Raw genomic sequence first — 114528 nt, forward strand, 5'->3', positions numbered from 1 at the left:
GCGATTTCGACGAGGACGCCGGCCATGTCCGCTCGGCTTGAGGCCGATCCGCGCCTGCGCTCACCCGCTGGGAACGCGTGCCATGCGTATTGAGGGTGTTCCTGCCTCGGCCGGCTATGCCGAGGGACCTCTGTTCGACCTCGGCCAGCCCGCGGGCATTTACGTTAGCAAGGCAAGCTCCGTCGAGGAGAGGACGTCCCTGCAGGCCGCGATCGGCAAGGCGGTGAACCGGCTCGTGGCCATGGTCGGAACCGCCGAGAAAGATGCGGCCGACATACTCGAATTCCACATCGCCATGCTGGAAGACGACGCGCTGAGCGGGCCGGCCTTCGCATCGATCGCTTCCGGAACACCCGCCGACACGGCCTGGCGGCAGGCGCTCGATGCCGAGATCGCCGGCTACGAGGCTTCGGACCAGGATTATTTCCGCGCCCGCGCCACGGACCTTCGGGATATCAGGGACCAGGTTCTGCGTGCCCTGACCGAGGACAGTGACCAAGCCGCGCCGTCCGGCGCCATCCTCTACGGCGAGGACATCGCGCCGACGCGCTTTCTCGAAACCGACTGGAGCCATGGCGGCGGCATCGCTCTGAAGGCAGGCAGCACCGCCAGCCATGTCGCCATGCTGGCGCGCTCGCGTGGCGTGCCGATGGTCGTGGGCCTGCGCGAGCCGCTCACCGCCGTTGCCGACATGGCACTGCTCGACGCGGAGCACGGCAGCATCGTCCTGGCGCCCTCGCCGGCCGAGATCGGCTCGTTCCGGCAGTCATCCTCTTCCTTCACCGCCGGCCAGGGTAAGGCACGGACTTTTCTGGCGCGGCCGGCCCTGACAAAAACCGGCACGGCGGTGCGCGTACAGGTCAATATCGCCGATCCTAGGGATGTCGATGCCATCGACATCGCGACCTGCGACGGTGTCGGCCTGATGCGCACCGAATTCCTGTTCGGCAAAACGCTGCCGGATGAGGAGACGCAGTATCGTGCCTATCGCAAGGTGCTGGAATGGGCCGGCGAAAAACCGGTGACGATCCGTACCGTCGATGCCGGCGGCGACAAGCCGGTGCCAGGTTTCACCGTCGAGGAAGGCAATCCATTCCTTGGCCTGCGCGGCATCAGGCTGTCGCTGGCCAGGCCCGATATATTCCGGATTCAAATCAGGGCATTGCTGCGCGCTGCGCCACACGGCAATCTCAAAATCATGTTTCCGATGATCGCCACATCAGCAGAGTATGAAAGCGCCGCCGCCTTGTTCGCCGAGGAGCGGGTAGCCCTTGCCGCGCGCGGCATCGCGCACAAGATGCCGCCGCTCGGCATCATGGTCGAAGTACCTTCGGTGGCCATCGCGCCGGAGGCGTTTACCGGCGTCGCTTTCCTGTCGATCGGTTCCAACGATCTGACGCAATATGTGATGGCGGCCGCGCGCGACAATGCCGCTGTGGCACACCTGAATTCAGTCCGCCATCCTGCGGTGTTGAGGCTGATCGCCTCGGTCGCGGCCTTTGGACGGGAGACCGGGATTGGCGTCAGCCTGTGCGGCGATGCCGGCGGCGACCCCGCCTCGATTCCCTCTCTGCTGGAAGCCGGTCTGCGCGATCTTTCCGTGGCGCCGGCGCAACTCGCCATGGCCAAGGCGGCCATAGCCGACGTTCCGGTCTAGGCACGGCAGGCATGGCCGACATCAAACCCGAACCCGGTTCCGAAGAAGCGATCCGCGCCTACAAGACGATCCTGTCGCAGGTTATCGACCAGCGGCCGTCCGGCATGCGCCAGCGGCTCGCCGATGCGCTTGGCAAGCACCGCAGCTTCGTCACGCAGATTTCGAGCCCGAGCTACTCGATTCCCATTCCGTCGAAACATCTGCCGGCCATCTTTTCCGTCTGCCATTTCGGCCAGGCCGAGCGGGACCAGTTTCTTGCCGCCTATCACCAGGCACATCCCGGGAAGATCTCGGTCGCCTCGGGCGCGCGCAAGACAAGGCACGTTTCGCTCATTGTGCCCGATTTCGGCGACGACAAGCAGAATGCGGCGCTCGACCGAGCGATCAACGAATTCATCCAGAAGGTCACCAGCATCACCGGCAAGAGCGGCTGAACGACCCTTGATGCAGGCTATTTCGGGAGGAGACGGCCGTGAAGAAATTCATGAACTCGGTGGACACGGTACTGACCGAGAGCCTCGACGGGTTCGCGGCCGCCCATGCCGACATCCTTGTGCTTGGCGAGGAGCACAAATTCATCCGCCGCAAGATGCTCAAGCCGGGCAAGGTGGCGCTGATCTCCGGCGGCGGCTCCGGCCACGAGCCGCTGCATGGCGGCTTTGTCGGCCGTGGCATGCTGGACGCCGCCTGTCCCGGCCAGGTGTTCACCTCGCCGACACCGGATCAGATGCTGGCGGCCGCGCAAGCCGTCGACACCGGCGCCGGCTGCCTGTTCATCGTCAAGAACTACGAAGGCGACGTGATGAACTTCGAGATGGCGGCGGAGATGTCCGATGGCGTGCTGCAGGTCGTCACCAATGACGACGTCGCCGTCGAGAATTCGTCCTACACAACCGGGCGGCGCGGCGTGGCGGGCACGCTGGTGGTGGAAAAGATCGTTGGCGCCGCCGCCGAGCACGGGGTGGCGTTGCCGGCGTTGAAGGCGCTGGGTGACCGCGTCAACGACGCCACCCGCTCGATGGGCGTGGCATTGACCAGCGGCACCGTGCCGGCTGCCGGCAAACCGACCTTCGACATCGGCGAAGGCGAGATGGAATTCGGCGTCGGCATCCATGGCGAGCCCGGCCGCCGGCGCGACAGGCTGAAAAGCGCCGATGCAATTGTCGAAGAAATCTGCGCTGCGATCCTGGGCGATCTCGACGACAGGGCGAAAGGACCCGCGCTGCTGTTCGTCAACGGCTTCGGCGGCACGCCGCTGATGGAGCTCTATCTGATGTACAACAGCGCCCGCCGGATTTTCGAGCAACATGGCGTGACGGTTACCCGGTCGTTGGTCGGCACCTATGTCACCTCGCTCGACATGGCCGGCTGCTCGATCACGCTGAGCCTGCTCGACGACGAACTGACGGAATGGTGGGACGCACCTGTCCACACCGCCGCGCTGCGCTGGGGCGTGTAAGGCTGGCTTCAGCCGTGCTTTTCTGCGACCATTCCGGACAATCCACATAACGATGGATTTGTCCGGATCGATGCTGCCGTCTCTTACTCCAGCTGAAGAAAAACTGCTGCTGCGCTTCGCCGATCCGGAAGCTGCGGCGGTCGGGGACAATTTATCAGCGAAGGCGCTGTCTGCCCTGCTCGACAATGCCGAATTCCACGGCGTCCTCCCGATCATGCTGCGCAAGCTCGGGGAGCGTGGCGATGCGCACCTGCCGTCGGATACAGGTTTGCGAGACAAACTCGACGACCTGCGCCAGAGGGCGACGATCGCCACCGGCCAGTCGATGCTGCTTCAGTACCATGGCGACCGCATCATGAAGGGAATGGCGGCGGAAGGCATTCCGGCGCGGATCGTCAAGGGGCCGGTCTTCGCGCGAAAACTCTATCGCAATGTATCCGACCGGCCTTTCACCGACATCGACATCCTGGTCGAGCCCGCCAACCTTGCGCGGGCAAACCGAGTGATTGCGGCATGCGGCTTCGAGCTTGCCAGCAACGAGGCCGAATCCTACCGGCTGCAGGAATTCAAATGGCTGGAAAAGGAGAATTCCAGCCTGCTGGTCGAGTTGCATGGCGACCTTGTGCACGACATCGGCATGCGGCGGCGCCTGTCGCTGGGTTTTCGCGAGCTTGGCATCATCGATGGCGACGCGACGGATACGCCGGCCGCCCTTCTGACAATCGCCATCGTGCATGCCGCCGGCGGCCACAAATTCCACCGTCTGCAGCTTTGCGTCGACGTGCTGCAAGGTGTGAGGGCGCTGCAATCCCCGGTTTCGGAAACCCGCCTGCTCGACGCCGCGCGCATGACCGGCATCGAACTCGAACTTGCGATCGTGCTCAACGTAACCGGGCGGCTGTTCGACGAACCGCATGCGCTGGCACTCGCCGGGCGAATAAAGCCCGACCTGTCGATCCGACTGGCCAAGAAGCTGATCACGACCAACACGCTGCTCAGGGTCAATTCCCGGGAGAAGATCGGCTCGCGGCTACGCCGCGATGCCTTTCGCTGGATCCAGCGGCTGGCCAAGGCCAGGCCATACGCCGCTTGAGGGAACCGTCAGTCCAGTGATGCCAACCTAGCGCTTATCAGCGCCGCCGCATCGGCCGGACGCACGCCTACTTCCAGGGTAAAGGTCGGCACCGACGACACCAGTCCGCGGATCGCCGCCAACCTGCGCTTCTGCAGCGGCAGCAGACCGGTCGCGCCGGTGCGGACATTGTCCATCGCCAGCGCCACCATCGCGTCGGTCCGGGCCATGGGCGCGAGCCGGGTCTCTTCGTCGCCGGATCGCGCAAGATGCAGGAGCGCTGCGACCGGACGGGCGGTCGGACTTTCGATTTTTACGATCCCACTCAGCTTTTCCAGCGAAACAGCCTGTTCGCCATTGCGGTCCCATGACAGACCGAGGCATGGCGCCACAAGCGGGATCATCCGCGCGGTCTTCTCATGGATCTTGACATGGCGCGGCAAACCCCAGGCGGCAGGCGTGGGGGAAGCGAGATTCAGGATCATGGCGTCGTCGGAGCACAGGCCGAATCCTTGCGTTGCCAAGGCCAGCGATGTGGTAGTCTTGCCGGTGCCGCTCGGGGCATGGACCAGCACGACGGCGTCGCGGCCCGGCAGCGTCAGCCCGGCCGTGTGCAGCATATGCTGGCCGCCTGCGTCGAGTGCTGCGTCCAACACCAGCATCGATGGCGTCCAGGCGGCCTTCGCACCGGGGCGAACCCGGAGTTCGGCCCAACCCTCCTCGTCATTGACGACAACGGCTTGGCGTTCGGGAAAGACGAGATGGACCGTGCCGCCATCCGCGATCATCCGGCAGTAGCCGTCCTCCGGTATCTCGCCCTCGAAGACGAGCGATCCGCCGGGCGCTTCGTCCAGAACGTCCGCCTCTGTGATCTCGAGACGAAAATCCGGCTCGACGGGACCTGTGACACGCAAGGTGCCCAGCATCCCGTCGAAATCCTGCCACAGGCCGGGGCGCTCGGCCGATATGCCGAGGATCTGGCCATTGAGGTCATAGAATACTGAAGGTCTGGTCAAGCGGAACGCACCTTCGTGGCGGCGGTGGCGGGGTGACGGTAGATCTCGACCATGCCGGGAAGGCTGTCACTGACCACCGGCTTGCCGTCCAGGCACACCCAGCAATGCGCCGCCAGCCGCGACGCTTGCAGCGACTTCGGATCGACGCCGAAACGCAGCTGCGGATCGAAACCGGCAAGGCGCAGGAAGCGATGGCCGAGCAAGCCCTCCCGCAAGCATCTGCGGTCACGCATCAGCCAGGGATGACGCACGGCACGGTTGACGCGGGCGACAATGTAGGGGGCAGGCAGGCCGCGATAGGGCGCCGGCGAGGCGAGCGGCGCCCATTTCAGCACGTCCTCGAAGCTGCGATTGGCAATGAGAATTGGCATCAGCCGCGCGCTTGCCCAGAGATGACAGCGGAACAAGGCGCGCAGGAGAGGACCGTCCACCATCAAGCGGTGCCTTCAGCCATCAAGCCTGGAGCAGCGAGAATGCCTTCCGAGACCAGATCGCTGGCCAGCGCCGCCATGTCCTCGTCAAGCGTGCCCTTGTCGATTTCGAACTCCTCGCAAAGCAGGCCGACGATCTGGCCGAGGCTGCGCGCGCCATCCACCTTGTCGAGAAAGGCTTCGGTCGTCCCGTTGCAGGTATAAAGCTGGCCGCTGCGCGCCAAAAGCACCACCGCGCCGTCGCCGACATGCTGAACCGAGGCATCGTCCGCCAGTCGCAGAACCGTTCCAGAGGCAATTTCCATAACGAACCCCAAAAGCCATGCAAAACCCGGAAATGAGATAGCGCGGTGGTGGGGCGCTGTCTATTGGCCGGCCGGGATGGCTCGCGTGGCTCTATGCTTGCAGCACGCTCTTGTCAGGCCGCAACATCCATCCAGCGTCGAAAATCGTCCCAGAAAATAGTCGTCGGAATGGCGCGCCAGGCAAGCATGCTGACCGGCAGGCCCGTTGCTTTTCTTCCCTCCAGTAAGGTAAGAACTCCCCGGGTCTTGGGGAGATAGCGTATGCGTTACAATTGGGAGCGGGCTCCGACGACTTTCGAACGTCATCGAAAAGCTCTGGCGACAGCCATTTTGATCTTCGGCGGCGTCGGCCTCATGCTGGTGGCCTTGCCGATCTAGCGCCGTCGACATTCGCCCAACGAATCCGGCTTGTTAGACGGCAATCGACAGATTGTTCAGCGGGGTTGTCCGGTCACCGCTATCAAGCGGCGATCGCACCCTTAAAACCCCGGCTGAAGCGCTGCACAGCCCGACGATTACCGCCGGCTTGCCTGCCGGTGTGTATTCACAGGATTCCGACAGGCTGTAGGAGGTCGGACGGTTCCTCGAGCCTGGTCCCGATCGACCATTGATGGCGCATGCGCTCACATCCTCCCGCTCGATATCGTCGGACAGCGGGCATCCCGGTCAGGACAAGACCGGTTCAAACGAAAATCAGGGAAGACAGCGCCGGAAAAAACAGCATAGGCTGTTTGCAAAGACGGCAAATGGTTTCCGGGAGGGTACGGATGGCTTCACGCTATCACGAGATCTATGACGGCTGGAAACGCGACCCGGAAAAATTCTGGGCCGACGCGGCCTGCGCCATCGACTGGTATTCGCCCTGGAACAGGGTGTTCGATGCCACCGCCGGCGTCTACGGCCGCTGGTTCACCGGCGCGACCTGCAACACCTGCTACAATGCCCTTGACCGGCATGTCGCCGGCGGGCGGGCCGACCAGATCGCGCTGATATACGACAGCGCCATCACCGGCACGGTGAAAAAGTTCACCTATGCCGAACTGAAGCGCGAGGTGGTGGCGCTGACCTCGGTGTTAAAGAACCGCGGCGTCGGCAAGGGTGACCGCGTCATCATCTACATGCCGATGGTGGCGGAAGCGGCCATCGCCATGCTCGCCTGCGCCCGCATCGGCGCAGTGCATTCGGTCGTGTTCGGCGGCTTTGCCTCGCATGAGCTTGCCACCCGCATTGACGACGCAAAACCGAAACTGATCATCTCGGCCTCGTGCGGCCTGGAGCCGGGGCGGGTCGTCGCCTACAAGCCGCTGCTCGACAAGGCGATCGAGATGTCCCGCCACAAGCCGGACGCCTGCCTGATCCTGCAGCGCGATCAGCTGCGCTGCGATTTGAAGGACCATTTCGACATCGACTATGCCGACGCCGTCGCTCGTGAGCGCGCAGCCGGCGCCAATGTCGACTGCGTGCCGGTGCTGGCCACCGACCCACTCTACATCATCTACACGTCAGGCACGACGGGCCAGCCCAAGGGCATCGTGCGGGACAATGGCGGCCACATGGTCGCGCTGAAATGGACGATGGAAAACGAGTTCGGCGTGAAGCCCGGGGAAGTGTTCTGGGCGGCGTCCGATGTCGGTTGGGTGGTCGGCCATTCCTACATCGTCTACGGCCCGCTGCTGCATGGCTGCACCAGCATCCTGTTCGAAGGCAAGCCGATCGGCACGCCCGACGCCGGCACCTACTGGCGCGTTATCGCGGAACATGGCGTGGTTGCGTTGTTCACCGCGCCGACTGCCTTCCGCGCCATCAAGGGGCAGGATCCCAAAGGCGAGTTCGTGCCGAAATACGATCTGTCGAAATTCCGCACCCTGTTCCTGGCCGGCGAACGCGCCGACCCCGAAACCATCAAATGGGCGGAGCAGAAGCTGAACGTGCCGGTGGTCGATCATTGGTGGCAGACCGAGACCGGATCGCCGATGACGATCAACCCCGCCGGGCTCGGCCTGTTGCCGGTGAAGTACGGCTCGCCCGGGGTACCGATGCCCGGCTACGATATCCGCGTGCTCGACGATGCCGGCCATGAGGTGCCGCGCGGCACGCTCGGCAATGTCGTGGTAAAGCTGCCGCTGCCCCCGGGCTGCCTGCCGACCCTGTGGAACGCCGATGCCCGCTTCCGCCAGGCCTATCTCGATGAGTTCCCCGGCTTCTACAAGACGGCGGATGCCGGCATGATCGACGAGGACGGGTATCTCTACGTGATGGCCCGCACCGACGATATCATCAACGTTGCCGGCCACCGATTGTCGACGGGCGCCATGGAAGAGGTGCTGGCCGCCCATCCCGATGTCGCCGAATGCGCCGTCGTCGGCATCGCCGATGCGATGAAGGGCCAGATTCCGCTCGGCTTCGTGGTGCTGAACGCCGGTGTCGCGCGCGACGGCGCCGCCATCGAGAAGGAGGTCGTCGCGCTGGTGCGCGAGCGCATCGGCCCGGTGGCCGCCTTCAAGACCGTGGTGACGATCAAGCGCCTGCCCAAGACGCGCTCGGGCAAGATCCTGCGCGGCACCATGCAGAAGATCGCCGACAAGGAAGCGTGGATGATGCCTGCAACCATCGACGACCCCGCCATCCTCGATGAGATCACCGCTGCCCTGACGGAGCGCGGAATCGGCGTGTAAGGAGCACTGCCGGGACCTGACTGGAGCTACCGTTGCGCGATGTTGCGACGCGGCGAACTTTGTGATGACCGCTGGGCGCAATCGTAGATTGTGCGATGCAACATTCCGCCCTACAGTTTCCGCGGGGGGCCATTCGATTGGATCGCATGGCTCAGAAAAAAATAACCTTTGGCGGTATCGACATCCTGCGGTTTCTCGCCGCCGTGCTGGTCATGGTCTATCACTACGGCTTCTGGGTGTGGGCCTATCCCGACGGCATCTCGGCGCAAGCGACTGGTGGCGTTCCGGCGCAGCCTGGGATCGGCGCCTGGGTCGGGTCCGGCTGGGTCGGCGTCGAGATCTTCTTCGTCATCAGCGGTTTCGTCATTGCCTTCAGCGCCGAGAATTCGACGCCGCTGCGGTTTTTCGAGGCAAGGGTCAAAAGGCTGGCGCCGGCGGTCTGGATTTGTGCCCCGATCACCACGGCGCTGTTGCTGCTGATCGGCTTGAGCTGGCCGACCGATGCGGTGGTTCGGCTCGTGCGCACCGGCCTGTTCGCGCCTTATGGTCCCTGGGTGGACAGCGTCTACTGGACGCTCGGCATCGAAATCGCCTTCTACGCCATCGTCTGGATCCTGCTGCGGCTCGCCCGTTTCCATCTGATGGAAAGGGTTGCGATCGTCATCGGCATGATCAGCACGCTGTTCTGGTGCCTTTATTATCCGCTCGGCTGGTCCGCCTTCGCCGAGACGCGGTGGCTGCAGCTCGTGCTGGTGCATCATGGCTCATTCTTCGCGGTCGGCGTGCTCATCTGGCTGATGCGGTTCAAGGCGGTGACGGCGTCTCGCCTTGGCTTCTGCCTGCTGTTCCTCGGCGGTGGGGTGCTGCAGATCGCCAGCTCCGTCGACGTCCATAGCATCAAAGTCGGAGCCGTGATGCCGTACGGGCCGCCAATCTTGATCTTCCTCGCGGCCATCGCGCTGATGGCGTGGTCGCTCACGCTTGATCTCAGATGGAGCGGCTGGCGCCGGATCGGCCTGATGACCTATCCGCTCTATCTGATCCACGACGTCATCGGCGCGGCGATGCTCGGCGCCATGGTGCGCTCCGGGCTGCCTTATCTCCTGTCGATGGCAATGGTCGGCGCGACCATGATCGCGGCAAGCTGGCTGGTGGCAACCGAGGCCGAACCGCGCATCCGGCTGCTGCTCGACCACACGCTTTTCCGTTACCGGCTGAAGGCGGCATAGCCTCGAGCTATACGCCGCTCCGCCTCATGTCCGGCCGCATGAACGGCGGCCGGACGGTGCCGAAACTTTGTGCGATTTCGGAATGAGAACCGCTGCGCGGGTTCAAGACATGATGGCAACGGCCTTATCTCAGACCGCCGCCTTCGAACGCACTTCCGACTTGTCGAGATAATAGCTCGAGTACTTGTCGAAGAATTTCTCCGACGCGCCGAACGACCCGTATTTGGCGAGCTTCTTCAGGTCGACCTTGTTCAGCACCGCGCCGACGATCTTGTTGGCGACATAGGGCTCGGATTCCAGCATCGAGCGCACCATGGCGCGCGGCGTGCGGCCCCATTCGGTGACGAGCACGAAGCCGTCGACCAGCGGCGCGAAGGCCTTGGCGTCGACCACCGGGCCAAGCGGCGGCAGATCGACGACGATGTATTCGAAGGTCTCCTTGGCGTTTTCGATGAAACGACGCATGCCGGCCGAGGAGAGAAGCTCGCTGGTGTGCGAGAAATGGCCGCGCAGCACAGCCGGGATGATCGCCAGCTTGGTCTGCCTGTCGATCTTGCCGACGGACTGCCAGGTCTGGCCGCTCACCACCGCTTCCATCAAGCCTTGCTCGGCTTCCATGCCGAGGCTGCGGCTAAGGCCCGGATTGCGCAGATCGCCATCGATGAGCAGCGTCCTGGAGCCATTGGCGGCGAGCAGCCCGGCGAGATTGGCCGCGACCGTCGACTTGCCTTCGCCGGGCAGGACCGAGATCACGCCGATGACGCGGCTGCCTTGCCCTTCCATCACCACATCGAAGGCGATCTTGGCGCTGCGCAGCGTTTCGGAGAACATCGATGCCGGAGCGTCGATGCTCACCCGCATCCGTGCGCGCCTTTCGATGGCGGCCGGCGACCTGGCGACCTTGAGATCGGGTTCGGCTGGCTTGTCTTCCTTGCTCGGTTTGCTGCCGATGGTCGGCAGGTACCCGAGGAATTTGAGGCCGACGCGGTCGCGGACCTCCTCGCCGGTCCTGAAGAACCGCTCGTTGAACTCGTTGAGGCCGCCGAAGCCGGCGCCCATCAGAACCCCGAGCACCAGCGAAAGGCCGAGCACGATGACTGTGCGCGGGCTTGAGGCGGCAAGCGGCGTCGACGCATCCGAGATGATGCGGATCTTGCCGACTGGGAAGGATTGCTGCTGCGCGGCTTCCTCGTAGCGTCCGAGGAACGTCTGGTAGAGCGTGGAGAGTGCCGTCGCCTTCTGATCGAGATCACGCAATTGGACCTGCGACTGGTTGTCGATCGAACTCTTGCCCTGCGCGGCGGCGACATTGGCCCTGAGCGCGGTCTCGCGCGCCAACGCCACCTCATACTCGTTGCGGTAGCTCTCGGTGAGCTGCTTCAGTTCGCCGAAGATCTGCGTCGAGATGTCGGCCTTCTCCTTGGCGAGCGCCACCGCCTGCGGATGCTGCGGGCCGAAATTCGCCTCGACATCCTGCTGCCGTTTGGCGACCGTGAGATAGCGGGTCTTCAGCGCCGCAATGACCGAGCTGGCTGGCTGGTCGCTGGATATGGCGGCATCCTTGAAAGCGTTGTCCGAGCCGCTGTCGACGATCGACTTGTATTGCTGGTAACGGGCGCTGGCACGCGCGGTGTCGGCCTGCGCGACGATGAGCTGGGCGTTCAGATCGGCGAGCTGCTTGTCGCTCATCAGCTGGCCGTCGCTGTTGGCGGACAGGCCGTGTTCGGCCCTGAATTTCTCGACCGCCAGCGATGCCTGCTGCGAGCTCTCGCGCAGTTCGGTTAGCCGGCCCTGCAGCCAGACCGCCGCGCGCTCGGTGGCGTCGAAGCTGGCATCGAGCTGGTCGGCGAGATAGGCGTCGGCATAGGCCTTGGTAATGGCCTTCGCCAATGCCGGATCCGTCGCCTGGTAGCCAAGCGCGATAACGTAGCTTCGCCCGACGCGATCCGCCCGGATCTCGTTCTGCAGTTTGAGGATCGCGTAGTCGCGGCGCGACGTGGCGATCAGCGCATCGCGCGCGGCGGGGTCGAGCTTGGTGATGTCGCCGACACCCGGCATGACCGGGCTGCTCGGACGAACATACTGGATCAGACCGCGGACCAGGCCAACGCCCTGGGCAAGGGCCGACTGGGGCGGGTTCATGAACGTGTCGTTCTGGTCGAGCTTGAGCTTGTCGACGACCACGGCGGCAAGCCGCGTCGAGGTCAGGATCTCGATCTGGCTCAGAATCGCGGAATCGGTCTGCATGGTCGTCGATGCCGCCGAGATGTCGTCGACGATCTTGTTCAGACCTTCATCGATCAACACGCTGGAAACCGACACGAATTTTGGCGGCGTGGTCTGCAGATAGAGCATGCCCAGGAAGAGGCCGATGACGGCGCACACGCCAACCACCTTGGCCTGCCGTGCGGCCATGCCAAGCAGTCGCTCGATGTCGATGAAGTCGTCGCCGTCTCCTGCTTCCGAATTCGGCAATGGCATCCTCTTGTCGAGAGGAAAATTGGCATAGTTCATCTTCGGTCCAATTCTGGCTTGTCTCGCTCGCAGGCCCCGGAGAGATCGGGAGCATTGGCAGGCGCGACACACGCTTGGTGCCGGACAGCGCGGAGCCGGCCGGCGCCTCCGCCGTCAGCCACCCGACAATACTCCCGAAAGATGGGCATTATGCGGCTTCTTCCTGGCGTTCATGCGTCCGGACGAACTCCCGGAGCATCTCGAAAACCGGACCCTTCATGTCGTCGCGCGCCAGCGCGAAGGCGATATTGGCCTGGATGAACCCTTCCTTGGACCCGCAGTCGAACATGCGCCCCTTGAAAGGCTGGGCAAAGAATGGCTGCTCCTGCGACAGGCGAACCATGGCGTCGGTCAGCTGGATCTCGTTGCCGGCGCCGCGCTGCTGGTTGCCCAGAAGCTGGAAGATTTCGGGCTGCAGGATATAACGGCCGTTGATGTAGAAGTTCGACGGCGCATTAGCCGGCGCCGGCTTTTCGACCATGGCCGTCACCTCGAAACCGCCGCCAATGTCGGCGCCACGGCCGACAATGCCATATTTGTTGGTCTCGGTGGGATCGCAACGCTCGACGGCGATGACGTTGCCGCCGGTCTGCGCATAGAGGTCGGTGATCTCGGCCAGGCATCCGCGCCCGCCGAAGGAGACCATGTCAGGCAAAAGCAGGGCAAAGGGCTCGTTGCCGATGACCTCGCGGGCGCACCAGACGGCATGGCCGAGGCCTTGCGGCGACTGCTGGCGGATGAAGGAGGTGGCGCCGGCCACCGGCAGCATGCTTTCGAGCGTCTCCAGCTGAGTCTTCTTGCCAGTTTGCTCCAGGGTTCCGATCAATTCCGGATGCAGGTCGAAATAGTCCTCTATGACCGCCTTGTTGCGGCCGGTGACGAAGACGATGTGCTCGATGCCGGCCTCGAAGGCCTCGTCCACCGCATATTGCACGACGGGCCTGTCGACGACGGGAAGCATTTCCTTCGGCATCGACTTGGTCGCCGGCAGGAACCGTGTTCCAAGCCCCGCCACCGGTATCACGGCCTTCCTGATTTTCTTCATCGCAAATTCCTTCTGAGGAGATCGACTACAGTCCATTCACAGGCCACGAAAACTCCCTCCATGTGCCTGCATCTTCACCTCCCCGCCCCCACGGCAAACTGTGCCGCTACTCTTCGCAACCGCACGGCGATCGGCATGCCCATATGCCTGACCGCCGCCGGGTCGCTGAGCGCCGTCCGGATCGCCTTGAGCGGGGACCGCGCCTTGATGTGCTGGACCATCGCCAGGAACGAGGCCGCCTTGCGCAGGCTGCGGCCGCGCCGGGCGAATGCCGCCTGCGCGGCCACGTCCATCGAATGGGTTTGAGCGAAAATCTCGTCGGCCTTGCGCATCGCCTCGACATGATGGGGCTCGAGCACGCGCGAGATGGAGCCGCTGCGGATATGATAGGCATAGCCGATTTCAGGCTCCACCACGCATCTGCCGCCCATGGCCAGGGCTTCGGCAAACAGGATGTAGTCCTCGCCGATCCTCAGCTTCTCGTCATAGCGAAGCCGGTTTTCGTCAAGGAACCGGCGCAGGAAGATCGGCTTGAGATAGCCGAGATTGAACTTCGATTCGAAGACGACGTTGCCGGCGATGTAGGTCGCCAGCGAAATCTCGCGCAGGCCTTCCAGATACCGGCGCGGGAACATCGCGTCCTCGACCACGCCGTTCTCACGGACGACCTGGAGATTGTCGACGGCGATCTCGGCGCCCGCCTTTTCGGCGCGGCCGATCATGGCGGCGACGCGTCCGGGAAAGACGGCGTCGTCGGCATCGAGAACCGCTATCCACCTGCCGCGGGCGGCGTCGAGCCCGGCATTCCTGGCCCCTCCGGGGCCCCTGTTCTTTTCCAGCGCCACGACACGCACGACATGCTCGGGATAGGCCCTCGCCACATCAAGCGTGGCATCACGCGACTTGTCGTCGACGACGATGATCTCGAGGCTGACGCCCTTCTGGGCGATGGCGCTGGCGACCGCCCTATCAAGGGTTGCCTCGGCATTGTAGGCGGCGATCACAAAGGAAACATCGGGCACGGACGAAATGTCAGGCTGCACGCTTGCCTCCTTCCCCTGGTGAAGGCTGGCCATAGAGGCGCAGTTCGCGGACACCGACAAGACCGCTGACAACGCCGACATGCATGATGCCGCGCAACACGCTGCGGTTCCTGCGGACCGGACTGGCTGCAACCGGAAGTGCTGCGGCGAAGCAAAAAGCGGCCTTTGCCGCGGCAAGGCCGGCCTGCTTTACTCGCGCGATGCCGCTGGCGCCGCGGCCCAGGAGATGGCCGTGAGTCTGGCCAACCCGGAAGCGGCGGCGGCTGAGCCAGTCGAATGCGGCCCTGGCCATCGGCACCGCCTCGTCGACCCATGCCTCCGGCGCAAAGGCGATCCGGCCGCCTGCCTTGTGCATCTGGTCGAAGAATTCGGTGTCCTCGCCGCCGGTCTGGCCGCGCGCCAGGCTGAAGCGGCGGCCGCGCAAGCTGTCGGATGCCATGCGCAGCAGGACGTTGCAGGTGTAGCCGGTGCGGATTTCGCCGTGCACGCGGACCGGCAAGGTGGAATGGAAATCGCCGCGGCGCATCCATTCCGGCGCATCCGGACGATAGAGCGCGCGCACCGGGCCGAGAACCGCGGCGGCGCCGCTTTTATCGGCCGTTGCCACCAGTTCGGCGAGCCAGTGGGCCGTAGCGGTCTCATCGTCGTCGATGAAGGCCAGGAAATCAGCCTCGCTGGCCTCGAGACAAGCGTTGCGAGCGATCGAGATGTTGCGGGCCGGGCAATGCCGGTAGCGGACCGGCAACTTCAATTCCTGCGACAGCACCGTCACCAGGTCCCTGGCGCTCGGCGTGTCGTCATTGTCGGCGACGATGACGCCGACCTCGAAGCCGTCAGGCATGGCCAGGGCGGCGAGCGAGCGCAGCGTGTCGGCCAGTTCCGGCCGCCGGAATGTGCACACGCCGATGTCGATGCTGCGATGCTTGACCTCAACCGCCATCACGCCGCCCTCCGCCGCGTGCCGAGGCCGAGAAGCTGCAGCCAGAAGCCGACGGACCAGCCGAAATGCATGACCATCGCCGAGACGCCGGCAAGCGCGATATCGGCATTGCGCTGGCTGATCGCCGCCACCAGGCCGTAGCCTAGGCACACCGCCACCCACAGCAATAGCGGCAGCGCCGCGATCCAGTGCACGAAGGAGAAGGCCGCCAGCAGAACCACCGGGAAGACCGCCAGCGGCACCATCTGCCTGACCTTCGGGATCACACGATGTTTCAGCACGTTCTTGGCGCGGCCGCGGCCATAGCCGAGATACTGGACATAGAGGCCACGCAGCGAGGTCCGCGGATAATAGACCATCTGCGTCCTGCCGCTCATCCAGATCCTGTAGCCGGCCCGCCTCAGCCGATAGTCGAGTTCCGCATCCTCATTGTGGCTGAACGTCTCGTCATAGCCGCCGACGGCCTGGAAGGCCGATATCCGCATCAGTGCGTGATGGCCGTGGTCGACCCACTCCCCGGCGGAGAGATGGCGATGCTTGGAGCCGCCGGTGCCGAGCTTGGAGTTCTGCGCCGCCGCCGCCGCTTTCTGCACGGTGCCGCTGCCGCTGGTCAGCATCGACACCACGACCGAATCCGCGCCGGTCGCCAACGCCTCCTCGACCAGTCGGTCGCAATAGTCGTCGGGATAGCCGCCATGGGCGTCGATGCGGATAAGGTAGTGCGCACCCTCGCCAAATTTGGCCACCGCCAGGTTGATCGCGGCGCTCTGGATGCGCTTTTCGTTGTGAAGCAGGATGATGCGAGGATCGTTCCTCTGGCGCTCGCCGACAATGGCCAGCGTGCCGTCGGTGCTGCCGCCATCGGCAACCACGATCCGCGCGCCAAGCCGTTCCGCCGCCGGGCAAAGCTGGTCGAGCAGCGCGCCGATATGAGTCGCCTCGTCGAGACACGGGATCACGATCAGGGTGGAGGCAAGCGCTTGCGTCATCGGGCGATGTCCATCCTATGCCAGGGCCTCGGTCGCGAGCGGCCCGTGCACTGTGGTCAGGCGGCGCAGTTTTTCGACCAGGGCGCCGCAGTCGCTGCGATCGTAACTCCACATCCTCGGGTTGTGGGCCAGCACGCGCGCCTTCAGCCTGCCGAAGCGGTGCTGTTCCATCCCGCCAAGCGCGGTTTCGAGCGCCTCGGGCGTGGCCTGCGGCAGCAAAACGCCGATATCGCGCTGCCGAAGGAACCGTCCGGTCTCGGTGTTGTCCATCGAGATCGGCACCGCGCCGAAGCGGCAGCCTTCATAAAGGCGGTTGGGCAGCAGCCATTCGGAGTTCTGTCCCTCCTCGAAGAAGTCGATCGCCCAGGAGAAATGGACGTCGTGATAGATCGCCGCCATGTCCTCCGGGTTGCGGTACGGCCCGCGAAACGACATGTAAGGTTCGGCATCGACAAAGGCATGGAAATCCGGGAACTCGGAAAGTGCCGGGCGGCCGCGCAGCACGATTTCGAACCGGCCCTCCATGTGACGCGTGAAACCGGCCAGCAGTTCGAGCGAACGGCGGCACCGAAGCGCCCCGAACCAGCCGATCCGCCACGGCGGCGCGAGAGGTGCTTCCACCGCCTCGCGCTCGGCGGGCAGAATCGCCGCGGCCTCGAAATATTTGTTCTCGACCAGTTCCACCGGCGCCGCGACCTGGCGGAAAGGCTTGAAATAATTGGCGATGAAGGCGGGCGAACTGGTCACCAGCAGCCGCACATCCCGCGCCAGATGACGCTCGGTGGCGCGCAGCGCCTTGCCCAGGACATCGTCGCGAAGCACCAGGCGGTGAATGTCGAGACATTCATAGACGATTGGGACAGCGGCGCCGAAAGCCGACCGGGCGCGGCGGGCCAGCGCCAGCATTTCCAGGTTACGCGCGATAATGATGTCGGGCTTCGGCACGTCCCTGAGCTTCGAACCTATCGAAACCGCTGTTTTCGCTACCGCCGCCAGGCGCTGGGCGAATCGCCCGTCGCGCGTCGCGCCAAGGTCGATCGGCCGCAAACCTTCGATATCGGCAATCGGAGTGGCGGCGCGGCGGAAGCCCGCCAGGGTAACCCGGGCGCCACCTGTCCTGAGCATCGTGATCCGCCGGCGAACCGCCGGGTCGGAAACATCATGTACCAGGTACAAGACATGCAGCATGAAAACTCGACCGCTGTTTGACCCACCCAGGGGAAGCCTAGTACAGCTCTTGCTGCATCGCAACATTTTTGGCGCACCGTTCCACGTTTTCTGTTGCACTGCAAAATTATTGCCGTAGTTTGTGGTCGGCGGCGGTTGTGGATTTCGGGGCCCCGGAATCCGCGCAAAGATCAGGAATCCTGAATTTGGAAGCCAATCCATTCGATCCGCCGGAAGGCTCACTGCGCAAATCGGTCGGCCGCGGTGCCGTCGTGACCGCAATGGCGCAATCGGTGCGGGTCGCTACGCAGATCATTTCCGTCATCGTGCTGTCGCGACTCCTGTCGCCGCAGGATTTCGGCGTCGTGGCCATGTGCGCTCCTGTGCTCGCCTTCATCGCCCTGTTCCAGGATTTTGGCCTGACCCAGGCGACCATCCAGAAATCGGGCATCCGGCATGAGGAGGTGAACTACCTCTTCTGGATCAATGTCGCCGTCAGCACGGTCCTCGCCTGCGTGCTCGCGGGCGCGGCACCCCTGGTCGCCGCGTTCTATGGCGAGCCGCGCGTCGCCGGTCTGGTGGCGGCACTGGGATTGCAGATCCTGGCTTATGGCCTGGGCGCCCAGCATCTGGCTCTGCTGACGCGTCGCATGCAGTTCGGTCGCCTGGCGATCATCGACGTCGCCGGGGCCGTCGCGGGGCTGGCCGTCTCGATCGCCTGGACTTTCATCGACCGTTCCTACTGGGCGCTGTTTGCCGGCACGCTGACCGGCGCGGTGCTGCCGACGCTGTGCTACTGGGCCAGCTCGCGCTGGCGCCCAGGTATGCCGCGCAAGGTCGTCGGGATCAGCGAGTTGATCAATTTCGGTGCCGGGATCACCGGTTTCAATTTCGCCAATTTCTTCGCCCGCAATCTCGACAACGTGTTGATCGGCAAATACTGGGGCGAGGCCCAGCTCGGACTCTACGACCGCGCCTACAAGCTGCTCCTGTTCCCGCTCAGCCAGATCACCAATCCGCTGTCGAAGGTGATGGTGCCGGCGCTGTCGCGACTGAAGGACGAGCCGGACCGCTATCGCAGCGCCTATTTGCGCGTGATGCCGCTGATCCTTCTGGTGGCGCTGCCCGGCGTCGCTTTCGCCACCGCGATGTCGGATGTGCTGATCCCCTTCGTGCTCGGCGAGCAGTGGCGCGCCAGCGCCTCGATCTTCCTGGCGCTCGGCTTTGCCGGCCTGCTGCAGCCGCTCAACAATCCGGCTGGTTGGCTTTTCGTCAGCCAGGGCCGCTCCGGCGACTTCATGCGCTGGGGCATCATCACGGCGGTGACCTCGGTGCTTGCCTTCGCGCTCGGCCTGCCCTACGGCGCGCTCGGCGTGGCGGTCGCCTATGCGGTCAGCGAGTATCTGCGCACGCCCTTCCTATGGCTCTATGTCGGCAAGAGCGGACCGCTGCAAGCCAGCCATGTGCTGCGCACGGCAGCGCCGTTTGTGCTTGGCGCGCATCTGGCGCTTGGGGCGGTCTGGCTGGTCAAGCCGATGCTGCCGCAGCAGCATGTCGTCGCCTTGGCAAGCGGCGTCGTCCTGGCCTACGCGATCACCATCGTCGTCGCGCTGACCTTCGCCGCCGGGCGCGAAGCCTTGCGGGAGGCCTTGAAAATGCTGCCGGCAAGGGCGCCAGCGGCGACGCCGCGCGAGGCGCAATAATTTCGGCGCCTTTGTCCTCTATTCCATATCCCACCCGAGCATCAGGCCTGATCCATGCACTACCGATCGATCTCCGACATGAACGACGCCATCGTGAGCAACCTTCACCGGCTGCCACGCGACATCGACCTGGTGGTCGGCGTTCCCAGAAGCGGCGTGCTGGCGGCGACGCTGGTCAGCCTTGCGGCCAACATTCCGATGACCGACCTGGACTCCTTCCTCGAAGGCAGGGTCTACACGTCAGGCATCACCAAGCGCCGCGCGGCCCTTGACCGCAAGGTTTCGGACATGCGCAAGGTGCTGGTGATCGACGACAGCATCGCCGGCGGCAATGCGATGCGCGACGCCCGTGCCCGCATCAAGAGCGGCGGTATCGAGGCTGACTACACCTTTGCCGCCGTCTTCGGCCTGGAGCCGGAGCATCAGGAGACCGATCTGGTGTTCGAGGTCGTGCCGCATCCGCGCATGTTCCAGTGGAACTTCATGCATCACAAATTCCTGGCGCAATGCTGTGTCGACATAGACGGGGTGCTGTGTCTCGATCCGACCGAGGCCGAGAACGACGACGGGGCGGCCTATGAAAAATTCCTCAGCGAGGCGCGGCCGCTTCATGCCGTGACCCACAAGATCGGCTGGCTGGTCACCAGCCGGCTCGAGAAATACCGTGCGTTGACGGAGGCGTGGCTGGCCAAGCACGAGATCAAGTATGACAAGCTGATCATGCTCGATCTGCCGAGCAAGGCGGAGCGCCAGCGGCTTGGCGCGCATGGCAGTTTCAAGGCCGATTTCTATCGCAAATCCGACGCCATCCTGTTCATCGAAAGCGAACATGCCCAGGCGCTGAGGATTGCCAAACTATCGGGGAAACCGGTCCTGTGCGTCGAAACGCACATGGTCAGTTTTCCCGATGCGCTGTCGCTGCCAGCACTTGGCCAGGCCGCGCGAAACCTGCCGGCGAGGCTGCGCCAGGTCAATTCGCAGGAGGGCCGCAAGAGCGCCGCCAAGACCATTGCCCGCGCCCTGCTCGGCGCACGCGGCTATGAAACGCTGAAGAACAGGGTCAAGCGCCCAGCCTGATACAGAACCGATCGGGTCGCTGCTTGGCTACGCGGCCTGGCGTGCGCGCTGCTGCACCGCTCTGTCCAGTATCGAGAAGAAGGTGACGAACTGACGGTCGGGGTCGAGTTCCGGCCGGCCGGCGAAGCCGCGCGCGAGGGCCGAGACCCGCTGATATTCCTTGTTGTCGTTCCACAAGAGCCTGACGACCGCGACCCATTCGGCGAGCGGGGCATCATAGTCGAGCACCGTGCCGCCAGGGCCGACCGCTTCCGGCAAGCCACCGCGGCGCGAACCGACGACCGGAATGCCGCTGCAATGGGCTTCCGAGGCAACCCGCCCCCAGGCCTCCTCCCATTTGCTGGGCGCCAGCAGAATCCGGGTGCGGCCATAGACCGTCTTCATGTCACTGGTGCGGTTCTCCAGCGTGACATTGCCGAGCGGCGTGATCGTCTGTTCGATGCGTGCCCGGTGATCGTCCGCCAGCTTCCAGCTTTCGACGAACAGGAACGGGATTTCGGGGCACGCGGCGGCGATCCGCACCGCAAGCTCGAAGCCCTTTTCCTCATAAGGGTTGATCAGGGTGACGAACTGGCCTGAGGTCGGCGTGCTGTAGTGGGCCGGATTGATGGTCGGAGGGATCACCGCCGCCTCGATTCCGAACTCCCTGGCGTAGGTACGCGCAGTGAATTCGGAATTGGCGATGTAGAGCGCCGAGCGCAGATCGCGCAGGTCGCCCCCAAGCTCGTGAAACTCGACGTTGCGGAGGTAGACGACCAGCGGCACGCCCTTGGCCTGCAACGCCTTGCCGAGTGGAACCGACTTGTGACACTGAACCACCGCCACATCCGGCTTGACCCTGTCGACGGCGAAGGCCGCCGCCTCCCACGGAAACCACGCCCGAATCACTGGGTAGCCGGGAAAACTGTCGACGACCGCCGGCTGGCGCAGAAGCTTCATCTTGGCACGCGCCTTGAAGCCGAAGACACCATCGCCAAACAGCGCGGCGAGCACCGCGGCCTCATGCCCATGCTCGATCAACTGCTCGGCCAGATGATGAGTGCTCGACTGGACGCCGCCGCTGAACTCCGGTGGGTAGCCATTGCCGCCTGCAAAGAGAACTTTCATGGTCCTGGCTCCTCGTCTATCGCGTTTCAATGCCCACGGCCGATGAACGGCAGCGTCAAGTGCAGCCTCACGCAGTCTTTGGCGGATCAAGCGTCGCGAACGGATTTGTGCATGGCTGCCATCCGGTGAACCGGATGGGATCACTAGGCGAACTGCGCGAGGCGTAGTCCGTCAACATGTGAAATTCGGCCACGACCCAGCGGTCGAAATGCCGGAGGTCGCGCTGCTTCCGCTTGGGCAACAACTTGCGTGCCTGGCCGAGCTTCGCCGTCTCGAGCAAAGTGACGGCGTCGCCCAGTTTTTCGCTGGGAAACAGCCACGGATTGCGGTTGCGGAACTCCAGCACGAACTGCTGCAGGTGCTCGATGCGCATGTTCAACCCGCCGAGGTATTTTTCGAGCGTGACGCGAACCAGGTCCTCGTCCGAAAACGAAGACACCGCCGCGAAGGCCACGCCAGTCGATGCAACTCCACCAGCCATGATGGCCAAGACCGAGCGCCGTGAGATTTCCATCATCGGTTACCTCCTTCCCTTCCCGTCACGCCATCCGGCTCGCCGCGCGCAGGGACAAAGCTGCCGCAGTCAGGCTCGGGTTGGCGCAGGAGCAGCTTGGATAGGTGCTGGTGCCGACGACGACTAAGTTTCTCAACCGGTGATGGATCATGTTGCTGTCGATCACCGAATCAGCCGGGCCGGTGCCCATCCGCAATGTGCCCTGGACGTGCGATTCCGTTGGCCGGATGCCGCGGTCGAAGAGCCGTTCGACAGGCAACGGGGCAAGCAGTCCGGGCAATTTGTCCAGCGCCCGGGCCATGCCTTTGACGGCATAGTCCGACGGCGCCTTGAAGGAGACGAAGGCGTTGTCATCCTCGTCGAGGGTGACGAAATTCTCGTGATCGAGCAGGTTCTCGGTGACTACGACCAGCGGCAGCGCCTGGCGCAGCCGGCCCTTCTCTGCGCGCATCCCGTGCTGCCAGCGGTTCTCGAAATAGACGAGGGCCGCCGCGTGCTCGGACCGGTGCGGACCGTCATAGAGGCCGAAATTCAGGCCGGTGGTGATGGTGCTGCCGTCGAAATTGTCGACGCCGTCGAGATAGACCTCGAAATTCCAGCCATAGGATTCATGCAGGCCGCGCCCGACGAATTCATCGCCCAGGCCCGAGCGCAGCATGATCGCCGCGCTCTGGATGGCATTGGCGCCGAGAACGAAGAGGTCGCCGCTGACCTGATATTCCCTGCCCTCATGCACGAAGGCGACCGAACGGACCGTGCCGCCGACATGGTCGAGCCGCCGCACTTCGGAGCCGAGGCAGACCGAAACGTCGGGATGCTCGAAAACATGCATCAGACCGTTATTGGCGGTGAACTTGGCATCGACCGGGCACAGCCAGCAGCGCAGATTGGCGCAGCAGGAGCTGCGTTGCGCGGTCGGCACGCGCGCCCGTGCGGTCGGCATGACGAAATGCTGGTCGGGCTGGGCCGCCTTCATCATCCTGTCCGGCGTCGACATGCGATGCGGTGGCTGCGGAAAGGGCTTCGAGCGCGGCAGCATCGCCGCCATGTCGGGATCGCCGGAGATCGACATGATGTCTTCGGCGTCGCAATAGAACGGCTCGACATCGTCGTAGCTGATCGGCCAGTCGTTGCCGACGCCGTAGGTGCTTTTCAGCCTGAAATCATTGGGGTGGAATCTTGGCGTCTGCGCGAACCAGCAATTGGTCCCGCCACCCAGCCCGATCGTGTAATTCCACGGCTTGTCGGAATTGGTGCTGTAGGTCGTCTCGTCGTCTATGTCGGTGTTGACGTTCTGGTCAAGCTGCCATTCATGCGTGTTGTGGCGACCCCACTCCAGAACCAGGATGCGCGCCTTACGCCGCCTGGCGAATTCATGCAGGAAGAAAGCCGAACCGAAGCCGGAACCGATCGCGACAACATCGAAATGATCTTTGGTGACTTGCTCGGGCTTTACGTCCAGCACCATCAGCTACAATTCCTTCTACGCCGGGCGTTTGGCCCGATCCTGCTTTCGGCTCTCCGCGCCCGATCTCATGCCGCCATTCTGCCGATCGAGTGATATTCGATGCCGTGGCGCGCCACGACCTTGGGATCGTAAAGGTTGCGGCCATCGAAGATGACCGGCGTGGTCAGCGCATCCTTCAGCGCATCGAAGGACGGTGCGCGAAAACTCTTCCATTCGGTGGCGATCAGCAGCGCATCGGCGCCGCGCAGGGCCGCCTCCTTGGTGCCGCACAACAGCAGGTCGTCGCGCAGCCCGTAGATGGCCTGGCATTCCTGCATGGCCTCGGGATCATAGGCCTGCACGGCCGCGCCGGCGTTCCAGAGCGCCTCCATCAGCACGCGCGCGGGCGCCTCGCGCATGTCGTCGGTGTTGGGCTTGAAGGCCAGGCCCCACAGCGCGAAGGTCTTGCCCTTGAGGTTACCCTTGAAATAGCGGTGCACCTTGTCGAACAGAACGGATTTCTGGTCATTGTTGCGCTCCTCGACGGCGCGCAGCAGCTTGGCGTCGTACTTGACGCCCTCGGCGGTCTTGATCAGGGCACGGACGTCCTTGGGAAAGCACGAGCCGCCATAGCCGAGACCCGGATAGATGAAGTGATAGCCGATGCGCGGGTCGCTGCCGATGCCCTGGCGCACTTCCTCGATGTCGGCGCCGAGTTGCTCGGCGAGGTTGGCCATCTCGTTCATGAAGCTGATCTTGGTCGCCAGCATGCAATTGGCGGCGTATTTCGTGAATTCGGCGCTGCGCACGTCCATCACGATCATCTTCTCGTGGTTGCGGTTGAAGGGCGCGTAGAGTTCGCGCATCACCGCCTCGGTTTCCTCGCTCGACGTGCCGACGATGATGCGGTCGGGCTTCATGCAGTCGGCGACCGCGGAGCCCTCCTTGAGGAATTCGGGATTGGAGGCGACGTCGAAGCTCAGATCCTCGCGGCCCCGCTTCTTCAGCGTCTCGGCGATCCTGGCCTTCACCTTTTCGCAGGTGCCGACCGGCACGGTCGACTTGCCGACGACGATCTTGGCGGTATCCATCTCGCGGCCGATGGTCTCGGCGACCGCCAGCACATATTTGAGGTCGGCCGAACCATCTTCGCCGGGCGGCGTGCCGACCGCGATCATCTGGATTTCGCCGTGCCTGACGGCTGCCGCCGCATCGGTGGTGAACTTGATGCGGCCGGCGGCGTGATTCTCCCTGACGATGGTTTCAAGACCCGGCTCGAAGATCGGAACGAGGCCCTGATTGAGCCGCTCCACCTTGTTTGCATCGATATCGACGCAAACAACCTGGTGGCCAACCTCGGCAAGCACCGCCGCCTGCACCAAGCCGACATAGCCAATTCCAAACACCGTCAAGTTCATTCGGTTTCATTCCCATCCAGGGCAGCGGACCGCTTCTCGGCCCTGCCGGTTCAATTCGTCTTTCCCAGCTCTTTTACACTACACACCAGCGATTCCGGAAATTGGCAGGGCTGACCCAGCGCGGTGAACGCGACCCGCTCGACCTGCAGCGAAAGCTTGCGGCCCGGGTCCGCAAACGCTCCCATCCAGCCCTTCATGGTGTCGCTACCCCAAAGGCTGAAGAAGATCTTCTGCGCATGGCTGGGCAGCTTCGCGGGATCGGTGATGGTGTTCACCAGCTGGCCGTTGAGATACCAGCGCAGGCTATCTTTCTCCCAGACGAAGGCATAGTCGTTGAAGGCACTGTCGGTGCCGCCCGGCACGTCGACCAGCTTCTCGTTCTTGCCCTTGCCGGCGATATAGGCGTTGACCTGCACCTTGGAGGTGTCCTTGGTCAGGATCTCGAAGTCGATCTCGTCCCAGGGCTGTTTGTCGGATGGGCCGATATAGGAGAAGAAAGCCGCGTTGAGGCCGGGGCCGGTGTCGGTCTTCATCCGCGCCTCATAGGTACCATAGCCGAAACGCTGCTTGGTCTGGATCTCGCCGCAGGCGAACTCGCGATCCTTGGTCTTCTGCTTCGCGAATCCGAGCGAAAGAACGCCATCGGAAAGCTTGACCAAGCCTTTCGACCAGGTGCAATTCTGATGGCTGCCGTTCGTCCAGCCGTCTGAAACGTACCAGCGCTCGCGGTCGAAATTCTTGAAATCGTCGACGAAAGAGGGCGCGGACTGGATATCCTGCGCATGAGACGGGGTTGCCGGCAGGCTGCCAAGAGCGACCAGCAGCAAAGCGACCGCCAGACCAGACCGCCGCCAGAAATGCAGGGCTGAAGGGGCGTCTATTGCTGTCGTGGACATGGTCTTTGGATCCGAATTCATGAGTGACTCACCTTTGCGCTGTGTCCCCAACCCAAAGTCGACGTTCGAACCGCTTCCAAACGGGCCAACCTTGACCTTTTCAATCACCCTCCCGACGTCCAGCCTTGCATCACCTTCGCCGTAACGGTCCCGCGCCGCCGCCTTCAATTTCGGCCGGCTCCCGCCTGCCTGGCGGGGTCGACCGCCGCCGGATCGGTGCTCGTATTCTCGTCGAAGACCACGTCCAGCGAATGACGGAGCTCGTGCATCCTGCCGCCCTGGCGCGACAGCGCAGCGATGCGGCGCTCGCTGTTCAGGATCGACTGCGTCAACGCGCTGACTTCGGACGAGCGGCGATCGGAGGCGGAGCCGTTTTCCATGGCTTCGACCAGAAAGGCCGCGTTGGTCGCCTCCTTGCGGTAGCGGCTCTCCAAGCCGGTTTTCTCCGCCTCGATCTCGGCGGCGATCTGCTCGAACAGCTTCGCCAGCCGGTCCAGGCGCGCAACGTCGGTCTGCCTGTCGCGGGCCGGATCCCTTGATCTGAAGCCGAATATCGAGGCCATGAACTTAAATTCCCGTCATCGCCGGCTTCCTGGACCGGCTTTCAGGCCAGGCCACTGGCCGATCCCCGCAACCGGGGCTGAAAACTCGTAACCGCGTCGCCCAACTCCTCTGACGAAGAGAGACTTCGCACCAGTCCGATCGGGGGCCAGTTCGGCTGGTCGTTTAATTTGTTGCACCGCAACATAGACTGCCATCCCCAGAGCCGCGAGGCAACCACCCAATTCGTAAACTCATAAATCCGATGGAAATGGTTGCGTGGCGGCCTCGCGGTCGGCAGGTAACACCACGCTTTACCGTCCTTTGCCGGTACTGGTTCCAGCCATCAGGAAACGGAGCGGCGGCACGTGCTTGTTCCTGGAGACCAGGCCAACACTGCGAAACAGCGCCTCGATCTTGTCGGACGCCACGCCCTGGACGATGGGGACGAGGTTGGATTGGCTTGCGAAGGCGTAGGCCGCGGCAGAAGCCAGGCCCCGCTCGGCCTTCACGTCGAGGAAATTGCGCAGCCGGTATTTGTCGCGCACATGCCGCTCGTGCCGCCGTAGCACTGCTTTCGACCCTTCCGGCAGGCTGTCGATCGCCAGCAGCGCCAGATCGGCATCGGCCAGCCGCTTCAGATCCTGCGTCTTGTGGCGGCCGCTGAGTGAATCGGCGCGGACGATGGCGCCGTAGCCGCAGGAACGGATGACCTTGAACCGTGCCCCGTGGGCGACCGCTCGCGCGTAAAGCTCGTAGTCCTCGCCTAGCCGCAGGCTCTCGTCGTAGCGCAACCCGTGGCGGTCGAGAAAGGCACGGCTGATCACCGGCTTCAAGAAGCCGAGTTCGCCTCTTTGGACGCGGCGCCTGGAGATGTTGCCTTCCACGAATCCTTCGAAATCGAGGAATTCCGGATCGGCGGCAAAATCCGGGGCGACGATTTTGGTTGCATCGCCAGCCGCGTCATCCCTGATGAGCATGATGTTGTCGGCGGCGAAATCCCAATCGGCGCCGACAAACAGGTTGCGAAACCGGCCCTCGAGGAAGAAATCGTCGGCGTCCAGAATGCTGATGAACGGGGCTCGTGAACCGGCGATCGCCGCATTGCGGGCAAAAGAAGGGCCGCGATTGACGTCGAGGCGCATCACCGCAAGCCGGCCGCTGCCATCGTCGGCGGAGCGTGCGACCTCGGCCGTATTGTCCGTGGAGCCATCGTCGACGACGACGACCTCCCCGACTTCCGGTTCGCGCAACGCGGACGCGATGGCGACGGCGATCGTTCGCGCCGCGTTTTTGGCCGCGATGATCACGCAGACTTGGGATTTCGTCATCGACATGGAATTGCCTCTTGCACAGGTTCCGATCTGCCCTCGCCCTGTACGCGTTCGATATTCGCCGCCTTCACGGGCCGGCCGGCCGTTCGAAGATGCGGCGGCTGATGTCCGCCGACGCCGCCCAACCGGCCTCGGAAAGGTAACGGACCGGAGCCCGGCCGCATAATTCCCACAACACCGTGCGTCGCTGCGGCCAGCGCAACGACGACAGCCATGGCGCGATGACCATGTTGAGCAGGTCTTCATTGCCGATGCGCGACAGGATCGGCTTGGCCCGCTCCGACAGAAGCGTGCCGGTGCCGCCGAGCAGCACATCGGCGGAACGCAGGCCGAGCAGCAGCGTGTCCTCCAGCCCCTGGCTCACCGCCGCATCGAGCACACGCTGCTGATCGGCGTGGCCGAGACGGCTGGCGCTGGCCCTGATATCGCAGACGTAGCCGGCGCAAGGCTCCCGGTTGAACAGTGCCTTGGCGACGCTGATGCAGGCCAGCATCAGCGTGTCGGCAGCCGACGTGAACGGGACTTCGGCGCCGGTGATCTCGACCAGCCGCTTTCGCCGCAGGAACCCGTCGGCATCGCGCGGACTGGGCGAGCCGGGCTGCTGAAGCCGGTAATGAAGGTCGACAGTGGATGATTTCGACCCATTGCCACGGATCATGTGCTGTTCGCCGAGGAAGCGGACCCACCAGACCGAACGCGACTTGCCCGATACTTCGTAGCCAATCGAGCGTAACGCTTCGCGTGCCTTCAAGAACCCGGCAGGCGAAACCAGAATATCGATATCGCCCGAGGGTTTCATGAAATGATCGTCGTAAAGCAGATGCTGCTGGAACGGCCCTTTCAGGAACACGAAATCAATCCGCCTGTCGAGCAGCGCCTCGTGAATGGCGATCGAATCCATCAGGCAGGCGGCGTTCATCGACACCGTCCTCCTGCGATAGGTTTCGAGCCACTGGAACAGTTCGGCCGGCCTCTCATGCGCCGGCGTACGCGACAGCGCCTTCAAGACGAAGGTACCGACCTTGTTCAACCTGGCGATATCAGTGATGACAGCGTCGGAAAGGCCCGGCGTCCACGTTTCACCGGCCGAGGCGGCCGGCCCCGCGAAATATAACCGTAAGCAGGCCCGCACATAAGCGATCTCGTCGGCGCAGTCGGTGGCGCGCAGTCTTTCATAGGAGCTTTCCGGCAAGGCCATTGAGCGCACAGTCTCCAAAAAGCGGTTTGCGCGAAGCGTATGCTGCAGCTGCTAAGCAAAGCATCGTCAAAAACGGCGGCGCCGTAAAGCCTTTCCTTTCGCAGTGCGAAATTTTACAACCATAGCGTTTGCCGGCTTCGCGGAAGGGGATGAGATGTATGGACGAATTCCTACCCTAGCGCAGCGCTTCGGCCGGGCCATCGATGGGATCAGCTGAAAGTTGAGTATCTTTCGGCGTTGTCCAATGGCAATGGCCAAGCATTGGCTTCCTCTTGTTTATGCAAAATCAATGGTTTACGGAATCTCCTGTGACGAGAGGCAATCACACCCGGCTTCATATCGAAAGAGGTGGATTTCTTACACGCGGGGTGACGTCCGCAACCCATAATTGATTAACGACCGGTAAATCAGGCTTGACTCATAAATGTTGCTGTGCAGCTATTGCGATGCAGCATGAAAGTGCTGACGGCAATCGACAGGCCGTTTCCAGTCCTTATGGAGAGTAAAATGGAACAGAATGTTGAAAAGCATGAGTACGAAACGCCAAACCTGACAGTACATGGTTCAATCGAAACCATTACCCAAGGCGGTGGTGGCAGCACGGCAATCGACGCGTCGTTTCCCGCGCACACCCCGATTGGCGACCTGACGTTCTCCTGAGACCAGCCTGATTCTGGAGGAATGACGTTGGGCCTCCGGGATCGAAGACAATGAAATGGAGCCGGGGATGAAAATCCCCGACTTTCCATTGAACCTGATGACGCGTAGACCGTGTGTTGCAAACGAGGTTTTAGGATGAACTGGGACCCATCCGAGCACGATTGCGTAAAGGCCACCAAGGACGCCGTTGCTTGCGAATTCGGCGATGGCCTCGCGCTTCTCAACCTGAAGTCCAATATCTATTACAGCCTCAACGGTGTCGGCGCCTTCATCTGGGAATTGATCCAGGAACCCAAGCCGATCGCGGACATCCGCAGCGCCGTCCTCGCTCGCTACAATGTCGACGCCGAACGCTGCAAGGCCGACGTCGACGCATTGCTGAAAGGCCTGGCGGAAAACGGGCTTGCGAGGCTTGAGCATGAGGCACTCGTCTAGGCAGGCGTCGCAGAAGGCCATGGCTGTGCGGCAAAGACCTGTGACGCAGAGAAATCCCCGGCCGATGAAGCAGCGGCCTGGCAGGCGCAGCCTGGCCAGGATCTTGTCCTTGAGCGGCTCGGAAGCGCTTTTCCTGTGCCGCTGCCTGCTGGTGGTCACGACCGTCCGGCTCGGGCTGACATTGTTCTCCTACAACCGGGTGCGTGGGATGGTGACGCGGCTCAACGCGCACCAGTGTGCCAGCATGGGCGAGTTGCGGCTCGTCGCCTGGGGGGTTGCCGCCGCAGCACGGTTCGTTCCGGGCGCCACCTGCCTGACCCAGGCGCTGTCGGGCCAATACCTCCTCGCGCGCCAGGGCAATGCGTCGAACATCCGCATCGGCATCGAGCGCGGCACGGGCGAGCAATTGAAGGCGCATGCCTGGCTGGTCAGCGATAACCACATCGTGCTTGGCGGATCCGTCGATGGTTTCGCCCACCTGATCGACCACGGCAGCCGATGAGCGGCGTAGCCGGAATCCTGCTGCGACAAGGCCCCGCGCCGGCTGAAGCGGCGAGCGACATCCAGCAGATGCTGGCGCGCATACGCCATCGTGGTCCCGACGGAACCTCGTGGTGGCAGGACAGCGGCGTCGCGCTTGGCCATGCCTGGCTCAACACCACCGACGAAGCCGGCCCCGGCCCGCTGACCATGGCCGGCGGCAAGCTGGCCATCACCGCCGATTGCCGGCTCGATAACCGCGACGAGCTGCTCGCAAGGCTCGGCATCAGGGACAACTCAGTCGCCGATGCGGCGTTGCTGATGCGGGCCTATCTGCGCTGGGGTGAAACGTGCCCCGTGCATCTGCAAGGCGACTTCGCCTTTGCCATCTGGGATGCCGAGCGGCAGCTTTTGTTTTGCGCGCGAGACCATTTCGGGGTCAAGCCTTTCTATTACCACGCAGCGGAACGCCGCTTTGCCTTTGCCTCCGAGATCGGGCCAATGCTCGGCCTCGACGGGGTCGGTGCGCGCCTCAGCGAGCACCGGATTTCGGGCTTCCTGGCCGGGCTGCCCGATGACCCGCAGTCCACGCCCTACAGCGACATCTTCGCCCTGCCGGCGCGTCACAGCCTCACCGTCACCGCGCAACGTCTGGTGCTGCGCCGGTACTGGCAGATCGAACCATCGCAGCGAGCACCGCGGCCTGATGCCGCGGAGGAATTCGCCCATCTGTTCGCGCAATCGGTCCGCAACCGCATGCGAGGAAGTCCGTCGATCGGCGCGATGCTGAGCGGCGGCCTCGATTCATCCTCGATCACCTGCGTGGCGGGAGTGCAAAATGCGGCCGAGCGCAAGCCGAGGCTACCGACCTTCTCGCTCGTGTTCGAAAAGGGTTCCTCGATGGACGAGCGCCCGTTCATCGATGCCGTGCTCGATCAGCAGAAGGCCGATCCGACGTTCATCCCAGTCGGCAATTATGCACCCTTCGCTGAATTCGAACGGGTGCTGGAGGAACAGGAAGGCACGTTCCTGGCGCCGGGCCTGACGCTGACCCGCGGTATCTACCGGACGGCCGGCGCCAAGGGCATCAAAGTGCTCCTCGACGGCCATGGCGGCGACGAAGTTGTTTCACAGGGGCATGGCCATCTGCACGAGCTTGCCAATGGCGGTAGGTGGCTGGATCTTTGGCGCGAGGTCCGCAGCGCCTCCAACACCTATGGCGACAGCACGCTCGGCCTCTATTTCCAGTTCCTGACCATTTACGGGCCGGCCTGGCGCATCGCCAGGCTGAGACAGCTGGGGAACCGAGCCCTGAACAGGATGCGCAGGCCTGCCCGATCGAAGCGTGGCCGCAGCTGGCGCGACCTGATCAATCCGGACCTTGCCAGGCGAACCGAGCTCATCGACCGGTTCCATCGGGCTGGCTACATGCCGCCCGGCGTCCAAGCCAGCGACGCGCTCAGCCACCGCTGGATCCTGTCCAACGGCTATGTTCCGCACTCTTTCGAAGTTTTGGACAAGGCCGCCGCCAATTTCGGCGTCGAGCCGCGGTATCCCTTCTGGGACAAGCCGCTGGTGGAATTCTGCCTGGGGCTGCCGGGCGAGGAGAAGCTCCGTCATGGGTTTGGCCGCTACGTGCTGCGCCGGGCCATGGAAGGCATCCTGCCGGCGGCGGTACAGTGGCGGCGCGACAAGATCGATTTCACCGCCAATCTGGTCAACGGCATGGTGCGCAACCATCGCGACCTGCTGGAGCAGTTGCTGGTCGGCGATGCGGGTCGCATCGCACCCTATGTCAACCTGCCGGAAGTAAACGCCGCCTATGCGCGGCTGCTGCGCCAGCCGGACCAGGCGGCACCGCTCGATGTCCAGTATGTCTGGCGCTCGGCGTCGCTGTCGCTGTGGCTGCGGCAGGTCCAGCATGGCGGGAGCCCCGCATGATGTCTCGCCATGAGCCGTTCGCCGGCGATCTCGACCGTCTTCCCAACCGCGACAGGACAGCGGGAGAACGAAGTTACTACCGCGCCTACGGCCTGCTCATCGCGTCCGACGTGTGGCTGCCCGAACTGGAGCCGGCGGACCCGGCAACGGCCGACATCGAGATCGTCATCGGCCCGATCGATATGCCCGAGCCTTCGGCGGAGGCAGCGACCGTCTTCCGTTTCGAGCCCGGCCGGCAGTATCTGGCCTGGGAGGCCGTCGGCGCATTCCTGATCAGCGACGCCCGCCGCATCGATGTCCAGCCGGCGCCCGGCGTCGACGACGCCTTGCTTGCCTTCCCGTTGCTGGGGCCGGTGCTGGCGCTGCTGCTGCACCAGCGCGGCCTGCTGGTGCTGCATGCCAGCGCGATCGCGGTGGCCGGCAGGGGCGCCATCTTCATGGGCGACAAGGGCGCCGGCAAGTCGACGACGGCAAGCGCCCTGATCCGGGCCGGACACGACCTGCTCACCGACGACGTCGTGGCGCTCGATCTCACCAACCCGGACGAACCGATGATCGTTCCGGGATTTCCGCAGATCAAGCTTGCCGCCGACGCTGCGGCGGCGATCTCGCTTGGGCAAGCGCAAGTGCGACCGCAAGTGCATCCGGCAATCGAGAAGATGCAGCATCGCCTGCACGGCGCCTTCTCCGGCAACAAGGTGCCGGCGGCCAGGATTTACATCCTCGAGCGCGGCGCAAGGGCCGGGATCACCCTCCTGCCTCAAATCGCCGCCTTGCCAGCCATCATCAAATTCTCCTACGTGACGCGGTTTGGCCGCGCGGCGCTCTCCGGCGATTTCGCGGCGATGCATCTTCGCCACTGTTCAGCGATCGCTAACCATGTCGGCGTGTGCCGGCTGGACGTTCCGACGGGCATCGACAGGATCGGCGAGGCTGTGGCGCTGATCGAAAAGGAATTGGCTGGCGATGCCTAGGTCATCGGTCTTCAGCCTGTCGCTGTTTCGCGATGTCGCGGCATTCGGCGCGGTCATTGCCCGGATCGGTGGACGACGAACCTGGACGGCGCTGCTGTTCCTGATCCTCGGCAGCCTGACGGAAGGCGTTTCCATCCTGCTGCTGGTGCCGCTGCTGCACCTGGTCGGCCGTGCCGACCAGGATTTCGCGGTAAGGCTGCCCAATATCGAGTTTGTGCGCTGGCTGGTGCCCGGCGGAACGCTGCAGCTGACGACGGTGCTTTGCGCGCTGGTCGGGCTTGTTGCCGTGCAGGCAGCCTTCAACCGCTTCAAGTCGGTGTACATGGCAAGGCTGCTCTTCGATTTCATCAACCGCTTGCGCATGAACCTGTTCGAGAGCATCGGCAAGGCGCGCTGGGGCGTGTTCACGCGCATGCGCGGCTCCGATCTCGACCATGCCCTGACCGGCGACATAGACCGTGTCCAAGGGGCGGCTTTTGCCCTGCTGATGCTGGTGCAGATCGCGGTGCTGCTGGCGGGCTATCTGGTGATTTCCATGTTCATCTCGCCGGTCATGACGGCGTTTGCCGTCGTCATCGGCATCGTCATGTTCATAGCGCTGCAGCCATTTCGCTCGCGAGCCACCGCCTTCGGCCGGATCCTGACGACCAATCGCCAGGACCAGTACCGCACGGTCTCGGAATTTCTCGGCGGCATCAAGGTGGCCAAGAGCCTGAACGTCGAGGCCAGCTATTTCGCGCAGCTGCGGGTCACGCTCGAAAAGATGAAGGCCGACAATATCGCCTATGTCCGCAACTCTTCGATCGGCACCGCCGTATTCCAGGTGGCGAGCGTCGTAGGCTTGAGCGTCTTCATCTATGTGGCGTTGGTCCGCTTCCACCTGTCGCTGGCCGAGATCGTCGTGCTGCTCCTGGTCTTCATGCGCATCGCGCCGCGCTTCATGGACATGCAGACGCAGGCCCAGCAGGTGCTGATCAACCTGCCCGCCTATACGGCAATGCGCAACCTGCAGGCGCGTTTCGACGCCGAACGGGAGCCTGGCCACGTCGAATCCACGGATGCCCGCAAGCTGACCCTCGATACGGGGCTGAACATTCGCGACGTCTCCTTTGTCTATGACGACGGCGCCGGCAAGGCAGTGGTGAGCGACATCACCTTCGGCCTTCCGGCCGGCAAGGTCACGGCGCTCATCGGCCCGTCCGGGTCAGGCAAGAGCACGATCGCCGACATGCTGCTCGGGCTGCTCGAGCCGACCACCGGCAAGATCCTCGTCGACGGCGTCGAGCTCGATGCCGGCAATCGCCGCCGCTGGCGCGATCAGGTGGCCTATGTGCCGCAGGACGTGTTCCTGCTGCATGACACGATCGCAGCGAACCTGCGCCTTGCCGCGCCCCAGGCCAGCGAGGACGACTTGTGGAAGGCACTGCGCGCCGCTCACGCCGGCGACTTCGTGGACCGACTGGACCTGAGGCTGAATACCGTGGTCGGCGACCGCGGCGTGCGCCTCTCGGGTGGCGAGCGCCAGCGCATCGCGCTGGCACGCGCGTTGCTGCGCAAGCCGTCACTGCTCATCCTGGACGAGGCGACAAGCGCGCTCGACTGGCAGAACCAGTCGCTTATCGCCCGGTCGATCGACGGCCTGCGCGGCGCAATGACGATCCTGACCATCGCGCACCGGCCGTCGATGATCGCCTTCGCCGACTGGGTGGTGGCGATGGAGGATGGTCGTGTGGTGGAGGTCGGGCAATATCAGCGGTTGAAGGCGAAGCCGGGGAGCCGGTTGTCCCGGATGCTGTCGGGAGAACAGTCGGAAACCCAACCCGCCGATGTGGCCTGAGGACGATGATGTCCCCGTGGATCTAATGCAGCCCCCGCCGGACGCTGCCCAGCTTCTCGCCCTCGGGCACTTCGGTGGAGTTCTGCTTTCTCTCGGCTTCGCGCAGCCTGTCGGCCGGCGTTGGCGCGCTCCTGGCGATCATGGCATAGACGACCGCGAAATAACCGGCCTGGATGACCACCGCGCAGATGATGACACGCAGCAGTGTCGTGCCAAGCGAAGCTCCACCCAGCCAGGACCAGGCGACGACGATCGCGAGCGCGAACAGCATCCCAACGATGAATTTTGGAAGCGACATACCCAACAGCCCATAAACCGGCTCGGGTATATCCAACGATAGCCCCACCCGAGCGCCGTCCCTTGTGATGCGGGCTTGTTAAACCACCCGCTCTCGACCGGTTGCTTCCGGCCTTTCAACCTGTCGCCACCGTGACAGGTATAATTTGCAATTCTATTAAGGCGAGCAGAAGGCGGCAAGGGCAACCGCACATATTTTTGATTGCGCTTACGCGTTCGATTCTGCCATGCTGCAACGCACCCGGCCGCATTTCACTCAACCTGCAGCCATTGCAGATCTGGAGTACAACCCATAATATTAGATGGTATTTTAGGTGAATAGTCCAGAATATAGCATCGTCAGTAAGGACTCGTATGCTCTGGATCCCGACACTGGGAACGCGCCGCCCACAAAACGCCCTAAAAACGCCCGGATTTTTTTATGCTTGCCCATTTATTGTCACAAATGTGCTAAACATTTCGAAATTTGTGCAGCGCGAGCTTATTATTTAGTCAATTCATGACGCGACTATTTCAGTGGCGTGGGAAATTGTGTGTTGCGCTGCAGCATTTTTTTGGTATCGTGCGGTAAACCATTCGTTCAACGCATGGAGTTTCCGTATGAGGGATATTGCCAAGTCGGCCACGGCGGGGTTTTCGCAGGCCGACACCGACTTTCCGCCGCCGATCGGCGGCCTCATCAAGCGGAGTTTCGACATCGTCGGTTCGCTGGCTGGACTGATCGCGCTCAGCCCGCTGTTCATCATGATAGCGCTGCTCGTCAAATTCTCCGATGGCGGATCGGTTTTCTATGGTCACCGCCGAATCGGGCGCGGCGGACGGCTCTTCTCCTGCCTCAAGTTCCGCACCATGGTTCCGGACGGCGACAAGGTGCTGGCGGCCTATCTCGCCACCAATCCAGAGGCCAATGCGGAATGGCTAGCGACCCGCAAGCTGAAGAACGATCCACGCGTCACCCGCGTCGGAACGGTGCTGCGCAAGCTGAGCCTCGATGAATTGCCGCAGATCATCAACATCCTCCAGGGCGACATGAGCCTTGTCGGGCCTCGCCCGGTGGTCCGGGACGAACTGGAAATCTATGGCAGCGCGGCTGTCTATTATCTGAAGTCCCGGCCCGGCCTGACCGGCCTGTGGCAGGTCAGCGGCCGCAACGACGTTTCCTATGACAGCCGCGTCGCGTTCGACCGCCACTATGTCGAGAACTGGTCGCTGTTCGAGGACGTTCGCATCATCATCAGAACAGTGCCGGCCGTCTGGATGTCGCGCGGCTCTTACTGATCGGCCGGCAGGATCAAGGCATCCGGCGGCAAGCTCATCGGGCGATGGGGCTAAAACGGATCGGAACGCTCAGTTGAAGATAGACATTTTCGAAGCCTTTGGCAGCGGCCCGTTTTCCGGCCGCTCGCGGCTCGTGGCGACCTGCCTTGCGATGTCGCTTGCTTTTCCCCAGATGGCCGCCGCCGACGATTACCGTCTGGGCTCCCAGGACAAGCTCACCATCCGCATCGCCGAATGGCAGACCGTCGAAAGCACGTTCCGCGACTGGTCGTCGGTCAATGGCCAATATACGATCGGCCCGGCAGGCACGCTGTCGGTGCCTTTCGTCGGCGAGTTGCCGGCGGCCGGCAAGACCACGGCGGAGGTCGCCGCGGCGATCGGCGAGGCGCTGCAGCACAAGCTCGCTTTGTCGGACAAGCCCGAAGCCTCGGTCGAAATGGCGCAGTTCCGCCCCTTCTACATTTCGGGCGAGGTGCAGAATCCCGGGCAATTTCCCTTTGTGCCCGATCTTACGGTGCTGAAAGCGATCAGCGTCGCCGGAGGCATCAGGCGCAACGCCGACTACGGTCCCCAGCTCGGCAAGGACCTGGTCACCGCCAAGGGCAATTTCGATATCTCCGACGACCAGCGCGTTCGGCTGATCGTCAAGCGCGCCCGCATCGACGCCGATATGGCCGGCAAGACGAGTTTTGAGGCACCCAAGGAGGTCGAAGGCGATCCGCGGCTGCCGACCATCGTCGCCGACGAGATGACAATCCTTACCGCCGACCAGAAGGCGCTGAAGCTCAAGCTCGAGGCGCTCGACGATCTCAAGGGTGTGCTGCAGGCCGAAATCGAATCGCTGCAGAAGAAGATCGTCAACCAGCAGAAGCAGGTCGACCTGGCCCAGCAACAGCTGGCCAGCATCGGTCCGCTGGCCCAGAAGGGACTGGTGGCCAATGCCAGGCTTCTGGATTCGCAGCAGTCCGTTACCGACCTGCAGGGCAAGATCCTGGACTACGAGACAGCCATCCTGACCGCCAAGCAGGCGATCAGCAAGGCCACGCAGGACGCCATCGACGCCCAGAACACCTTGAGTTCGAGCCTCGCCGCCGATCGCCAGCAGACCGAAGCCGACCTGAACGAGGCCGCGCTGAAGGTGAATATGCAAAAAGGCCTGATAGCCCAGGCCACGGATCCGGCAACGACGGCCGCCATCACCAACGACCAGCAACCTACCTTGCTCTATTCGCTGGTGCGCAATGTCGACGGCAAGACCAGCGAAATCGCCGCCAAGGAAGACACACCGGTACTGCCTGGCGATGTGATCAAGATCAAGCTGGCGCCGCTAGCCAGCCAGTAGAGACGCGGAAGGTCGCGCGGCCCGCCGCGTTCGATCCATAGCGCAAGGGCCTTGAGCCTCCGCCAAGCCTGCTTGGCGGAGGTTTTTGCTGATATATTTTCAGCACCGGAAAACCAGAATGGCTGTTGACGCAATCCCGAACGGAACCGCTACGCGGTTTTCCCGCGATGGCTTTAGCGGACTCTCATCATTACTCGGCTGCCGCGGGACGGTGAGGCCAGGCTGCCTGTCCGGCCTTGGCATCCCCCGGCTCGAAAGCCGGTGACCATCGCGTGCGGGTGACCGGCAGCCTCGCCAGCTTGAAGAAGCTGAAATACATCAGGAATGAACCCATGATGTAGGGGTTGAGTATCTCGACCTCGACGAAGGAGCGGATGAGCAGCAGCACCATCACGCCGATCAGAACCACCGATTCGGCCTGCCATGTCTTGAAGACCACCGCCGCGATGTGGCCGAGGAGCGTGCGCAGCATGATCAGCGATATCAGCACCGCCCCGGTGAAGCCGAGTTCGACAAGGGCTTCGACATAGGTGTTGTGGAAATGGAAGCCGGTGCGGGTGCTGATGTAGAATTCGTTCCACAGCCGCTCCGCCTCGGCAAAGCCCTGCACCCAATAGGCTGCATAGCCGACGCCAAGGATCGGCGATCGCATCGCGGCGTTCCAGCCCTGCTCCCACAGATAAGTCCGCCCGGTGAGCGTCGAATCCTTGCCGAAGATGCCAAGCACGAAGTCCATGAGCCCGAGATTGAGGGCGACGATGGCCACCACGACGATCATGCCGGCGCCGACCAGGAAGATCACCCGGCGGTAGCGTCGCGACAAAAGCTTGCTCATCGCAAGAAGCGCCACCAGCGCCAGAACCGCCGGTATCGAGGCCATCGAGGTGGCGGAATGCGAGACGACCAGCACATAGGCCGACAACAGCACGACCGGCACGGTCAGCATGAAACTCAGCCGGCCACGCCGAAGGAAAGCAAGGAACACGACCGAGAAATAGATGCCGAGCGAGCCGACGAAGCCGATCTGGTTCTTGGAGGCGAAGGCGCCGACGAAATTATAGGTGCCGTCGAGGACGTCCTCGGAATAGGCGCCGACTTTCAGCGAATAGAGCAGGACGAAGAATATGCCGACCAGGGCGCCTATTGTCAGGGTGCGCACGCTGACGGTGCGTGCGGCGACATAGGCGCAGGCGATATGGGACAAGTACTGGACCGCCGTTCTGGCGGTGACGCCGGGCGCCTGCGACCAGAATATGGAAAAGCAGACATAGGCCGCGAAGAGCAGCGGCAGCCAGGCGCTGGACAGTTGCCGCAGGAAACGCCGGTAGTCGACCAGGATAAGCGGAAGCCAGACGGCATAATAGGCCAGGATCAGCACCTGGCCGAAAATGACGGAATAGGAGAACGCCCAGATCGAAACGGCAACGGCAAAGCTGCCATAGACCGAATTCTTCTCGGGATCGACGAGCAGGGATTTGGGAATTTTCATCTCACGGTCCCGTCGACACGACCCAGGACCGGCAGGCCGCAAACCAGCCGGCATATCCGCAAACAGGGTCGTACAAGAAACGGCGCCTCCATTGTGCAGTGCAATATAACCTATCGCACCCCGTGCTCAATGGCAAATCCGGTCACCTTGTCTTACAGCGCGGCGATCGCCGAGAGATCTCGGCCGTGGACGGGCCAATCGGTCATGTGCTCCGACTGCCCATCAGGAACGAGGCGCGTCCCTTGAGGTTTCCTTAGTCCATGCGCATGCCTAAATCGGCCTCGCCGTGGTGGGTATGGTGGAAGCGCTGCGCGACCAACTCGAAGGAACCGCGCCATAATCCGGCCGATTGGCCCAGACGATCCGGCCGCATGCCGGCTTGAACTCGGTCGGCGGTCACCTCACAGTCCCAGGACCGGCCAGCACGCGGGCGGCTTCAGCCAACATGACCAGGGGGAACACATGCCAATGAATTTCGCGGGGCGCTTCTCAGGCCGGTCGGCGGTCATCACCGGGGGCGCCTCGGGCATCGGACTGGCGGTCGCGCAGAGGATCGTCGACGAAGGCGGGCGCGTCTGCGTCTGGGATCGCGATCCCGCACAGATCGAACAGGCGAAAGCCATTGTTCCCGGCCTGCGTGGAGTGACGTTGGACGTTGCGGATGCGGCAAGTGTGGAGGTCGCCGCACGATCGACGATCGACGCCTTCGGCGCGGTCGACATACTGGTCACCAGTGCGGCCATCACCGGCCCCAACATGACCACCTGGTCCTATTCGGTCGAGGACTGGCGTGGGGTCATCGACATCAACATCAACGGCGTCTTCTACTGCAACAAGGCGCTGGTGCCACACATGCTTGAGCGCAACTATGGCCGCATCGTCAACATTGCCTCGATCGCCGGCAAGGAAGGCAATCCCAACGCTTCCGCCTACAGCACCTCGAAGGCGGCGGTGATCGGCCTGACCAAGTCGCTCGGCAAGGAACTCGCCAAGACCAAGGTGACGGTCAATTGCGTGACGCCGGCCGCCGTTCGCACCGCGATCTTCAAGCAGATGAAACAGGAGCACATCGATTTCATGCTCTCCAAGATACCGATGGCGCGGTTCGGCGAGGTCGAGGAAGTGGCGGCGCTGATCTCATGGATCGCCTCGGAGGAATGCTCGTTCACCACGGCCGCTGTGTTCGACGTCTCGGGCGGCCGCGCCACCTACTGATGCACTACAAATCCGCGTGAGCAGGCAACGATATGCCATCGCCGACGTATAGTCGGTGATGGAAGGTGTAGAAACGGCAAACATTTCAGACAGTTCCACGGGTGTGACCTTCCGCTGCGACCTCTGCGTCCAGGGCGAGGAATTCCCCCACTTCTGGGAACATACGGTCGGCAGCGGCCACGCGACGCTCGCCCTGCGCGCGGACTGGCAGGCGCAGATGCGCCGGGCGCATGACGAACTCGGCTTTCGCCATGTCCGTTTTCACGGGCTGCTCGATGACGACATGGGCACGCTCATCGACCAGGACGACAAGCCGCTCTATTCGTTCTTCAATGCCGATCAGATCTTCGATTTCCTGCTGTCGATCGGCATGCGCCCCTTCGTAGAGCTGAGTTTCACGCCGACGATGCTGTCGTCGTCCGGAAAGATCGTCTTCCGTTATCGCGCCAATGTCAGCGCGCCGAAGGACTACGACCAGTGGTCGACGCTGATTTCGAAGCTCGTCGCTCACTGGGTTGATCGCTACGGCCTCGACGAGGTGCGGCAATGGTTCTTCGAGGTCTGGAATGAACCCAATCTCGAGGCGTTCGGCAGCGGCAAACAGGAGGACTATTTCAAGCTGTATGCCTACACGGCAAGAGCTATCAAATCCGTCGACACGCAGTTGAAGGTCGGCGGACCAGCCACAGCCGACAATGCCTGGGTCGATGAGTTCATCGCATACTGTGGCCAGAACGGTCTTCCCGCGGACTTCGTCAGCACGCACCATTATCCGACCGATGCCTTCGGCCAGCCTGGCGACGACACCGAAGCCCAGCTCTCGAAAAGCATGCGAAGCGTCCTGCGCGAGGAGGCGCGCACCGCGCGACGGCAGGCAGGCGACCGTCCGCTCTACTACACCGAATGGTGCACATCGTCGAACCCGCGCGATCCCATGCACGACGAGCCCTATGCCGCCGCCTTCATCGTCAAGACGGTCATGGAGGCGAGAGGGCTGGTTCAGGGCTACAGCTACTGGACCTTTTCGGATATTTTCGAAGAGAATTATTTTCCATCCCTGCCCTTTCATGGTGGTTTCGGCCTGATGAACCTTCACGGCGTAGCCAAACCGGCTTACCGTGCCTTCGAAATGCTGCATGGCCTTGGAACCGAAATCCTCTCGACTCAAGGCAATCATCCCACCGTCGACAGTTGGTGTGTGCGCGACGGAAATTCGTTGACCGTGCTAATTTCCAACTTCGCCTTGCCGCGGCATCCGATCGCGAACGAGACCGTGCAGATTCAACTTGAGAATGCACGGCGGCCCGACATGGTAACCATCCGACGCGTCGATGCGGTAAATGCCAACCCCAAGGCGCTATGGGTGACAATGGGAAGTCCCGATTACCTGAGCCGAGCAATGGTAGAGCATTTGCATGCGGCCTCGGCGATGCCGGAACAACCGCAAGCGATCGCCTTCAGCGATCATGCCGTTCTGTTCGATGTCACCGTACCTGCGCAGGGCGTTGCTGCCATCAGGCTGGAGTTTTTATCGATTGCTTAGAGCAGATCCCGCCGCGCTGGCCGATGACGAACTGCTGGACCGCTGTCAACGCGCCGCCTTCGGCTATTTCCTGGAGAACGTGAACCCCGACAATGGGCTGGTCGCCGACACGTCGCGGCCCAGTTCGCCGTGCAGCATCGCCGTCGTCGGTTTTGCCCTGTCCTGCTATCCGATCGGCGTCGAACGTGGCTGGATAACGCGCGACGCGGCTGCCCGCCTGACCCTTGCGGCGCTACGCTTTTTCCAGACCAGCACGCAAGGCAGCGGTCACGACGTCACCGGCCACAAGGGTTTTTACTACCACTTTCTCGACATGAGGAGCGGCTTGCGCGTTTGGCGCTGCGAACTGTCGATGGTGGATACCGCCCTGCTGATCGCCGGCATGCTGGTGGCGAGCGCGTATTTTTCCGACGACAACGACGACGAAGCCGAAATCCGCCTCCTGGCCGAGGCGCTCTACAGGCGCGTCGACTGGCGATGGGCGCAAGGCAGCAGCCCAACGCTCCGCCAGGGCTGGAAGCCGAGGAGCGGCTTTCTGCATTATGGCTGGGAAGGCTATAACGAGGCGACGATCCTCTATGTGCTGTCGATGGCTTCTCCGGACCGCCCGACCTCGGACGACAGCTACGAGGCCTGGACGGCGACCTATCAATGGGAAAACATCTACGGCCACGACGTGCTCTATGGCGGGCCGCTGTTCATGCACCAGTTCTCGCATGCCTGGATCGATTTCGCCGGCATCCGCGACGCTTTCATGCGGGAGAAGAATTCGGACTATTTCGAAAACAGCCGCCGCTCGACATACCTTCACCGCGACTACGCCCGGCACAACCCTTACGGCTTTGACGGCTACGGCGAGAATTTGTGGGGTCTTTCGGCCGGAGACGGACCGGGCGGCTTCCGCGCCAGCGTGGAGCGGCGGACCCACCGGTTTTCCGGCTATGCCGCGCGCGGCGCGCCTTTCGGACCGGATGACGGGACAATCGCGCCATGGTCCTATCCGGCGTCGCTGCCTTTCGCGCCGGACATTTGCCTGGCGGCGCTGCGTCACCTCGTCGATCGTTATCCGGAGGTTCTCGACGATTTCCGCCTGCCGAGCGGTTTCAACCCGACATTGGCCAACCGCCGCAAATTCGGCCGCAACGGCTGGGTCTCGGAAGGCCATTACGGGCTCGACCAGGGCATCGCGGTGATGATGATCGAAAACCACCGTTCCGGACTGATCTGGAAGCTGATGCGTTCCAATCCCCATATCCGTCGCGGCCTGGGCAAGGCGGGTTTCACCGGCGGATGGCTGTCGCGGCCGGTACCCGGAGGGCGCGATGTCGCGTGAACCGACGAGAGCCGCCGTGTTCCCTGTCGACAGCAATGACGTCGAACTGATCAGGGGCGCGCATCCCGCGCACTGGAAGAACCCGACGCCGAACGGCCCCTACAATCTCGTCGTCATCGGCGCCGGGCCGGCCGGGCTGACCGCCGCGCGTGACGCCGCGAGCCTTGGCGCGAAGGTCGCGCTGATCGAACGCGGGCTGATCGGTGGTGCCTGTGTCAATGTCGGCGGCATCCCGTCGAAGTCGATCATCCGCACGGCCAGGCTCTATGCCGATATGCGCGATGCCGAGAGCTTTGGCGGCGACCCGCCAGACCACCTTCGTGTCGACTTTCAACGGGCGATGACACGGATGCGGCAGATACGGCAGCGGATCAGCCGTGCCAATTCGGCCATTTCCGTCGCAGCCGAGGGCATCGACCTCTATTTCGGCGAAGCGCGCTTCGCCGGACCGGACACCGTCGTGGTCGCGGACAGGACCCTGCGTTTCAAGAAGGCATTGGTCGCGACGGGCGCGCATGCGAGCGGGCCCGCGATTCCGGGGCTTGCCGAGGCCGGTTATCTCGACAACGAGACCATGTACGACCTTACGCAATGCCCGCCGCGGCTCCTCGTCATCGGCGGCGGGCCGCTCGGCTGCGAGACGGCGCAGGCTTTCTGCCTGCTCGGCGCCAAGGTCATCCTAGCGCAGAGCGATCCGATGTTCCTGCCCGGCGAGGAGCGCGACGCCGCGCAGATCCTTTCGGATGCGCTGGCGCGCGAGGGGATCGAGGTGCGGCTGAACACCGAAGTGGTGGCGGTGCGGATGGAGGGCGAGAAGAAGGCCGCCGACCTGATGCGGGATGGCGACACGACGACGATTACGGTCGATGAGATCATCACTGGCGTCGGCCGTTCACCCAACGTCTATGGCCTGGGCCTCGATGAAGCCGGCGTGGCCTATGACGCCAGCGGCATCAAGGTCGACGATTATCTGCGATCCACCAACCCAAATGTCTACGCGGCGGGCGACGTCTGCCTCGAATACAAGTTCACCCACACCGCCGAGGCAACAGCGCGCATCGTCGTGCGCAATGCCCTGTTTCGCGGCCGCGAAAGGCTCAGCGAACTCGTTATCCCCTGGTGCACCTATACCGATCCGGAGATCGCCCATGTCGGTCTCTATCCCCTGGAGGCGCGGCGCAACGGCATTCCGGTCAAGACCTATACGGTCCTGATGCACGATGTCGCCCGGGCCGTGATGGACGGCGAAGAGGAAGGGTTCGTCAAGATCCACGTCAGGGAGGGATCCGACCGCATCCTGGGAGCGACGGTCGTCGCCAGCCATGCCGGCGAGATGATCAATGCCGTGACCCTCGCTATCCGTTCGGGCATGGGATTGCATGCGTTGGCCGATGTCATCCATCCCTTCCCGACACAGGCGCAAGGCATCAAGATGGCGGGCGACGCTTACCGACGGACACGGTTCACTTCATTGCGCAGGCGCCTGGCGGCCCGCTGGCTGGCCTGGTCCAGGCGATAAGCCTTTGCGCTCGGTCCCAGCCGGATCCGCATTGCGACCGATCCGCAAGGCAAGCGCGCCGGGCATCAGACTGTGATCCAGCGCTTGACGAAAGCACGGTTCGGCTAAACAAGTCGAAGCTGATTTCTGTGGCTGCGGGGGCCTCGTTAATGTCGTCCGAGAAAGAGCTTGCGCAACTCCTGGCGCGAAGCGTCGGGCGTCCGCCTTGAGCGCGCGGCCCGATGTCGACATGCCGGCGCGCGGCAGCGGGCGACGCGTGCTGATCGTGTGCCATGAGCCGGCGTTTCCGCCGACTTCCGGCGCGGATCTGCGCAACTATCGCAATGCCGTGGCGGCGGCCGCGTTCGGACCGGTCTGCCTGGCCTCGGTGCGGCCCAGGGCCATCGCCATGACCGCGCCCAATCCGCTGATCCGCACCGAGGCGCTGTCGATCGAGGGAGAGCCCCGGACGGCTTCCATCGGATGGTGGCGTATAAGGGAGGAGCATCGCATTTCGCGCGCGGCCCTGGCGCGGCTGGAAGCACTGATCCTCGAATTCCGCCCTGACACCGTGGTGGTCGAGAGCATCGGCCTGTTCAAGCTGCTGCGGCCTTTGCGATCGCTGGCAAAGCAGCTCATCCTCGACATGCACAATGTCGAGTCCGACTTGTCCGCGCAGATGAAACGCGCCGAAGCGACCGCATCGCGCCTTTCCGTTGCCGCATCGGTGCCTGGCATCAGGCATCTCGAAAGAAAGGCGCTCGCCCTTGTCGACAGGGTCTGGGTCTGCTCGAACGAGGATCGCGAGAAGCTGATGCGCTTTGGCGGGCGCGCGATGCCCATCGATGCCGTTCCCAATGGGATTCCCAACGTCGAGGCGATTCCCAATGTGCTGCCCCCGGAACCGTCGGCCAATAGCGGCTTTCCGGTGATCCTTTTCATCGGTCATCTCGGCTATCCTCCAAACGTCGACGCCGCCGTGCGATTGGCCCGGACCATATTGCCCCGCATCCGCCAGGCCTTGCCCGACGCGAAGCTGGTTCTCGCCGGACGCGGCCCGGAACCGGCCGTGCTGGCCCTGCGCGGGTTGCCCGATGTCGAGCTCGTCGAAGATCCCGAAAGCGTGGGGCCGCTCCTGTCCAGCGCGCATCTCAGCATCATCCCGCTCAGGACGGGCGGGGGCACGCGCATCAAGATTCTGGAGGCGATGGCCTGGGGGGTGCCGGTGATCGCGACACCGCTCGCGGCCGAGGGCCTGGGCCTGGTCGAGAACGACGAGGTGCTGCTGTCGGCCAGCGACGAAGGCTTGGCCGCCATGGCCGTCCAACTTTCACGCGACGCCGGGCGCCGGGCAAGGCAGCGCGTGCGCGCCCACCAGGCCGTATGGGCAAGGTTTGGCCCGCAGGCGATCCGCGATGCCGTCCGTGCCGGGCTTGTCCTGGACAATGACGGCGATGACGACCAACCATCTCCGATCACCCCATGAGCCGCCGATTATCCCACCGATCCACCAGACGTGGAAGACGGACAGCGTTCCCGAACGCTTCCAGCCTATGCCGAGAGCCGGAAGGGCCTTGGGGCCGCAATGTCCTACCGGTCCGTTCGCACACGCCACGCGGAGCCCGGTTGCCAGGGTCAGTCGTGCAGATCCCGCGCAATCGGCGGACCGACCGAAAATCCGGAGAACGTGACTTCGAAACCTTCACGCTGCGGCGAACAGCACATCAACCCGACATCGACGATCTTCGAGGTCGGGAAATAGGCGAGCCGCACCGGCTTCCAATGGCCGTCGGAAGCATCCAAATACTGGACGCGGACCGCCTCGCCGTGGCGGGTCAGGCGGATCCTGACGCCGTCAGGGCCGGCGGCAATGGCCACCAGCGACCAGTCCGAGGTGTCGTTGGTGACGACGACGGAGAAATAGGCAAGGCCATCGGTGTATTCGATGCCGGCCTTGATCCAGTGCGTTTCGCTCAGCCGGACCATCAGGCCGGCCTGATCGTAAAGCACCTCGTAGTCGCCCTTGACGGTCACTTCGGCGGTGAAATCGCCCTCGACCCGCCGATACAGGAAGTGGCCGTTGTCGCGCCAGAAGCCATAGAAGGTCTCACGCCAGAAATCGGTCTCCTTGCCGGTGCGCACGCGCACGCCATCACCTTCGATGGCATGGTGCGGCGGCGGGTTGAGCCAGGTCAGGTCCTGCAATGTCATCCCTTTGCACCGGTCCGTTTCCAGAGGAAGTGACGGTCCGCCGGCGGTCGGCCGGCGCGCCAGGTTATCCCGCGAACGTATAGGCGGTCTTTACCGTGGTGTAGAACTCCATGGCATAGCGGCCCTGTTCGCGCGGACCGAAGCTCGAGCCCTTGCGACCACCGAAAGGAACGTGGAAATCAACGCCCGCCGTCGGCAGGTTGACCATCACCATGCCGGCTTCGGAGTTGCGCTTGAAATGCGTGGCGTGCTTGAGGCTCGTGGTGCAGATGCCCGAGGTCAGGCCGAACGGCGTGTCGTTGGCGACGGCAAGCGCCTCGTCATAATCCTGGACGCGGATGACACTGGCGACGGGGCCGAAAATCTCCTCGCGCGAACTGCGCATGGCGTTGGTGGCCTCGGTCAGCAGCGCCGGCTTGAGATAGAAGCCCGGCGTCTTGCGGTCGAGCCGTTCGCCGCCGAAAGCGAGCGTGGCGCCTTCACGGACGCCGATGGCGATATAGTCCTCGTCCTGCTTGAGCTGGGTGGCGTCGACGACCGGGCCGATCTGTGTCTGCGCGTCGAGCGCGTCGCCGATCACCAGCTTCTCCATGCGCTCCTTGAGCGCGTCGACGAAACGGTCGTGGATGCCTTTGGTGACGATCAAACGCGACGAGGCCGTGCAGCGCTGGCCGGTCGAGAAGAAGGCGCCGTTCAGCGCGCAATCGACAGCCACCGCGAGATCGGCATCGTCGAGCACGACCAGCGGATTCTTGCCGCCCATTTCAAGCTGGAACTTGCGCATGTGCTCGACGCTTGCCGCCGCGACGCGCTTGCCGGTTCCCACCGAGCCTGTGAAGGAGATGGCGTTGACGTCGGGGCTGTCGAGCATCGCCTGGCCGACCACCGAGCCCTTGCCCATGACGAGGTTGAGCACGCCCTTGGGCAGGCCGGCGCGATGCAGGATGTCGACGATGGACCAGGCGCTTTCGGGAACGAGCTCGGCCGGTTTGAAGACGATGGTGTTGCCGTGGGCCAGCGCCGGAGCGATCTTCCAGGCGGGAATGGCAATAGGGAAATTCCACGGTGTGATGATGCCGACCACGCCGACCGCTTCGCGCGTGATCTCGACGCCGACGCCCGGCCGCACGCTTGGCACCACCTCTCCCGACAGGCGCAATGTTTCGCCGGCAAAGAAATCGAATATCTGGGCGGCGCGGATCGTCTCGCCAATGCCCTCGGCCAGCGTCTTGCCTTCCTCACGCGCCAGATTGCGGCCGAGTTCGTCCTTGCGCGCCATGATCTCGTCGGCCGCCTTTTTCAGCACCGCATGGCGCGCCAGCGGACCGGAGCGGGACCACGCTGGAAACGCCGCCTTGGCCGCCGCTATCGCCTGGCCCGCCTGTTCGACCCCCGCCGAAGCATACTCGCCGACGACGTCGCCGGTATCCGAGGGGTTGATGTTGCGGGAGCCGGCATCGCCGACCCATTCACCATCGATGAGGTTTTTTCGAAACGCTGTCATGTCCTTGCCTTCCTGGCTGTTGGCCGCGCGGCGGCATCTGTCTGAAGTGGTATTTGCCAGACAATTGGCTTGCGGGAAAGCACGCACTGGGCCTGGAGACCGCGACAAAAGTCCCCGGGCCTGCACTCACGTCCTCGCGGCAGCGGCGACAGAGCCGCGTCGCCGAGCAATCCGGCTAACATGGGCGGGCAGCGTTCCGGGTCAAGGCCGGATTGCCCTGTACAGATATGCCCACAATCTTGATTTGCCTGGTGTGGCGTGTCATGCGTCGTCAAGATGGCAGCACTCGAAACGACGATCCAGCGCGCCGGCGCCACCGGCAACGTCAAGGCTACTCGCGAAGACTGGCTGAAGCTGGCGCTTGAAACCCTGATCTCGGACGGCGTCGAACGCGTCCGCGTGCTGACGCTTGGCGAGCAACTCGATGTCTCGCGCTCGAGCTTCTACTGGTATTTCAAGAGCCGGCAGGATCTGCTCGACCAGTTGCTGGACCATTGGCGGCAGACCAATACCCGATTCATCGTCGAGCGTGCCGCACGCCCTTCCGCGACTGTCATTCGTGGGGTGATGAGCATTTTCGAATGCTGGGTGGACGAAAAGCTGTTCGACCCCCGGCTGGATTTCGCCATCCGGGCATGGGCTCGACGCTCCCCCACCATCCGGCGTGCGCTCGACGAGGCCGACGAAGAACGCGTCACTGCCATCCGCGGCATGTTCTTGCGTCATGGCTATGAGGAGGAAGACGCGTTCGTTCGCGCTCGCGTGCTCTATTTCATGCAGATCGGCTACTATTCGCTCGAACTCAACGAACCGATGAGCAGTCGCCTGCCGCATGTTGCCGCGTATCTGCGCAGCTTCACCGGCCAGGAGCCTTCGGCTGCGGATGTCGAGGATTTTTCGCGCTACGTCGCGAAAGCGGTCTCCGGCGGCCGGTAGCCCGAAGACTCCGAACTCGTGATCCCGATAGCGCTTCGCCATGGAACGAAGAACAGGCGGCGATAGGATGGTAGGTTCCGGCTAAAGCGTAAACGACCAGAACAGGCAGGCCAGCGTGGCGGCGGCAAAGATCACGAAGAACAGGCTGCGCAGCAGTACGTTGCGGCGCAACTCGTTCATGACGAAGTGGCAACCGACGACCGCCACGGCAAACAGGAACCGCCAGTTCAACAACGCCAGAAGAGCGCTGCCCTGACCGAAGGCCCATCGGGCGAGCAGGCCGCCGACGATGGTGGCGAACAGCACAATGACAGTCCAGAAGATCGCATCGGCGGCATGGAGGAGGACGATACTGGCCGCGCGGATCGGCAGGATCATCATCAACAGCGCGCTGAAGAAAAAAATTGCCGCAAGCGGAATGAACGTTCCGGCGTCGGCGATGCCGTCGAGACGCTTGACGCCGATCGCCCCATAGGGATAGCCGTGACGGGCCACCGCAAGGCTCAGCGCCATGAGCAAGGCGGTCAAGACGGAGACGAGTGCGAAGGTCGTGAGGGCTTTGCTCATGGTGTTCCTGTCCCGAACGAATCAGACAGGAACCGGTGTAACCGATGGTCGTAAATTGCGCGTAAGCTTTCACCCGCCGCCGGCATCCGGAAGGGGATAACCGTCAGGGCAAAGCCACTCGGCGACGACCAGGTCGACCGCAGCCCGCGCCGCCCGCCTCCGGCAGATCAGCTCCAGGCGTGCAGCGGCGGATTCTCGCCGTTGAGGAAATATTTGCCGAGGATTGAATATTTCCAGCGCACCGGATCGTGCAGCGTGTGCGTGCGGGCGTTGCGCCAATGGCGATCGAGATTGTGCTCGGCCAGCGTCGAGCGCGTGCCGGCCAGTTCGAACAGCTTGTTCGTTGCCGCGATGGCGATTTCGGTCGACAGGATTTTTGCTTCCGCGGTAACGATCTGGGCATGCGCGACGGTTTCGGCTGTCGGCTCGGCCACCGCCTTGTCGATGGCATGGCCGGCCTTTTCGAGCAGCGCCTGCGCCGCGTGCAGGCGCAGCGTGAGGTCGCCGACAGCCTGGATCGTGTAGGGATCGTCCCAGGCATTGTCGAAGCCGCTGTCGATCCAGGCGCGGCTCCTGGTCCTGACAAAGTGAACCGTCTCGTCGATCGCCGCCTGGGCGATCCCGGTGTCCACCGCCACCTGGATTATCTGGAAGATGGCGCCGTCGGCGGTCGGCTTGTCGTAGCCCTTGTAGCCCGGCACCAGATACGTCTTCGGCACCTTGACGTTGTCGATGATGACGGTGCCGGAGAGCGTCGTGCGCTGGCCGAAGCTCGACCAGTCGTCGATAACGGTCAGGCCGGGCGCACCACGGTCGGCGATGGCATACCAGGCGCGACCTTCGTCATCGAGCGCCACGATCGGCACCAGATGGGCAAGCAGCGCGCCGGACGAATAGAATTTGCGGCCGTTGACGACGACATGGTCGCCGGCGTCGGTGAAGCGGGTCTCGAAATCGGCGGCGCGCTTCGAACCGAACTCGGAAAAGGCGTTGCCGAACCGGGTGCCCTTCAGCGCCTCGGTGAACAGCAGCTTCTGCTGTTCCACATCCGACACGGTGCGGATGGCCGCGATGACGCCGAGATGGTTCTGCGCGACCTGGCCGATTGAGGAATCGGCCGCCGAGATGATCTCGATCACCTTGACCAGCGTCGCATAGGACAGTTCCGGCCCGCCGAATTCCTTCGGCACATTGATCGACCACAGGCCGCTTTGGGAGAAGGCGTCGAGCTCGGCAACCGGCCAGATACGCTCGCGGTCGCGCGTGGACGCCCCCTTGACGAATTCGGCGGCGAGCGCATGGGCGATGGCGATCGCCTCCGCATCGTCCCTGATGATGTGTGCTGGTGCCGAGGGCCTTGCGACCGGCGGTACGGCGGCGGAAGCATGGTCTGTCTTGACGGTCGAGACGGTCATTTCATTGCTCCTTCAAATTTCGGTTCAGGCAACGGCGTGGAGACGGGATGGCTTGGCGGCGGGCGACGGCTGCTGGCCGAGATAGAGCGCCCTGATATCCTCGCGCTGGCGAAGATCGGCGGCCGCGCCGGACAGGACCGAGACGCCGTTTTCGAGCACAGTGGCGTGGTCGGCATAGCCAAGCGCGACCGCCGAGTTCTGCTCGGCGACCAGGATCGACAGACCGGTCTCGCGGTTGAGTTTTTTCAGCGTCTGAAAGATGTCTTGCACGATGAGCGGGGCAAGCCCCATCGAGGGCTCGTCGAGAACCAGCAGGCGCGGCCGCGACATCAGCGCGCGGCCGATGGCAGTCATCTGCTGTTCGCCACCGGAGGTGAGGCCGGACAATGTCCGGCGCTTTTCCCTGAGACGCGGAAAATAGGAATAAACCCGTTCGAGATCCGCGTTGATTTCGGCTCGGCGGCCGCTGCGGCCGATGCCGCCGGCGACCAGGTTTTCCTCGACGGTGAGGCTCTTGAAACAGTGACGGCCTTCCAGCACCTGGACCAGCCCGGCGCGTACGAGATCGCCCGGCTTGCGGCGCGAGACATCCGAGCCATCATAGCGGATGGAGCCGGCGTTGACCTGGCCGCGCTCTGCCGGCAGCAGGTTGGAGACGGCCTTCAACGTCGTGGTCTTGCCGGCGCCGTTGGCACCGAGCAGCGCCAGAATCCCACCCCGCCTGATCTCGAAGCTGACGCCATGCAGCGCCGTGATGGCGTTGATATAGGTGGCGTGGACCGCGTCCACGGCCAGGATGATGTCGTCGTTCGGCATGGCTGTTTCCGTGCTTTGCGGATGGGCCGGGCGCCGCGGATGGTGTCCACGGCACCCGGCCCGGAGATCAGTTGGTGGTCACGGCGTTGGCATCGTCGGCGGTGCGCAGCTTGATGCCCTTCTCGGCGGCATAGGCCTCGGCCGACTTCTCGATGATCGGCCGCAGCAGCGCCCAATCCGGCGCGATCCAGTCGGAAACGACGTTCCACTTCTTGCCGTCCCACTGCTGGAAGGTCACGTAGCCCTCGCCCTCGTGGTTGTCCCAGCTGACATTGATCGAGTGGAACAGGTCCTTGGCGCCGAGCGTCTCGACCTTGGCCGGGTCGAGCTTGAGGTGTTCGAAGCCCCAGCGGACTTCGTCGCCGGTCAGCGTGCGATGGCCGAACTTCTCCTGCGCGACGCGGATCGCCTCGACATTCAGGATGCCGTTGACGATGCCGAGATTGTGGTAGACAGAGCCGATGCGCGACTTGTCTTCGAGATTGCCCTTGCCGGCGCCGTAGACGGTCTTCACGATCTCCTGCACCACCGAATAGGTGTTGCCCGAGGCCTGGGTGGTGATGGCGGTGTAGCCCTTGGCGGCATCGCCGGCGGGGATGACGTCCTCTTCCGAATTCGACCAGACATTGCCGACGATGTGGTCGACGGGATAGCCGACCTTGACCGCCGTCTTCAGCGCCACCGGGTTCATCACGCCCCAGCCGCGCAGGACGACGAAATCAGGCTTGGCGCGGCGGATGGTCAGCCATTGCGACTGCTGTTCGTTGCCGGGATGCGGCACCTCGATCTGCTGCACGGTGAAGCCATATTTCTGCGCCAGCAAATCATATATCGGGATGGTCTCCTTGCCGTAGGGCGAGCCGTGATAGAGCACGACGATCTTCTTGCCCTTGAGCTTGTCGGTGCCGCCTTCCTTGGCGGCGATATAGTTCACGATGCCTGACGTCTCGCTGTAGGGGTTGAGCAGCAGCGGGAAGACGTAAGGGAAGACGCGCCCGTCGGTCGAGTCGGTGCGGCCATGGTTGACCGTGATCAGCGGCACCTTGTCGGCGGTGATACGGTCGATCATCGCATAGGCGATGCCCACTGAGAGCGGGTTCCAGGCAGCGGCACCCGCATGGCTCTTCTGCCGCTCGTAGCATTCGACGCCGCGCTCGACCTCATACTGGGTCTCGCACTCGTCCCAGGTCAGCTTGACGCCGTTGACGCCGCCGTCGCGGATGTTGATGAGGTTGAGATAATCGATGAAGCCGCCGAAGAAGCCGGTGCCGCCGGCCGCGTAGGGTCCGACGCGATAGCTCTGCAGCGGGAAATATTGTTCGTCGGCATGAGCTGATGGCAAGGCCACCGACACGATCATCGCCGCGGACAAAGCCGCCGCCTTGATGGTGCTGAGGAAGGTCATGGCTAGGTACTCCCGGTATGGGCCGTCTTTGGTCCGGCCTCTGGTTCATCTTCGAATAGGATTCTGGACTGCGAGGGCTCAGGTCGATTGCCAAGCGAACAGGAGCCGTCTTCGGATCCTGTCCCACAGGGCCACCAGCCCGTCGGGTTCGAGGATCAGAAACAGGATGATGAGGACGCCGAGCACGATGCGCTGGCTCATGTCGAGCACGCCCGAATCGAAGACATCGCCAAGCAGGAAGCCGCCGAGGCGCGACAGTGCGAGCGGAAAGACCACGATCAGGGCGGCGCCGAAGAATGCGCCGCGGATCGAGGCGAGGCCGCCGATGATGATGATGAACATTATCTGGAACGAGCGGTCGAGATCGAAGCCATCCGGCTCTACGGTCCTGAGATAAGCGAACGCCCAGATGACACCGGCGACGCCGATGACGAAGGACGAGATGGCAAAGGCCAGAAGCTTGGTCTTCAAGACCGGGATGCCGATGATGCGGGCGGCGGTCTCGTTGTCGCGGATGGCGATGAAGTTTCGTCCCGTCTGCGACGATACCAGCCGACAGGCGAAGAAAGTCAGGATGACGACGATGGTCAGCGCAAAGAAATAGCGGCCGACGGGGCCATCGAGTGTGAAGCCTGAAATCGACAGCCTCGGCGCGTCGATGACGCCGGATGCAGAGTTGTTGGAAAACCAGCTGAACTTGGTCAGCGCCCATTGCACGAAGAACTGCGCGGCAAGCGTCGAAACCGCCAGGTAAAACCCTTTCAGCCGCAGGCTCGGCAAGCCGAAGACGATGCCGATCGCGGCGGCCACGATGCCGGCGAGGAAAATGCTGCCGATCAGTGGCAGGCCTTCGACGCGCAGGTTGAAATTATAGGCGGCAAAGACGCCTGCCGCCATGAAAGCGGCGCTGCCCAGCGAAACCTGGCCGGCATAGCCGGTCAGGATGTTGAGGCCGACACCGGCGAGGCTGAGTGCCAGGAACGGCAGCAGGATGGCCTCGAACAGGTAGCTCGAGCCGATCAGCGGCACGACGCCATAGGCGAAGGCGAGCAGGAGTACGGGGGCCACCCATTTCGGCAGCACAGTCACGGCGGAAAAGTCGCTTGTAGTCGCGGCCATGGCTCAGACCCTTTCGACGAGCTTCTGGCCGAACAGGCCGGAAGGACGGATCAGGAGGAAGACAAGCGCGACGACATAGGCGAACCAGCTCTCGATGCCGCCGCCGAAATAATCGCCGATATAGACCTCGGCGAGCTTCTCGCTGGCGCCGATCAGGAGCCCGCCGACAATGGCGCCAAGAATGGAATCGAAGCCGCCAAGCACCAGCACCGGCAGCGCCTTGAGCACCACCAGCGACAGCGAGAACTGCACCCCTAGGCGGGCGCCCCAGAGCAGCCCGGCGACCAGCGCGACCAGGCCGGCCGCCGCCCAGACGGTGGCCCAGATCAGTGGCAGACGCAGGCCAACCGCGAGTGCGGCGAACTGGTCGTCCGCGACGGCGCGGAAGGCGAGGCCGATGCGGGTGTAGCGGAAGAACAGCGACAGCAGGAGAACCATGCCGGCCGCGACCACCGCCGCAAAAATATCGAACTGACTGATCAGCACGCCGCCGACTTCCAGCGGCACATCCTCGATGCCGAGGTCAAGACCATGGACCTGCGTGCCCCAGATCAGTTGGGCGGCGCCCTCGATGATGTAGGACAGGCCAAGCGTCGCCATGAACAGGGTGATCGGTGGCTTGTTGGTTAGCGGCCTCAGCACCGTGCGCTCGATGGCGATGCCGATCGCCACCATGATGGCGAACGTTGCCACCAACGCCAGTGCAAACGGAACACCGCGTTCGACAAGGCTGACGAAGGTAAGGGCGGCGAACAGCAGCATCGCGCCTTGGGCGAAGTTGAGCACGCCCGAGGTCTTGTAGATCAGCACGAAGCCGATCGCGACCAGCGAATACATGACGCCGGAGAGCAGCCCGCCGACGAGCACCTCGATGAAGAACTGATAGTCGAAGTCGGCGATCATATGCCCGCCCCGTCCTCATTGTCTGAGGCGACGCCCAGATAGGCATCGATGACGCGCTGGTCGTTGCGGACCTCGTCGGGTGTGCCGTCGGCGATCTTGCGGCCATGGTCGAGAACGGCGACCCGGTCGGACAGGCCCATGACGACGCCGACATCGTGTTCGATCAGGACGACGGTGGTGGCAAAGCGGTCACGCGCTGCGCGCACGAAAGCAGCCATTTCGCTTTTCTCACCTGATGTCATGCCGGCCATCGGTTCGTCGAGCAGCAGCAGGCGCGGCTCCGCGACCAGCGCCCGGGCGAGTTCGACCCGCTTCCGCAGCCCGTAGGGCAGCGTGCCGGCAAGACGATCGCGCACGGCGGTGAGGTCGAGAAATTCGAGAATCTGATCGGCGCGGCTGCGTGTCTCACGTCGCTCGCCGCGCGATCGTCCGATGCCGAGCACCTGGCCGGCGAAGTTGGAACGGACCTTGTAGGCAAGGCCGGTGGCGACATTGTCGAGGACGCTCAGTCCCTTGAACAAAGCAAGGTTCTGGAAAGTCCGGGCGACGCCGAGATGCGCCAGCCGCTGCGTCGGCACCTGCGCATAGTCGATTCCGGCAAGCTGGACCTGGCCGCGATCCGGCCGGTAGACACCGCTGATGACATTGATCAGCGAGCTCTTGCCGGCGCCGTTCGGGCCGATAATGGCGCGGATTTCACCTGATCGAACAGACAGATCGATGTCGGCCAGCGCGACGACGCCGCCGAACGACAGGCCGATGGCCTGGAGTGAAAGCATCGGAGATGTGGCCACCGCAGTGCCTGTTACCGGTGCGGTATGACCTTCGGACGGCTGCAGCGCCGAGGGCAGGCCGCGCGCGAAAACTTCCGGCGCATAGACCGAGGCTTCCATCACGCCTATGGCATAGCTGGGCAACGGCATTCCAATCGTCCTCGATTTCGCCCGCAGGCGCACGAATTCTCGATGCCGCCCGAAAAGATCGAGCGCGCTTGAAAACCTTCATTCGGGTGCTGGCCGGATTACCCGGCCAGCCTTGGAGAGATGACTATTCCGCTGCCAGCGAAGCCGCCTGCCCGGCATCCTCCAGCTCGCGAACGAGCGGGATGACATGCTTGCCGAAATACTCGACCTCTTCCTGGAAATGCAGGAAGCCGAGCAGGATGAGATCGGCGCCGGCGCTCTTCAAACCGACGATGCGCTCGGCAACCTGTCTCGGTGTGCCGATCAGGTTGGAGCGAAAACCGTCATTGTACTGGACGAGGTCGTCGAAGGAGGACTTCGCCCAATTGCCCTCGCCTTCCGGCGAGGCCTTGCCGGCGTTCTTGACCTCGTGGCCGAAGGCGTTGACGGCTTCCGGATTGGCCTTGGCGGTGATCTCGGCAAGCACCGCCTTGGCCTCGTGCTCGGTCTCGCGCACAATGGCGAAGGCGTTGACGCCGACCTTGACGGAATGATTGCTGGCCTTTGCCTTGGTCTTGAGATCATCGACCTGTTTGGCGATTTCGGCCGGCGTGTTGCCGTTGGTGAAATACCAGTCGGAGACGCGTGATGCCATGTCGCGTGCCGCGCGCGACGAGCCGCCCTGGAAGATCTCGGGCAGCGGCCGCGGCGGCTTCGGTTTCAGCGAGTATTCGTTGAAGCGGTAGAAGTCGCCTCGGAAGGTGAAGCTGTCTTCAGTCCATATGCCGCGCAGCGCACGGATGAATTCCTCGGAGCGACGGTAGCGCTCATCATGGTCAAGCCAATGCTCACCGATGGCGTGGAACTCGCCACGGAACCAGCCGGAGACGAGATTGATGGCGACACGGCCGTTGGTCAGGTAGCTGATGGTGGCAATCTGCTTGGCCGCCAGCGCGGGATTCCAAGGGCCGGGCAGGATCGCGGCGATCACCTTCAGCGTCGTGGTGGCGGCCAGCAGGTCATGGCTGAATGCCACCGATTCATGCTGCTCGTCGGCGCCGTAGCCGGCGGTGAAACGGATCTGGCTCAGCGCGTAGTCGAAACCGGCCTTTTCGGCAATCTGTGCCAGCTTGCGGTTGTACTCGGCTGAATGGCTGGTGCGCTGCTCGATGTCGGAGATCACCAGGCCGCCCGAAACATTGGGCACCCAGTAGGCGAATTTGACCGCTTCGGTTCCTGCATGTGCCATGAATTGTCTCCCAGTCAGGCTGTTGATCGGTCCAGCCGCAGCCGGATGTCGCTATATTTATTATGTTTATGGGATTTATATACAAAGGAGGATTTTCCGTTTTTGGCGCACTTGCAGGACGGAAATACCAATTTTGCCCAGCCATGCCGGCTTGCGGTTGTCAGCCCGCGACCGCAACGCCCCCGGCATTGGGGCCAACCGCTCCGCCTGAAGAAGATGTGTCGAGCAGCCCCGCGATCTCGGCCGAGACCCTTTGGGCATGCCGAGCGACCTCCGGCAGGCCCATGAGTTCGCCAAAGGTGCCTCGCGCCAGCGGACCGGCGACGAAAAGCCCGGCAACCGCCTTGTCATCGCCACCGACGGCGCGACTATCGAGGCCGGTCTCGATACCGAGCCCGTATGCGTCCGCCCTGATCAGACTGGCCTCAGTCAGGGAACGCAGCGCCGGATTTGACTGGAGCGCCTGCCCATGGGCCGGCCCTGTCGTGTTGATGACGGCATCGAAGCTTGCCGTCTCGATTCGCGTCTGTCCGCGCCGTTGGAAGCTGACCGCGAGGCTGTCGCCCTCGTCGTTCGACGCGACAAGCCGGGCGGCAATGGTGTCGAATGTGCCGGCGGTCTGGCGGCGGTCGAGGACGGAAGCCACCTGCGGTGCGATCCTGAAGCGATGCACGTCCCAGAACACGCGCAGCTGGCGGACCAGCCTTGCCCGCTCTTGCGGAGCGAGGGCGGACCACAGCACCGGCCCTTGCATGCGCAATTGGTCAAAAACCGACTGCCAGTTGAGGTTGGCGGCTCGCGCCGCGGCCAGCGTGGCGCGAATGTTCTTCAGCAGGCCAAGTGCGGATGTGGCCGGCACCGACGCAAAGTCGCCGAAGGGCTCATGTCTGATATCCGGGTGGCCGCGCGAACGCAGTCCGCGGCGCGACAGCGCCAGGATGCGGCCGCGATGACCCCGGCGGTCAAGCTCGGCCACCATGTCGGCCGAGGTCAGTCCGGAGCCGACGATCAGGACCGACGCCTCCGGCCCGATCCCGGCGAGTGCCGACGGCGCGTAGGGATCGGCGATGAAGCCAGGTGCTTCAGCCAACAGGGCAAGTGCTGCCGGGATGGCCGGCAGAGGATGAGTCGCGGCGAGCACGACAATGTCGGCCGCGACAGGTCCGGCTAAGGTCTGTACGGTCCAGCCCGCGCCGTTGGCTCGAATTACCCGGGTGGCCTGAGCTTCGACATGACGGATAGCGCCCGAGTCGAGCCAAGGTGCGAGCTGCTCGGCGACATAGCGACCGAACACCCGCCGGCGCGGAAATACGTCGCCGTTCTTCCACAGCGCATCCGGGTCCCGCTCGATTTCGCCACTGCCCTCCAGCCAGCGCGCAAAATGCTGCTGGTCTTCGGGAACCATGCTCATCCGGACGGCCGGGACGTTGACGCGGTGCGACGGCTCTTCGCTGGAATAGGCAAGACCGCCGCCGAGCGCGGAACGCGGTTCGATCACCGAGATCGACAGGCGCTCCGGCCCATGCGCCCGCGCAAGATGCCAAGCGACCGCCGCGCCGGAAAAACCACCGCCGATTATGGCGACGCGCGATCGGCGGACCGGAGGCAGCGCGTTCACGAGGCGCTGGCGAGCGACTTCGGCCGATGGTCACCGGCAATGGTCTCGCCGAACGGCCCGGTATTGACCGACGACCCGGCCGACTTGACCGGATGATCGGTCGGCAGTTTCGGCAGTACCAGTTCGCCGAAGCGATAGGCTTCCTCCAGATGCGGGTAGCCGGACAGAATGAAGGTGTCGATGCCGAGGCGACGGTATTCGTCGATGCGCTCGGCGATCGTATCCGGGTCGCCGACCAGTGCCGTTCCCGCACCGCCGCGCACCAGGCCGACGCCGGCCCATAGATTGGGCGCGATCTCGAGCTTGTCACGGTTGCCGCCATGCAGCGCGCTCATGCGCGCTTGGCCGACCGAATCCATGCGGCCGAACACTTTCTGCGCCGAAGCGATCGTCGCGTCGTCGAGCCGACTGATCAGGCTGTCGGCGGCGGCCCAGGCCCGTTCAGTGGTTTCACGGGCGATGACATGCAGACGAATGCCGAAGGAGAGTTTGCGGCCGGCCTTGTCGGCCAGTCCGCGCACGGCATCGAGCTTGCGTCCGACGTCGGCCGGGGGTTCGCCCCAGGTCAGATATTTGTCGATTTCCTGCGCCGCGACTGCCGATCCGGCATCCGATGAGCCACCGAAATAGAGCGGCGGATAGGGCGCCTGCACCGGCGGGAACAGCAACCTTCCGTCCTCGATGCGGAAATGCTTGCCCTGGTGCTCGACCGTCTCGCCGCTCAGCACCCGCTTGTATATCTGGAGGAATTCCTGCGTCACCTCATAGCGCTCGGCATGCGAGAGAAAGATCCCATCGCCCTTGTTTTCCAGCGGATCGCCGCCGGTGACGACATTGATCAACAGGCGGCCGTTGGAGATGCGGTCGAGCGTGGCTGTCATGCGCGCGGCAAGCGTCGGCGACTGCAAGCCGGGCCGTACGGCGACGAGGAAACGCAGCCGCTCTGTCAGTGGCGCCAGCGCCGAGGCAATCACCCAGGAATCCTCGCAGGCCCGGCCGGTCGGCAACAGCACGCCGTAATAGCCAAGCGTGTCGGCCGCTTTCGCCACTTGCGACAGATAGGGCAGATCGACGGCCCTGCCGCCCTCGGTCGTGCCGAGATAACGGCTGTCGCCATGCGTCGGCAGGAACCAGAGAACCTTGATGCGGTCGGGGACATCTTGGGTCATGCCTTGCCTCCTGTGGTTCGGCGGTAGCGGCCCGGCTCCGGCACGGTTGAGAGTAGACGCAAAAATGCTGGCATGGCGTGGTCCTGTGCAGGAAACAGATCGCTCATGCAGATTGCTTATTCTACAAATTCTGTAGAGTTAGCTTATTCTAAATCCGTGCACGCAATTGGAAATTCTTCCTCATGCCCGCCGCCTGCGAGCGGAGAGGGCCGGCTCGACCGCGTTGACGTTGTCCTTGCGCCGCCTTGGAAGGGTTGGCGGCCTCCTTCCAGGCGTCGAGTGACTTGGCCACCCCCTCCATTGTCGACAGGGACGCCTCCGCATTGGTGCATTCCAATTTACGTTCCAATATACTCCGATCATTTCTGGTGAACGAACGCTACGGATTTGCCATGGACCTTGACCCTTCCACCCTCAATCGGGCTTTGCCGTTGCGCGATCAGATCTATCAGAAGATCCGCAACCTGATCGTCGTCGGACAGATGAAGCCAGGGGAAGTGATCAACGAGGTGGCCATCGCCGAAGCGCTCGGCGTTTCGCGCACTCCGGTGCGGGAAGCGGTAAAGCGCATCAGCGACGAAGGCCTGGTCCATATCCTGGCGCAGACCGGCACCTATGTCGCGCCGATCAGCCGCGCCGACCTCGAGGAGGCCTACGTCATCCGACGGGCGCTGGAGATGGAGAGCGCCAGGCGCGCGGCCGTCAAGCTCACGCCGGCATCCGCCGAATTGCTGGAGGACAATATGGCGGCGCACAAGCTCGCCATCGCGCGCGGCCGATATGCCACCGCGATCCAACTCGACGATGTCTTTCATCGCACCGTCGCCGAAATCTGCGGCCTGCCGATGATCTGGCGAGCGGTCGACATCTCCAAGGCGCAGATGGACCGCGGCCGCTATCTCGCCATTCCAAAGCCCGGCTATGGCGAACAGACGATCGAGCAGCACGAGGCCATTCTCAAGGCCCTGAGGCGGCACGATGCCGAGGGCGCCGCACAAGCGATGGAACACCACCTCGAGACGTCGTTCCGCAACACGCTCGAAGTCGCCGCGGACCTTCTCGGCTGAAGCCTTCTCGGCGTCTGGCAGCGCTGCTGCTCCCGGGGACGCCTGACGGTCGATGCTCTTGGCCTTCCACGCAGGCGCAGTCGTTTGCCAAGCCCGCGCATGAAGCGTAAGATCAGCCATCGGCCGCCGTTTGTCCGGATGCAGCCGACAGTAAGAGGGTACATGCTCTTGCCCGATAGGGAGAAGAGCCATGCCTCAATCCACCTTTCGCAACCATGTTCTGAAAACCCTCACGCCTGAGGATTTCGGGCTTTTACGGCCGTCGATGCATCACGTCGAACTGGCCATCAAAGCCCGGCTGGAGATCGCGCATCAGCCGATCGAGCATGTCTATTTTCCCGAAACCGGTATCGCGTCGGTGGTCGCCGCCATGACCGGAGGGCGGCAAAGCGAAGTCGGCATCATCGGCCGCGACGGCATGACCGGGGTAGCGGTCGTTCTCGGCCAGGACCGATCTCCCAATGAAACCTATATTCAAGTCGCCAGCAACGGCTGGTGTCTGCCGGTTGAACGTCTGCGCATTGCGATTGCCGAGAGCCAGACCCTTCGCCCGTCGCTGCTTCGCTACGCCCACGCATTCCTGGTCCAGTCGTCGCGAACGGCGCTGGTCAATGGCCATTCGAAAATCGAGGAACGGCTCGCCCGCTGGTTGCTGATGGTCAACGATCGCGCTGAAGGAGATATCATCTACCTGACGCATGAATTTCTGGCGACCATGCTTGGCTCCAGGCGCCCGGGCGTTACCACCGCCCTCCAAATGCTCGAATATCGGGGGCTGGTTCATGCCAAGCGCGGCGAGATCACGATCGTCGACCGTACCGGAATGATAAAACTCACGGATGGTGCCTATGGCGAGGAGGAGCAACAGCACTTCAGCGCAGGGGCTGGCTGATTGTCTGGAACCGGACATAGGCTTGAAGACCACCGAAGTCCTGCCGTAAACCATGTTGGTCAGGGTTCAGGGAGGAATTCTCGATGACCAACTCTTTTCACTCCATCACGGTTGAAAGAGCCGCCGAAGCCTATGTTCTTTCCAGGGGCAAGGCACGCTTTCTCTCCGTTGCGCAGGCAATACGCGCCATCCGAACACTCATGCCCGCATGCAGGGCTACCGACCGCGAGTTGGAGGAGTTGCTGGCGACCGCATCCCTCGTTCACGGCGTACCCGTGGCCTTCGACACAAACCTAGCCGATGGCGTAGCGCCGCAGCTCCATTCGTAGGGGCGGAGATGCCTGCGCTCGCGCAGACACCTACCCTGTCGGACGTTCGCCAAGCGATTGTCCGCTGCCTGATCGACACCGTCGACAGGCCGTGCATTTCGATATCCGAGGTGAGCCACGAGGTGAGGAGAATGTTCCCGCTTTGCGAACTCACGGATTGGGAACTTGGCGATCTCATTGCGCGAAGCGCGATCGACGCGGGATTTGCCGTCGAGTTCGGCGCTGACGCTCCGTGATCGCGCAAATCAGGCGTCGCAACGGTTGAACAGGTCGGAGATGTCCCGCGAAACGAAGCGTTTCCTTGAAAGCCCTGGAAGGCGACTGGTGGAGCCAATCGGGATCGAACCGACGACCTCTTGAATGCCATTCAAGCGCTCTCCCAACTGAGCTATGGCCCCACTCCCGGCAGTCAGCCGGCGCCGTTTCCGGCGAGAGATCGGCGCGGGTTGGAAGACCGCGCCGTTAGTGCAGGCGGCTTCTAACCCCGCCATTCCCAGATATCAAGCCTTCATCGGCGGCTTTTTCTTCACAGGGCGTGAAAGCCGGCAAACGCTTACGTTCGAAGCCTTTGTCAGACTTCGTCGTCGTCGTCGCCGACGCCGATCATGTCGGAAACGTCGTCGTCTTCTTCCTCTTCGTCGGCAAGGAAGGTGTCATCCTCGTCGTCGCCGAGGTCGACGTCATCCTCGTCGTCACCGAGATCGGGAAGATCGTCGCTCTTGGCGTCGTCTTCCGCCTCTTCGAGCGAGACGACCTCGACGCCCTCTTCCTCCTCGGCGTCCACTTCCTTCTCGGCCACTTCCTCTTCCTCCTCGACGGCGGCGATCTTGCCTTCCTCGAAATAGGAGCGCGGATAGGTCTTGCCCGTATAGGGCGAGACGATCGGGTCCTTGTTCAGGTCGTAGAATTTCCGGCCCGTTTCCGGGTCGATGCGTTTTGTGCCAAGTTCGGTTTTTGCCACGGCAAGCCTCGTCGATAAAAGAGTGGTCCCCTTAACCACAGTTTGCAGCGCTGTCAAAGCGAAAAGCCGGCGTCACAAAACCAAGCACTGAAAGGCCTCGCGCCAAGTGACGAGCATGGGGATGACCATTTCGTCCCGCCGTGATACGAGACCGCCGCAACAAATGAAAAGCGTCGGCACGCCGGCAATCCGTCCAGGGAAATTCCATGTCTCACGCCGCCGCTGCCAAGCCGGCCACTGCCCGCAAGTCACCAGCCCTTTCCGGCACGGCCCGCGTGCCGGGCGACAAGTCGATCTCGCACCGCTCGTTCATGTTCGGCGGGCTCGCCTCCGGCGAAACCCGCATCACCGGCCTGCTCGAGGGCGAGGATGTGATGCGCACGGGCGCGGCCATGAAGGCGATGGGCGCCAATATCGAGAAACGCGGCGCCGAGTGGGTGATCCGCGGCACCGGCAACGGCGCGCTGCTGCAGCCGGAAGGTCCGCTCGATTTCGGCAATGCCGGCACCGGCTCGCGGCTGACCATGGGCCTTGTCGGCACCTACGACATGGAGACGACTTTTATCGGCGATGCTTCGCTGTCGGGCCGGCCGATGGGTCGCGTGCTCGAACCGCTGCGCCAGATGGGCGTGCAGGTGCTCAAAGCCACGCCCGGCGACCGCATGCCGATCACGTTGCATGGGCCGAAGCACGCGGCCCCGATCACCTACCGCGTGCCGATGGCCTCGGCGCAGGTGAAGTCGGCGGTGCTGCTGGCCGGGTTGAACACGCCCGGCATCACCACCGTCATCGAACCTGTCATGACGCGCGACCACACGGAAAAGATGCTCAAGGGCTTTGGCGCCAACCTGTCGGTCGAGACCGACGAACGCGGCGTGCGCCACATCTTCATCGAAGGCCAGGGCAAGCTGACCGGCCAGACCATCGCCGTGCCGGGTGACCCGTCCTCGGCCGGCTTCCCGCTGGTGGCGGCGCTGATCGTGCCGGGTTCCGACATTGTCATCGAAAACGTGCTGATGAACCCGACCCGCACCGGGTTGCTTCTCACGCTGCAGGAAATGGGCGGCCAGATCGACATCTTGAACCCGCGCAATGCCGGCGGCGAGGATGTCGCGGACCTGCGCGTTCGTTACTCCGAGCTGAAAGGCGTCGCCGTGCCGCCCGAGCGGGCGCCGTCGATGATCGACGAATACCCGGTGCTGGCCGTTGCCGCCAGCTTCGCCGAGGGCGAGACGCTGATGCAGGGGCTGGAGGAACTTCGGGTGAAGGAATCCGACCGGCTGTCGGCGGTCGCCAACGGGCTGAAGCTCAACGGCGTCGACTGCACCGAGGGCGAAGCTTCGCTTGCCGTGCGCGGCAAACCAGGCGGCAGGGGATTGGGCGGCCACCCCAACGACCGGGATACGACGGTGCAGACCCATCTCGACCACCGCATCGCCATGAGCTTTCTGGTGATGGGCCTGGCGACTGAAAAGCCTGTAACCATTGACGACGCGGCCATGATCGCGACGAGCTTTCCGGAGTTCATGGACTTGATGAAGGGGCTGGGCGCGGAGATCGAGCGATAGTGGCAATCGCAAACCTTGGGGATTGGCTGGCGACATCCCGTGCTTCGTCATTCTGGGGCGAAGCAAGGAGCGCAGCGACGCGGCGCAGATCCCAGGATGACGAAGTCGCGGGGGCCTATTTCCATGCGTAAGGCGTCTGCCCGCCAATGACCCACCCCTTCACCATCGCCATCGACGGACCGGCCGGCGCGGGCAAAGGCACGCTCGCCCGCCGTCTCGCCGATCACTACCGCCTCAACCTGCTCGACACCGGCCTGACCTATCGCGCCGTCGCCCATGCGCTGCTGCGGCTGGGCCTACCGCTCGACAATGTCTCGGCGGCAGAAACCGCCGCCCGCCAGGTCGATCTGGCAAAGCTCGACCGCGCGGTGCTGTCGGCGCATGCGGTTGGCGAGGCCGCCTCGAAGGTCGCGGTTTTCCCTACGGTGCGGCGCATCCTGGTCGAAAAGCAGCGCGACTTCGCAAGGACGCCGCCGGGCGCGGTGCTGGACGGGCGCGACATCGGCACGGTCGTGTGCCCCGACGCCGACATAAAACTCTATGTGACGGCAAGTGCCGAGGTGCGCGCCAAGCGCCGGCTGGCTGAGATCGAAAGCATCGGCGGCACCGCCGATTTCGCCGAAATCCTTGCCGATATCCAGCGTCGCGACGAGCGCGACATGGGCCGGGCGGACTCGCCGCTGAAGCCGGCGGCCGACGCGCACTTGCTTGATACCAGCGAAATGGCTATAGAAGCCGCGTTTCTCGCGGCCATGTCCGTCATCGACGACGTGCTGGCCAAGAGAAACAAGGCCTGATCCGGGTTTCATGCTGCTTCCGGTTGCCGGAGGCGAAGAAAATACCCATATCGGGCACGAACCAGCCTGCCTGCATTCTTCATGCGCCGGAATTGCCGCTTGAAAAGCGGCCCAGGGCTTTTGCAGCCCGGAACGCCGGCAGGCCAACGCAACGCTAACCCACGGCGCCCGCCCCGCGAAAAATGCGGGGTACTCCAGGAGAAACAATGTCTGCTGCAAATCCCACTCGCGATGATTTCGCGAGCCTGCTCGAAGAATCATTTACCACCGGTCATTCCGGCGAAGGCCAAGTCGTCAAGGGCACGATTCTGGCGATCGAAAAAGACATGGCCATCATCGATGTCGGCCTCAAGGTCGAAGGCCGTGTGCCGCTGAAGGAATTCGGCGTAAAGGGCAAGGACTCGACGCTCAAGGTCGGCGACACCGTCGAAGTCATGGTCGAGCGCATCGAAAATGCGCTGGGCGAGGCCGTGCTATCGCGCGACAAGGCACGCCGCGAGGAGAGCTGGGTCAAGCTCGAAGAGAAGTTCACCAAGGGTGAGCGCGTCGAAGGCGTCATCTTCAACCAGGTCAAGGGCGGCTTCACCGTCGACCTCGACGGCGCCGTGGCCTTCCTGCCGCGCAGCCAGGTCGATATTCGCCCGATCCGCGACGTCTCCCCGCTGATGCACAACCCACAGCCCTTCGAGATCCTCAAGATGGATCGCCGCCGCGGCAACATCGTCGTGTCGCGCCGTACCGTGCTTGAGGAGAGCCGCGCCGAACAGCGTTCGGAAATCGTGCAGAACCTCGAGGAAGGCCAGGTTGTCGAAGGCGTCGTCAAGAACATCACCGATTACGGTGCGTTCGTCGACCTCGGCGGCATCGACGGCCTGCTGCATGTCACCGACATGGCATGGCGCCGCGTCAACCATCCGACCGAAATCCTCAACATCGGTCAGACGGTCAAGGTGCAGATCATCCGCATCAACCAGGAAACCCACCGCATCTCGCTCGGCATGAAGCAGCTCGAGAGCGATCCGTGGTCCGAGATCGGCACCAAGTTCCCGATCGGCAAGAAGATCAAGGGCACCGTCACCAACATCACCGACTACGGCGCGTTCGTCGAGCTGGAGCCGGGCATCGAGGGCCTTATCCACGTTTCGGAAATGTCGTGGACCAAGAAGAACGTGCATCCCGGCAAGATCCTGTCGACGACGCAGGAAGTCGACGTGGTGGTGCTCGAAGTCGATCCGGCCAAGCGCCGCATCTCGCTCGGCCTCAAGCAGACGCTCGAGAATCCGTGGCAGGCTTTCGCCTCGAGCCACCCGGTCGGCAGCCAGGTCGAGGGCGAGGTCAAGAACAAGACCGAGTTCGGCCTGTTCATCGGCCTCGAAGGCGACGTGGACGGCATGGTGCACCTGTCCGACCTCGACTGGACCCGTCCGGGCGAGCAGGTCATCGAAGAGTACAATCGCGGCGACATGGTCAAGGCGCAGGTGCTCGACGTCGACATCGACAAGGAGCGCATCTCACTCGGCATCAAGCAGCTGGCCAAGGACACGGTCGGCGAAGCCGCGACGTCAGGCGAACTGCGCAAGAACGCCGTCGTTACCTGCGAAGTCATCGGCGTCAAGGATGGCGGTCTGGAAGTGCGGCTGGTCGACAGCGGCATCGAGACCTTCATCAAGCGCTCCGACCTCAGCCGCGATCGCGACGAGCAGCGCCCCGAGCGCTTCACCGTCGGCCAGAAGGTCGACGCCCGCGTCATCGCCTTCGACAAGAAGACCCGCAAGCTGCAGGTCTCGATCAAGGCGCTGGAAATCGCCGAAGAGAAGGAAGCCGTCGCACAGTACGGCTCGACCGACTCCGGCGCTTCGCTGGGCGACATCCTGGGTGCCGCGCTGAAGAAGCAGGGCAACTAAGGATTCACCGCTTGCCGCACGATTTTCGTGCGGCTTGAACAAAGACCCCGCCGGAGCGATCCGGCGGGGTCTTTCTTTACGGCAAGATAAACTTCCTCGCGTATTTGGCAGTCGTCCCGGGGAAGCCTTCCATGAGCAATGACGACGACAGGGCCGCAGCGCAATCTTCGTGGCTGCCGCGTCTTTATATGAGCGCACCGGCCCTTTTCTGCTTCTGCGGCATGGTGACGGTGATGATCGTCCTCTGGTCCCTGGGCTTCCGGCTCAATGCCGATGCGGACGACCTTCTCAAAATACACGAGATCCGCACCTTGCTCGAGACCGGGAATATCTTCGACCGGACAATGCCCGGCATTGCCCAGCCCGAGCCCTACATCTCGCACTGGCCATGGATCGTGGACCTGCCCTATGCCGCTTTTGCGTGGCTGCTCGCGCCGTTCGCCGGCTTCGAGCCGGCGCTGATGGCAGCAAGCTTTGTCGTGCCGCTGCTCCTGTTTGTACCCGCGCTCTACTTCTACAACCGGCTGATTGTCGCGATGGGCTTTGCCTATCCGGCCATTGCATTGCCGTTGGCCTTGATCTTCGCCGCGCGCACCTTCTTCGAATACGCGCCGGGGCGGATCGACTATCACAATCTGCAGATATTGCTTCTGCTTGCCGCCCTGGTCCTGTTGCTGTCGCGGAATCGCCTTTCGCCCTTCGTCAACGGCTTGCTGACAGCCCTGGCAATCGCGATCAGCGCCGAGTTCGCACCGTTCTTCGCCCTGGTGATGGCCGTCTACGCCTTCGACTGGATCGCCGGCCGCGACGAGAGTGCGACAGGGATCACCGGCTTTGGAGTGGCCCTGGCGATCGGCGCGATCGGCCTGTTCGCCGCTACCGTCGCGCCCTCGGCCTATGCCGCGGTCAAATGCGATACCTATTCCGCGCCGCATGTGCTGGCGCTGACCGCCGCCGGGCTCTCATTCGCCGTCGTACCTCGGCTTGTCGGCACGCGTGGCGGCTGGGCAATTCGGGCCTCGCTTCTGCTGGTGTTCGCCGCCATCAGCCTGGTGGCGCTGGTGAAACTGTTTCCGCAATGCCTGGACGGCCCTTACGCGTCGATGGACGCCTATGTCCGCGACAACATGCTCAACAGAATTCTTCAGGAATTGAGCCTGTTTCGGCGCCCCGATTTCGTTCTGTCGTCAGGCTTTCCCAGCATGTTGCTGCTGTTCGTCGGCGCGCTCGCGCCGGTCGTCATCTGCACCGGGTCGCATGGCCGCAGCCGGCCTCTGGTCATACTGGCTCTGTTTTCGCTGCTCGGATTGGTGCTGGCGATCGACTATCTCCGCTACTTCCGCTATCTCCCGATTTTCTCCGGCATCGGCCTGATCTTCGTGCTGGAGAGCCTGCTGCCGCAAGGTTCGGGGCTGCGGCGCTACTTGAAATCTCCGGTGCCGGCGCCATCGCGCAAATACGCATTGATCCTGCCCGGTCTGGTTTTGTCCGCGGCCATGGCGCTGTACCATCTGGCGGTCAGACCCTCCCAAGCGGCGATACCCGCCGCTGAATTCGCCGACAGTTGTGACCTCGATCATTTCGGAGCGCAACGGGATTGGCCGTCGGGCGCCATCGTCTTTTCGCCACCGCTCATCGGATCGCATTTCGTCGCGCTGGCCGACGGCCCCAAGGTGGTGACGATCCCAAACCACCCTTCGGCCAAGGGCATCGAACGGAGCTACCGCTTTCTCGACCCCATGACCGCCGACCCGCGTGCGATTCTCGACGCGTCGAAGGCGACACATGTCGCGATCTGTGCCTGGCGAGGCGCGCCGTCGCCGGGTCTCGAAGCCGCCTACCCGTTCGCGGCGGCCCTGATGGAAGGCAAGCCGCCGGCTTGGTTGAGGGAGTGTCCCACGGACGCTTCATCGCCGCTGCGTATCTACAGCTACCGCAACGCCGATGGATCCGACGCCGGCTGCCCGGCTTCGACGCTCTCCGCTCAGGCCCTGCCGTAGAGCGGCACCAGCGTTCCGCTCATTGCCTGGTTGGCCGGCGAGGCGAGATAGGCGATTGCCTCGGCTGCTGCTTCGAGGCTGACCCATTTGGTGAAATCGGCATCCGGCATGTCGGCGCGGTTCGCCGGCGTGTCGAGCGTCGATGGGGCCACCGCGTTGACCAGGATGCCCTGGGCCTTCAATTCTTCCGCCATCGCCACCGTCATGGCAGCGACCGCCGCCTTGCTGGCCGTATAGGCGACCATGCCGGCGCCGCGGCGCGGGTCGAGCCCGGCGCGTGCCGTGACATTGACGATGCGACCGGCAGTATCCGACGCCAGCATCGAGCGGATGGCGGCGCGGCTGCACAGGAAGGCGGTGCGGGCGTTGGTGTCCATCATCTCGGCAAAGGACGCCGATTCGATCTTCTCCACCGGCGCCATGGCAAAGCCGCCGGCCAGATGGATCGATCCCCACAAGGCAGGGACCTGGCTGTAGAACGCCTCGACCTTGGCGGGGTCCGAGAGATCGACATTGTGCGCCAGTTTGACATTGTCGTGCGTGGTGAAGGGGAAGTGCTGAGGTGCCGCGGCATGCGCGTTCGGCACGTGGCAGATCGCGCCCTGTTCCAGCAGTCTGCCGACCACCGCCCCACCGAGCGCGCCGGTTCCGCCGGTCACAACGATGTGCCTGCCTTCAAGTGTTTCCGTCATCCTGGACCGCTCCTGTCATTTTTATGACTTTTGTCGTTGGTTTGCCGCGCCGACGCGAAGCGTCGCCCCTTTCAGTCGATCACTCAACCGATATCTCGACATGGCAGCCGTCACGTCTTTGCATGCGTCAGGGCATCGCCGAATAACGAAGCCGCCCGGAAGCGGATCAGGTCTTGCAAAAACCAAGCCGGCAAATGGTCCGCTTCCTGTCGGCAAGGACGGCCCGGATGTTTCAGACGACCGTGACTTCGATGACGCGCGGCAGCCCCGTTGCCCGGGCCTGCCTGAGCGCCTGTGGCAAGGCGTCGATGTCGGCCAGCCTTTCGGCACCAATGCCATAGGCTTCGGCAAGCTTGCAGAAATCCGGCGGCGCCGGCGACACGCCGACAGGTTCCACGCCGACATCGAGCATCGAGGTCTCGATCTCGCGATAGCCTCTGTTGTTCCAGACCACGAAGATGACGGGCGCTCCAGAATCGAGCGCCACCGCTATCTCCGGCAAGGTGAACTGGAAGCCCCCGTCGCCGGTCAGGCAGACAACCGGCGCATCGGGCACGGCAAGTGCCGCACCGATCGCCGCCGGCGGACCGTAGCCAAGCGCGCCAAAGCCGGTCGCGGCATTGAACCAGCCGCCGGGCCGGTCGTGGTCGTAATAGAGGTTGGCGGCGTAAATCGGCTGGGTCGAGTCGCCAACGATGATGGCACCGGGCAAAGCGTCGCGGATCATTTCCACGGCACGCACCTGCGCCGCATAGGCCGGACTCAACTCGGCAAAAGCGGCCTTTCGCGCCGCCGCGGCGCGGCCATGGCCATCTTCGCCAGCGCTGTGGGCGGGATCGATCGCCGAAAGCAGCGCCTCGATCGCCTCGGCGCAATCGGCCTGGATGGCGACCGTCACCGGATGCCGCGCAAGCTGGTCGGCGCCGATGTCGATACGGATCAGGTTCGAAGGCAGTACGAAGCCGCCGTCGCCATAGCCGTCATAGTCGGTCGGGCCGAATTCGGTACCGGCGGCGATCACCAGATCGGCCCCGGCCATGAGCGCGCGAACCGCCTTGAGGCTTGGGCTTGCCGGCACGCAAAGCGGATGGCCATGCATGAGACCGCGCGCGTTGGTGGTCTCGACAACCGGCGCGCCCAGCCTTTCGGCAAGGCGCCGCAGCGCCGCATCGGCTTTCTTGGCGCCGCCGCCTGCAAGGATGAGCGGGCGGCGTGCGGTGGCGATGAGTTCGGCAGCCCTGGCAATGGCGGCACGCTCTGGCGCCGGCGGCCCGGCATTGCTCAAGGCTGCCGACAATCCGTCCGCCGGCTTGACCATGATATCGGTCGGGATCTCTATATGCACAGGGCCGGGCCGAGACGAGGAAAACAGGGCGAAAGCCCGCGCCAGCGCACCGGGCAATTCGCTGGCCCCGGTCACGCGTAGCGACAACAGCGCTACCTTCTCCATCATGCCGCGCTGATCGGGCAATTCATGCAGGAAGCCGAGCCCCTTGCCGAGCGTGTCGGTGGCGTTGACGCCGGAGATCACCAGCATCGGCACCGAATCGGCGCGCGCCTGGCCCATGGCGGTGATGGTGTTGGTCAGCCCCGGCCCGGTGATGACGAAGGCGACGCCCGGCCTGCCGCCGGCGCGCGCATAGCCGTCGGCCATAAAGCCGGCGCCCTGTTCGTGGCGCGGCGTGATGTGGCGAATCTTCGAGCGCGCAAGACCGCGATAGAGTTCGACCGTGTGGACGCCGGGAATGCCGAACACGGTGTCGACGCCATGCGCCTCGAGCAGCGAAATGAGCGCTTCGCCCACAGTGGTCATTGGTTTTCTCCCCTATCTCTTTGTTTCTACGCAATTCCCAAGGGGGAAGCGCTGCGCGCTTTTCCCGGGAAAAGCGCTTCTCATTTTTCCAGGAATTGCTCCAGCGGCGCGAGGCCGAGTTCGGACTCGACAGCCTTGATGCCAATCGCCGCCAATTCGCCGGGCGAGAACATCTCGCCGGCCAGGCAGCCTTCGATCCAGAGCCCGTCGATGATCGCATTGATCGCGATGGCATGGTGGCGCAACTGGGTTGCGTCCGGCTTGTGCTGTTCGGCGGCGAGCACGTCGGCCACAACTGCTTCCACCTCGTTGCGAAAGCCAAGGTAGCCTTGGCGGTGGGCACGGGCCAGGGCGGGATCCGCACTGGCGCGGCCGATGAAGGTTGCCCAGAGCGAAAACACCCGCGCGTCGATGATCGGCGCATTGAGATTGGCGGTGATGAAAGCCGCAAGACGCTGGCGCGGCGAGGCATCATCCATGACCAATGCCGCCTTCGCCTGCTCGGTCATGCGGTCGACCAGCGCCGTATAGGCTTCCTGCAGCAATTCTTCCTTGCCCGGGAAATAATGCCGGATCAGCCCGGCGGTGACGCCGGCACGTAATGCGATGGTGCGCAGGCTGGCGCCTTGAAGGCCATATTCCGCCACGCTGTCCAGAGTCGCCTCGATCAGATCCTGCCGCCGCCGCTCCTCGCCCTCGCGACGGAACTTACGGCGCCCATTCATTGGCGCAGGATCGGTCGCGTCAGGCATGTCGGCCCGCCTTCGCAGGCGATGCAGAGCGCGTCCGCCTCGAAGATTTCAACCGTGCATCCGGCGGCTTCCATGGCGGCCTTGGTCCTGGGAAAGCCCGCAACCGCAATGACCTTGAGCGGGCTGGTCGGCAGTACGTTGAGGCTGAGGCCGTTGGAAGCCGCGAACTCCTCGGCGTCGCCTTCGACCAGCCGGATGCCGCGTGCCTTCAGCGTCTGATAGAAAGGGGCCGGTAAAAGCGGTGAATAGACCAGCGCCAGGTCGTCGGCCAGCGGGCTGATAACCGACATCAGGTGCAGGCACGCCTCTTCGCCCTGCCACAGCGGCAGATCAAAGCCGTAGACGGAAATCCCCAGCGGCGACAGCAAGTTGGAAACCTGCTGGATGCCTTCCTGGTTGGAACGGACACCGCGCCCGATCGCCAGCGTGCGGGCATCAACCCATACACAGTCGCCACCTTCGACCTGGCCAGGAGCCTCGACGCGACCAAGGATCGGAATGCCCAGCCTTCTGTAGGTTTCTTCATGCAGCGAAGGCTCCCTGGCGCGCAGCGGCTTGCCCATGGACAGGATCAGCGCACCGCGGTCGGTCATCAGCGAAGGGTCGTGCGTGAACACCGAATCCGAGAGTCCGTCGGCCTTGTCCTCGATCCATTCGATCTCGGCGCCGGACGCCGCCACCAGTTCAGCAAGGACTGCGTGCTGAGAGGCCGCTTTCGCCGGGTTGAATCCCGGACCATAGTGCCAGGCAGCCCGGTCGGCGTCGCGCATGGCGTTGGCGGCCGACCGCATCAGCACGCGCCGTAGCGGCGCCGCCATGGACTGAGATCCGAAAGCGCTCATCGATGCCCTTTTTAAGCTGAAAAAAACCGAGAAAATTTCATGAGAGGTTATTTATACACTTGCACAACAAGGCCGCAAGTGCCGTAATGAGCGGGATTGACGGGCTCGCTCTGTTGGGTCCATGCTTGAGGTCTGGAGCGAGGCAGTACAGCGTATGTTGATTAGCCGGATAGACGTTCGACGAACCGCCGGCGGCGATATGGAGGTCATTTGGTGAGCGCTGTGGCAGCTGCCAAAGTCCCATCCGGCGAGGCGCAGGACGGCGCCGCAGAAGCCATCCATGTCGAGAACCTGCACAAGAAATTCGGTCAACTGCATGTGCTGAAGGGCGTATCGCTGTCGGCGCGCGACGGCGAGGTCATCGCCATCATCGGCGGCTCGGGCTCAGGCAAATCGACGCTGCTGCGCTGCATCAACTGCCTGGAAAACCCGACCAGCGGCATCATCCGGGTCAATGGCGAGGAGATCAAGCTCAAGGCGGACAGCCATGGCCATACCATTCCGGCCGACCGCAGGCAGATCGAACGCATCCGCTCCAAGCTCGGCATGGTGTTCCAGAACTTCAACCTGTGGAGCCATATGACGCTGATCGAAAACGTCATCGAGGTTCCCGTTCATGTGCTGGGCGTCAAGCGCGACCAGGCTGTCGCCCAGGCCGAAAAGCTGCTGGTGCGCGTCGGTCTGGCCGAGAAGCGCGATGTCTATCCGGCCTATCTCTCCGGCGGCCAGCAGCAGCGCGCCGCGATCGCTCGCGCCTTGGCCATCAATCCGCGCGTCATGCTGTTCGACGAACCGACCTCGGCGCTCGATCCCGAACTGGTCGGCGAAGTGCTGAAGGTGATTGGCGATCTGGCCCGTGAAGGCCGCACCATGGTGCTGGTCACCCACGAAATGAAATTCGCCCGCGAGGTCGCGACCCACGTCGTCTACCTCTACAACGGGTTGGTCGAGGAGGAAGGCCCGCCGGAGCAGATCTTCGGCGCGCCCAAGTCCGAAAGGCTAAAGCAGTTCATCCGCAACATCGGCTAGGGACAGGCCGGGACGGAAGAAAACCGGGAACCAACAACAAACTGGGAGTTCTGAAATGAAGACTGTTCTGAAGACATTCGCCACGGCGCTGCTGCTCGGCGTCGCCGCCATGGGCGTGGCCAAGGCCGATCCGGTCAAGATCGGCGTCGCCGCCGAACCCTACGCGCCCTTCACCTCGCCCGATGCTTCGGGCAAATGGGTCGGCTGGGAGATCGACTTCATCGACGCCGTGTGCGCCGAAGAGAAGCTCGACTGCGTCATCACCCCCGTCGCCTGGGACGGCATCATCCCGGCACTGACCACCAAGAAGATCGACCTCATCGTCTCGTCGATGTCGATCACCGACGAACGCAAGAAGACCATCGACTTCTCCGACAAGTACTATAACACCCCGACCGCGATCATCGGCCCCAAGGACCAGAAGTTCGGCGCCACGCCCGACGATCTCAAGGGCAAGGTCCTCGGCGTCCAGGTGTCGACGGTGCATGCCGTCTATGCCAAGAAGCATTTCGGACCCACCGCATCCGAGATCAAGGAATATCAGACGCAGGACGAAGCCAACAACGACCTTGCCGCGGGCCGCCTCGACGCGGTGCAGGCCGATTCCATCGCGCTCAAGGAGTTCCTCAAGACCGACCAGGGCAAGGCCTGCTGCGATCTCAAGGGCATGGTGGCCCCTGACGACGAGGTGCTCGGACCGGGCGTCGGCGCCGGCGTGCGCAAAGAAGACACCGCCCTGAAAGAGAAGATCAACGCCGGCATCAAGGCGATCCGCGCCAACGGCAAATATGACGAGATCTCGAAGAAATATTTCGATTTCGACATTTACGGCGGCGCCACGCAGTCGAACTGAGACCCTCGCATCGGCTGGAGGACAGGGCGCTGACGCCCTCGTCCTCCAGCCGGCCTGTCCACGCATGCTTGCCGCCGGCTGCTGGTGCCGGCGGACAGAGCCAGCAATCCGGGGGCGAAGCTGATCGAATCCTTTCTTCCGGCCTCCGCGGCCGGCATCGTCGAACTGCTCTCGCCGGCTCCCGTCGGCTGGGGCGGGACGCTCTTGCTCGGGCTCCTGCATTCGCTAGAGATCGCCGTCGGTGCGACCATCGTCGGCCTGCTGATTGGAACCTGCGGTGCCTATGGCAAGCTTTACGGCGGACCCGTGGTGCGCGACCTGTTCGCGGTCTACACCACCGTGGTGCGCGCCGTGCCGGAACTGGTGCTGATCCTGCTGCTCTACTATGCCGGCACCGACCTGATAAACCAGGTGCTGACGGCGATGGGTTACCAGCGTGTCGACATCAGCGGGCTGGTGGCCGGCATCGCCGTGCTCGGCTTCGTCCAGGGCGCCTATTCGACGGAAGTCATCCGCGGCGCGATCCTAGCCATCCCGCAGGGCCAGATCGAAGCCGCCCGCGCCTTCGGCATGTCTCCCGGCCTTCTGTTGCGGCGCATCACGCTGCCGGCGATGCTGCCTTTCGCCATTCCGGGCCTCGCCAATCTGTGGTTGATCGCCACCAAGGACACCGCGCTGCTGGCCGTCGTCGGCTTCTTCGAACTGACACTGGCGACACGACAGGCGGCGGGCGTCACCAAGGCCTATCTGGTTTTCTTCCTCGCCGCCGGCGTGCTCTATCTCTGCGTGACGCTGGTTTCGAACCTCCTGCTTGGCCGCGCCGAGAAATGGGCGCGGCGCGGCATGCCTTCGATCAAGGAGGCACGTTGATGACCAGCGAAACGGTCATCATCGACACGGCGGCGCGCGCATCGCTCTGGCTGCAGCCGCATCGCATCGTGCTGATCCTGGTCGCGCTGGGGCTGGTGGCGTCAGCCGCCCTCTTCATGCGCTGGGACTGGCTGCCGCAATATTGGGAAATGGGCCTGATGGGGATCTGGCGTGCCCTGTGGATCCTGGCCGTCACCTGTACGCTCGGCTTCATGATCGCCGTGCCCGTGGGGCTGGCGCAGGCGGCCGGCTCGATCTGGGTCGCGGCACCCGCGAAAGTCTTCTGCACCATCATCCGCGGCACGCCGCTGCTTCTGCAGCTATGGCTGCTCTATTACGGGCTGGGCTCGCTTTTCCCGCAATATCCATGGATCCGCGAATCCTGGATGTGGCCCTATCTCAGGCAGGCCTGGCCGTACGGCGTGCTGGCGCTGACCTTGTCCTTCGCCGGCTACGAGGGCGAAGTGATGCGCGGCGCCTTTGCCGGCGTGCCCAAGGGGCAGCTGGAAGCCGCTCGCGCCTTCGGCATGAGCCGCTGGAAGATCTTCCGCCGCATCTGGCTGCCGCAAGCCTTCTACCGGGCGCTGCCGACGCTGACCGGCGAGACCGTGCTGCAGCTGAAATCGACGCCGCTGGTGGCAACCATCAGCGTGATCGACATCTTCGCCGTCTCGTCCAAGGTGCGGCAGGACACCTATCTCACCTATGAGCCCTTGCTGCTCCTGGCGTTGATCTATATGGCGATCACCGGCATTCTGGTCTTCGCCTTCAGCCGGATCGAGGCACGAATCCCGGTCAAGATCGGCTAGGTTCAAGTGAGTGGTGGGTAGGGATTGGTAAGTAGGAAGTGGCTGCCGCGCACTCCACAACTCACCACTCACCAACCCCTACTCACTACTCACTAAGGGCAATCGCCATGCAACTCAGTCTCGACCAGGCAAAAGGGCTGTGCCGGATGGCGGCACTTGGCGCCGGCGCCAACGAGGAAGCAGCGCAATCGCTCACCGCCTCGATCATCGCGGCCGAGGCAGAGGGACTTGCAGCCGTCGGGCTCACACATTTCATCGACTATCTCGAAGCGCTCGAGGCCGGACGCATCGACGGCAATGCCGATCCGGTGATCACCCGGCCGGCGCTGGCCGTCTACCTCTCGGACGCGCGAGGCGGGCTGGCGCATACCGGCTTTGACCGCACCATCGACGACCTCGCCAAGGCGGCAAGACTGTTCGGCGTCGCCATCTTCTCGCAGAAGAACGCCTACACCTGCGGGGCGCTCGGCTACTTCACCGGCCGGCTGGCCGCGCAGGGCCTGGTGTCCTTCGCCGCCACCAATGGTCCGGCCGTCCTGGCCGGCTCAGGCTCGGTCAAGCCGGTCTATTGCACCAACCCGATGTCTTTCGCCGCCCCCGCCGCCGACGGGGCGCCGCTGGTCATCGACCAGTCGTCGAGCGCCACCGCCTTCGTCAACATCCGCAAGGCCGCCGAGGACGGCAAGAAGATCCCCGAAGGCTGGGCGCTGGACGCCAGCGGCAACCCGACCACCGATCCGGCGGCGGCCATGAAGGGCGCCATGCTCGCCTTCGGCGGCCAGCGCGGCGCCAACATCGCGCTGATGGTCGAAGTGCTGGCGGCCGGCCTGTCGGGCGCCAACTGGTCACTCGACGCGCCATGGTTCAGCGGCGGCCCGGACAGCCCCGGGACGGGCCTGTTCGTGCTTGCCGTCGAGCCCAAGCTGCTCGACCCGGGCTTCGAGCAGCGCATGAAAGACCAGCTTGACCGGCTGCGGCGGCGCTTCGGCGTTCACGTGCCAGGCCGCGCCCGCGCCGAAGCGGCCGAAAAGGCGCAGGCGCGCGGCATCACCGCGCCCAAGGCAGTGATCCAGCGTATCTCCGAATTCGCCGAACGCTACTCCGCCTGATTTTCTTCTCCTTTCTTTGCAGACGATTACTTGGCCGCCCCCGCCTGACGCGCGGTTGTGCGCGTTTTTTTTCGCGCGCGTCCTGAACCTTTTTGAGCGCCCGGGCGACCAACGTTTGTCCAGGGCAAGGTGAGCTTGCCCGATCCAGAGCGGGGAACAGCAAAATCAAAATCGAAAGTCTGCTTCGCGTGAAAGGCATCGCCCTTCGCGTCCCGGAAACCCAACCTCAAATCAAGGGAAATCATCATGACCAACACCAAGACCACCATGCTGACCGCCGTCCTCCTGCTCGGTTCCTTCATGGGCGCCACGCAGGCTGCCAATTTGAAGGCCGCACCGGTCAAGCCGGCCAACCCGGGCGTCATTACCGCGCCGGGTGGCGGCGCCACCGAGGACCACTACTGCAAGAACGGCCATGCGAAATTCGCCAACTGCAGCGCCGATTTCGTCGCCGCCTGCAAGAAGGTTGGTGGCACCATGTCGGATGTTCAGGGCTGGGGTGGGCGTACTTGCTTCACGCCCTCCTGATACCGTCTCAGGTCAGGCCGCTCGTCGGCCCCTGACACCTCATGGATGTCATCCGGGAAACCCCGCTTCGGCGGGGTTTCCTGCGTCTGTCGCTCGCAGGGCCAAGACATGATTGATGCGCTTGTCGCAGGAATACCGGGCCTTGCTTTTTCTTGGAATCGCGCAAAAAACAAGGATGACGCGACGACGCGTCACCCTTTGCCTTTGGCGCAAAACGGACTATGAAACGGCTCAGCCAAGCCATCTGGAACGCGCGCCGGAGCCCGCCATGACCGAAATCCTGCAGACCCCAAAGCTCGTCGTCGTCTTTGGCGGGTCAGGCTTTGTCGGCCGTCATGTCGTGCGGGCGCTAGCCAAGCGCGGCTATCGCATCAGGGTCGCCTGCCGGCGGCCCGACCTTGCCGGCCATTTGCAGCCGCTGGGCAATGTCGGCCAGATCCAGCCGGTGCAGGCCAATGTGCGCGTGCGCTGGTCGGTCGACCGCGCCGTGCAAGGTGCCGACCATGTCGTCAATCTCGTCGCCATCCTGCATGAGAGCGGCCGGCAGAAATTCTCCGCCGTGCACGAATTCGGTGCTCGCGCCATCGCCGAGGCGGCGCGCTCCGTCGGCGCCGGGCTCACCCATATTTCGGCGCTCGGCGCCGATCCGGATTCCGAATCGGATTATGCGCGCACCAAGGCGCTCGGTGAAAAGGTCGTGCTGGAGACGATCGCCGATGCCGTGATCTTGCGGCCGTCGATCAATTTCGGGCCGGAGGACAGCTTCTTCAACCGGTTCGCGAATATGGCGCGTTATTCGCCGGTGCTGCCGCTGATCGGCGGCGGCCAGACCAAGTTCCAGCCGGTCTATGTCGGTGACGTGGCGGAGGCTGTCGCGCGTTCGGTCGACGGCAAGATCGATGGCGGCCAGGTTTACGAGCTCGGCGGCCCCAACGTGCTCACCTTCAAGGAGTGCATGCAGGAACTGCTCACGGTTATCGAGCGCAAGCGCCTGCTGGTGCCGGTGCCGTGGTGGATGGCAAACATCCAGGCCTCGATCCTTGGCCTGTTGCCCAATCCGCTGCTGACCAAGGACCAGGTGATGCAGTTGCGCGAGCACAACGTCGTTTCGGACGAAGCCGCCAAGGCTAACCGGACACTGGCGGGGCTCGGCATCCAGCCGCAATCGATCGCGACGATCCTGCCGAGCTACCTCTGGCGCTTCCGCGCCGCCGGCCAGTTCCAGCAGCGTAAGCCCGCGGTATAAGAAGCGTCGGCCCTCAGCGAGGGCGAGGCGTGACCCGCATCGGCAGACCGCCTTGCGGCTGCGTGGTCAATTTCTGCACCGGCCAGGGTTTTGTTTCAGCGGTCGCGTCGAAGCGGAAGCGTGACAAGAGGATGGCGAGCGCGATGATCGCCTCCTGCATGGCGAAGCTGGCGCCGATGCAGACGCGCGGGCCGGCGCCGAAGGGCAGATATTGGAAGCGGTCGATCTTTTCACGGTTTCCCGGATGGAAGCGTTCGGGCAGGAAGGCGTCGGGCCGGTCCCACAGCTTCCTGTGGCGGTGAACGACCCATGGCATCACCAGCACGGCGGCGTGCTTGGGGATATAAAGATCCTTCCACATTTCCGGAACGATCGGCTCGCGATTGATCGATGGCGCCGGCGGGTAGAGCCGAAGCGCCTCGTCGAAGGCGGCGCGTGTCAGCGGCATGGCGTCGAGCCACTTCGCCGGATCGGGCTCGCGCGCCAGCACCCGGTCGATCTCCTGTTCGACCCGGTCGCGCTCCCAGGGCGATTCGGCCAGGCAATAGAGCGTCCAGCCGAGCGCGCGCGCCGTGGTCTCGTGGCCGGCGCCGATGAAGGTGATGATGTTGTCCTCGACTTCCGGGCGCGTCAGTCCGTCGGGGCCTTCGGCCTTGAGCAGCAGCGTCAGGAAATCCTGCGGCACGGCATCGGGGTCGCGCCTGAACTTCTCTTCGCGCATCTTGACCGTGTCGGTCACGATCTTGCGGAAATAGGCCATGGTCTTGCGGCCGCGGATACGGGTCAGCCGCGGCAGCCAGTCGGGCGCGCGCAGCAGGTCGAGCGGATCCACGCGGCCCATGGTTTCGAACAGGCGGTCGATCTCGTTGGCGAAACTGCCGGGCTCGCCCGCGATCTCGCCGGAAAACAGCGTCTCGGCCAGGATGTCATAGGTGAGCAGCGTCATGTCATGGGCGATATCGGACGTGCCGCCGGCCTCGTAACGGGTGACGAACTCCAGCGTCCGTTTCAGCATCGGCTGGGCGAAGCCGAAAATGTGGCGTGGCGTGAACACCGGCGCCATTGCCTTGCGCGACCGCTTCCACACCTCGCCCTCGGCCGTCAGCAGGCCGTCGCGCAGGATCGGCCTCAGTATCTTCTGGCGCACCGTCGCCATCTTGTAGTTCTTGGCGTTGTCGACCAGCACATGGCGGATCAGGCCCGGATCATTGGCGATGACCAGCGGCCCACCAGCGCCCTTGGCAGAAATCCAGGGTTCGTTGTAGGTCGGCTCGCCCCAGAGTTCGAGCGGGTTGCGATAGACGATGCGGATCATTTCCAGCGTCGAAGGCGGCGACGTGCGCGGCTTCGGGGCGGGAGGAACGAATGGGGCGGGCTGCGTGTCCATGAAGTGCTCCGCTGTTCCCATCAATGTAGTGGCTGCCACCTCGGGCGTCCATGTCACCGAACGGCAAACCGGACCGATGACGGCGGGAACGCCAGGGCGGACAGTCTGTTCATCCGATCGTGACGATTCCGTCACGGGTCCAACCTTGCCCGTTGGAACGCTCTGCCGTAGTGGCAGTCACCGACGGATACCCCCCGACAAAGGAGCCTGCCTTGAAGCACCAGTTGAACATCATCATCGGCAGCACGCGGCCCGGCCGCGCTGGCCCGGTTTTCGCCGAATGGCTGGAGACGTTCGTGCGCGAATACGGAAAATTCGAGCCAGTGCTGACCGACATCGCCGCATTCAACCTGCCGGTCCTGGACGAACCGCATCATCCAAGGCTCGGCAATTATCAGAACGACCACACCAAGGCCTGGTCGAAGGCGATGGATGCCGCTGACGCCTTCGTGTTCGTGGCGCCGGAATACAATTACTTCGCCGCACCCGCGATCATCAACGCGATCGACTATCTCGCCCGCGAATGGAAATACAAGCCCGCTGCGATCTTCAGCTATGGCGGTGTCTCCGGCGGCCTGCGCGCGGCGCAGGCGCTGAAGCCGCTGCTGACCTCGGTCGGGATCATGCCTATCCCGGAAGGTGTCGCGCTGCCGCTGTACCAGAAACTGCTCGACGAGAACGGCGCCTTCGATGCCAGCGAGCAAGTGCGGGGCGGGACCAAGACCATGCTGGACGAACTGTTGCGCTGGAGCGAGGCGTTGAAACCGATGCGCGCCGCCTGAGAGAGCCGCCTCAGCGCGGCTTGCTTGCGCCATAAAGAGGTGGAATGGTCGGCAAACGACTGAGCCGGGGGGCGGTTCGACTGCGTTTGCTGTTTACCATGCTGCTGATGCTTGCGACCACCGCTATCGCGGCGGCCGAGCGGCACGTGGCCATTGGTCATGGCCAATGACGACTACCGGCTGGTCCGGCCGCTTGCCAACCCCGCCCAAGGCGGCGAAGCGATGGAAGCGGCGCTGAGGAAACTTGGTTTCGCTGGAGCTCGACCAGACGGGCCGGCTGGCGCCCAGGGACAAATCCACGGTCAAATATTTGCGCGGCCTCCTGGCTAAATTCAACGCCCGAAAAAAATAGCCGGCTGCCGGCTCGGCATTCGCGCCGGAAATGCCTGCAAACCTTGGAAAAACCGCCTTTAGCGCCTATATCTACCCCATATCAGAAGCGCGATTCGGGGCCGATTTTTCGCGCTGTAAAAGCGGCATCTAGACAACAGGTTTTCATGAGCGACCAGACCGAGAACTCAAACGGCGCTGAAGCCGAATACGGCGCCGATTCCATCAAGGTTTTGAAGGGGTTGGACGCCGTCCGCAAGCGGCCGGGCATGTATATCGGCGATACCGATGACGGCTCGGGCCTGCATCACATGGTCTACGAAGTGGTCGACAACGCCATCGACGAGGCGCTGGCCGGCCATGCCGACCTGGTTTCGGTGACGCTCAATCCCGACGGTTCGGTAACGGTTGTCGACAATGGCCGCGGCATTCCAACCGACATTCACCCCAGCGAAGGCATTTCGGCGGCCGAAGTGATCATGACGCAGCTGCATGCCGGCGGAAAGTTCGACCAGAACTCCTACAAGGTGTCTGGCGGTCTGCATGGCGTCGGCGTCTCGGTGGTCAACGCGCTGTCGGCCTGGCTGAAGCTCAAGATCCGCCGCAACGGCCAGGTCTTCGAGATGAGCTTTACCCACGGCAATGCCGATGCGCCGCTGAAGGCGATCGGCAGCTACGAGCAGGACAAGCGCCCAGGCACCAATGAGGGCCGCAGCGGCACCGAGGTCACCTTCTTTCCGTCGTCCGAGACCTTTACCATGGTCGAATTCGATTTCGGCACGCTGGAGCACCGGCTGCGCGAACTCGCCTTCCTGAACTCCGGCGTGCGCATCGTTCTGACAGACGCACGTCATGCCGACGTCGTGAAGCACGAACTGCACTATGATGGCGGCCTGGAAGAGTTCGTCAAATATCTCGACCGGGTCAAGAAACCGCTGATCGGGAAGCCCATCTCCATCAGGGCCGAGCGTGACGGCATCACCGTGGAAGTGGCGATGTGGTGGAACGACAGTTACCACGAGAATGTGCTGGCCTTCACCAATAACATCCCGCAGCGCGATGGCGGCACCCATCTGGCCGGTTTTCGCGGCGCACTGACCCGCCAGATCACCGGCTATGGCGAATCTTCGGGGCTGACCAAGAAGGAAAAGGTCTCGCTGATCGGCGACGATTGCCGCGAGGGCCTGACGGCGGTGCTGTCGGTTAAGGTTCCCGATCCGAAATTCTCGTCGCAGACCAAGGACAAGCTGGTCTCGTCGGAGGTTCGTCCCGTGGTCGAGGGACTGGTCAACGAAGCGCTCGGCACGTGGCTCGAAGAGCATCCGACCGAGGGCAAGGTGGTCGTCGACAAGGTGATCCAGGCCGCGGCGGCGCGTGAAGCGGCGCGCAAGGCTCGCGACATCACCCGCAAGACCTCGCTGGGCGTCACCTCGCTGCCCGGCAAGCTGGCCGATTGCCAGGAACGCGATCCGGCGAAGTCCGAAATCTTCATCGTCGAGGGTGACTCGGCCGGCGGCTCCGCGAAGGGCGGCCGTTCGCGCCAAAACCAGGCAATCCTTCCCCTGCGCGGCAAGATCCTCAATGTCGAGCGGGCCCGCTTCGACCGCATGCTCTCTTCCGACATGATCGGCACGCTGATCACCGCGCTCGGCACCTCGATCGGCAAGGACGAATTCAACGCCGACAAGCTGCGCTACCACAAGATCATCCTGATGACCGACGCGGACGTCGACGGCGCCCATATCAGGACCTTGCTGCTCACTTTCTTCTTCCGGCAGATGCCCGAGCTGATCGAGCGCGGCCACCTCTACATCGCCCAGCCGCCGCTCTACAAGGTGACGCGCGGCAAGAGCTCGCAATACATCAAGAATGAGAGCGCCTTCGAAGAATTCCTGATCGATTCGGGGTTGGAGGAAGCGTCCCTTACGCTCGGCTCAGGGGAAGTGCGGACCGGACAGGATCTGCACGGCGCCGTCGCCGATGCGCTTGCCGTGCGCCAGCTCATCAACGGCTTGCACACGCGCTATAACCGCGACGTCGTCGAGCAGGCTGCGATCGCCGGCGGGCTCAATCCCGAAATCTTCGCCGATCTTGGCCGCGCCAACGCGATGGCGGAGCGGATCGCGCAACGCCTCGACATCATTGCCGAGGACACCGAGCGCGGCTGGACCGGCCGCATGTCGACCTCGAACGAGGGCATCGGCGGCTATGTCTTCGAACGCACCGTGCGCAGCGTCAAGGAATACGCCCATCTCGACATGGCGTTGATCAATTCCGCCGACGCACGCCAGCTCGATCGCTACGCGCAGCGCCTCAGCGAAGTCTACGGGGCGCCGCCGGTGCTGCGCCGCAAGGAGGTGTCCGAAACAGTCTCGGGACCGCTGGCGCTGCTCAACGCGGTCTTTGCGACCGGCCGCAAGGGGCTGACCATGCAGCGCTACAAGGGTCTCGGCGAAATGAATGCCGAGCAGCTCTGGGAAACCACGCTCGACCCGAACGTGCGTTCGCTGCTGCAGGTCAAGGTCAACGATGCGACCGATGCCGACAGCCTGTTCTCGCGGCTGATGGGTGACGAGGTGGAGCCGCGGCGCGAGTTCATCCAGGACAATGCACTGTCGGTCGCCAACCTGGATATTTGAGGTTTCGCCAGCCTTTTTGACAGATTGGCATAGCTCGTGCCCGCGCCAATAATGAGGATGCGCCGGAACAGAAGGCCTTCGAAGACATTGTGACAGTGTCCATCACAATTTCTTTCAGGAGGCTTTTCATGGGACGCGGCATTCTACTCTGGTTGCTCGGCATTCCGATTCCGATCATCATCCTCATCATGCTGTTCGTACGGTAGGGGGCGTCGATGCAGTCCACCCTATCGGCTGTCGACGTATCCGCTTCCACGGAATCGTCCTCCACCGCCGTCAGCTGGGGACCGATCATCGCCGGCGCTTTCGCGGCCTCGACGTTGACCTTCATCCTCATGTTGCTCGGCTCAGGCCTTGGGCTCAGCATGGTTTCACCATGGTCGGGCTCTGGCGCGTCGATCACCACCTTCGCGGTTTCCAGCGCCGTCTGGCTGGTGATCGTACAGTGGCTGTCCGCCGGTGTAGGCGGCTACCTTGCGGGCCGGTTGCGGACCAAATGGGTCGGCATCCACACCGACGAAGTGTATTTCCGTGACACCGCGCACGGCTTTCTCGCCTGGGCGCTGGCCACCTTGCTGGTCGCCGGCGTGCTTGGCTCGGCACTTTCCGCCGCGATTGGTTCAGGTGTACAGGCCGCGTCCACCGTGGCCTCGGGAGCCGCCATGGGTGCGTCGGCCGGGGCCTCGGCGAATGCCAGCGGTGCATCGACCGACAATGCGACCTCCTATCTGGTGGATTCCCTGTTCCGCCCGGCCGATCCGGCCAAGCTGGCCACCGCCAATCCTGCCGACGAAGCCGCCGCGGCCGGGCAGGCCTCGCGGATCCTGATCGCCGGCGCCGTCGCCGGCGAGGTTTCGGCGGAAGACAAGACCTATCTTGCGCAATTGGTCGCCGCGCGCACCGGCCTTTCCGAGGCTGATGCCAAGACGCGTGTCGACACGGTGCTGGCGAAGGCGCAGGACGCAAAGGTCAAAGCGAAGCAGGCGGCCGACACCGCAAGGAAAGCAAGCGCCACCTTTGCGCTTCTCGGCGCCTTGTCGCTGGTCATCGGCGCCTTCATCGCCAGTGCGGCCGCAGCGCTCGGCGGCAGGCAGCGCGATGAAGAGGAAGCGGTGTTCCTGACCAACGGCTGAAGGCAGCATCACGCCAAAATTACAGAGCCCGGCATCGACCGGGCTCTTTCTATTCGACCCTCAAGACCGACCGGTCAGTGATCCATCGCCTTGACGATTTCCTCGGTCATCTTCTTGGCGTCGCCGAGCAGCATCATGGTGCCGTCCTTGTAGAACAGCGTGTTGTCGATGCCGGCATAGCCGGACCCGAGCGAGCGCTTGACGAACAGGCAGGTGCGGGCCTTGTCGACGTCGAGGATCGGCATGCCGTAGATGGGCGACGACTTGTCGTCGCGCGCGGACGGGTTGGTGACGTCGTTGGCGCCGATGACGTAGGCGACGTCGGCCTGGGCAAACTCCGAGTTGATGTCCTCGAGCTCGAACACTTCGTCGTACGGCACGTTGGCTTCGGCGAGCAGCACATTCATGTGACCGGGCATGCGGCCGGCGACGGGGTGGATGGCGTATTTGACGTCGACGCCATTGGCCTTGAGCTTGTCGGCCATTTCACGCAGGGCATGCTGCGCCTGGGCGACCGCCATGCCGTAACCCGGCACGATGATGACCTTCTGCGCGTTCATCATCAGGTAGGCGGCATCGTCGGCCGAACCCTGCTTGACGGTGCGCTCGATGCCGTCATCGGCCGCAGCGGCGGTCTCGCCGCCGAAGCCGCCGAGGATGACCGAGATGAAGCTTCGGTTCATGCCCTTGCACATGATGTAGGACAGGATCGCGCCCGACGAGCCGACCAGCGCGCCGGTGATGATCAGCGCCAGATTGCCGAGCGTGAAGCCAAGGGCGGCGGCCGCCCAGCCGGAATAGGAATTCAGCATCGACACGACCACCGGCATGTCGGCGCCACCGATCGGGATGATCAGGAGCACGCCGAGCACCAGCGAGGCGGCAACGATCAGCCAGAACACCAGTTTCGATTCCGTGGTGACCAGCAGCACGATCAGCACGATCAGGGCCACGCCAAGCGCAGCGTTGATGACGTGACGGCCGCCGATCATGATCGGCTTGCCCGACATGCGGCCGTCCAGCTTCAAGAAGGCAATGACTGAGCCGGTGAAGGTGATGGCACCGATGGCGACGCCAAGGCTCATCTCAACCAGCGCCTGGGCATGGATGTCACCCGCCGTGCCGATGCCGAAGCTTTCCGGCGCATAGATGGCCGCGGCCGCCACCATGACGGCGGCAAGGCCGACCAGCGAATGGAAGGCGGCGACCAGCTGCGGCATCGAGGTCATGGCGATGCGGCGCGCGGTGACGGCGCCGACGCCACCGCCAATGGCGAGGCCAAGCACGATCAGGCCGAAGCGACCGGCGGACGGGGTTGCCAGCGCCAGCGTGGTGGCAATGGCGATGCCCATGCCGACCATGCCGTAGAGATTGCCCTGCCGGCTGGTGGTCGGATGCGAGAGGCCGCGCAACGCCATGATGAACAGGACGCCGGATACCAGATAGAGGAAGGAGGCGAGATTGACGGTCACGTCACTTGTCCTTCTTCTTGTACATGGCCAGCATGCGCTGGGTGACGAGGAAGCCGCCGAAGATGTTGACCGAGACCAGCATCAGCGCGACGAAACCGAAGCCGGCGGCGACGCCGGAGGCCGCGATGCCGACGGCGAGCAGCGCACCGACGACAATGACCGACGAGATGGCGTTGGTGACGGCCATCAGCGGCGTGTGCAGTGCCGGGGTCACCGACCAGACGACGTAATAGCCGACGAAGATCGCCAGGATGAAGATGGCGAAACGGAAGACGAAGGGATCGATGGCCCCGCCCGAGAGCGCATGCGCGGCATCACCGGCCGCCTCTGCACCGCCTGGGGCATTGGCCAGGTTCTGCACCGCGAGCCGAACGGCAGCGCTTGCCTGGTCGAGCTGATCCAAGGCTTTCTGCAAGGTCTGGTCCATCACGCGGTCCCTTTCGGCTTCGGCGAGGGTGACTTGGATGCGGCGGTCTTCCCGGGCGCGGCCTTCCTGGGCGCGGCCGTGGCATCGGCGACCATGGTCGTGGCCGGGATCGCGGCCGGCTCGACATAAGGCTGCTGGTCGGCCTTGGCGAAGGCCGGATGAACGACCTTGCCGCCGTCGGTCAGCATGGTTGCCTTGACCAGATCGTCGTCGCGATTGATGGCAAGCGTCTTGGTCGTCTTGTCGACGAGCGTCTCGACGAAGGCGAACAGGTTCCTGGCATAAAGCAGCGAGGCGGATGCCGCGATGCGACCTGGCACGTTGAGATGACCGACGATCTTCACATTGTTGACCGTGGTGACGATCTTGCCGGCCTCGGCGCCCTCGACATTGCCGCCACGCTCGACGGCGAGGTCGATGATCACCGAGCCCGGCTTCATCGAGGCGACCATCGCCGCCGACACCAGCTTCGGCGCAGGCCGGCCGGGGATCAGCGCCGTGGTGATGACGATGTCCTGCTTGGCGATGTGTTCGGCGGTCAGCGCCGCCTGCTTGGCCTGGTACTCCTTCGACATTTCCTTGGCGTAGCCGCCGGCCGTCTCGGCGGCCTTGAACTCCTCGTCCTCGACTGCGAGGAACTTCGCGCCGAGCGAGGCGACTTGTTCCTTGGCGGCGGGCCGAACGTCGGTGGCGGTGACGACGGCACCGAGACGGCGCGCGGTGGCGATCGCCTGCAGGCCGGCAACGCCGACGCCCATGATGAAGACCTTGGCCGCCGGCACCGTGCCAGCCGCCGTCATCATCATCGGCAGCGCCCGGTCGTATTCGGCGGCTCCGTCGATCACCGCCTGGTAGCCGGCAAGATTAGCCTGGCTGGACAGGACGTCCATCGATTGCGCGCGGGTGATGCGCGGCATGAACTCCATCGAGAAGGCGGTGACGCCGGCTTTGGCCAAGGCCGCGACAGCCGCATCGTTGCCGTAGGGATCCATGATGGCGATCACCGCGGCGCCGGATTTGTAACTCTTCAGCTCGGCATCCGTTGGCCGGCGAACCTTCAGCACGACATCGGCATTGGCGACATCCGAGGCCTTGCCGATGACAGCACCCGTCTTGGCAAACTCTTCGTCGGGGATACGCGAGCGGGTGCCGGCTCCGGCTTCGACGATCACGTCGAAACCCAAGGCCGTCAGCCGCTTCACCGTGTCGGGCGAAGCCGCGACACGCGGCTCGTTCGCGTCAAGCTCACGAGGGATGAAAACCGTCTGTCCCACCGCATGATCCTTTCGGCCGGAACCTGTCTGCGCGAAGTGTCGACCGGGATATCCGGCGACATCAACCGCAAGAGGGTTTTGGAAGGTCTATCGCAGAATGAAGGCGCCGACTGCCAGAATAAGCACGAACAGGATCAGCGCAGAGAAGAAGCCGCCCGCGAAGAAGCCGAAAGCCATCGCCAGGAGAAGCGCGCCGCAGAAGAGCGAGCCATATTTGGCCAGCGCCAGGAAGCCCGCATAGGTGCGGTCATGCTCGGCATAGTCCATCTTCGCGCCCAGTTCTACAGGACCGCTCGGCGTGTGCTCAGCCATAGGAATACCCCTTCGAAGACATCTTTCAGGCACATACCGAAAAGCTGGGCGCAGGGCAATGGCGCTATTGCCGCATCGCAGCCGACAACTCCCTCAAGGGAAAATTGAAACTGGCCGCCGATGCCCGCGGGGATGGCTTTTGCGCGAGCCCTGCCCAGCGTCTCAGCCAGCAAGGTGAGGAAAAAGCCCGAGCAGCCCAACGACAATCAGATAGAGCGCGACGATGTAGTTCAGGAGCCGCGGCATGATCAGGATCAGCACGCCGGCGATCAGCGAGATGAGCGGTGTGAGCGCGAGCGAGTGGATGGTCATGACCGTATTCCTTCCCACGAACAATGCGACAGGAGCCCGGGGCAAAATGCCCGTTGGGCAGGATCGCGGCGATACTCGATGGTGATGCCGCTACCTATAACGGCGAAGCCGCGGGAAGGTTCAGATGCAAGGACGACGCCCGTTAAGCAGCATCGCGGTAGTATTTCGCCGTCGGCACTATGGACAGCGGCGTCAGCCGGTTGATGGCCGGATTGGCGAACATCATCCGCTGTTCCACGGCTGTCGACTTAAAGAACGGGAACCGTTCGAGTGTCTGGCGCAAGTTTTCGCCGCACGGGATTTCGAACAGAGCGATCGGCGCAAGGACTCCCGGGAACACCTTGCCCTCTGTCCTCTGAACGGCATGAAAGATACGAGCATAGTAAGCGGAGTGCTCGATCTTGACCGGCGTTAGCACTGCGGTAAGCCCAAAGTAAGAAGCGGCCACCATGCCAAGCCTGAGCGTCAGAAAAGGCAGAACTCCGGGCGCGGGCGCACTGTCGGCATCGGTTGCGAAACGAGTCCCGTCGATGAACGTCTCTCCGCGGGCAAGCCGCTCGGCCAATATTTCGGGATAGGCATCAACGGACGGCGAATGAGGGTGCTCTCTGGAAATGTAGTGAAGCCGTAACGTGCTGACCAGGTGTCCATCGAAATAGACGCCGAACCGATAGGAATTCGGCAGATTGTCCCAGCGATCCTCGAACATCCCGCTGGCGATCGGGCCGCACATGCCCGATTGCAGGTAGGATTGATAGCGAAGGCGGTAGATCGCCTCCAGATCCTCGCCTCCAGTGATGAGACGGTAGTCGACATGCTCAAGCAATTGCATGATCGACTGGTTCAGCGCCGACCCAGCATTGGAGCTGGCGCCAGCCCGCGCATCGTTTCTCGCAGCATCCATTCTCAAGTCCTCGTATCCGCCGTGAACAGGCTATTCGAGTTAAAATGAGACACAAGCCGAAAATTGGATCCCGTTGGTTTACCACTTGTTAACCTTAACAGCCGGAGGTCCTTGGCTGCGGAGTGGTTGCTGAAGGGGCAGCTTGGATGTTCTAGTCCAAGGCTTCATTCTCACGAAGGGCGCGCTGCAGACTCGGGCGCGAAAAGCACTGGAGCGTTCCGCTTCGACAGATGCGCCGATCCGGTCAAACCTTTTCGCTTCTTCAAAATCGGCCAAAACTACTGCGCGTCTTGGTTGGATTTGTTCGCCGCCGATAAAAATATTCTGGTTCGCACCAACCGCACGACCCAAGCACGCGCTTTATCAACTTCGATTGGCAGAATTTGCGACGAAAGCTAGCCGACTGTGCGCTTGGCGGCGAGACGCAGATCCGCGGCAAACGGCCAGGTGACGTTCGACATCGTCTCGATGCCCGACGCGCTGAGCGCCGCTCCGAACAGAAAGCCCTGGACAAGATCCGGCTTCACCGAATGCATGAGGACCTTAAGCTGCTCGAATGTTTCCACGCCTTCGATGGTGACGGTGAGCCCCAGGACACGGGTCAGGTCGACGACGCCCTTCAACAGCTCGAGCGAGCGCGGATTGTGGGTGACGTCCATCACGAACGACCGGTCGATCTTGATCTTGTCGAGCGGAAGCTTGTGGAGATAGCTCAGGCTTGAATAGCCGGTGCCGAAATCGTCGAGGGCGATGCGGACGCCAAGCTGCTTCAGTTCCTCGATATACTGGCGGGTCAGGGATTTGTCGTCGAGCAGCGCGGTTTCCGTGACTTCGATCTCCAGGCGGCTAGCATCGAGGCCGGAGTTAGCCAACGCATCGCGCACCTTTTGGATGACGTCGCGGCTGCGGAAATCCCTGGCCGAGAGATTGACCGAGACGCTGGTCTGGTCAGGCCATTTGGCGCATTCGGTGCAAGCTGCATGCAGCACAAAGGTGCTGATCTCGGAAATGATGCCCATCTCCTCGGCCAGGGGAATGAAGATGCCGGGAGAAATCGGTCCGAGATCGGGATGGTCCCAACGGCAGAGCGCCTCGCAGCTGGCGATGCGCATGGTGTTCATCGCCACGATGGGCTGGTAGACGACCCGCAGTTCCCTGCCTTCCACGGCGCTGCGCAGATCCGCCTTCATCAGCTGGCGATTGCGGAATGCGGCATCCATTGCCGCCTCGAACAGCCGCCACCCGTTCTTGCCGAGTTCCTTGGCCTTGTAGAGCGCCAGGTCCGCCTTGACGATCATGGCGTCGACATCGGTTCCGCCGACCTTGGACAGCACCGCGCCGGCGCTGGCCTGGATCCGCAACCCGTGGCCCGCCACGTCGACCTCTCCCTGCAGCTCGGCGAAAATCTGGTCGAGCAGGCTCTCCAGATGGCTTTCGTCATCGATGCGGTCGAAGAACAGCATGAACTCGTCGCCACCGAAGCGGCTGACGGTAAGGCCTTGCCCGGCGATGGCCGCCAGCCGGTCGGCCACGGCGTAGATCAGCCCGTCGCCGACGGGATGGCCGAGCGTGTCATTGACGCTCTTGAAATCGTCGAGGTCGATCACGGCGAGGCCGCACAGGCGATCCCGGTCGCCGGAGGCCATCAGCTCGCCGACCAGTTCGTGGAAATAGGCGCGGTTGGGAAGGCCGGTGAGATTGTCGTAGCGCGCCATGAAGCGGATCTTTTCCTCCGCTTCGACGCGCGCCGTGACATCCTCGAAGGTGATCACGCCGAGTTCCTGGCTGCCTTCACGCGCGGAGAATTCGTAATGCTGGCCGTTGGCGAGCGAAACAAGCACCTTGCGGTCCCTGCCCTCGCGCAGCGCGCGCGTCAGCTGCGCCTCGACGTAGCGGCAGTCCTTCGGCGCCAGCATGCCGCCGGCGACGCCGCGCATCAGAAGCCCGTGGATGGAGCGCCCGAGCAGCGCGTCGGCCGATTTCAGCGACATCAGGTGGGCGGCCTCGGCATTGGCGACCGCGACGCGCCCATCAGGGCCGAGCATGACCAGGCCGTGCGACATGGTGTTGAGCGCGCGGTCGAACTTGCGCGTTATGCTTTTCGCCTGCTTATGGCCGATGACCGCCGAAAACAGCACATTGCGAACATGGTCGGCGCTGTTGATGGTAATGAACGTCATCGGGAAGATCATCAGACCAAGGACGACGGACGGGGCATCCAGACGCAGCAGGAGCGCAAGCGCCGCCGGACCAATGAAGGTTACAGAAAAAATCCGCACCATGCGCGGAGACCCGTAATTACGGGCGACAACCGTGACCAGGGTCGCCAGGGTCAGCGACATTGCCGCCAGTTCGGCGAATGGGTCGGGATACACATAGATCGACACGAAGCACAGCGCACCCAATCCGAGGCCCTGCAAGCAGCCCTTGAGGATGTAACTGCGCTCCAATCGGTGTGCGTGTTCGACGTCGGCAATCACGCCCCCCGTCTTCAGGAAGCTGCGAATACCGAAATAACGCAGAAGGCTGATCGGCAGTAGAATAAAAGAAAAGGCCAGAAACAACGGATTTTGCGTGCGCAGATAAATCATGAATCCGAGGATCCAGTAGCACGCGCCACCGATCACCAACATGTGCGCGTTGTCGAACAACGACCGCACAAATTGGATATAGACATCCGCGGGGATGCTTTCGGTCTTTGTTTTGCCCATATGATCGGCCCAACGCTAAGCCTTGTCATGCCACAACCGCCTTAAGAAAGGCTTAGACAGAGGGGCTTAAGCTACGGCTTCGGTCGGCCCGCCTCGGCAAGAGGACCTTGCAGCAGGCTTCGGGCATGGGTGGAGAAATCACTCAGCGGCACTGAGAACCGGTACCGGCATGGTTTGGGTCAGTCGCTGGAGCAGTCTGGAGCGCTCGCCCGCCGCCTTTTCGGCGCTTGCCTGCCGGACATGGCCATAGCCGCGGATCAGCGCCGGGACCGAGACCAGGGCTACCGCGGCCTCGATCTTGCCCGGCGCCAGCGAACTGGCCACGAGCTGCAGATCGGCCTCGTACTGCGCCAGCAATTGCCGCTCCATGCGCCGCTCGGCGGTGTAGCCGAACAGGTCGAAGGCCGTGCCGCGCAGGCCCTTCATCGCGGCCAGCAGGCGAAAGCCTTTCATCATCCAAGGGCCGAAGCTCGATTTCCTGGGTTTGCCGTCATTGCCGCGACGTCCCATGATCGGCGGGGCGAGATGGAATTCAAGTTTCTCGTAGCTCTGGAACTGCTTGCCAAGCGCGGCGGCGAAGGAGCCGTCGGTATAAAGCCGCGCAACCTCGTATTCGTCCTTGATCGCCATCAGCTTGAACAGGCTTTTGGCGGCGGCCTCGGTCACGGCGGTCGAACCCGGCACGGCCTTCGTTTCTGACCCTCGCAGCGTCGATATCCTATCGGCGTAGCGCTTGCCGTAAGCAGCGTTCTGATAGGCCGTGAGGAAGGCAACACGGCGGGCGATGATATCGTCCAGTGTCTCGGCGACCGGACCGGCCTGTCCGGCCTTGTCGCCGAGGGTTGCGGACGGCTGGGCGATGAGGCCGCGCACGAAATCCGGCTGATGCGCGGCGCGGCGGCCCCAGCGGAAAGCAGCGATGTTCATCGCCACCGCTTCGCCATTCAATTCGATGGCCTTTTCGACGGCTTCGGCCGAGAGCGGCAGACCGCCGTACTGGAAGGCAAAGCCGAGCATGAACATGTTGGCGCCGAGCGAATTGCCGAACAGGGCTGTGGCGGTGCGGGTGGCGTCGAAGAAATGCGCCTTGTCGTCACCGGCCGCTGAGCGGATCGCCTTCTTCAGGCGCTCGATCGGCAGCGAGAAATCGGCCGATCGAGCAAATTCGCCCGGCATGATCTCGGCGGTGTTAGCGAGGAAGATCGTATGCCCCTCGCGCACCGCCGTCAGCACTTTCTTGGCGCCTGACACGACCAGATCGCAGCCGAGCACGAGGTCGGCCTTCCCCGCCGAAACGCGGATGGCATTGATGTCTTCCGGTGTGCGGGCGATGCGGACATGGGTGAACACCGAGCCACCCTTCTGGGCGAGGCCGGCCATGTCGATCATGCCGCAACCCTTGTCCTCCAGATGCGCCGCCATGCCGAGCACGGCACCGACGGTGACGACGCCGGTGCCGCCGACGCCGTCGATGATCGCCGCCCAGCCCTCGACGCCGAGCGGGAATTCGGCTGGCATGGGCACGCCTTCAAGCGGGTCGGTCCCGCCGGCCAGGCCCTCGGCCTTGCGGATCTTGGCACCGTGCACGGTGACGAACGACGGGCAGAAACCGTTGACGCAGGAGAAATCCTTGTTGCAGCTCGACTGGTCGATCTTGCGCTTGCGGCCGAATTCGGTTTCGACCGGCTGGATCGAGACGCAGTTCGATTGCACGCCGCAATCGCCGCAGCCTTCGCAGACCAGTTCGTTGATGAAGACGCGCTTGTCGGGATCGGGAAAGGTGCCGCGCTTGCGACGACGGCGCTTTTCGGCGGCGCAGGTCTGGTCGTAGAGCAGGATCGATACGCCCTTGACGTCGCGCAGCTCGCGCTGGACGAGGTCGAGGTCGTCGCGGTGGTGGATAGTGGCGCCGGCCGGGAATTCGGCCTTCCCGGCATATTTGTCGGGTTCGTCGGTGACGATGGCAATGCGGTCGACGCCCTCTGCCCGCACCTGCCTGGCGATCATGTCCACCGTCAGCCCGCCCTCATGCGGCTGGCCCCCAGTCATGGCGACGGCATCGTTGTAGAGGATTTTGTAGGTGATGTTGGCCTCGCTCGAGAGGGCGAAGCGGATCGCCAGCGTGCCGGAATGGTTGTAGGTGCCGTCGCCGAGGTTCTGGAAGATGTGGTCGCGCCTGGAGAACGGCGCCTGGCCGACCCATTGCGCCCCCTCGCCGCCCATGGCGGTAAAGCCAACTGTGTTGCGATCCATCCACAGCGCCATGAAGTGACAGCCGATGCCGGCGGCGGCGATCGAGCCGTCAGGCACCTTGGTCGAGGAATTGTGCGGACAACCCGAACAGAAGAAGGGTGTGCGCGAGCCGATGTCGGTGGCATCGGCCAGCATCGCCTGGAACTGGCGTAGCTTGGCTACCCTGGCCGAAATCTCTTCGGATGGGCCGATGGTCTTGAGGATTCTTTCGCCAAGCGCAATGGCGATCTCGTTGGGGTCGAGCGCCCCCTTGGCCGGAAACAGCCAGTCGCCGCGTTCATCCTTCTTACCGACGATGACCGGCTGCGAGGCCGTGCCATAAAGGCTTTCGCGCAGTTGCACCTCGATCAGCGAGCGTTTCTCCTCGACGACGACGATGGTGTCGAGACCGCGCGCGAAGTCGGCGATGTGCTGCAGGTCGAGCGGCCAGGGGCAGCCGACCTTGAACAGCCGCACGCCGATGCGGTTGGCGGCCGCCTCGTCGATGCCGATATCCTCCAGCGCCTGGCGGACATCGAGATAGCTCTTGCCCAGTGTGATGATGCCGAGTTTCGGATTGCGGCCGCCCGAATAGACGAGCCTGTTCAGCCCATTGGCATGGATGAAGGCGGAGGCCGCGGCACGCTTGTGCTCATGCAGCCGTTCTTCCTGGCCGAGCATGTCGATCTCGTGGCGGATGTTGAGGCCGCCCGGCGGCATGTCGAAATCCGGGACGACGATGTTCAACCGTTCGAGCGAGGCGTCGACCGAAGCCGTCGATTCGATGTTGTCCTTGACGCATTTGATCGCCGCCCAGGTGCCGGCGAAGCGCGACATGGCAAAGCCGTACAGGCCATAGTCGATGATCTCCTGGACACCGGCCGGGTTGAGGATCGGCACCATGGTGTCGACGAAGAGGAATTCCGTGGCGTGCGCATTGGTCGAGGATTCGGCCATGTGGTCGTCGCCCATGAGCGCAAGGACGCCGCCATGTCTGGACGAGCCGGCGAGATTGGCGTGGCGGAACACGTCGCCCGAACGATCGACGCCCGGCCCCTTGCCGTACCAGATCGAAAAAACGCCATCATGGGTGCCCTCGCCCAGCAGTTCCGTCTGCTGCGAGCCCCAGCAGGCGGTGGCGGCCAGCTCTTCGTTGAGGCCGGGCTGGAAAACGATGTCGGCCCCGGCGAGCTGCTTTTTCGCCTTCCACAGCTGCATGTCGAGGCCGCCGAGCGGCGACCCGCGATAGCCGGAGACGAAGCCTGCCGTGTTCAGGCCGGCGCGGCGGTCGCGCTCGCGCTGCATCAGGAGCATGCGGATGACCGCCTGCGCGCCGGACAGGAAGATGCGCTCCTTTCCAAGATCGAACTTGTCGTCGAGCGCGACATCATGCAGCGTCATCAGGCATTTCCTCTGCGAAGGCCGCGCGGGGCAGCAGCCAACGTCGGGATCGGATGACGCATCCTTTCTCCCCTTGCAAGGCAGGTCAAACAAAATCGAAAGGACCGGCCAACGCGCGACAAGCAGTTCGGCGGGCGCTGGATCACGCATGAAACGGTGCGCCGACAGCGCGATGGCATACGAAAATTCTAGCCGAAATCGATGCCGTCGGAAGGTGTCAGCCGGCTTTCGAGCAGTCCGGCTTCGGCTCGCCCGGCAGCTTGCCGTCGGGATGGCCGGCGAGGTCGGGGTTGGCCGTGTAGAGTTGGTCGATGACCAGCGGCCGATCGGGCAGGATGGACTGGTCTTCCGTCGACATCAGCGTGGTGTCGATCTCCTGCAGGACCGCGCCATCGGCGCCCTTGATGCTGATGGCGATGGCATAGGGCTTGTTCTTGACAACGCAGGTCAGCGCCGGGCTTTCCAGGCTCACCTTGTCGAGCTTCGGCCAGATCTTCTGCTCGACCACGAAGGGATCACCACCGGCGGGGTTCTGGAAGCTGGCAACCGCCACCTGACCCTCGCCCATCGGCCGCAAGGGCCTCAGCGTCACGACATAGGTCGCCCTGGCGAGGCGGTAGTTGAAGACGAAGATCTTGCCGGAAACTTCGAACAGCTTGCCTCCACCGCCAGTATCCCGGCAAGCGCCAAGCGTCATCGCCGCAATCAGCGCCGCGCCAGCAACCGTCGAGCGGGAAAGAATTCTAGGCATTCCTGACCTCATTGGCCGCCATGCGGCGGCGATAGTGACGGCTTGCCTTCTGCCTGTTGCCGCATACCGCCATGTCGCACCAAAGGCGGCTGGAATTGCGGCTTCTGTCGACGAACAGCCAGGTGCAATTGGGACAGATCCTGAGCCTCGCGACGGTGTCGTCACGCAGCAGGGAAAGCGCCGAAACCGCCAGTGCCGCCTCGAAGGCGATCGGCGTCGCCGGATCGCCGAACGGCCGTCCCTGCGCCCCGATCTCGGTCCCGCCGGCGGCCAGGCCGTCGGCGCAGGACCGCAGGAATTCGGGCAGATCGGCGGTGGCCACCGCGCCTTTCAACACAGCGCCTCGAAACAGCCTATCGGTCGTCTCGCGGATCGACAGCACGACGGGCGCGATTGCCGCCGGCGAGGACACCGCCAGCCGCCTGTCGCCAAGCTCGGCGGCGCGAAAGCCGCTGGCCGCGTCGGCGAAGCGGGCGATTTCGGCCGGATCGTCGAAGCGGTCGAATGTGCGCTCCGGATCGCCGCGCAGCACGACGGTGTTCGCCGTGTCGAGCGCGAGCAGGCCGCCGGTGAAGCGGTGAGAAGTCCAGGCAACTGTCATTCCCGAACATCTAACCGATAAATCGCGTTTGACAAGTTAGATTCGGCGATGCAAACCTCGGATGCGTAGGGTATCGTCGGCTTTGTCCGCTCCGCGCTTGTCCTATTCCCTCTTGGGCGGGATGCTTCTGGTGTTGTCGAGCATGCTTTACTTCTTCCAGCAGGTGCTGAACGGGCTGCATTCGGGTGCGCTCTATGCGTTGCTCGCCTTCGGCTATGTGCTGACCAACGGCATTCTGCACCGCACCAACCTCGCCTATGGGGCGCTGTTTGCCTTTTGCGGCCAGGCAATGATCCTGAGCGTCGCCTTCGGCTACCAGGTGCTGTGGCTGACGCTGCTTGCTTCGGTGCTGTTCGGCGTCCTCGCGGCGTTCCTCTATGCGGCGCTCATCAGCCATGTCCTGTCGCGCAGCGTCTTCGAGCCGTTGGCTGACCGCTCGCCCAACGCCATCGTGGTGACGACGCTCGGCATCCTGCTCGTCCTGTCGGAAGCAAGCCGCATCGCCGCCGACACGCATGATCTGTGGCTGCCGCCGATGCTGGCCGAGCCCATCGTTTTCGCCGAACGCTCAGGATTCAAGGCGACGCTGACGCTGATCCAGGTGCTCGACTGCGCCGTGGTCGTGGCGGCGGTCGCCCTCGCCACCTGGGTATTTGCCCGCTCAAGCTTCGGCCGGTGCTGGCGCGCCGTCTCCGACGACCCCAGGGCCGCCGCGCTGTGCGGCGTCGACGTGCGCGGCGTGTTCCGGCGTGCCGTGCTGTTCGGCGGCTTCTGCGCCGCGCTGGCCGGGGTCATGGCCAGCCTCTACTATGGCAATGTCAGCTTCGGTTCCGGCCTTGTCTACGGCCTGAAGATCCTGTTCGTGACGGCGGTCGGCGGTTATCTCTCGCCGCCGAAGGCGGCGCTGGGCGCAGCCGCTTTCGGCATGGCCGAATCACTGTGGGCCGGCTATTTTCCGGTCGAATGGCGAGATGCCTGGATGTATCTGTTCCTGGTTGCCATGCTGATCCTGATCGGCGCCGGCCGCGACACCGGCAAGGTCGTCTGATCCCGCCAGACTTTGGTTGCATGACGTTTCGTCAGGGCGCGGTTTTCCACCGTGCCGGGAGCGCCGATGGCCTGCATCCTTCGTCCCCGTGTTGACCAACCGGACCACGCACTGCATACGGTTGGGCCAGGCGGCGCGACGAAAAGGGCGATCGCGCGTCACCGCATCAGGGAGGAATGCATGGCAGGGCTTCTCGCTTTATCCAGAACGATCGATCGTATGAACGAGTTCATCGGCAAATCGGTATCCTGGCTGATCCTGCTGGCGATCCTGGTGAGTGCGGCCAACGCGGTCATCCGCAAGGTGTTCGACACCTCGTCCAACGCCTGGCTGGAGCTGCAATGGTACCTGTTCGGCGCCGCCTTCATGCTGGCCGCCGCCTACACGCTGAAACAGAACGAGCATATCCGCATCGACATCGTCTACGGCCTGTTTTCACGCCGCGTGCAGCACTGGATCGACCTCTTCGGCCATGTGTTTTTCCTGATGCCGTTCGTGACGCTGATGGTGTTCTATTTCGTGCCCTACGTGTCGCTGTCGTTTCACAGCGGCGAGATGTCGACCAACGCCGGCGGCCTGATCGTGTGGCCGGCCAAGGCGATCCTGCTGGTCGGCTTTTTCCTGCTCGCGCTGCAGGGCATTTCCGAGATCATCAAGAAGATCGCCATCATGCGCGGCGTCATTGAGGATCCCAACCCATTCATTTCCGTGCACGAACAGGCTGAACTCGAAGCCAAGGCGCTCGCCGAAGAGGTGCGTTCGTGATGGAGTTCATCGCCCAGAACATGGCGCCGATCATGTTCGCCTCGCTGATCCTGTTCATGCTGATCGGCTATCCCGTCGCCTTTTCGCTCGCCGCCAACGGCCTGATGTTCTTCTTCATCGGCGTGCTTCTGACGCCCTATTCGGGCGGCGCGATCAATCTCGCCTGGCCGCTGCTCTATGCGCTGCCGGACAATTTCTACGGCAGCCGGGTGATGTCGAACGACACGCTGCTGGCGATCCCGTTCTTCACCTTCATGGGCATCGTGCTCGAACGATCGGGCATGGCGGAAGACCTGCTCGACACGATCGGCCAGTTGTTCGGGCCCGTCCGCGGAGGCCTCGCCTACGCGGTGATCTTCGTCGGCGCACTGTTGGCCGCGACCACAGGCGTGGTGGCGGCGTCCGTCATCGCCATGGGACTGATCTCGCTGCCGATCATGCTGCGCTATGGTTATGACCGCCGGGTGGCATCCGGCGTCATCGCGGCGTCGGGCACGCTCGCCCAGATCATTCCGCCGTCGCTGGTGCTGATCGTTCTCGCCGACCAGCTCGGCCGCTCTGTCGGCGACATGTATGCCGGCGCCCTGATCCCCGGCCTGGTGCTGACCGGCCTATACACGCTCTACATCGTGATCATGTCGATCGTCCGGCCAAAGTCGATGCCTGCCCTGCCGCTTGAGGCGCGGACGCTCGGCCATGGCGTGGTGTCGTTGCTGATCGCGTTGATAGCGGCCATTGCGATCGCCTATGCGGCCTACCGTTACCTGGTGCCCGCTCATGGCGACAACGCCGATATTCTCGGCGCGACGGTCGGCGTCATCTTCATCTACATCGTCGCGATCCTCGACCGCAGCCTGAACATCAACATGATGTCGCGGCTGGCGCAGCAGGTCGTGATCGTGCTGATCCCGCCGCTGGCGCTGATCTTCCTGGTGCTGGGCACCATCTTTCTCGGCATCGCCACCCCAACCGAGGGCGGCGCGATGGGCGCGGTCGGTGCGCTGGCGATGGCGGCAATGAAGGGCCGGCTGTCGATGGACGTGATCAAGCAGGCGCTGGCCTCGACGACGCGGCTGTCGTCCTTCGTGCTGTTCATCCTGATAGGCGCGCGGGTGTTCTCGCTGACCTTCTACGGCGTCAACGGCCAGATCTGGGTCGAGCATCTCTTGACCTCGCTGCCGGGCGGCGAAGTCGGCTTCCTGATCGGCGTCAACATGCTCGTCTTCTTCCTCGCCTTCTTCCTCGATTTCTTCGAACTGGCCTTCATCATCGTGCCGCTGCTGGCGCCGGCGGCCGACAAGCTCGGCATCGACCTGATCTGGTTCGGCGTGCTCCTGGGCGTCAACATGCAGACCAGCTTCATGCATCCACCATTCGGCTTCGCGCTGTTCTACCTGCGCTCGGTCGCTGCCCGCGTGCCCTATCTCGATCGCCTGACCGGCAAGCAGATCGCGCCGGTGACAACGGGCCAGATCTATTGGGGCGCGGTGCCATTCGTCTGCATCCAGGTGATCATGATCGGCCTGACCATCGCCTTCCCGCAAATGGTGATGCGCTACAAGGGCACGGCCGTCGATTCCGGCACGATCGACTACACGGTGCCCGGGGTGCCCAGCCTGTCGCCGCTCGGCGCGCCGGACGGTGGCGGCGCGCCTGCCAATGGCGGCGCCGCACCGACGGCGCCCGGCACGCCCGATCTGTCGCAGCCCCCGAATTTCGGCGATGCGCCGCCGGCCAAGCCGGCTGCACCCGCGCCGGACCTGTCGCAACCGCCGAGCTTCAATTGATGGAAACGATGCCATGAAAGCCGTGCGGTTGGAGGCAGTGGGCAGCATCTCGTTGCGCGAGATCGCCAAACCGGTCCCGGGCCCGGACGACCTCCTGGTGCGGATCGAAGCCTGCGGTGTCTGCGGCACCGACCGGCATCTTTTCCACGGCGAGTTCCCCTGCAGGCCGCCAGTGACACCCGGGCACGAATTCTCCGGCATCGTCGAGGCAATCGGCACCGCCGTCTCCGGCTTTGCCGTCGGCGACCGCGTCACCGGCGACCCCAACATCGCCTGCGGGCGCTGCGGCCATTGCCATGCCGGCCGCGTCAATTTGTGCGGCAATCTCACCGCCATCGGCATCCACCGCGACGGCGGCTTTGCCGACTATGTGGTGATTCCGCAGAAACAGGCCTTTGTCCTTCCCGCCGATCTGAAGCCAACTCATGGTGCTTTCTGCGAGCCGCTCGGCTGCTGCCTGCACGGCGTCGACCTTGCCGAGATCAAGCCAGGCAGCTCGGTGGTCGTGCTCGGCGGCGGCGTCATCGGCCTGCTCACCGTGCAACTGGCGCGGCTGGCCGGGGCGACCACCATCATCCTGTCGACACGGCAAGCCTCGCGGCGCGCGCTTGCCAGCGAACTCGGTGCGACGGCGACGGTCGATCCCGCCGCCACCGATGTGATCGAGGCCATCGCCGGTCCGGCCGGACTAATGCCTGGTGGCGCCGACGTGGTGTTCGAATGCGCCGGTGTGCGCGAGACCGTCGAGCAGTCGATGCGGCTGGCAAGGGCGGGCGGCACCGTCGTTATCGTCGGCGTGACGCCGCAAGGCATGAAGGTGGAATTCGAGCCCTTCGACCTGTTGTTCCGCGAACTCAAGGTAGTGGGCTCATTCCTCAATCCCTACACGCATCGCCGCGCCGCCGAGCTTATCGCGTCGGGCGTGATCGAGATCGATCAGTTGATCTCCAGGCAAGTCACGCTCGAAGAGGCGCCAGGGGTGATCGCCAATCCGCCGGCTCCGGGTGAAGTGAAGGTGCTGGTGGTACCAGCTATGGGCTGAGGTTCAGGCTTCGCGGCATTTGGCGATTGCCGTCGCCGTCGAGCAAAGAAAAGCCCCGGGGAACAAAAATGCCCCGAGGCTTTCGAAAAGCAAAGTACGATCGCCTACAGCTTGCCGTTGCGCTGCTGGACCATCATGAAGGTGTCGTAATTGTATTCGGCCACCTGCGCCCAGAGATAGTGCTCCTTGCGGAAGCCCTTGATCGATTCCCAGATCTTCTTGAACGGCGCGTTCGAGGCTTCCATTTCGGCGTAGACCTCGTTGGCCTTCTCGAAGCAGGCGGCCATGATCTCCTGGCTGAATGGGCGCAGTTTGGCGCCGCCGGCCACCAGCCGCTTCACCGCCGGAGGGTTCACATAGTCGTATTTCTGCAGCATGTTGGCGTCCGCGGCCTGGGCGCACGTCCGCAGCAGCGACTTGTAGGTCGGCGAAAGCTCGTCGTATTTCGCCTTGTTGAACATCAGGTGGACGGTCGGGCCGCCTTCCCACCAGCCGGGATAGTAATAATAGGGCGCGACCTTGTAGAAGCCGAGCTTCTCGTCGTCATAGGGGCCGACCCATTCGGCGGCGTCGATGGTGCCTTTTTCCAGCGCCGGGTAGATGTCGCCGCCGGCGATCTGCTGCGGCACCACGCCGAGCTTCTGCACCACTTTGCCGGCAAAGCCGCCAATGCGCATCTTGAGGCCGGAGAGGTCGGCGACGGTGTTGATCTCCTTGCGGAACCAGCCGCCCATCTGCACGCCGGTGTTGCCGCCCGGCAGGCCGAACAGACCTTGCGTGGCGAGAAACTCATTGAACAGATCGATGCCGCCGCCATGGTAGTGCCATGCATTCATGCCGCGCGCGTTGAGCGAAAAGGGCACCGCCGCACCCAGCGCCCATGTCGGGTCCTTGCCCCAGTAATAATATGCCACCGTGTGGCAGGCCTCGACCGTGCCGGCCGTGGTGGCGTCGGCGGCCTGCAGGCCGGGAACAAGCTCGCCCGCGGCAAAGACCTGGATCTGGAAATTGCCGTCGGTGGCTTCCGACAGCATCTTGGAGAACACTTCGGCCCCGCCATAGATGGTGTCGAGCGACTTCGGGAAGGACGACGCCAATCGCCATGTCACCTTGGGGTTGGACTGGGCGATTGCCGGTGCGCCGAGCGTGGCCGCCGCCGCGGCTGCGCCGACGCCGGTGACGCCGGCCTTGCGGATAAATGAACGACGATCCATGCAGTTCCTCCCTTTTGGACCAACAAACCGACGTTCGGGAAATCCTCGGCTCCCGCATCGGTTCGCTCGAAACAATACACGGGCAAGGAGTCGAGTCCAGCACGCCGGCCGGATTTGATGGCGAAGCCATGCGACCCTGCAACTATAGTCTAACAGGCGGTTTCGTGGCCCATGCGACACGCTGAGACTTGGCTGGAAAAATGGCCGGGGATCGCTTATTTTAAAGGCAGGATATCCCTTGCCAGATGGAAGACAGACCCAAAATGCAGCAGCCGCTCGTCGCCATATCGACCGACGTCCGTCAGTTCGACAACTACACCTGGCATGCCGCCCCTCAACAATATCTGGAAGCAGCAATCGTAGGTGCCGGCGTTTTCCCACTGCTCGTGCCATCGTTCGGCGACCGGCTGGACTTCGACGAACTTCTGTCGTCGGTCGACGGCATCATGCTGACCGGCTCGAAATCCAACGTCGACCCCTCGCTCTATGGCGGCGATGCCAGCGAAGCGAACGGCCCCTATGACACCGCGCGCGACGCCACGACGCTGCCGCTGATCCGCAAGGCGATCGAGCGCGGCGTGCCGCTGCTCGCCATCTGCCGCGGCATCCAGGAATTGAACGTGGCGCTCGGCGGGACACTGGGCACCGAGATCCAGGAGCGCGAAGGGTCGCTGGACCACCGTGCGGCGGTGAGCGACAAACAGGATGAGCGCTTCGCCATTCACCAGACCATTTCGATCAAGACAGGCAGTTGCCTGGCCGGCGTGTTCGGCGCCGGCGACATCAAGGTCAATTCCTTGCATCGCCAGGCGATTGACCGGCTGGGATCGAAGCTCGAGATCGAGGCTGTCGCCACCGACGGCACGGTCGAAGCGGTTTCGGTCAAGGGTGCCCGCGCCTTCGCCGTCGGCGTCCAGTGGCATCCCGAATACTGGGTCAAGTCGGACAGCAATTCCGCCAAGATTTTTCGCGCTTTCGGCGATGCGGTGCGCCTGCATGCCGCCGCGAAAGCCGGCGCGCGGGCGGCGGCGGAGTAGTTAGTTTCCAGGTTTCAGGCCACCGTCTGACGCCAGCGACAGCAACGGCAGGGCCGGCGCGTAGGATTCGTAGCCATCGCCATCAGCCACGGCAAAGGTGACGATCGGATCGATGCCGTTGGCGCTGAAGGCAACGGTTCCGTCGTTTTGCTCGCGCCAGAATTTAGCCCGCTCGAGGCCCGGCAGGAGCCGTCGGCAATTCGGCGCCACCGTCAGCAGCGACAGGCCATCCGAGACCGAGGCGCCGCGCGTGACCGCGCATGCGCCCTCGTCGCCATTGGCAACCAGTCTGTAGGCATTGGAAGGCGTAGCCTCATTGGCAGCGCTTTCCCCGCTGCCGTCATGAAACAGCTGAACGCCGCCAAACAGCGCGGCTGCACCGATCAATGCGAAAAGCGTTTTCATCATTCCTCATCCAGCACACAGGATGAAGAATGATTTCAAAGGGTTAAGCGGACGTTAATAAGTGTGGCAGTGCCACCGCTCAAGGGCGAGCCTTCACATGCGCCGTCTCGGGCACTGGTGTCAGTGGCCTGCGGTCGCTGAACCACGACACCAGATTGTCGACGCACAGATCGGCCATGGCGCGGCGTGTATGCTCCGAGGCCGAGCCGACATGCGGCAACAGAGAGGCGTTTGGTAAGTCGAGCAACGCTTTGGGGACATTCGGCTCGTCGGCGAAGACATCGAGCCCGGCCGCGGCGATGGTGCCGTCGGCGAGAGCGGCCGCAAGGGCCGCCTCGTCGACGGTACTGCCGCGGCCGATGTTGACGAAGACGCCGTTCGCGCCGAGCGCCGACAGGATCGCGGCATTGACCGCTTTCTGTGTCGAAGCACCGCCGGGCGCCACCGAAATCAGCGTGTCGACTTCCTCGGCCAAGCCCTTCAGCGTGTCATGGTATTGGTAGGACAGGCCTTCGACCCGGCGCCGGTTGTGATAGGCGATCGGCAGGCCGAAGGCCTCCAGCCGCCGTGCAATGGCCTGTCCGATGCGGCCCATGCCGAAAATACCGACGCGGCGCGCGCGCAAGGTCAGCCGGCTCAGCGGATAGTTGCCCTTCTTCGCCCAGCTGCCGTCACGCAGCCAGGTTTCGGCACGCGGCAGATCGCGCACCGTGTTGATCAGCAGCCCGATCGCGGTGTCGGCGACCTCTTCGGTCAGCACGTCGGGCGTGTTGGTGACCATGATGTTCTTCGCCGCCGCATGGCCGACATCGACCGAATCGTAGCCGACGCCGAACGAGGCTATGAGTTCGAGCTTCGGCAACGCATCGATCATCGCCGCACTGATGCCGGCAAAGGATGCGATGCCACGCACCGCGCGGCGCATCTCCTCGGTGACCAGCGCGGGATCGGCGCGCTCGATGCCGACGCGGTTAAACGTCCGGTCGATACGCGCGACGGCGTGGTCGCTGAAATCGGCCGGCACCAGAATGGCAACGGCTTCCAATTGTTCGGCCTTGGTCATGCACGCTCCACCGGCTTGCCGGTAGACTGGCGCACGTGCAGTTCCGGCTTGATCAATTCCTGCGAGGGCCGCACCGTCTGCCCGTTGAGCTTGTCGAGCAGCGCGCTGGCGGCGCGGCGGCCAACCTCGCGCTGGCCGTTCCAGACGGTAGTCAGCGCCGGCGTGGCGATAGCCGCCTCTTCGAGATCATCATAGCCGGTGACGGAGATGTCGACGCCCGGCACAAGGCCGGCACGCGCAATGCCGTTCATCAGGCCGATGGCGACGAGGTCGTTCCAGCAGCAGGCCGCGGTAGGCCTGTCCTTCAGCGCCAGAAACTGCCCGGCGGCCTCGAAACCGGCCTGCTTGGTGCGCGGGCCTGATATGCGCCAGGATGGCCTGACTTCAAGCCCGGCTGCCTCCATGGCGTTGACATAGCCCTGATAGCGATCGCGGCCGGTCGAGGTCTGGTCGGTGCCGCCGATCATGGCGATGCGCTTGTGGCCAAGCGAGATCAGATGGTTGGTGGCGAGGCCCGTGCCATAGGCATCGTCGCCGCGAAACACCGGTACGTCGGCACCCTCGACGGTGCGCGCGATCAGCACCGCCGGCAGCCCATTCTCCTCGGCCATGACGATATCGGACGCCGGCGTGCCGATAGCCGGCGACATGATGACGCCATCGGCGCCGAGCTGCAGCAATGTATCGATGAAGGTGCGCTGCTTTTCGAGCTGATCGTAGTGATTGGACAGGATGAAGGTCTGCCGGCTGCGGTCGAGCTCACTCTCGATCGAGCGCAGAATCTCGGCGAAGAACGGGTTCATGATGTCGTGGACGACGACACCGACAATGCCCGAGCGCGAGGTGCGCAGGCTGGCGGCGCGGCGGTTGTAGATGTAGCCGATGGTGCGCGCATGTTCCTTGATGCGGTCGCGCGTCGAGCCGGCAACCAGCGGGCTGTCGCGCAGTGCCAAGGATACGGTGGCCGTGGACACGCCGAGCGCATCCGCGATCGTCGACAGCTTGATCTTCTGTGCCAGCCTTTCGCTCCCCGTCTTTTTTTAAACTGTTTAAGGGCGGCCTTATGCCATCGATCCGGGCCAAATCAAAGTTTTTTTGCCAGCGCCTCGGCCTCGACATCCGAGGCCGCACGGCTGCGCAGCCTGAGCCGATGTTCGCGATGGACGATGTAGAGGCCGCTGGCGACGATGATGGCGGCGCCGACCAGCGTCCAGCGGTCGGGGAACTGCTTGAAGACAAGCCAGCCCGAAATGATCATCCACACCATTTGCGAATAGGGATACGGCGCGAGCGCTGTGGTCGTCGCCAGCCGATAGGCCTGGACCAGCAACCAGTGGCCGACACCGCCGAACACGCCAAGCATGAGCAGCACGGACCAGTGCCAGCCATCATGCGGCAGGGAAAATGAAAACGGCAGCAAGGGCAGCAGCAGGACCGTCGGCGCCAACGCCGAGAACAGGATCAGGCTCTCCGGAGTCTCGGTCGCCGACATGCGGCGCGTCATGATGACATAGAAGCAGTTCGACAGCATCGAGCCGAGCGCGAAGAGATGTCCGATGCCGAAAACGCCGACACCGGGCCGCGTGATGATCAGGACCCCGGCGAAAGCGGCCAGGATAGCCAGCCAGCGCCGCCATCCGGCCCATTCGCCGAGCAGCGGCCCGGCAAGGGCGGTGATCACCATCGGCCCGAAGAAATAGATCGAGGTCGTCTCGGCCAGTTGCAGGGAGCGCAGCGCCAGGACATTGAACATGGTCGAGCCGAACAGGAACGCGCCGCGCATCACATGCGCCGGCAGGTTGACCGGCCGAAATCGCCTCGGTTCGCGCCAGCCACGCAGCAGCGCTCCAACCAGCACGACATGCACGGCAAAGCGCACCCAGGCGACGATCAGGACGGAGACGCCGGCCAGGACGAGATATTTGCTGCTGGTGTCGAGGAAGGTGAAGAAGACATAGGTGGTCAGCATGCACAGGATCGCCACCGGCGGCGTCGCGCTTTCGACATGTCTTTGGGAAGGATTCACGTGCAGGCCGGGGAAAAGCTGGGCTGGAACCCCACCTTTGCGGGAATTGCGGCTTGCCGGCAAGCCAATTGTCGCCCGCAGCCGCGCCTAAGCTCGCTGGTACAACAACAGTCGGCGTCAGGCTTAGCCTTCGGGCGCTACGCGTGCATGCGGGCGCCCTTGGTTATCTTGTCGACCACCTTCTTCTCGGCACGCAGCGCTATGCCGACCACCTTGGCATCTTCGGGCGCGAACTCGGCAAAGACGGCGCGGTTGGCGGCATCGAAGCCGGTCGAGAACATCTCCTCGACATAGAGCGAGGTGGTGACGCCGCGTTCCAGCGCACGCCGATGGATCGCACTCATCGTTGCCTGGTCGGCCGAGAGCACGATGACCGGCTGGATCGACAGGGGATTGTAGAGATTGCCGGTGCGGTCGCGATAGGGCTCGCCGATGATGTCGGGGAATTGCGCGACAATGCCGCTGGTCAGGAAGGCGGTGACGTTGAGTTTCTGCCAGACGGCCAGGTCTTGCCGCAGTACGATTGCAAATTTCGTATCGAACATGGGAAAGTGAGCCATTTCAAGGTTAGGCCCCGTGTAGCGAGGCTGAAGGAGACGATGTCGTTCGATCTAGACCGTCAGGCCTTCGAGGGTCTTGGACGTTTGTGCGCCGATGCCGCTGAAAACTGCATCTTCTCCGCTCGCGACCCCGCGGGGATGGAGCGCATCGAGGCGCGGTTTCACGGCAGCGCCTTCGATCCGCATCGCCACGACACCTACGCGATCGGGGTGACGCTGCGCGGCGTGCAGACCTTCCGCTATCGCGGCGCGGCACGGCTGAGCCTGCCCGGCCAGGTCATCGTGCTGCATCCGGACGAGTTGCACGATGGCGGCGCCGGCACGGAAGAAGGCCTGCGCTACAGGATGCTCTATCTTGAGCCGTCACTGATGCTCGACTGTCTCGGCGGCACGGCGCTGCCCTTCGTCAGGGACGGCGTGGTGACGGACGAGGCCTTCTGCGCGACCCTGCTGTCGGCGCTCGGGCCGTTGGAGCAGGAACTCGACGAGCTGTTCGTCGACGACTTCCTGGCGCGACTGATGCAAAGTCTGAACCGGCATGCCGGCAAGCCGGCAAAGCCAATAGCCGGGACGGCGTGGCGGGCGGCGACACTGGCGGGTGAGTATCTCACGGAAAACCTCGACCGGCCCGTGCGTTCGGGTGAGTTGGAAGCCGTCACGGGTCTCGACCGCTATGCCCTGTCGAGACATTTCCGCGCGGCCTTCTCGACCAGCCCGCATCGTTTCCTGGTAATGCGCCGGCTTCAGCGCGCGCGCAGGATGATCGCCGCCGGCGTGCCCTTGGTACAGATCGCGATCGAGGCCCGCTTCAGCGACCAGAGCCACTTCAACAGGCAATTCAAGAAAGCGTTCGGCATGACGCCGGGCCGTTGGTCGTCCTTGATCCACGGAAATACCGCGGCCGCCTGACGGCCGGAGAGATCAGTCATCCGACTCGGCGTCGTCGTCGATCAGCACCAGTTCCTCGTTGGAGAGGTTGGCCTCGATGCGGGCGAGCAGCTTGAACAGCGCCTTCTGGTCCTTCTTGTCGAGGCCCTTAAGCGCCTGCTTTTCGGTCTTCTTCACCGACTTCTCAATGGCGCGGATGGTTTCACGGCCGGTATCGGTGAGGAAGATATGGGCTTGGCGGGCATCGGAGTCGGACGCGCGTTTCTCCAGAAAACCCTGTGCCTGCAGCCGGTTGATGGTCTTGGTGATGGTCGGCGGACGCACGCCGAGGCGACCGGCGAGATTGCCCGGCGTCTGGCCGTCCTCACGGTCCAGCGCCAGCATGATCTGGTCCTGGCCGGCGTAAAAGCCATGCGCCAGGAGCCGTGCCGCCAGCGCGGTCCTTGCCAGCCTTGCCGCTGAATGCAGCCGGCTCATCGTTGCAGTCTTGTCCGCCTTGGCCATGGTCATCCCTCTTCGGCCGTACCGGTGCGCACAGCATAGACGCAGCCGGCCGGTTGGCAATCGACGATCGAAAAAGATTCCGGCATCCGAAACAGCTTTGCCGGCAAGCATTTGCGGTGTCCGCCGTGGTGATGCCAGATGTTTATTTCAGTTAGATGACAAACGAGTTTCGGGTGAAGGGAATTCGGAGCGACCGCTGCGTGAATGCGATCCGACGACCGGACAGCCCTGGCAAGAGGCCCGTTGATCATTCCGCCGCCGGGGACGGCGGCCGCTTCCGCGGCCATGATGCCGGGACAATCCCGGTCGGCAGCTTTGGCCCATGGTTTGCCCCGTGCAAAAGCCCGGCGCACATCCTATATGGAACCGACAATCCCTTTTCGCGGCCTGAATTTCAGGGCCTAGTCATTTCGAGGCAAGCCATGAGCGAAGCGCAGACACAGATTCCCGTAACCGTCCTCACCGGCTATCTCGGCGCCGGCAAGACGACGCTGCTCAACCGCATCCTGTCGGAAAACCACGGCAGGCGCTACGCCGTCATCGTCAACGAATTCGGCGAGATCGGCATCGACAACGACCTGATCGTGGAATCAGACGAGGAGATCTACGAGATGAATAATGGCTGCGTCTGCTGCACGGTGCGCGGCGACCTGATCCGTGTCGTCGAGGGCCTGATGCGGCGGCCCGGCCGCTTCGACGCCATCGTCGTCGAGACCACGGGTCTCGCCGATCCTGTGCCGGTGGCGCAGACCTTCTTCATGGACGACGACGTGCGCTCCAAGACCAAGCTCGATGCCGTGGTGGCCCTGGTCGACGCCAAGCACCTGCCGCTCAGGCTCAAGGATTCCAAGGAAGCCGAGGACCAGATCGCCTTCGCCGACGTCGTCGTGCTCAACAAGACCGACCTCGTCACCCCGGAAGAACTTGCCATGGTCGAGGCGACGATCCGCGCCATCAACCCTGCCGCCAAAATTCACCGCACGACGCGCGCCGGCGTCGCCCTGTCGGAAGTGCTCGACCGCGGCGCCTTCGACCTGTCCAGGGCGCTGGAGAACGATCCGCATTTCCTCGAAGCGCATGATGAACATGATCACCATGACCACGATCATGATCATCACGACCATGATCATCATCACCACGATGGGCACGACCACCACCATCACGCTCATCCGTCCGACATCCATGATGTGACGGTGCAGTCGGTGTCGCTGCGCGGCGGCGAGATGGACCCGAAGAAATTCTTCCCATGGATCGAGAAGGTCACCCAGATGGAAGGCCCTAACATCCTGCGGCTGAAAGGCATCATCGCGCTCAAGGGCGATGACGAGCGCTATGTCATCCAAGGCGTGCACATGATCATCGAGGGCGACCACCAGCGCGCCTGGAAGGACGGCGAAAAGCACGAAAGCCGGCTGGTGTTCATCGGACGCGAACTCGACGCTGAACGGCTGAAGAAGAGCTTTGACGCCTGCCAGGCCTAGGTTCAGCCACACGATTCAAAGCTTGAATTGTGCGATACGTACACATATCATGTGTACGTATCGCGATGAGGAATGACCATGCCTAGACCTGCGGACAACAAGACCGAGCGCTACCAAATCCGCATTCCCCCTTCGGAGAAGGCGATGATCGCGCGCGCCGCTGCGCTCTCGCACAAAGACATGGCAGACTTCATCCTCGATAAGATCGTGCCTGCGGCGCAGGCGGTGATTGATGCGGCTGAAGTGACGAAGGTGTCCGACCGCGACTTTAAGCGCATCCTGGACCTGCTGGAACACCCGCCAAAACCCAACGCCAGGCTCAAGGCGGCGATTGCGGCCTTGCCGGACACTTTGTGACTCTTCCGTCCTGGCACGAGGAGCCAATAGCAAAACGCCACGATCGAGCGTCCTTCGATTGTGGCGACCTGCAGATGAACGAATTTCTGCAGCGGTTCGCGCGACAGAGTCATGATCAGAATGCGGCCAAGACCTTCTGCGCGATCGGCGATACAGCTTCGGAACGTGTACTCGGTTTTTATACGATCGCGCCGTCCGCCGTCGCTCATGAAGCCGTTCCCGCAGCCCTGACGAGAGGCTTGGCACGACACGAAGTTTCCGGCTTCAAGCTTGGCCGTCTTGCCACCGATCGCACCGTCGCCGGGCAAGGCCTCGGAGGTCAGTTGCTTGCCGCAGCGGCATTGCGCTGCCTGCGGCTTGCGGGAGAAGGGGGCGGCATTCTGCTCATCATCGACGCCAAGAGCGAGCGGGCGGCAAAGTGGTATGCAAGCTACGGCGCCGAGCGTCTCACAGGATCGGATTTGACTCTGGTGATGCCGTTGGCAGCATTCGCTGCGGATCTACGAGCCAAGGGGCTGCTTTGACGCCTGCCCCTTCATCACTTGCCAATCCCGATGGTTGTCGGAACCGCAAACGTCGAGTAAGCCGCCTCTACAATTCTAATCCAGTCGAACAAAGATGACCCATGCCCACAGTTGCCCCGCTTGATCTCGAAGGCCATTGCGTCGCCGCCGTCTTCCTCGGCGACGTGCCGCATTTCGCGCTGGCCG

Annotated in this window: 107 protein-coding genes and 1 tRNA gene (2 of these 108 only partly in view); 51 read left to right on the forward strand and 57 right to left on the reverse strand. The window is 63.4% G+C overall.

The features are described from left to right. The 5 genes from FJ943_RS17365 to FJ943_RS17385 all read left to right on the forward strand — a co-directional run. On the forward strand, positions 1-41 hold the 3' end of the coding sequence (locus tag FJ943_RS17365; RefSeq protein ID WP_015314199.1) for an HPr family phosphocarrier protein. The gene continues 262 nt to the left of window position 1, outside the view; only the last 41 of its 303 coding nucleotides appear in the window; its start codon lies beyond the left edge, outside the window; the stop codon is at positions 39-41. Positions 42-82: 41 nt separating this feature from the next. After that, positions 83-1657 (forward strand): phosphoenolpyruvate--protein phosphotransferase, encoded by a 1575-nt coding sequence (gene ptsP, locus FJ943_RS17370; protein ID WP_140723256.1) that lies wholly within the window; start codon positions 83-85, stop codon positions 1655-1657. An 11-nt stretch (positions 1658-1668) separates the two neighbouring features. After that, positions 1669-2091, forward strand: a complete 423-nt coding sequence (locus FJ943_RS17375; RefSeq protein ID WP_140723259.1) for a hypothetical protein — start codon at positions 1669-1671, stop codon at positions 2089-2091. Positions 2092-2129: 38 nt separating this feature from the next. Further along, positions 2130-3116 (forward strand): dihydroxyacetone kinase subunit DhaK, encoded by a 987-nt coding sequence (gene dhaK, locus FJ943_RS17380; RefSeq protein ID WP_015314202.1) that lies wholly within the window; start codon positions 2130-2132, stop codon positions 3114-3116. Positions 3117-3186: 70 nt separating this feature from the next. Continuing rightward, a complete protein-coding gene (locus tag FJ943_RS17385; RefSeq protein WP_181174573.1) occupies positions 3187-4209 on the forward strand; it encodes a nucleotidyltransferase family protein in 1023 nt (340 codons plus the stop codon). 8 nt (positions 4210-4217) lie between these two features. On the opposite strand, the gene FJ943_RS17390 is transcribed toward FJ943_RS17385, so the two are convergent. The 3 genes from FJ943_RS17390 to FJ943_RS17400 are packed head-to-tail and all read right to left on the reverse strand — an operon-like array spanning position 4218 to position 5940. Then, positions 4218-5204, reverse strand: a complete 987-nt coding sequence (locus FJ943_RS17390; RefSeq protein ID WP_015314204.1) for a hypothetical protein — start codon at positions 5202-5204, stop codon at positions 4218-4220. Then, positions 5201-5638 (reverse strand): lasso peptide biosynthesis B2 protein, encoded by a 438-nt coding sequence (locus FJ943_RS17395; protein ID WP_140614927.1) that lies wholly within the window; start codon positions 5636-5638, stop codon positions 5201-5203. Before FJ943_RS17395 ends, FJ943_RS17390 begins: the two co-directional genes overlap by 4 nt. Next, positions 5638-5940: a PqqD family protein gene (locus tag FJ943_RS17400; RefSeq protein WP_015314206.1), complete on the reverse strand. Its 303-nt coding sequence runs from the start codon at positions 5938-5940 to the stop codon at positions 5638-5640. Before FJ943_RS17400 ends, FJ943_RS17395 begins: the two co-directional genes overlap by 1 nt. Positions 5941-6707: 767 nt before the next feature. On the opposite strand from FJ943_RS17400, the gene FJ943_RS17405 reads away from it, so the two are divergent. Further along, the gene (locus FJ943_RS17405; protein WP_140723265.1) at positions 6708-8615 is read left to right on the forward strand and encodes a propionyl-CoA synthetase; all 1908 of its coding nucleotides are present in this window, start codon (positions 6708-6710) and stop codon (positions 8613-8615) included. Between the two features lie 146 nt (positions 8616-8761). Then, positions 8762-9844: an acyltransferase gene (locus FJ943_RS17410; protein WP_140723268.1), complete on the forward strand. Its 1083-nt coding sequence runs from the start codon at positions 8762-8764 to the stop codon at positions 9842-9844. 129 nt (positions 9845-9973) lie between these two features. Here the strand turns inward: FJ943_RS17410 and FJ943_RS17415 are convergent, their stop codons facing one another. From FJ943_RS17415 to FJ943_RS17440, 6 genes are all read right to left on the reverse strand, one after another. Continuing rightward, a complete protein-coding gene (locus FJ943_RS17415; protein WP_140614928.1) occupies positions 9974-12358 on the reverse strand; it encodes a polysaccharide biosynthesis tyrosine autokinase in 2385 nt (794 codons plus the stop codon). Positions 12359-12506: 148 nt separating this feature from the next. Then, positions 12507-13403: a UTP--glucose-1-phosphate uridylyltransferase gene (locus FJ943_RS17420; protein ID WP_023772481.1), complete on the reverse strand. Its 897-nt coding sequence runs from the start codon at positions 13401-13403 to the stop codon at positions 12507-12509. A gap of 74 nt (positions 13404-13477) precedes the next feature. Beyond that, positions 13478-14446 (reverse strand): glycosyltransferase family 2 protein, encoded by a 969-nt coding sequence (locus FJ943_RS17425; RefSeq protein WP_140723271.1) that lies wholly within the window; start codon positions 14444-14446, stop codon positions 13478-13480. Further along, positions 14436-15386, reverse strand: a complete 951-nt coding sequence (locus FJ943_RS17430) for a glycosyltransferase family 2 protein (protein WP_140723484.1) — start codon at positions 15384-15386, stop codon at positions 14436-14438. The genes FJ943_RS17425 and FJ943_RS17430 overlap by 11 nt, the downstream gene beginning before the upstream one ends. Next, entirely contained in the window at positions 15386-16375 is a 990-nt protein-coding gene (locus FJ943_RS17435) for a glycosyltransferase family 2 protein (RefSeq protein WP_140714284.1), read from the reverse strand. Before FJ943_RS17435 ends, FJ943_RS17430 begins: the two co-directional genes overlap by 1 nt. Positions 16376-16390: 15 nt before the next feature. Next, the gene (locus FJ943_RS17440; protein ID WP_140723486.1) at positions 16391-17563 is read right to left on the reverse strand and encodes a glycosyltransferase family 4 protein; all 1173 of its coding nucleotides are present in this window, start codon (positions 17561-17563) and stop codon (positions 16391-16393) included. Positions 17564-17748: 185 nt separating this feature from the next. Here FJ943_RS17440 and FJ943_RS17445 point away from each other — a divergent pair, with 185 nt between their 5' ends. Both FJ943_RS17445 and FJ943_RS17450 read left to right on the forward strand, forming a co-directional pair. After that, positions 17749-19245, forward strand: coding sequence for a lipopolysaccharide biosynthesis protein (locus FJ943_RS17445; protein WP_140723274.1), 1497 nt, complete (start codon positions 17749-17751; stop codon positions 19243-19245). A gap of 54 nt (positions 19246-19299) precedes the next feature. Then, positions 19300-20322 (forward strand): phosphoribosyltransferase family protein, encoded by a 1023-nt coding sequence (locus tag FJ943_RS17450; protein ID WP_140723276.1) that lies wholly within the window; start codon positions 19300-19302, stop codon positions 20320-20322. 27 nt (positions 20323-20349) lie between these two features. Here the strand turns inward: FJ943_RS17450 and FJ943_RS17455 are convergent, their stop codons facing one another. The 8 genes from FJ943_RS17455 to FJ943_RS17490 form a co-directional block, all read right to left on the reverse strand. Next, a complete protein-coding gene (locus FJ943_RS17455; RefSeq protein WP_140723279.1) occupies positions 20350-21429 on the reverse strand; it encodes a glycosyltransferase in 1080 nt (359 codons plus the stop codon). Positions 21430-21496: 67 nt separating this feature from the next. Further along, on the reverse strand, positions 21497-21946 hold the full coding sequence (locus FJ943_RS17460; protein WP_015314218.1) for a hypothetical protein: 450 nt from the start codon (positions 21944-21946) through the stop codon (positions 21497-21499). Positions 21947-21968: 22 nt separating this feature from the next. Further along, complete coding sequence (locus FJ943_RS17465) at positions 21969-23411, reverse strand: GMC family oxidoreductase (RefSeq protein WP_140723282.1); 1443 nt, start codon at positions 23409-23411, stop codon at positions 21969-21971. A gap of 65 nt (positions 23412-23476) precedes the next feature. Beyond that, a complete protein-coding gene (locus FJ943_RS17470) occupies positions 23477-24808 on the reverse strand; it encodes a UDP-glucose/GDP-mannose dehydrogenase family protein (RefSeq protein WP_015314220.1) in 1332 nt (443 codons plus the stop codon). A 50-nt stretch (positions 24809-24858) separates the two neighbouring features. Next, on the reverse strand, positions 24859-25725 hold the full coding sequence (locus FJ943_RS17475; RefSeq protein WP_083882941.1) for a family 16 glycosylhydrolase: 867 nt from the start codon (positions 25723-25725) through the stop codon (positions 24859-24861). A gap of 143 nt (positions 25726-25868) precedes the next feature. After that, the gene (locus FJ943_RS17480) at positions 25869-26267 is read right to left on the reverse strand and encodes a hypothetical protein (RefSeq protein WP_140723285.1); all 399 of its coding nucleotides are present in this window, start codon (positions 26265-26267) and stop codon (positions 25869-25871) included. 291 nt (positions 26268-26558) lie between these two features. Then, complete coding sequence (locus FJ943_RS17485) at positions 26559-27581, reverse strand: glycosyltransferase family 2 protein (protein WP_015314223.1); 1023 nt, start codon at positions 27579-27581, stop codon at positions 26559-26561. Between the two features lie 64 nt (positions 27582-27645). After that, complete coding sequence (locus tag FJ943_RS17490; RefSeq protein WP_140723288.1) at positions 27646-28776, reverse strand: nucleotidyltransferase family protein; 1131 nt, start codon at positions 28774-28776, stop codon at positions 27646-27648. 507 nt (positions 28777-29283) lie between these two features. Between FJ943_RS17490 and FJ943_RS17495 the strand changes: the two genes are divergently transcribed. From FJ943_RS17495 to FJ943_RS17520, 6 genes are all read left to right on the forward strand, one after another. After that, positions 29284-29436: a lasso peptide gene (locus tag FJ943_RS17495; protein WP_015314225.1), complete on the forward strand. Its 153-nt coding sequence runs from the start codon at positions 29284-29286 to the stop codon at positions 29434-29436. Positions 29437-29571: 135 nt separating this feature from the next. Further along, the gene (locus tag FJ943_RS17500; RefSeq protein WP_140723291.1) at positions 29572-29871 is read left to right on the forward strand and encodes a PqqD family protein; all 300 of its coding nucleotides are present in this window, start codon (positions 29572-29574) and stop codon (positions 29869-29871) included. 109 nt (positions 29872-29980) lie between these two features. Then, positions 29981-30373: a lasso peptide biosynthesis B2 protein gene (locus FJ943_RS17505; protein WP_246671894.1), complete on the forward strand. Its 393-nt coding sequence runs from the start codon at positions 29981-29983 to the stop codon at positions 30371-30373. Beyond that, positions 30370-32292, forward strand: coding sequence for a lasso peptide isopeptide bond-forming cyclase (locus tag FJ943_RS17510; protein WP_015314228.1), 1923 nt, complete (start codon positions 30370-30372; stop codon positions 32290-32292). Before FJ943_RS17505 ends, FJ943_RS17510 begins: the two co-directional genes overlap by 4 nt. Further along, positions 32289-33266: a serine kinase gene (locus FJ943_RS17515; RefSeq protein ID WP_140723297.1), complete on the forward strand. Its 978-nt coding sequence runs from the start codon at positions 32289-32291 to the stop codon at positions 33264-33266. Before FJ943_RS17510 ends, FJ943_RS17515 begins: the two co-directional genes overlap by 4 nt. Continuing rightward, the gene (locus FJ943_RS17520) at positions 33259-35103 is read left to right on the forward strand and encodes an ABC transporter ATP-binding protein (RefSeq protein WP_140723300.1); all 1845 of its coding nucleotides are present in this window, start codon (positions 33259-33261) and stop codon (positions 35101-35103) included. Before FJ943_RS17515 ends, FJ943_RS17520 begins: the two co-directional genes overlap by 8 nt. 22 nt (positions 35104-35125) lie before the next feature. Here FJ943_RS17520 and FJ943_RS17525 read toward each other — a convergent pair whose 3' ends face one another. Continuing rightward, on the reverse strand, positions 35126-35401 hold the full coding sequence (locus tag FJ943_RS17525) for a hypothetical protein (protein ID WP_015314231.1): 276 nt from the start codon (positions 35399-35401) through the stop codon (positions 35126-35128). A gap of 599 nt (positions 35402-36000) precedes the next feature. On the opposite strand from FJ943_RS17525, the gene FJ943_RS17530 reads away from it, so the two are divergent. Together FJ943_RS17530 and FJ943_RS17535 are read left to right on the forward strand one after the other, a co-directional pair. Beyond that, a complete protein-coding gene (locus tag FJ943_RS17530) occupies positions 36001-36678 on the forward strand; it encodes a sugar transferase (RefSeq protein WP_140723303.1) in 678 nt (225 codons plus the stop codon). An 85-nt stretch (positions 36679-36763) separates the two neighbouring features. Then, on the forward strand, positions 36764-38020 hold the full coding sequence (locus FJ943_RS17535) for a polysaccharide biosynthesis/export family protein (protein WP_041163581.1): 1257 nt from the start codon (positions 36764-36766) through the stop codon (positions 38018-38020). A 190-nt stretch (positions 38021-38210) separates the two neighbouring features. On the opposite strand, the gene FJ943_RS17540 is transcribed toward FJ943_RS17535, so the two are convergent. Beyond that, positions 38211-39509: an O-antigen ligase gene (locus tag FJ943_RS17540; RefSeq protein ID WP_015314234.1), complete on the reverse strand. Its 1299-nt coding sequence runs from the start codon at positions 39507-39509 to the stop codon at positions 38211-38213. 462 nt (positions 39510-39971) lie between these two features. On the opposite strand from FJ943_RS17540, the gene FJ943_RS17545 reads away from it, so the two are divergent. From FJ943_RS17545 to FJ943_RS17565, 5 genes are all read left to right on the forward strand, one after another. Next, positions 39972-40724: an SDR family NAD(P)-dependent oxidoreductase gene (locus FJ943_RS17545; protein ID WP_015314235.1), complete on the forward strand. Its 753-nt coding sequence runs from the start codon at positions 39972-39974 to the stop codon at positions 40722-40724. 58 nt (positions 40725-40782) lie between these two features. After that, complete coding sequence (locus FJ943_RS17550) at positions 40783-42267, forward strand: glycosyl hydrolase (RefSeq protein ID WP_140723306.1); 1485 nt, start codon at positions 40783-40785, stop codon at positions 42265-42267. Beyond that, positions 42260-43600, forward strand: a complete 1341-nt coding sequence (locus tag FJ943_RS17555) for a glucoamylase family protein (protein ID WP_140723309.1) — start codon at positions 42260-42262, stop codon at positions 43598-43600. Before FJ943_RS17550 ends, FJ943_RS17555 begins: the two co-directional genes overlap by 8 nt. Next, complete coding sequence (locus FJ943_RS17560; protein ID WP_140723312.1) at positions 43590-45119, forward strand: mercuric reductase; 1530 nt, start codon at positions 43590-43592, stop codon at positions 45117-45119. Before FJ943_RS17555 ends, FJ943_RS17560 begins: the two co-directional genes overlap by 11 nt. Before the next feature lie 205 nt (positions 45120-45324). Next, the gene (locus FJ943_RS17565; protein WP_246671895.1) at positions 45325-46584 is read left to right on the forward strand and encodes a glycosyltransferase family 4 protein; all 1260 of its coding nucleotides are present in this window, start codon (positions 45325-45327) and stop codon (positions 46582-46584) included. 149 nt (positions 46585-46733) lie between these two features. On the opposite strand, the gene FJ943_RS17570 is transcribed toward FJ943_RS17565, so the two are convergent. Both FJ943_RS17570 and FJ943_RS17575 read right to left on the reverse strand, forming a co-directional pair. Next, positions 46734-47309, reverse strand: coding sequence for a DUF1349 domain-containing protein (locus tag FJ943_RS17570; protein WP_015314240.1), 576 nt, complete (start codon positions 47307-47309; stop codon positions 46734-46736). Positions 47310-47373: 64 nt separating this feature from the next. Beyond that, entirely contained in the window at positions 47374-48813 is a 1440-nt protein-coding gene (locus FJ943_RS17575) for an aldehyde dehydrogenase family protein (RefSeq protein ID WP_140660037.1), read from the reverse strand. Between the two features lie 276 nt (positions 48814-49089). On the opposite strand from FJ943_RS17575, the gene FJ943_RS17580 reads away from it, so the two are divergent. Further along, complete coding sequence (locus FJ943_RS17580) at positions 49090-49749, forward strand: TetR/AcrR family transcriptional regulator (protein WP_181166268.1); 660 nt, start codon at positions 49090-49092, stop codon at positions 49747-49749. Positions 49750-49830: 81 nt separating this feature from the next. Here the strand turns inward: FJ943_RS17580 and FJ943_RS17585 are convergent, their stop codons facing one another. From FJ943_RS17585 to ssuD, 10 genes are all read right to left on the reverse strand, one after another. Beyond that, positions 49831-50316, reverse strand: a complete 486-nt coding sequence (locus FJ943_RS17585) for a hypothetical protein (protein ID WP_015314243.1) — start codon at positions 50314-50316, stop codon at positions 49831-49833. 167 nt (positions 50317-50483) lie between these two features. After that, positions 50484-51731: an SfnB family sulfur acquisition oxidoreductase gene (locus FJ943_RS17590; RefSeq protein ID WP_140614959.1), complete on the reverse strand. Its 1248-nt coding sequence runs from the start codon at positions 51729-51731 to the stop codon at positions 50484-50486. 24 nt (positions 51732-51755) lie between these two features. Continuing rightward, positions 51756-52547 (reverse strand): ABC transporter ATP-binding protein, encoded by a 792-nt coding sequence (locus tag FJ943_RS17595; protein ID WP_140614961.1) that lies wholly within the window; start codon positions 52545-52547, stop codon positions 51756-51758. A 67-nt stretch (positions 52548-52614) separates the two neighbouring features. Then, positions 52615-53952, reverse strand: a complete 1338-nt coding sequence (locus tag FJ943_RS17600; protein ID WP_140723318.1) for an ABC transporter substrate-binding protein — start codon at positions 53950-53952, stop codon at positions 52615-52617. Positions 53953-54030: 78 nt separating this feature from the next. Beyond that, positions 54031-55071 carry a branched-chain amino acid ABC transporter permease gene (locus tag FJ943_RS17605; protein WP_140723319.1) on the reverse strand — a complete coding sequence of 347 codons (1041 nt, stop codon included), beginning with the start codon at positions 55069-55071 and terminating at the stop codon, positions 54031-54033. Positions 55072-55074: 3 nt separating this feature from the next. Beyond that, positions 55075-55974 carry a branched-chain amino acid ABC transporter permease gene (locus FJ943_RS17610; RefSeq protein WP_015314248.1) on the reverse strand — a complete coding sequence of 300 codons (900 nt, stop codon included), beginning with the start codon at positions 55972-55974 and terminating at the stop codon, positions 55075-55077. Further along, complete coding sequence (locus FJ943_RS17615) at positions 55971-56897, reverse strand: ABC transporter ATP-binding protein (RefSeq protein ID WP_015314249.1); 927 nt, start codon at positions 56895-56897, stop codon at positions 55971-55973. Before FJ943_RS17615 ends, FJ943_RS17610 begins: the two co-directional genes overlap by 4 nt. Before the next feature lie 124 nt (positions 56898-57021). Beyond that, the gene (sfnG, locus tag FJ943_RS17620; RefSeq protein WP_140723322.1) at positions 57022-58125 is read right to left on the reverse strand and encodes a dimethylsulfone monooxygenase SfnG; all 1104 of its coding nucleotides are present in this window, start codon (positions 58123-58125) and stop codon (positions 57022-57024) included. 160 nt (positions 58126-58285) lie between these two features. Next, positions 58286-59743: an FAD/NAD(P)-binding protein gene (locus FJ943_RS17625; RefSeq protein WP_140723324.1), complete on the reverse strand. Its 1458-nt coding sequence runs from the start codon at positions 59741-59743 to the stop codon at positions 58286-58288. After that, complete coding sequence (gene ssuD, locus FJ943_RS17630) at positions 59740-60912, reverse strand: FMNH2-dependent alkanesulfonate monooxygenase (protein WP_140723327.1); 1173 nt, start codon at positions 60910-60912, stop codon at positions 59740-59742. Before ssuD ends, FJ943_RS17625 begins: the two co-directional genes overlap by 4 nt. 392 nt (positions 60913-61304) lie before the next feature. Here ssuD and FJ943_RS17635 point away from each other — a divergent pair, with 392 nt between their 5' ends. The 4 genes from FJ943_RS17635 to FJ943_RS17650 all read left to right on the forward strand — a co-directional run bounded on the left by FJ943_RS17635 (position 61305) and on the right by FJ943_RS17650 (position 63436). After that, on the forward strand, positions 61305-61979 hold the full coding sequence (locus tag FJ943_RS17635; RefSeq protein ID WP_140723330.1) for a GntR family transcriptional regulator: 675 nt from the start codon (positions 61305-61307) through the stop codon (positions 61977-61979). Between the two features lie 190 nt (positions 61980-62169). After that, complete coding sequence (locus FJ943_RS17640; RefSeq protein ID WP_140723333.1) at positions 62170-62871, forward strand: Crp/Fnr family transcriptional regulator; 702 nt, start codon at positions 62170-62172, stop codon at positions 62869-62871. An 83-nt stretch (positions 62872-62954) separates the two neighbouring features. Continuing rightward, positions 62955-63200 (forward strand): hypothetical protein, encoded by a 246-nt coding sequence (locus FJ943_RS17645; RefSeq protein WP_140723336.1) that lies wholly within the window; start codon positions 62955-62957, stop codon positions 63198-63200. Positions 63201-63208: 8 nt separating this feature from the next. Then, positions 63209-63436: a hypothetical protein gene (locus FJ943_RS17650; protein ID WP_140723339.1), complete on the forward strand. Its 228-nt coding sequence runs from the start codon at positions 63209-63211 to the stop codon at positions 63434-63436. An 86-nt stretch (positions 63437-63522) separates the two neighbouring features. Here FJ943_RS17650 and FJ943_RS17655 read toward each other — a convergent pair. Both FJ943_RS17655 and FJ943_RS17660 read right to left on the reverse strand, forming a co-directional pair. Further along, positions 63523-63598 (reverse strand) — tRNA-Ala (locus FJ943_RS17655). A gap of 173 nt (positions 63599-63771) precedes the next feature. Continuing rightward, the gene (locus tag FJ943_RS17660) at positions 63772-64161 is read right to left on the reverse strand and encodes a TIGR02300 family protein (RefSeq protein WP_015314256.1); all 390 of its coding nucleotides are present in this window, start codon (positions 64159-64161) and stop codon (positions 63772-63774) included. A gap of 206 nt (positions 64162-64367) precedes the next feature. Here FJ943_RS17660 and aroA point away from each other — a divergent pair, with 206 nt between their 5' ends. The 4 genes from aroA (at position 64368) to FJ943_RS17680 (ending at position 70430) form a co-directional block, all read left to right on the forward strand. Further along, positions 64368-65729 (forward strand): 3-phosphoshikimate 1-carboxyvinyltransferase, encoded by a 1362-nt coding sequence (gene aroA / locus FJ943_RS17665; protein ID WP_140723342.1) that lies wholly within the window; start codon positions 64368-64370, stop codon positions 65727-65729. A 146-nt stretch (positions 65730-65875) separates the two neighbouring features. Next, positions 65876-66526, forward strand: a complete 651-nt coding sequence (gene cmk, locus FJ943_RS17670) for a (d)CMP kinase (protein ID WP_140614979.1) — start codon at positions 65876-65878, stop codon at positions 66524-66526. A 206-nt stretch (positions 66527-66732) separates the two neighbouring features. Further along, on the forward strand, positions 66733-68430 hold the full coding sequence (rpsA, locus tag FJ943_RS17675; RefSeq protein ID WP_015314259.1) for a 30S ribosomal protein S1: 1698 nt from the start codon (positions 66733-66735) through the stop codon (positions 68428-68430). A 131-nt stretch (positions 68431-68561) separates the two neighbouring features. Next, positions 68562-70430, forward strand: coding sequence for a hypothetical protein (locus FJ943_RS17680; RefSeq protein WP_140723345.1), 1869 nt, complete (start codon positions 68562-68564; stop codon positions 70428-70430). Here FJ943_RS17680 and FJ943_RS17685 read toward each other — a convergent pair. The 4 genes from FJ943_RS17685 to FJ943_RS17700 all read right to left on the reverse strand — a co-directional run bounded on the left by FJ943_RS17685 (position 70415) and on the right by FJ943_RS17700 (position 74529). Next, the gene (locus FJ943_RS17685) at positions 70415-71122 is read right to left on the reverse strand and encodes an SDR family NAD(P)-dependent oxidoreductase (RefSeq protein WP_140614983.1); all 708 of its coding nucleotides are present in this window, start codon (positions 71120-71122) and stop codon (positions 70415-70417) included. The genes FJ943_RS17680 and FJ943_RS17685 overlap by 16 nt on opposite strands. A 232-nt stretch (positions 71123-71354) precedes the next feature. Beyond that, positions 71355-72935: a 5-guanidino-2-oxopentanoate decarboxylase gene (locus tag FJ943_RS17690; protein ID WP_140723348.1), complete on the reverse strand. Its 1581-nt coding sequence runs from the start codon at positions 72933-72935 to the stop codon at positions 71355-71357. A gap of 80 nt (positions 72936-73015) precedes the next feature. Next, the gene (locus tag FJ943_RS17695; RefSeq protein ID WP_140723351.1) at positions 73016-73687 is read right to left on the reverse strand and encodes a TetR family transcriptional regulator C-terminal domain-containing protein; all 672 of its coding nucleotides are present in this window, start codon (positions 73685-73687) and stop codon (positions 73016-73018) included. Further along, on the reverse strand, positions 73657-74529 hold the full coding sequence (locus FJ943_RS17700; RefSeq protein ID WP_140614989.1) for a dimethylarginine dimethylaminohydrolase family protein: 873 nt from the start codon (positions 74527-74529) through the stop codon (positions 73657-73659). The genes FJ943_RS17695 and FJ943_RS17700 overlap by 31 nt, the downstream gene beginning before the upstream one ends. 213 nt (positions 74530-74742) lie before the next feature. On the opposite strand from FJ943_RS17700, the gene FJ943_RS17705 reads away from it, so the two are divergent. The 5 genes from FJ943_RS17705 to FJ943_RS17725 all read left to right on the forward strand — a co-directional run bounded on the left by FJ943_RS17705 (position 74743) and on the right by FJ943_RS17725 (position 79199). Next, entirely contained in the window at positions 74743-75558 is an 816-nt protein-coding gene (locus tag FJ943_RS17705) for an ABC transporter ATP-binding protein (RefSeq protein WP_015314265.1), read from the forward strand. A 55-nt stretch (positions 75559-75613) separates the two neighbouring features. Continuing rightward, complete coding sequence (locus FJ943_RS17710; protein ID WP_015314266.1) at positions 75614-76411, forward strand: transporter substrate-binding domain-containing protein; 798 nt, start codon at positions 75614-75616, stop codon at positions 76409-76411. A gap of 204 nt (positions 76412-76615) precedes the next feature. After that, a complete protein-coding gene (locus tag FJ943_RS17715; RefSeq protein WP_041163582.1) occupies positions 76616-77281 on the forward strand; it encodes an ABC transporter permease in 666 nt (221 codons plus the stop codon). Then, a complete protein-coding gene (locus tag FJ943_RS17720; RefSeq protein ID WP_140723354.1) occupies positions 77281-78090 on the forward strand; it encodes an ABC transporter permease in 810 nt (269 codons plus the stop codon). Before FJ943_RS17715 ends, FJ943_RS17720 begins: the two co-directional genes overlap by 1 nt. A 107-nt stretch (positions 78091-78197) precedes the next feature. Next, positions 78198-79199: an Ldh family oxidoreductase gene (locus tag FJ943_RS17725; RefSeq protein WP_140723357.1), complete on the forward strand. Its 1002-nt coding sequence runs from the start codon at positions 78198-78200 to the stop codon at positions 79197-79199. Positions 79200-79225: 26 nt separating this feature from the next. On the opposite strand, the gene FJ943_RS17730 is transcribed toward FJ943_RS17725, so the two are convergent. Next, complete coding sequence (locus FJ943_RS17730) at positions 79226-79447, reverse strand: hypothetical protein (RefSeq protein WP_140723360.1); 222 nt, start codon at positions 79445-79447, stop codon at positions 79226-79228. Here FJ943_RS17730 and FJ943_RS17735 point away from each other — a divergent pair. Together FJ943_RS17735 and FJ943_RS17740 are read left to right on the forward strand one after the other, a co-directional pair. Further along, on the forward strand, positions 79446-79727 hold the full coding sequence (locus FJ943_RS17735; RefSeq protein WP_015314270.1) for a hypothetical protein: 282 nt from the start codon (positions 79446-79448) through the stop codon (positions 79725-79727). The genes FJ943_RS17730 and FJ943_RS17735 overlap by 2 nt on opposite strands. A gap of 268 nt (positions 79728-79995) precedes the next feature. Further along, positions 79996-80973, forward strand: a complete 978-nt coding sequence (locus FJ943_RS17740) for a complex I NDUFA9 subunit family protein (protein ID WP_140723363.1) — start codon at positions 79996-79998, stop codon at positions 80971-80973. Positions 80974-80986: 13 nt separating this feature from the next. Here FJ943_RS17740 and FJ943_RS17745 read toward each other — a convergent pair whose 3' ends face one another. After that, positions 80987-82360 (reverse strand): cytochrome P450, encoded by a 1374-nt coding sequence (locus FJ943_RS17745; RefSeq protein WP_140660055.1) that lies wholly within the window; start codon positions 82358-82360, stop codon positions 80987-80989. A gap of 212 nt (positions 82361-82572) precedes the next feature. On the opposite strand from FJ943_RS17745, the gene FJ943_RS17750 reads away from it, so the two are divergent. The 3 genes from FJ943_RS17750 (at position 82573) to FJ943_RS17760 (ending at position 87244) form a co-directional block, all read left to right on the forward strand. After that, positions 82573-83142, forward strand: a complete 570-nt coding sequence (locus FJ943_RS17750) for an NADPH-dependent FMN reductase (protein WP_140723366.1) — start codon at positions 82573-82575, stop codon at positions 83140-83142. 497 nt (positions 83143-83639) lie between these two features. Then, complete coding sequence (gene gyrB / locus FJ943_RS17755) at positions 83640-86111, forward strand: DNA topoisomerase (ATP-hydrolyzing) subunit B (RefSeq protein WP_140723369.1); 2472 nt, start codon at positions 83640-83642, stop codon at positions 86109-86111. Positions 86112-86326: 215 nt separating this feature from the next. Then, a complete protein-coding gene (locus FJ943_RS17760) occupies positions 86327-87244 on the forward strand; it encodes a hypothetical protein (protein WP_140723372.1) in 918 nt (305 codons plus the stop codon). A gap of 74 nt (positions 87245-87318) precedes the next feature. Here FJ943_RS17760 and FJ943_RS17765 read toward each other — a convergent pair whose 3' ends face one another. The 10 genes from FJ943_RS17765 to FJ943_RS17810 all read right to left on the reverse strand — a co-directional run bounded on the left by FJ943_RS17765 (position 87319) and on the right by FJ943_RS17810 (position 99641). Further along, entirely contained in the window at positions 87319-88716 is a 1398-nt protein-coding gene (locus FJ943_RS17765; RefSeq protein ID WP_140723375.1) for an NAD(P)(+) transhydrogenase (Re/Si-specific) subunit beta, read from the reverse strand. A 1-nt stretch (position 88717) separates the two neighbouring features. Next, positions 88718-89146: a proton-translocating transhydrogenase family protein gene (locus FJ943_RS17770; protein WP_174361964.1), complete on the reverse strand. Its 429-nt coding sequence runs from the start codon at positions 89144-89146 to the stop codon at positions 88718-88720. Further along, positions 89143-90417: a Re/Si-specific NAD(P)(+) transhydrogenase subunit alpha gene (locus FJ943_RS17775; protein ID WP_140723378.1), complete on the reverse strand. Its 1275-nt coding sequence runs from the start codon at positions 90415-90417 to the stop codon at positions 89143-89145. The genes FJ943_RS17770 and FJ943_RS17775 overlap by 4 nt, the downstream gene beginning before the upstream one ends. 87 nt (positions 90418-90504) lie before the next feature. Next, positions 90505-90729: an aa3-type cytochrome c oxidase subunit IV gene (locus tag FJ943_RS17780; RefSeq protein ID WP_015314279.1), complete on the reverse strand. Its 225-nt coding sequence runs from the start codon at positions 90727-90729 to the stop codon at positions 90505-90507. Positions 90730-90891: 162 nt separating this feature from the next. Continuing rightward, the gene (locus FJ943_RS17785; RefSeq protein ID WP_015314280.1) at positions 90892-91041 is read right to left on the reverse strand and encodes a DUF3096 domain-containing protein; all 150 of its coding nucleotides are present in this window, start codon (positions 91039-91041) and stop codon (positions 90892-90894) included. 142 nt (positions 91042-91183) lie between these two features. Further along, positions 91184-91945, reverse strand: a complete 762-nt coding sequence (locus FJ943_RS17790) for an acyl-homoserine-lactone synthase (RefSeq protein WP_140660059.1) — start codon at positions 91943-91945, stop codon at positions 91184-91186. A 395-nt stretch (positions 91946-92340) separates the two neighbouring features. Further along, a complete protein-coding gene (locus FJ943_RS17795) occupies positions 92341-94656 on the reverse strand; it encodes an EAL domain-containing protein (RefSeq protein WP_015314282.1) in 2316 nt (771 codons plus the stop codon). Positions 94657-94794: 138 nt separating this feature from the next. Next, the gene (locus FJ943_RS17800) at positions 94795-98289 is read right to left on the reverse strand and encodes an indolepyruvate ferredoxin oxidoreductase family protein (RefSeq protein ID WP_140723380.1); all 3495 of its coding nucleotides are present in this window, start codon (positions 98287-98289) and stop codon (positions 94795-94797) included. A 217-nt stretch (positions 98290-98506) separates the two neighbouring features. Next, the gene (locus FJ943_RS17805; protein ID WP_246671896.1) at positions 98507-99040 is read right to left on the reverse strand and encodes a hypothetical protein; all 534 of its coding nucleotides are present in this window, start codon (positions 99038-99040) and stop codon (positions 98507-98509) included. Continuing rightward, the gene (locus tag FJ943_RS17810) at positions 99033-99641 is read right to left on the reverse strand and encodes a CGNR zinc finger domain-containing protein (protein WP_140723386.1); all 609 of its coding nucleotides are present in this window, start codon (positions 99639-99641) and stop codon (positions 99033-99035) included. Before FJ943_RS17810 ends, FJ943_RS17805 begins: the two co-directional genes overlap by 8 nt. A gap of 142 nt (positions 99642-99783) precedes the next feature. Here FJ943_RS17810 and FJ943_RS17815 point away from each other — a divergent pair, with 142 nt between their 5' ends. The 4 genes from FJ943_RS17815 to FJ943_RS17830 all read left to right on the forward strand — a co-directional run bounded on the left by FJ943_RS17815 (position 99784) and on the right by FJ943_RS17830 (position 104283). Next, positions 99784-100689: a branched-chain amino acid ABC transporter permease gene (locus FJ943_RS17815; RefSeq protein WP_140723491.1), complete on the forward strand. Its 906-nt coding sequence runs from the start codon at positions 99784-99786 to the stop codon at positions 100687-100689. Positions 100690-100869: 180 nt separating this feature from the next. Next, positions 100870-101454 carry a TRAP transporter small permease subunit gene (locus FJ943_RS17820; protein WP_015314287.1) on the forward strand — a complete coding sequence of 195 codons (585 nt, stop codon included), beginning with the start codon at positions 100870-100872 and terminating at the stop codon, positions 101452-101454. Continuing rightward, positions 101454-103241, forward strand: coding sequence for a TRAP transporter large permease subunit (locus tag FJ943_RS17825; protein WP_140723494.1), 1788 nt, complete (start codon positions 101454-101456; stop codon positions 103239-103241). The genes FJ943_RS17820 and FJ943_RS17825 overlap by 1 nt, the downstream gene beginning before the upstream one ends. A gap of 13 nt (positions 103242-103254) precedes the next feature. Beyond that, on the forward strand, positions 103255-104283 hold the full coding sequence (locus FJ943_RS17830) for a zinc-dependent alcohol dehydrogenase family protein (protein WP_140723388.1): 1029 nt from the start codon (positions 103255-103257) through the stop codon (positions 104281-104283). A gap of 104 nt (positions 104284-104387) precedes the next feature. Here FJ943_RS17830 and FJ943_RS17835 read toward each other — a convergent pair whose 3' ends face one another. Then, a complete protein-coding gene (locus FJ943_RS17835) occupies positions 104388-105497 on the reverse strand; it encodes a TRAP transporter substrate-binding protein (protein ID WP_140723391.1) in 1110 nt (369 codons plus the stop codon). Positions 105498-105742: 245 nt separating this feature from the next. Between FJ943_RS17835 and FJ943_RS17840 the strand changes: the two genes are divergently transcribed. After that, a complete protein-coding gene (locus tag FJ943_RS17840) occupies positions 105743-106534 on the forward strand; it encodes a gamma-glutamyl-gamma-aminobutyrate hydrolase family protein (RefSeq protein ID WP_246671897.1) in 792 nt (263 codons plus the stop codon). Here the strand turns inward: FJ943_RS17840 and FJ943_RS17845 are convergent, their stop codons facing one another. From FJ943_RS17845 to FJ943_RS17865, 5 genes are all read right to left on the reverse strand, one after another. Next, entirely contained in the window at positions 106535-106939 is a 405-nt protein-coding gene (locus FJ943_RS17845; protein ID WP_181174574.1) for a hypothetical protein, read from the reverse strand. Positions 106940-107018: 79 nt separating this feature from the next. Then, positions 107019-108002 carry a 2-hydroxyacid dehydrogenase gene (locus FJ943_RS17850; protein WP_140723397.1) on the reverse strand — a complete coding sequence of 328 codons (984 nt, stop codon included), beginning with the start codon at positions 108000-108002 and terminating at the stop codon, positions 107019-107021. Then, the gene (locus tag FJ943_RS17855) at positions 107999-109021 is read right to left on the reverse strand and encodes a LacI family DNA-binding transcriptional regulator (protein ID WP_140723400.1); all 1023 of its coding nucleotides are present in this window, start codon (positions 109019-109021) and stop codon (positions 107999-108001) included. The genes FJ943_RS17850 and FJ943_RS17855 overlap by 4 nt, the downstream gene beginning before the upstream one ends. A 65-nt stretch (positions 109022-109086) precedes the next feature. After that, on the reverse strand, positions 109087-109971 hold the full coding sequence (locus FJ943_RS17860) for a DMT family transporter (protein ID WP_041163585.1): 885 nt from the start codon (positions 109969-109971) through the stop codon (positions 109087-109089). Between the two features lie 194 nt (positions 109972-110165). Further along, positions 110166-110573, reverse strand: a complete 408-nt coding sequence (locus FJ943_RS17865; RefSeq protein ID WP_140714351.1) for a DUF2000 family protein — start codon at positions 110571-110573, stop codon at positions 110166-110168. A gap of 54 nt (positions 110574-110627) precedes the next feature. Here FJ943_RS17865 and FJ943_RS17870 point away from each other — a divergent pair, with 54 nt between their 5' ends. Beyond that, a complete protein-coding gene (locus FJ943_RS17870) occupies positions 110628-111497 on the forward strand; it encodes an AraC family transcriptional regulator (RefSeq protein ID WP_140723402.1) in 870 nt (289 codons plus the stop codon). Between the two features lie 12 nt (positions 111498-111509). Here FJ943_RS17870 and FJ943_RS17875 read toward each other — a convergent pair whose 3' ends face one another. Together FJ943_RS17875 and FJ943_RS17880 are read right to left on the reverse strand one after the other, a co-directional pair. Further along, positions 111510-111980, reverse strand: coding sequence for a MarR family transcriptional regulator (locus tag FJ943_RS17875; protein ID WP_015314298.1), 471 nt, complete (start codon positions 111978-111980; stop codon positions 111510-111512). A gap of 2 nt (positions 111981-111982) precedes the next feature. Next, a complete protein-coding gene (locus FJ943_RS17880) occupies positions 111983-112267 on the reverse strand; it encodes a hypothetical protein (protein ID WP_140714357.1) in 285 nt (94 codons plus the stop codon). A gap of 135 nt (positions 112268-112402) precedes the next feature. Between FJ943_RS17880 and FJ943_RS17885 the strand changes: the two genes are divergently transcribed. The 4 genes from FJ943_RS17885 to FJ943_RS17900 all read left to right on the forward strand — a co-directional run. Continuing rightward, positions 112403-113461 (forward strand): GTP-binding protein, encoded by a 1059-nt coding sequence (locus FJ943_RS17885; protein WP_140723405.1) that lies wholly within the window; start codon positions 112403-112405, stop codon positions 113459-113461. 78 nt (positions 113462-113539) lie between these two features. Further along, positions 113540-113818, forward strand: coding sequence for a DUF1778 domain-containing protein (locus FJ943_RS17890; RefSeq protein WP_015314300.1), 279 nt, complete (start codon positions 113540-113542; stop codon positions 113816-113818). After that, the gene (locus tag FJ943_RS17895) at positions 113815-114342 is read left to right on the forward strand and encodes a hypothetical protein (RefSeq protein WP_015314301.1); all 528 of its coding nucleotides are present in this window, start codon (positions 113815-113817) and stop codon (positions 114340-114342) included. Before FJ943_RS17890 ends, FJ943_RS17895 begins: the two co-directional genes overlap by 4 nt. A gap of 101 nt (positions 114343-114443) precedes the next feature. Then, on the forward strand, positions 114444-114528 hold the start of the coding sequence (locus FJ943_RS17900; RefSeq protein WP_140723408.1) for a WD40 repeat domain-containing protein. The gene runs 890 nt beyond the window's last position; the window shows 85 of its 975 coding nt (coding positions 1-85); its start codon is at positions 114444-114446; its stop codon lies off the right edge, out of view.

This window comes from Mesorhizobium sp. B2-3-10 (assembly GCF_006442275.1).
In the GTDB taxonomy this organism is placed as follows: Bacteria; Pseudomonadota; Alphaproteobacteria; order Rhizobiales; family Rhizobiaceae; genus Mesorhizobium; species Mesorhizobium australicum.

Coding starts and splice junctions, on each gene's coding strand:
- ptsP (WP_140723256.1), top strand. CDS start 83: ATGCGTATTGAGGGTGTTCCTGCCTCGGCCGGCTATGCCGAGGGACCT.
- FJ943_RS17375 (WP_140723259.1), top strand. CDS start 1,669: ATGGCCGACATCAAACCCGAACCCGGTTCCGAAGAAGCGATCCGCGCC.
- FJ943_RS17385 (WP_181174573.1), top strand. CDS start 3,187: ATGCTGCCGTCTCTTACTCCAGCTGAAGAAAAACTGCTGCTGCGCTTC.
- FJ943_RS17395 (WP_140614927.1), bottom strand. CDS start 5,638: ATGGTGGACGGTCCTCTCCTGCGCGCCTTGTTCCGCTGTCATCTCTGG.
- FJ943_RS17400 (WP_015314206.1), bottom strand. CDS start 5,940: ATGGAAATTGCCTCTGGAACGGTTCTGCGACTGGCGGACGATGCCTCG.
- FJ943_RS17405 (WP_140723265.1), top strand. CDS start 6,708: ATGGCTTCACGCTATCACGAGATCTATGACGGCTGGAAACGCGACCCG.
- FJ943_RS17410 (WP_140723268.1), top strand. CDS start 8,762: ATGGCTCAGAAAAAAATAACCTTTGGCGGTATCGACATCCTGCGGTTT.
- FJ943_RS17415 (WP_140614928.1), bottom strand. CDS start 12,358: ATGAACTATGCCAATTTTCCTCTCGACAAGAGGATGCCATTGCCGAAT.
- FJ943_RS17420 (WP_023772481.1), bottom strand. CDS start 13,403: ATGAAGAAAATCAGGAAGGCCGTGATACCGGTGGCGGGGCTTGGAACA.
- FJ943_RS17430 (WP_140723484.1), bottom strand. CDS start 15,386: ATGGCGGTTGAGGTCAAGCATCGCAGCATCGACATCGGCGTGTGCACA.
- FJ943_RS17435 (WP_140714284.1), bottom strand. CDS start 16,375: ATGACGCAAGCGCTTGCCTCCACCCTGATCGTGATCCCGTGTCTCGAC.
- FJ943_RS17440 (WP_140723486.1), bottom strand. CDS start 17,563: ATGCTGCATGTCTTGTACCTGGTACATGATGTTTCCGACCCGGCGGTT.
- FJ943_RS17450 (WP_140723276.1), top strand. CDS start 19,300: ATGCACTACCGATCGATCTCCGACATGAACGACGCCATCGTGAGCAAC.
- FJ943_RS17455 (WP_140723279.1), bottom strand. CDS start 21,429: ATGAAAGTTCTCTTTGCAGGCGGCAATGGCTACCCACCGGAGTTCAGC.
- FJ943_RS17460 (WP_015314218.1), bottom strand. CDS start 21,946: ATGATGGAAATCTCACGGCGCTCGGTCTTGGCCATCATGGCTGGTGGA.
- FJ943_RS17465 (WP_140723282.1), bottom strand. CDS start 23,411: ATGGTGCTGGACGTAAAGCCCGAGCAAGTCACCAAAGATCATTTCGAT.
- FJ943_RS17470 (WP_015314220.1), bottom strand. CDS start 24,808: ATGAACTTGACGGTGTTTGGAATTGGCTATGTCGGCTTGGTGCAGGCG.
- FJ943_RS17475 (WP_083882941.1), bottom strand. CDS start 25,725: ATGAATTCGGATCCAAAGACCATGTCCACGACAGCAATAGACGCCCCT.
- FJ943_RS17480 (WP_140723285.1), bottom strand. CDS start 26,267: ATGGCCTCGATATTCGGCTTCAGATCAAGGGATCCGGCCCGCGACAGG.
- FJ943_RS17485 (WP_015314223.1), bottom strand. CDS start 27,581: ATGTCGATGACGAAATCCCAAGTCTGCGTGATCATCGCGGCCAAAAAC.
- FJ943_RS17490 (WP_140723288.1), bottom strand. CDS start 28,776: ATGGCCTTGCCGGAAAGCTCCTATGAAAGACTGCGCGCCACCGACTGC.
- FJ943_RS17495 (WP_015314225.1), top strand. CDS start 29,284: ATGGAACAGAATGTTGAAAAGCATGAGTACGAAACGCCAAACCTGACA.
- FJ943_RS17500 (WP_140723291.1), top strand. CDS start 29,572: ATGAACTGGGACCCATCCGAGCACGATTGCGTAAAGGCCACCAAGGAC.
- FJ943_RS17510 (WP_015314228.1), top strand. CDS start 30,370: ATGAGCGGCGTAGCCGGAATCCTGCTGCGACAAGGCCCCGCGCCGGCT.
- FJ943_RS17515 (WP_140723297.1), top strand. CDS start 32,289: ATGATGTCTCGCCATGAGCCGTTCGCCGGCGATCTCGACCGTCTTCCC.
- FJ943_RS17520 (WP_140723300.1), top strand. CDS start 33,259: ATGCCTAGGTCATCGGTCTTCAGCCTGTCGCTGTTTCGCGATGTCGCG.
- FJ943_RS17525 (WP_015314231.1), bottom strand. CDS start 35,401: ATGTCGCTTCCAAAATTCATCGTTGGGATGCTGTTCGCGCTCGCGATC.
- FJ943_RS17530 (WP_140723303.1), top strand. CDS start 36,001: ATGAGGGATATTGCCAAGTCGGCCACGGCGGGGTTTTCGCAGGCCGAC.
- FJ943_RS17540 (WP_015314234.1), bottom strand. CDS start 39,509: ATGAAAATTCCCAAATCCCTGCTCGTCGATCCCGAGAAGAATTCGGTC.
- FJ943_RS17545 (WP_015314235.1), top strand. CDS start 39,972: ATGCCAATGAATTTCGCGGGGCGCTTCTCAGGCCGGTCGGCGGTCATC.
- FJ943_RS17550 (WP_140723306.1), top strand. CDS start 40,783: ATGGAAGGTGTAGAAACGGCAAACATTTCAGACAGTTCCACGGGTGTG.
- FJ943_RS17560 (WP_140723312.1), top strand. CDS start 43,590: ATGTCGCGTGAACCGACGAGAGCCGCCGTGTTCCCTGTCGACAGCAAT.
- FJ943_RS17570 (WP_015314240.1), bottom strand. CDS start 47,309: ATGACATTGCAGGACCTGACCTGGCTCAACCCGCCGCCGCACCATGCC.
- FJ943_RS17575 (WP_140660037.1), bottom strand. CDS start 48,813: ATGACAGCGTTTCGAAAAAACCTCATCGATGGTGAATGGGTCGGCGAT.
- FJ943_RS17580 (WP_181166268.1), top strand. CDS start 49,090: ATGGCAGCACTCGAAACGACGATCCAGCGCGCCGGCGCCACCGGCAAC.
- FJ943_RS17585 (WP_015314243.1), bottom strand. CDS start 50,316: ATGAGCAAAGCCCTCACGACCTTCGCACTCGTCTCCGTCTTGACCGCC.
- FJ943_RS17590 (WP_140614959.1), bottom strand. CDS start 51,731: ATGACCGTCTCGACCGTCAAGACAGACCATGCTTCCGCCGCCGTACCG.
- FJ943_RS17595 (WP_140614961.1), bottom strand. CDS start 52,547: ATGCCGAACGACGACATCATCCTGGCCGTGGACGCGGTCCACGCCACC.
- FJ943_RS17600 (WP_140723318.1), bottom strand. CDS start 53,952: ATGACCTTCCTCAGCACCATCAAGGCGGCGGCTTTGTCCGCGGCGATG.
- FJ943_RS17605 (WP_140723319.1), bottom strand. CDS start 55,071: ATGGCCGCGACTACAAGCGACTTTTCCGCCGTGACTGTGCTGCCGAAA.
- FJ943_RS17610 (WP_015314248.1), bottom strand. CDS start 55,974: ATGATCGCCGACTTCGACTATCAGTTCTTCATCGAGGTGCTCGTCGGC.
- FJ943_RS17615 (WP_015314249.1), bottom strand. CDS start 56,897: ATGCCGTTGCCCAGCTATGCCATAGGCGTGATGGAAGCCTCGGTCTAT.
- sfnG (WP_140723322.1), bottom strand. CDS start 58,125: ATGGCACATGCAGGAACCGAAGCGGTCAAATTCGCCTACTGGGTGCCC.
- ssuD (WP_140723327.1), bottom strand. CDS start 60,912: ATGACCCAAGATGTCCCCGACCGCATCAAGGTTCTCTGGTTCCTGCCG.
- FJ943_RS17635 (WP_140723330.1), top strand. CDS start 61,305: ATGGACCTTGACCCTTCCACCCTCAATCGGGCTTTGCCGTTGCGCGAT.
- FJ943_RS17640 (WP_140723333.1), top strand. CDS start 62,170: ATGCCTCAATCCACCTTTCGCAACCATGTTCTGAAAACCCTCACGCCT.
- FJ943_RS17645 (WP_140723336.1), top strand. CDS start 62,955: ATGACCAACTCTTTTCACTCCATCACGGTTGAAAGAGCCGCCGAAGCC.
- FJ943_RS17650 (WP_140723339.1), top strand. CDS start 63,209: ATGCCTGCGCTCGCGCAGACACCTACCCTGTCGGACGTTCGCCAAGCG.
- aroA (WP_140723342.1), top strand. CDS start 64,368: ATGTCTCACGCCGCCGCTGCCAAGCCGGCCACTGCCCGCAAGTCACCA.
- cmk (WP_140614979.1), top strand. CDS start 65,876: ATGACCCACCCCTTCACCATCGCCATCGACGGACCGGCCGGCGCGGGC.
- rpsA (WP_015314259.1), top strand. CDS start 66,733: ATGTCTGCTGCAAATCCCACTCGCGATGATTTCGCGAGCCTGCTCGAA.
- FJ943_RS17680 (WP_140723345.1), top strand. CDS start 68,562: ATGAGCAATGACGACGACAGGGCCGCAGCGCAATCTTCGTGGCTGCCG.
- FJ943_RS17685 (WP_140614983.1), bottom strand. CDS start 71,122: ATGACGGAAACACTTGAAGGCAGGCACATCGTTGTGACCGGCGGAACC.
- FJ943_RS17690 (WP_140723348.1), bottom strand. CDS start 72,935: ATGACCACTGTGGGCGAAGCGCTCATTTCGCTGCTCGAGGCGCATGGC.
- FJ943_RS17695 (WP_140723351.1), bottom strand. CDS start 73,687: ATGCCTGACGCGACCGATCCTGCGCCAATGAATGGGCGCCGTAAGTTC.
- FJ943_RS17700 (WP_140614989.1), bottom strand. CDS start 74,529: ATGAGCGCTTTCGGATCTCAGTCCATGGCGGCGCCGCTACGGCGCGTG.
- FJ943_RS17710 (WP_015314266.1), top strand. CDS start 75,614: ATGAAGACTGTTCTGAAGACATTCGCCACGGCGCTGCTGCTCGGCGTC.
- FJ943_RS17720 (WP_140723354.1), top strand. CDS start 77,281: ATGACCAGCGAAACGGTCATCATCGACACGGCGGCGCGCGCATCGCTC.
- FJ943_RS17725 (WP_140723357.1), top strand. CDS start 78,198: ATGCAACTCAGTCTCGACCAGGCAAAAGGGCTGTGCCGGATGGCGGCA.
- FJ943_RS17735 (WP_015314270.1), top strand. CDS start 79,446: ATGACCAACACCAAGACCACCATGCTGACCGCCGTCCTCCTGCTCGGT.
- FJ943_RS17730 (WP_140723360.1), bottom strand. CDS start 79,447: ATGATGATTTCCCTTGATTTGAGGTTGGGTTTCCGGGACGCGAAGGGC.
- FJ943_RS17740 (WP_140723363.1), top strand. CDS start 79,996: ATGACCGAAATCCTGCAGACCCCAAAGCTCGTCGTCGTCTTTGGCGGG.
- FJ943_RS17745 (WP_140660055.1), bottom strand. CDS start 82,360: ATGGACACGCAGCCCGCCCCATTCGTTCCTCCCGCCCCGAAGCCGCGC.
- gyrB (WP_140723369.1), top strand. CDS start 83,640: ATGAGCGACCAGACCGAGAACTCAAACGGCGCTGAAGCCGAATACGGC.
- FJ943_RS17760 (WP_140723372.1), top strand. CDS start 86,327: ATGCAGTCCACCCTATCGGCTGTCGACGTATCCGCTTCCACGGAATCG.
- FJ943_RS17780 (WP_015314279.1), bottom strand. CDS start 90,729: ATGGCTGAGCACACGCCGAGCGGTCCTGTAGAACTGGGCGCGAAGATG.
- FJ943_RS17785 (WP_015314280.1), bottom strand. CDS start 91,041: ATGACCATCCACTCGCTCGCGCTCACACCGCTCATCTCGCTGATCGCC.
- FJ943_RS17790 (WP_140660059.1), bottom strand. CDS start 91,945: ATGGATGCTGCGAGAAACGATGCGCGGGCTGGCGCCAGCTCCAATGCT.
- FJ943_RS17795 (WP_015314282.1), bottom strand. CDS start 94,656: ATGGGCAAAACAAAGACCGAAAGCATCCCCGCGGATGTCTATATCCAA.
- FJ943_RS17800 (WP_140723380.1), bottom strand. CDS start 98,289: ATGACGCTGCATGATGTCGCGCTCGACGACAAGTTCGATCTTGGAAAG.
- FJ943_RS17805 (WP_246671896.1), bottom strand. CDS start 99,040: ATGCCTAGAATTCTTTCCCGCTCGACGGTTGCTGGCGCGGCGCTGATT.
- FJ943_RS17810 (WP_140723386.1), bottom strand. CDS start 99,641: ATGACAGTTGCCTGGACTTCTCACCGCTTCACCGGCGGCCTGCTCGCG.
- FJ943_RS17815 (WP_140723491.1), top strand. CDS start 99,784: ATGCTTTACTTCTTCCAGCAGGTGCTGAACGGGCTGCATTCGGGTGCG.
- FJ943_RS17820 (WP_015314287.1), top strand. CDS start 100,870: ATGGCAGGGCTTCTCGCTTTATCCAGAACGATCGATCGTATGAACGAG.
- FJ943_RS17825 (WP_140723494.1), top strand. CDS start 101,454: ATGGAGTTCATCGCCCAGAACATGGCGCCGATCATGTTCGCCTCGCTG.
- FJ943_RS17830 (WP_140723388.1), top strand. CDS start 103,255: ATGAAAGCCGTGCGGTTGGAGGCAGTGGGCAGCATCTCGTTGCGCGAG.
- FJ943_RS17835 (WP_140723391.1), bottom strand. CDS start 105,497: ATGGATCGTCGTTCATTTATCCGCAAGGCCGGCGTCACCGGCGTCGGC.
- FJ943_RS17840 (WP_246671897.1), top strand. CDS start 105,743: ATGGAAGACAGACCCAAAATGCAGCAGCCGCTCGTCGCCATATCGACC.
- FJ943_RS17845 (WP_181174574.1), bottom strand. CDS start 106,939: ATGAAAACGCTTTTCGCATTGATCGGTGCAGCCGCGCTGTTTGGCGGC.
- FJ943_RS17850 (WP_140723397.1), bottom strand. CDS start 108,002: ATGACCAAGGCCGAACAATTGGAAGCCGTTGCCATTCTGGTGCCGGCC.
- FJ943_RS17860 (WP_041163585.1), bottom strand. CDS start 109,971: ATGCTGACCACCTATGTCTTCTTCACCTTCCTCGACACCAGCAGCAAA.
- FJ943_RS17865 (WP_140714351.1), bottom strand. CDS start 110,573: ATGTTCGATACGAAATTTGCAATCGTACTGCGGCAAGACCTGGCCGTC.
- FJ943_RS17870 (WP_140723402.1), top strand. CDS start 110,628: ATGTCGTTCGATCTAGACCGTCAGGCCTTCGAGGGTCTTGGACGTTTG.
- FJ943_RS17875 (WP_015314298.1), bottom strand. CDS start 111,980: ATGGCCAAGGCGGACAAGACTGCAACGATGAGCCGGCTGCATTCAGCG.
- FJ943_RS17880 (WP_140714357.1), bottom strand. CDS start 112,267: ATGGCCGCGGAAGCGGCCGCCGTCCCCGGCGGCGGAATGATCAACGGG.
- FJ943_RS17885 (WP_140723405.1), top strand. CDS start 112,403: ATGAGCGAAGCGCAGACACAGATTCCCGTAACCGTCCTCACCGGCTAT.
- FJ943_RS17890 (WP_015314300.1), top strand. CDS start 113,540: ATGCCTAGACCTGCGGACAACAAGACCGAGCGCTACCAAATCCGCATT.